General features: G+C 45.4%; 111 protein-coding genes, 1 tRNA gene and 1 rRNA gene (2 of these 113 only partly in view). 54 read left to right on the top strand and 59 right to left on the bottom strand.

Annotation, left to right across the window (positions count from 1 at the left end; genetic code table 11):
- A 16S ribosomal RNA gene (locus HBAL_RS03280) occupies nucleotides 1-236 on the bottom strand; it reaches 1,215 nt to the left of the window's first position.
- Nucleotides 237-1,351: 1,115 nt separating this feature from the next.
- On the bottom strand, nucleotides 1,352-2,200 hold the full coding sequence (locus HBAL_RS03270; protein ID WP_015826504.1) for an SHOCT domain-containing protein: 849 nt from the start codon (nucleotides 2,198-2,200) through the stop codon (nucleotides 1,352-1,354).
- A gap of 282 nt (nucleotides 2,201-2,482) precedes the next feature.
- On the opposite strand from HBAL_RS03270, the gene hfaA reads away from it, so the two are divergent.
- The 3 genes from hfaA to hfaD all read left to right on the top strand — a co-directional run bounded on the left by hfaA (nucleotide 2,483) and on the right by hfaD (nucleotide 5,357).
- Nucleotides 2,483-3,013 carry a holdfast anchoring protein HfaA gene (gene hfaA / locus HBAL_RS03265; protein ID WP_233356731.1) on the top strand — a complete coding sequence of 177 codons (531 nt, stop codon included), beginning with the start codon at nucleotides 2,483-2,485 and terminating at the stop codon, nucleotides 3,011-3,013.
- Nucleotides 3,006-4,034, top strand: coding sequence for a holdfast anchoring protein HfaB (gene hfaB, locus HBAL_RS03260; protein WP_015826502.1), 1,029 nt, complete (start codon nucleotides 3,006-3,008; stop codon nucleotides 4,032-4,034). Before hfaA ends, hfaB begins: the two co-directional genes overlap by 8 nt.
- A 75-nt stretch (nucleotides 4,035-4,109) precedes the next feature.
- Entirely contained in the window at nucleotides 4,110-5,357 is a 1,248-nt protein-coding gene (gene hfaD, locus HBAL_RS03255) for a holdfast anchor protein HfaD (RefSeq protein ID WP_015826501.1), read from the top strand.
- A gap of 210 nt (nucleotides 5,358-5,567) precedes the next feature.
- Here hfaD and HBAL_RS03250 read toward each other — a convergent pair whose 3' ends face one another.
- Nucleotides 5,568-6,452 carry a hypothetical protein gene (locus tag HBAL_RS03250; RefSeq protein ID WP_015826500.1) on the bottom strand — a complete coding sequence of 295 codons (885 nt, stop codon included), beginning with the start codon at nucleotides 6,450-6,452 and terminating at the stop codon, nucleotides 5,568-5,570.
- Between the two features lie 153 nt (nucleotides 6,453-6,605).
- Between HBAL_RS03250 and HBAL_RS03245 the strand changes: the two genes are divergently transcribed.
- The 4 genes from HBAL_RS03245 (at nucleotide 6,606) to HBAL_RS03230 (ending at nucleotide 9,656) form a co-directional block, all read left to right on the top strand.
- Nucleotides 6,606-7,190, top strand: a complete 585-nt coding sequence (locus tag HBAL_RS03245; RefSeq protein WP_324603387.1) for a PAS domain-containing protein — start codon at nucleotides 6,606-6,608, stop codon at nucleotides 7,188-7,190.
- Between the two features lie 190 nt (nucleotides 7,191-7,380).
- Nucleotides 7,381-7,962: a PilZ domain-containing protein gene (locus HBAL_RS03240; protein ID WP_015826498.1), complete on the top strand. Its 582-nt coding sequence runs from the start codon at nucleotides 7,381-7,383 to the stop codon at nucleotides 7,960-7,962.
- A 43-nt stretch (nucleotides 7,963-8,005) separates the two neighbouring features.
- Nucleotides 8,006-8,578 (top strand): hypothetical protein, encoded by a 573-nt coding sequence (locus HBAL_RS03235; RefSeq protein WP_015826497.1) that lies wholly within the window; start codon nucleotides 8,006-8,008, stop codon nucleotides 8,576-8,578.
- A 136-nt stretch (nucleotides 8,579-8,714) separates the two neighbouring features.
- A complete protein-coding gene (locus HBAL_RS03230; RefSeq protein WP_015826496.1) occupies nucleotides 8,715-9,656 on the top strand; it encodes a homoserine O-succinyltransferase in 942 nt (313 codons plus the stop codon).
- Nucleotides 9,657-9,700: 44 nt separating this feature from the next.
- Here HBAL_RS03230 and HBAL_RS03225 read toward each other — a convergent pair whose 3' ends face one another.
- Together HBAL_RS03225 and HBAL_RS03220 are read right to left on the bottom strand one after the other, a co-directional pair.
- On the bottom strand, nucleotides 9,701-10,228 hold the full coding sequence (locus HBAL_RS03225; RefSeq protein WP_015826495.1) for a gamma carbonic anhydrase family protein: 528 nt from the start codon (nucleotides 10,226-10,228) through the stop codon (nucleotides 9,701-9,703).
- A gap of 84 nt (nucleotides 10,229-10,312) precedes the next feature.
- Nucleotides 10,313-10,597: a hypothetical protein gene (locus tag HBAL_RS03220; RefSeq protein WP_015826494.1), complete on the bottom strand. Its 285-nt coding sequence runs from the start codon at nucleotides 10,595-10,597 to the stop codon at nucleotides 10,313-10,315.
- Between the two features lie 11 nt (nucleotides 10,598-10,608).
- On the opposite strand from HBAL_RS03220, the gene HBAL_RS03215 reads away from it, so the two are divergent.
- Together HBAL_RS03215 and HBAL_RS03210 are read left to right on the top strand one after the other, a co-directional pair.
- Nucleotides 10,609-11,439, top strand: a complete 831-nt coding sequence (locus tag HBAL_RS03215) for a PhoH family protein (RefSeq protein WP_015826493.1) — start codon at nucleotides 10,609-10,611, stop codon at nucleotides 11,437-11,439.
- A gap of 322 nt (nucleotides 11,440-11,761) precedes the next feature.
- Nucleotides 11,762-14,698, top strand: a complete 2,937-nt coding sequence (locus tag HBAL_RS03210; protein ID WP_015826492.1) for a M16 family metallopeptidase — start codon at nucleotides 11,762-11,764, stop codon at nucleotides 14,696-14,698.
- Between the two features lie 83 nt (nucleotides 14,699-14,781).
- On the opposite strand, the gene HBAL_RS03205 is transcribed toward HBAL_RS03210, so the two are convergent.
- The 3 genes from HBAL_RS03205 to HBAL_RS03195 form a co-directional block, all read right to left on the bottom strand.
- Nucleotides 14,782-14,985: a DUF3126 family protein gene (locus HBAL_RS03205; protein WP_015826491.1), complete on the bottom strand. Its 204-nt coding sequence runs from the start codon at nucleotides 14,983-14,985 to the stop codon at nucleotides 14,782-14,784.
- 159 nt (nucleotides 14,986-15,144) lie between these two features.
- A complete protein-coding gene (cysE, locus tag HBAL_RS03200; RefSeq protein ID WP_015826490.1) occupies nucleotides 15,145-15,984 on the bottom strand; it encodes a serine O-acetyltransferase in 840 nt (279 codons plus the stop codon).
- A 50-nt stretch (nucleotides 15,985-16,034) separates the two neighbouring features.
- Nucleotides 16,035-16,676 carry an NUDIX domain-containing protein gene (locus HBAL_RS03195; RefSeq protein WP_015826489.1) on the bottom strand — a complete coding sequence of 214 codons (642 nt, stop codon included), beginning with the start codon at nucleotides 16,674-16,676 and terminating at the stop codon, nucleotides 16,035-16,037.
- Nucleotides 16,677-16,831: 155 nt separating this feature from the next.
- Here HBAL_RS03195 and HBAL_RS03190 point away from each other — a divergent pair, with 155 nt between their 5' ends.
- The 3 genes from HBAL_RS03190 (at nucleotide 16,832) to ald (ending at nucleotide 19,819) form a co-directional block, all read left to right on the top strand.
- A complete protein-coding gene (locus tag HBAL_RS03190) occupies nucleotides 16,832-17,470 on the top strand; it encodes a nitroreductase family protein (RefSeq protein ID WP_015826488.1) in 639 nt (212 codons plus the stop codon).
- A gap of 311 nt (nucleotides 17,471-17,781) precedes the next feature.
- The gene (locus tag HBAL_RS03185; protein WP_015826487.1) at nucleotides 17,782-18,438 is read left to right on the top strand and encodes a TorF family putative porin; all 657 of its coding nucleotides are present in this window, start codon (nucleotides 17,782-17,784) and stop codon (nucleotides 18,436-18,438) included.
- A gap of 265 nt (nucleotides 18,439-18,703) precedes the next feature.
- Nucleotides 18,704-19,819: an alanine dehydrogenase gene (ald, locus tag HBAL_RS03180; RefSeq protein WP_015826486.1), complete on the top strand. Its 1,116-nt coding sequence runs from the start codon at nucleotides 18,704-18,706 to the stop codon at nucleotides 19,817-19,819.
- Between the two features lie 144 nt (nucleotides 19,820-19,963).
- Here ald and HBAL_RS03175 read toward each other — a convergent pair whose 3' ends face one another.
- From HBAL_RS03175 to HBAL_RS03090, 18 genes are all read right to left on the bottom strand, one after another.
- On the bottom strand, nucleotides 19,964-21,355 hold the full coding sequence (locus HBAL_RS03175; protein WP_015826485.1) for a M28 family metallopeptidase: 1,392 nt from the start codon (nucleotides 21,353-21,355) through the stop codon (nucleotides 19,964-19,966).
- Between the two features lie 122 nt (nucleotides 21,356-21,477).
- Nucleotides 21,478-22,863: an efflux transporter outer membrane subunit gene (locus HBAL_RS03170; RefSeq protein WP_015826484.1), complete on the bottom strand. Its 1,386-nt coding sequence runs from the start codon at nucleotides 22,861-22,863 to the stop codon at nucleotides 21,478-21,480.
- Nucleotides 22,860-25,964, bottom strand: a complete 3,105-nt coding sequence (locus tag HBAL_RS03165) for an efflux RND transporter permease subunit (RefSeq protein ID WP_015826483.1) — start codon at nucleotides 25,962-25,964, stop codon at nucleotides 22,860-22,862. Before HBAL_RS03165 ends, HBAL_RS03170 begins: the two co-directional genes overlap by 4 nt.
- Nucleotides 25,965-25,974: 10 nt before the next feature.
- Complete coding sequence (locus tag HBAL_RS03160) at nucleotides 25,975-27,039, bottom strand: efflux RND transporter periplasmic adaptor subunit (RefSeq protein WP_015826482.1); 1,065 nt, start codon at nucleotides 27,037-27,039, stop codon at nucleotides 25,975-25,977.
- Nucleotides 27,040-27,154: 115 nt separating this feature from the next.
- Nucleotides 27,155-27,835 (bottom strand): HTTM domain-containing protein, encoded by a 681-nt coding sequence (locus HBAL_RS03155; RefSeq protein ID WP_015826481.1) that lies wholly within the window; start codon nucleotides 27,833-27,835, stop codon nucleotides 27,155-27,157.
- A complete protein-coding gene (locus HBAL_RS03150) occupies nucleotides 27,832-28,338 on the bottom strand; it encodes a hypothetical protein (RefSeq protein ID WP_233356730.1) in 507 nt (168 codons plus the stop codon). Before HBAL_RS03150 ends, HBAL_RS03155 begins: the two co-directional genes overlap by 4 nt.
- Nucleotides 28,339-28,523: 185 nt before the next feature.
- Complete coding sequence (locus tag HBAL_RS03145) at nucleotides 28,524-29,723, bottom strand: GIY-YIG nuclease family protein (RefSeq protein ID WP_015826478.1); 1,200 nt, start codon at nucleotides 29,721-29,723, stop codon at nucleotides 28,524-28,526.
- Nucleotides 29,716-31,785, bottom strand: a complete 2,070-nt coding sequence (locus tag HBAL_RS03140; protein ID WP_015826477.1) for a DEAD/DEAH box helicase — start codon at nucleotides 31,783-31,785, stop codon at nucleotides 29,716-29,718. Before HBAL_RS03140 ends, HBAL_RS03145 begins: the two co-directional genes overlap by 8 nt.
- Before the next feature lies 1 nt (nucleotide 31,786).
- Complete coding sequence (locus tag HBAL_RS03135; protein WP_015826476.1) at nucleotides 31,787-32,668, bottom strand: KilA-N domain-containing protein; 882 nt, start codon at nucleotides 32,666-32,668, stop codon at nucleotides 31,787-31,789.
- A gap of 9 nt (nucleotides 32,669-32,677) precedes the next feature.
- Nucleotides 32,678-35,425, bottom strand: coding sequence for a class I SAM-dependent DNA methyltransferase (locus HBAL_RS03130; RefSeq protein WP_015826475.1), 2,748 nt, complete (start codon nucleotides 35,423-35,425; stop codon nucleotides 32,678-32,680).
- 67 nt (nucleotides 35,426-35,492) lie between these two features.
- A complete protein-coding gene (locus HBAL_RS03125; RefSeq protein ID WP_015826474.1) occupies nucleotides 35,493-36,077 on the bottom strand; it encodes a hypothetical protein in 585 nt (194 codons plus the stop codon).
- 267 nt (nucleotides 36,078-36,344) lie between these two features.
- Entirely contained in the window at nucleotides 36,345-36,746 is a 402-nt protein-coding gene (locus HBAL_RS03120) for a hypothetical protein (protein WP_015826473.1), read from the bottom strand.
- Nucleotides 36,736-36,945: a helix-turn-helix transcriptional regulator gene (locus HBAL_RS03115; protein ID WP_015826472.1), complete on the bottom strand. Its 210-nt coding sequence runs from the start codon at nucleotides 36,943-36,945 to the stop codon at nucleotides 36,736-36,738. The genes HBAL_RS03120 and HBAL_RS03115 overlap by 11 nt, the downstream gene beginning before the upstream one ends.
- A gap of 163 nt (nucleotides 36,946-37,108) precedes the next feature.
- Nucleotides 37,109-37,831, bottom strand: coding sequence for a hypothetical protein (locus tag HBAL_RS16250; RefSeq protein WP_015826471.1), 723 nt, complete (start codon nucleotides 37,829-37,831; stop codon nucleotides 37,109-37,111).
- Nucleotides 37,828-39,015 (bottom strand): tyrosine-type recombinase/integrase, encoded by a 1,188-nt coding sequence (locus HBAL_RS03105; protein ID WP_015826470.1) that lies wholly within the window; start codon nucleotides 39,013-39,015, stop codon nucleotides 37,828-37,830. The genes HBAL_RS16250 and HBAL_RS03105 overlap by 4 nt, the downstream gene beginning before the upstream one ends.
- Before the next feature lie 186 nt (nucleotides 39,016-39,201).
- Nucleotides 39,202-39,288: transfer RNA gene (locus HBAL_RS03100), tRNA-Leu, on the bottom strand.
- Nucleotides 39,289-39,395: 107 nt separating this feature from the next.
- Nucleotides 39,396-40,439 (bottom strand): cupin-like domain-containing protein, encoded by a 1,044-nt coding sequence (locus tag HBAL_RS03095; protein WP_015826469.1) that lies wholly within the window; start codon nucleotides 40,437-40,439, stop codon nucleotides 39,396-39,398.
- A gap of 66 nt (nucleotides 40,440-40,505) precedes the next feature.
- Nucleotides 40,506-41,282, bottom strand: coding sequence for a competence/damage-inducible protein A (locus tag HBAL_RS03090; protein ID WP_015826468.1), 777 nt, complete (start codon nucleotides 41,280-41,282; stop codon nucleotides 40,506-40,508).
- Between the two features lie 238 nt (nucleotides 41,283-41,520).
- Between HBAL_RS03090 and map the strand changes: the two genes are divergently transcribed.
- Nucleotides 41,521-42,357: a type I methionyl aminopeptidase gene (gene map / locus HBAL_RS03085; protein ID WP_083773106.1), complete on the top strand. Its 837-nt coding sequence runs from the start codon at nucleotides 41,521-41,523 to the stop codon at nucleotides 42,355-42,357.
- A gap of 29 nt (nucleotides 42,358-42,386) precedes the next feature.
- Nucleotides 42,387-43,205 carry a RadC family protein gene (gene radC, locus HBAL_RS03080; RefSeq protein ID WP_015826466.1) on the top strand — a complete coding sequence of 273 codons (819 nt, stop codon included), beginning with the start codon at nucleotides 42,387-42,389 and terminating at the stop codon, nucleotides 43,203-43,205.
- A 75-nt stretch (nucleotides 43,206-43,280) separates the two neighbouring features.
- Here the strand turns inward: radC and HBAL_RS03075 are convergent, their stop codons facing one another.
- Nucleotides 43,281-44,147 (bottom strand): NAD(P)H-binding protein, encoded by an 867-nt coding sequence (locus tag HBAL_RS03075; RefSeq protein WP_015826465.1) that lies wholly within the window; start codon nucleotides 44,145-44,147, stop codon nucleotides 43,281-43,283.
- Between the two features lie 126 nt (nucleotides 44,148-44,273).
- Here HBAL_RS03075 and HBAL_RS03070 point away from each other — a divergent pair, with 126 nt between their 5' ends.
- Nucleotides 44,274-44,978, top strand: coding sequence for a TetR/AcrR family transcriptional regulator (locus tag HBAL_RS03070; RefSeq protein WP_015826464.1), 705 nt, complete (start codon nucleotides 44,274-44,276; stop codon nucleotides 44,976-44,978).
- 99 nt (nucleotides 44,979-45,077) lie between these two features.
- Here HBAL_RS03070 and HBAL_RS03065 read toward each other — a convergent pair whose 3' ends face one another.
- Nucleotides 45,078-46,049, bottom strand: coding sequence for a peptidoglycan-binding domain-containing protein (locus HBAL_RS03065; RefSeq protein ID WP_015826463.1), 972 nt, complete (start codon nucleotides 46,047-46,049; stop codon nucleotides 45,078-45,080).
- Nucleotides 46,050-46,411: 362 nt separating this feature from the next.
- On the opposite strand from HBAL_RS03065, the gene purB reads away from it, so the two are divergent.
- Together purB and HBAL_RS03050 are read left to right on the top strand one after the other, a co-directional pair.
- The gene (purB, locus tag HBAL_RS03055) at nucleotides 46,412-47,719 is read left to right on the top strand and encodes an adenylosuccinate lyase (protein ID WP_015826462.1); all 1,308 of its coding nucleotides are present in this window, start codon (nucleotides 46,412-46,414) and stop codon (nucleotides 47,717-47,719) included.
- Nucleotides 47,720-47,855: 136 nt separating this feature from the next.
- Nucleotides 47,856-48,338, top strand: coding sequence for a TlpA family protein disulfide reductase (locus HBAL_RS03050; protein ID WP_015826461.1), 483 nt, complete (start codon nucleotides 47,856-47,858; stop codon nucleotides 48,336-48,338).
- A 30-nt stretch (nucleotides 48,339-48,368) separates the two neighbouring features.
- On the opposite strand, the gene HBAL_RS03045 is transcribed toward HBAL_RS03050, so the two are convergent.
- Nucleotides 48,369-48,677: a DUF1476 domain-containing protein gene (locus HBAL_RS03045; RefSeq protein WP_015826460.1), complete on the bottom strand. Its 309-nt coding sequence runs from the start codon at nucleotides 48,675-48,677 to the stop codon at nucleotides 48,369-48,371.
- A 245-nt stretch (nucleotides 48,678-48,922) separates the two neighbouring features.
- A complete protein-coding gene (locus tag HBAL_RS03040; protein ID WP_015826459.1) occupies nucleotides 48,923-49,252 on the bottom strand; it encodes a DUF1476 domain-containing protein in 330 nt (109 codons plus the stop codon).
- Nucleotides 49,253-49,530: 278 nt separating this feature from the next.
- On the opposite strand from HBAL_RS03040, the gene purC reads away from it, so the two are divergent.
- From purC to HBAL_RS03020, 4 genes are read left to right on the top strand one after another with little or no spacing between them, the layout of a single operon-like run.
- Entirely contained in the window at nucleotides 49,531-50,307 is a 777-nt protein-coding gene (gene purC / locus HBAL_RS03035) for a phosphoribosylaminoimidazolesuccinocarboxamide synthase (protein ID WP_015826458.1), read from the top strand.
- Nucleotides 50,308-50,550: a phosphoribosylformylglycinamidine synthase subunit PurS gene (gene purS, locus HBAL_RS03030; protein WP_015826457.1), complete on the top strand. Its 243-nt coding sequence runs from the start codon at nucleotides 50,308-50,310 to the stop codon at nucleotides 50,548-50,550. It begins immediately after the preceding gene.
- A gap of 45 nt (nucleotides 50,551-50,595) precedes the next feature.
- Nucleotides 50,596-51,270, top strand: a complete 675-nt coding sequence (gene purQ / locus HBAL_RS03025) for a phosphoribosylformylglycinamidine synthase subunit PurQ (protein ID WP_015826456.1) — start codon at nucleotides 50,596-50,598, stop codon at nucleotides 51,268-51,270.
- A 48-nt stretch (nucleotides 51,271-51,318) separates the two neighbouring features.
- On the top strand, nucleotides 51,319-51,927 hold the full coding sequence (locus tag HBAL_RS03020; protein WP_015826455.1) for a hypothetical protein: 609 nt from the start codon (nucleotides 51,319-51,321) through the stop codon (nucleotides 51,925-51,927).
- A 21-nt stretch (nucleotides 51,928-51,948) separates the two neighbouring features.
- On the opposite strand, the gene HBAL_RS03015 is transcribed toward HBAL_RS03020, so the two are convergent.
- A complete protein-coding gene (locus HBAL_RS03015) occupies nucleotides 51,949-52,338 on the bottom strand; it encodes a BRCT domain-containing protein (RefSeq protein WP_015826454.1) in 390 nt (129 codons plus the stop codon).
- A gap of 158 nt (nucleotides 52,339-52,496) precedes the next feature.
- Between HBAL_RS03015 and purL the strand changes: the two genes are divergently transcribed.
- Both purL and HBAL_RS03005 read left to right on the top strand, forming a co-directional pair.
- Nucleotides 52,497-54,767, top strand: a complete 2,271-nt coding sequence (gene purL / locus HBAL_RS03010) for a phosphoribosylformylglycinamidine synthase subunit PurL (protein ID WP_015826453.1) — start codon at nucleotides 52,497-52,499, stop codon at nucleotides 54,765-54,767.
- Nucleotides 54,768-54,851: 84 nt separating this feature from the next.
- Nucleotides 54,852-55,925: an alpha/beta hydrolase gene (locus tag HBAL_RS03005; protein WP_041301859.1), complete on the top strand. Its 1,074-nt coding sequence runs from the start codon at nucleotides 54,852-54,854 to the stop codon at nucleotides 55,923-55,925.
- Nucleotides 55,926-55,977: 52 nt separating this feature from the next.
- Here the strand turns inward: HBAL_RS03005 and HBAL_RS03000 are convergent, their stop codons facing one another.
- Nucleotides 55,978-56,502 (bottom strand): DUF1993 domain-containing protein, encoded by a 525-nt coding sequence (locus tag HBAL_RS03000; RefSeq protein WP_015826451.1) that lies wholly within the window; start codon nucleotides 56,500-56,502, stop codon nucleotides 55,978-55,980.
- A 322-nt stretch (nucleotides 56,503-56,824) separates the two neighbouring features.
- Here HBAL_RS03000 and HBAL_RS02995 point away from each other — a divergent pair, with 322 nt between their 5' ends.
- A complete protein-coding gene (locus HBAL_RS02995) occupies nucleotides 56,825-58,678 on the top strand; it encodes a M2 family metallopeptidase (protein ID WP_015826450.1) in 1,854 nt (617 codons plus the stop codon).
- 94 nt (nucleotides 58,679-58,772) lie between these two features.
- Here the strand turns inward: HBAL_RS02995 and HBAL_RS02990 are convergent, their stop codons facing one another.
- The gene (locus tag HBAL_RS02990; protein WP_015826449.1) at nucleotides 58,773-59,063 is read right to left on the bottom strand and encodes a putative quinol monooxygenase; all 291 of its coding nucleotides are present in this window, start codon (nucleotides 59,061-59,063) and stop codon (nucleotides 58,773-58,775) included.
- 219 nt (nucleotides 59,064-59,282) lie between these two features.
- On the opposite strand from HBAL_RS02990, the gene HBAL_RS02985 reads away from it, so the two are divergent.
- The 5 genes from HBAL_RS02985 (at nucleotide 59,283) to rimO (ending at nucleotide 63,036) form a co-directional block, all read left to right on the top strand.
- Nucleotides 59,283-59,525, top strand: a complete 243-nt coding sequence (locus tag HBAL_RS02985) for a BolA/IbaG family iron-sulfur metabolism protein (protein ID WP_015826448.1) — start codon at nucleotides 59,283-59,285, stop codon at nucleotides 59,523-59,525.
- A 28-nt stretch (nucleotides 59,526-59,553) separates the two neighbouring features.
- Nucleotides 59,554-60,438 (top strand): aldo/keto reductase, encoded by an 885-nt coding sequence (locus HBAL_RS02980; protein WP_015826447.1) that lies wholly within the window; start codon nucleotides 59,554-59,556, stop codon nucleotides 60,436-60,438.
- 50 nt (nucleotides 60,439-60,488) lie between these two features.
- A complete protein-coding gene (grxD, locus tag HBAL_RS02975; protein WP_015826446.1) occupies nucleotides 60,489-60,824 on the top strand; it encodes a Grx4 family monothiol glutaredoxin in 336 nt (111 codons plus the stop codon).
- Between the two features lie 256 nt (nucleotides 60,825-61,080).
- A complete protein-coding gene (locus HBAL_RS02970; protein WP_015826445.1) occupies nucleotides 61,081-61,488 on the top strand; it encodes a hypothetical protein in 408 nt (135 codons plus the stop codon).
- A 195-nt stretch (nucleotides 61,489-61,683) separates the two neighbouring features.
- Complete coding sequence (gene rimO, locus HBAL_RS02965; RefSeq protein ID WP_015826444.1) at nucleotides 61,684-63,036, top strand: 30S ribosomal protein S12 methylthiotransferase RimO; 1,353 nt, start codon at nucleotides 61,684-61,686, stop codon at nucleotides 63,034-63,036.
- Nucleotides 63,037-63,095: 59 nt separating this feature from the next.
- Here rimO and HBAL_RS02960 read toward each other — a convergent pair whose 3' ends face one another.
- Nucleotides 63,096-65,126 (bottom strand): methyl-accepting chemotaxis protein, encoded by a 2,031-nt coding sequence (locus HBAL_RS02960; protein ID WP_015826443.1) that lies wholly within the window; start codon nucleotides 65,124-65,126, stop codon nucleotides 63,096-63,098.
- Nucleotides 65,127-65,525: 399 nt separating this feature from the next.
- On the opposite strand from HBAL_RS02960, the gene HBAL_RS02955 reads away from it, so the two are divergent.
- Nucleotides 65,526-67,931, top strand: a complete 2,406-nt coding sequence (locus HBAL_RS02955; protein ID WP_015826442.1) for a DUF4332 domain-containing protein — start codon at nucleotides 65,526-65,528, stop codon at nucleotides 67,929-67,931.
- A 59-nt stretch (nucleotides 67,932-67,990) separates the two neighbouring features.
- On the opposite strand, the gene HBAL_RS02950 is transcribed toward HBAL_RS02955, so the two are convergent.
- A complete protein-coding gene (locus HBAL_RS02950; protein ID WP_015826441.1) occupies nucleotides 67,991-68,353 on the bottom strand; it encodes a hypothetical protein in 363 nt (120 codons plus the stop codon).
- Nucleotides 68,354-68,440: 87 nt separating this feature from the next.
- The gene (locus HBAL_RS02945) at nucleotides 68,441-68,827 is read right to left on the bottom strand and encodes a winged helix-turn-helix transcriptional regulator (protein WP_015826440.1); all 387 of its coding nucleotides are present in this window, start codon (nucleotides 68,825-68,827) and stop codon (nucleotides 68,441-68,443) included.
- 213 nt (nucleotides 68,828-69,040) lie between these two features.
- Here HBAL_RS02945 and HBAL_RS02940 point away from each other — a divergent pair, with 213 nt between their 5' ends.
- Nucleotides 69,041-69,625 (top strand): NAD(P)H-dependent oxidoreductase, encoded by a 585-nt coding sequence (locus HBAL_RS02940; protein ID WP_015826439.1) that lies wholly within the window; start codon nucleotides 69,041-69,043, stop codon nucleotides 69,623-69,625.
- Between the two features lie 33 nt (nucleotides 69,626-69,658).
- Here the strand turns inward: HBAL_RS02940 and HBAL_RS02935 are convergent, their stop codons facing one another.
- A complete protein-coding gene (locus HBAL_RS02935) occupies nucleotides 69,659-70,489 on the bottom strand; it encodes a PPK2 family polyphosphate kinase (RefSeq protein ID WP_015826438.1) in 831 nt (276 codons plus the stop codon).
- A gap of 299 nt (nucleotides 70,490-70,788) precedes the next feature.
- Between HBAL_RS02935 and HBAL_RS02930 the strand changes: the two genes are divergently transcribed.
- Nucleotides 70,789-71,619: a TylF/MycF/NovP-related O-methyltransferase gene (locus HBAL_RS02930; protein ID WP_015826437.1), complete on the top strand. Its 831-nt coding sequence runs from the start codon at nucleotides 70,789-70,791 to the stop codon at nucleotides 71,617-71,619.
- A 102-nt stretch (nucleotides 71,620-71,721) separates the two neighbouring features.
- Here HBAL_RS02930 and rpsD read toward each other — a convergent pair whose 3' ends face one another.
- On the bottom strand, nucleotides 71,722-72,339 hold the full coding sequence (rpsD, locus tag HBAL_RS02925; protein ID WP_015826436.1) for a 30S ribosomal protein S4: 618 nt from the start codon (nucleotides 72,337-72,339) through the stop codon (nucleotides 71,722-71,724).
- A 257-nt stretch (nucleotides 72,340-72,596) separates the two neighbouring features.
- Between rpsD and HBAL_RS02920 the strand changes: the two genes are divergently transcribed.
- A complete protein-coding gene (locus HBAL_RS02920; protein WP_015826435.1) occupies nucleotides 72,597-73,265 on the top strand; it encodes a hypothetical protein in 669 nt (222 codons plus the stop codon).
- 58 nt (nucleotides 73,266-73,323) lie between these two features.
- Here the strand turns inward: HBAL_RS02920 and HBAL_RS02915 are convergent, their stop codons facing one another.
- On the bottom strand, nucleotides 73,324-74,040 hold the full coding sequence (locus tag HBAL_RS02915; RefSeq protein ID WP_015826434.1) for a glutathione S-transferase family protein: 717 nt from the start codon (nucleotides 74,038-74,040) through the stop codon (nucleotides 73,324-73,326).
- A gap of 114 nt (nucleotides 74,041-74,154) precedes the next feature.
- On the opposite strand from HBAL_RS02915, the gene HBAL_RS02910 reads away from it, so the two are divergent.
- Nucleotides 74,155-74,904, top strand: coding sequence for a helix-turn-helix transcriptional regulator (locus HBAL_RS02910; protein WP_015826433.1), 750 nt, complete (start codon nucleotides 74,155-74,157; stop codon nucleotides 74,902-74,904).
- Here HBAL_RS02910 and HBAL_RS02905 read toward each other — a convergent pair.
- A complete protein-coding gene (locus HBAL_RS02905; RefSeq protein WP_015826432.1) occupies nucleotides 74,873-76,279 on the bottom strand; it encodes an L-serine ammonia-lyase in 1,407 nt (468 codons plus the stop codon). The two genes, HBAL_RS02910 and HBAL_RS02905, sit on opposite strands and share 32 nt — an antisense overlap.
- A gap of 99 nt (nucleotides 76,280-76,378) precedes the next feature.
- Here HBAL_RS02905 and HBAL_RS16245 point away from each other — a divergent pair, with 99 nt between their 5' ends.
- Nucleotides 76,379-76,834 carry a methyltransferase family protein gene (locus HBAL_RS16245; RefSeq protein ID WP_015826431.1) on the top strand — a complete coding sequence of 152 codons (456 nt, stop codon included), beginning with the start codon at nucleotides 76,379-76,381 and terminating at the stop codon, nucleotides 76,832-76,834.
- A gap of 2 nt (nucleotides 76,835-76,836) precedes the next feature.
- Here the strand turns inward: HBAL_RS16245 and HBAL_RS02895 are convergent, their stop codons facing one another.
- The 3 genes from HBAL_RS02895 to HBAL_RS02885 form a co-directional block, all read right to left on the bottom strand.
- Nucleotides 76,837-77,598: an RNA methyltransferase gene (locus HBAL_RS02895; protein ID WP_015826430.1), complete on the bottom strand. Its 762-nt coding sequence runs from the start codon at nucleotides 77,596-77,598 to the stop codon at nucleotides 76,837-76,839.
- A gap of 97 nt (nucleotides 77,599-77,695) precedes the next feature.
- Nucleotides 77,696-78,319: a class I SAM-dependent methyltransferase gene (locus HBAL_RS02890; protein ID WP_015826429.1), complete on the bottom strand. Its 624-nt coding sequence runs from the start codon at nucleotides 78,317-78,319 to the stop codon at nucleotides 77,696-77,698.
- Between the two features lie 70 nt (nucleotides 78,320-78,389).
- Complete coding sequence (locus HBAL_RS02885) at nucleotides 78,390-79,391, bottom strand: GIN domain-containing protein (protein WP_015826428.1); 1,002 nt, start codon at nucleotides 79,389-79,391, stop codon at nucleotides 78,390-78,392.
- A 249-nt stretch (nucleotides 79,392-79,640) separates the two neighbouring features.
- Between HBAL_RS02885 and HBAL_RS02880 the strand changes: the two genes are divergently transcribed.
- Entirely contained in the window at nucleotides 79,641-80,864 is a 1,224-nt protein-coding gene (locus HBAL_RS02880; RefSeq protein WP_015826427.1) for an NADP-dependent isocitrate dehydrogenase, read from the top strand.
- 183 nt (nucleotides 80,865-81,047) lie between these two features.
- The gene (locus tag HBAL_RS02875; protein ID WP_015826426.1) at nucleotides 81,048-81,383 is read left to right on the top strand and encodes a 5-carboxymethyl-2-hydroxymuconate Delta-isomerase; all 336 of its coding nucleotides are present in this window, start codon (nucleotides 81,048-81,050) and stop codon (nucleotides 81,381-81,383) included.
- 77 nt (nucleotides 81,384-81,460) lie between these two features.
- Here HBAL_RS02875 and HBAL_RS02870 read toward each other — a convergent pair whose 3' ends face one another.
- Nucleotides 81,461-82,990: an alpha-N-arabinofuranosidase gene (locus HBAL_RS02870; RefSeq protein ID WP_015826425.1), complete on the bottom strand. Its 1,530-nt coding sequence runs from the start codon at nucleotides 82,988-82,990 to the stop codon at nucleotides 81,461-81,463.
- Nucleotides 82,991-83,187: 197 nt separating this feature from the next.
- On the opposite strand from HBAL_RS02870, the gene HBAL_RS02865 reads away from it, so the two are divergent.
- Nucleotides 83,188-84,402 (top strand): TIGR03862 family flavoprotein, encoded by a 1,215-nt coding sequence (locus HBAL_RS02865; protein ID WP_015826424.1) that lies wholly within the window; start codon nucleotides 83,188-83,190, stop codon nucleotides 84,400-84,402.
- 337 nt (nucleotides 84,403-84,739) lie between these two features.
- Entirely contained in the window at nucleotides 84,740-86,950 is a 2,211-nt protein-coding gene (locus HBAL_RS16240; protein WP_015826423.1) for a putative bifunctional diguanylate cyclase/phosphodiesterase, read from the top strand.
- A 26-nt stretch (nucleotides 86,951-86,976) separates the two neighbouring features.
- On the opposite strand, the gene HBAL_RS02855 is transcribed toward HBAL_RS16240, so the two are convergent.
- The gene (locus HBAL_RS02855) at nucleotides 86,977-87,507 is read right to left on the bottom strand and encodes a DUF6680 family protein (protein ID WP_015826422.1); all 531 of its coding nucleotides are present in this window, start codon (nucleotides 87,505-87,507) and stop codon (nucleotides 86,977-86,979) included.
- Nucleotides 87,508-87,649: 142 nt separating this feature from the next.
- Between HBAL_RS02855 and HBAL_RS02850 the strand changes: the two genes are divergently transcribed.
- From HBAL_RS02850 to HBAL_RS02840, 3 genes are all read left to right on the top strand, one after another.
- Entirely contained in the window at nucleotides 87,650-89,644 is a 1,995-nt protein-coding gene (locus HBAL_RS02850) for an ABC-F family ATP-binding cassette domain-containing protein (protein WP_015826421.1), read from the top strand.
- 2 nt (nucleotides 89,645-89,646) lie between these two features.
- On the top strand, nucleotides 89,647-90,915 hold the full coding sequence (locus HBAL_RS02845) for a flavohemoglobin expression-modulating QEGLA motif protein (protein ID WP_015826420.1): 1,269 nt from the start codon (nucleotides 89,647-89,649) through the stop codon (nucleotides 90,913-90,915).
- Between the two features lie 222 nt (nucleotides 90,916-91,137).
- On the top strand, nucleotides 91,138-91,878 hold the full coding sequence (locus HBAL_RS02840) for a hypothetical protein (protein WP_015826419.1): 741 nt from the start codon (nucleotides 91,138-91,140) through the stop codon (nucleotides 91,876-91,878).
- A gap of 80 nt (nucleotides 91,879-91,958) precedes the next feature.
- Here HBAL_RS02840 and HBAL_RS02835 read toward each other — a convergent pair whose 3' ends face one another.
- On the bottom strand, nucleotides 91,959-92,699 hold the full coding sequence (locus HBAL_RS02835; RefSeq protein WP_015826418.1) for a DUF481 domain-containing protein: 741 nt from the start codon (nucleotides 92,697-92,699) through the stop codon (nucleotides 91,959-91,961).
- Between the two features lie 308 nt (nucleotides 92,700-93,007).
- On the opposite strand from HBAL_RS02835, the gene HBAL_RS02830 reads away from it, so the two are divergent.
- Both HBAL_RS02830 and HBAL_RS02825 read left to right on the top strand, forming a co-directional pair.
- On the top strand, nucleotides 93,008-93,583 hold the full coding sequence (locus HBAL_RS02830) for an NADPH-dependent FMN reductase (RefSeq protein ID WP_015826417.1): 576 nt from the start codon (nucleotides 93,008-93,010) through the stop codon (nucleotides 93,581-93,583).
- 98 nt (nucleotides 93,584-93,681) lie between these two features.
- The gene (locus tag HBAL_RS02825) at nucleotides 93,682-94,134 is read left to right on the top strand and encodes a group III truncated hemoglobin (protein ID WP_015826416.1); all 453 of its coding nucleotides are present in this window, start codon (nucleotides 93,682-93,684) and stop codon (nucleotides 94,132-94,134) included.
- Here the strand turns inward: HBAL_RS02825 and HBAL_RS02820 are convergent.
- From HBAL_RS02820 to HBAL_RS02810, 3 genes are all read right to left on the bottom strand, one after another.
- Nucleotides 94,131-94,598: a DUF1203 domain-containing protein gene (locus HBAL_RS02820; RefSeq protein ID WP_015826415.1), complete on the bottom strand. Its 468-nt coding sequence runs from the start codon at nucleotides 94,596-94,598 to the stop codon at nucleotides 94,131-94,133. The genes HBAL_RS02825 and HBAL_RS02820 overlap by 4 nt on opposite strands.
- Before the next feature lie 86 nt (nucleotides 94,599-94,684).
- Nucleotides 94,685-95,302, bottom strand: coding sequence for a dethiobiotin synthase (bioD, locus tag HBAL_RS02815; protein ID WP_015826414.1), 618 nt, complete (start codon nucleotides 95,300-95,302; stop codon nucleotides 94,685-94,687).
- A gap of 12 nt (nucleotides 95,303-95,314) precedes the next feature.
- Nucleotides 95,315-96,472 carry an aminotransferase class I/II-fold pyridoxal phosphate-dependent enzyme gene (locus HBAL_RS02810; protein WP_015826413.1) on the bottom strand — a complete coding sequence of 386 codons (1,158 nt, stop codon included), beginning with the start codon at nucleotides 96,470-96,472 and terminating at the stop codon, nucleotides 95,315-95,317.
- Between the two features lie 61 nt (nucleotides 96,473-96,533).
- Here HBAL_RS02810 and HBAL_RS02805 point away from each other — a divergent pair, with 61 nt between their 5' ends.
- From HBAL_RS02805 to HBAL_RS02790, 4 genes are all read left to right on the top strand, one after another.
- Nucleotides 96,534-97,811 (top strand): adenosylmethionine--8-amino-7-oxononanoate transaminase, encoded by a 1,278-nt coding sequence (locus tag HBAL_RS02805; RefSeq protein WP_015826412.1) that lies wholly within the window; start codon nucleotides 96,534-96,536, stop codon nucleotides 97,809-97,811.
- A 412-nt stretch (nucleotides 97,812-98,223) separates the two neighbouring features.
- Nucleotides 98,224-99,450 carry a class I SAM-dependent methyltransferase gene (locus HBAL_RS02800; RefSeq protein ID WP_015826411.1) on the top strand — a complete coding sequence of 409 codons (1,227 nt, stop codon included), beginning with the start codon at nucleotides 98,224-98,226 and terminating at the stop codon, nucleotides 99,448-99,450.
- Nucleotides 99,451-99,603: 153 nt separating this feature from the next.
- Nucleotides 99,604-100,104, top strand: a complete 501-nt coding sequence (locus tag HBAL_RS02795) for a YybH family protein (protein WP_015826410.1) — start codon at nucleotides 99,604-99,606, stop codon at nucleotides 100,102-100,104.
- 125 nt (nucleotides 100,105-100,229) lie between these two features.
- Nucleotides 100,230-101,249 (top strand): TIGR00341 family protein, encoded by a 1,020-nt coding sequence (locus tag HBAL_RS02790; RefSeq protein ID WP_015826409.1) that lies wholly within the window; start codon nucleotides 100,230-100,232, stop codon nucleotides 101,247-101,249.
- 63 nt (nucleotides 101,250-101,312) lie between these two features.
- On the opposite strand, the gene HBAL_RS02785 is transcribed toward HBAL_RS02790, so the two are convergent.
- From HBAL_RS02785 to HBAL_RS02765, 5 genes are all read right to left on the bottom strand, one after another.
- Complete coding sequence (locus HBAL_RS02785; RefSeq protein ID WP_015826408.1) at nucleotides 101,313-103,187, bottom strand: toll/interleukin-1 receptor domain-containing protein; 1,875 nt, start codon at nucleotides 103,185-103,187, stop codon at nucleotides 101,313-101,315.
- 113 nt (nucleotides 103,188-103,300) lie between these two features.
- On the bottom strand, nucleotides 103,301-103,840 hold the full coding sequence (locus HBAL_RS16750; protein WP_267879128.1) for an RDD family protein: 540 nt from the start codon (nucleotides 103,838-103,840) through the stop codon (nucleotides 103,301-103,303).
- Between the two features lie 209 nt (nucleotides 103,841-104,049).
- Nucleotides 104,050-104,364: a flagellar hook-basal body complex protein FliE gene (gene fliE, locus HBAL_RS02775; protein ID WP_015826406.1), complete on the bottom strand. Its 315-nt coding sequence runs from the start codon at nucleotides 104,362-104,364 to the stop codon at nucleotides 104,050-104,052.
- Nucleotides 104,365-104,374: 10 nt separating this feature from the next.
- Nucleotides 104,375-104,791 carry a flagellar basal body rod protein FlgC gene (flgC, locus tag HBAL_RS02770; protein WP_015826405.1) on the bottom strand — a complete coding sequence of 139 codons (417 nt, stop codon included), beginning with the start codon at nucleotides 104,789-104,791 and terminating at the stop codon, nucleotides 104,375-104,377.
- Between the two features lie 23 nt (nucleotides 104,792-104,814).
- Nucleotides 104,815-105,264 (bottom strand): flagellar basal body rod protein FlgB, encoded by a 450-nt coding sequence (locus HBAL_RS02765; RefSeq protein WP_015826404.1) that lies wholly within the window; start codon nucleotides 105,262-105,264, stop codon nucleotides 104,815-104,817.
- A gap of 223 nt (nucleotides 105,265-105,487) precedes the next feature.
- Here HBAL_RS02765 and HBAL_RS02760 point away from each other — a divergent pair, with 223 nt between their 5' ends.
- Entirely contained in the window at nucleotides 105,488-105,886 is a 399-nt protein-coding gene (locus HBAL_RS02760; RefSeq protein WP_015826403.1) for a FliO/MopB family protein, read from the top strand.
- The gene (gene fliP / locus HBAL_RS02755; protein WP_015826402.1) at nucleotides 105,886-106,653 is read left to right on the top strand and encodes a flagellar type III secretion system pore protein FliP; all 768 of its coding nucleotides are present in this window, start codon (nucleotides 105,886-105,888) and stop codon (nucleotides 106,651-106,653) included. Before HBAL_RS02760 ends, fliP begins: the two co-directional genes overlap by 1 nt.
- A gap of 126 nt (nucleotides 106,654-106,779) precedes the next feature.
- Here fliP and putP read toward each other — a convergent pair whose 3' ends face one another.
- On the bottom strand, nucleotides 106,780-108,285 hold the full coding sequence (gene putP / locus HBAL_RS02750) for a sodium/proline symporter PutP (RefSeq protein ID WP_049763119.1): 1,506 nt from the start codon (nucleotides 108,283-108,285) through the stop codon (nucleotides 106,780-106,782).
- A gap of 326 nt (nucleotides 108,286-108,611) precedes the next feature.
- Here putP and HBAL_RS02745 point away from each other — a divergent pair, with 326 nt between their 5' ends.
- Nucleotides 108,612-109,199, top strand: coding sequence for an NAD(P)H-dependent oxidoreductase (locus HBAL_RS02745; RefSeq protein ID WP_015826400.1), 588 nt, complete (start codon nucleotides 108,612-108,614; stop codon nucleotides 109,197-109,199).
- A gap of 78 nt (nucleotides 109,200-109,277) precedes the next feature.
- On the opposite strand, the gene HBAL_RS02740 is transcribed toward HBAL_RS02745, so the two are convergent.
- Nucleotides 109,278-109,793, bottom strand: coding sequence for a lactoylglutathione lyase family protein (locus tag HBAL_RS02740; protein ID WP_015826399.1), 516 nt, complete (start codon nucleotides 109,791-109,793; stop codon nucleotides 109,278-109,280).
- A gap of 131 nt (nucleotides 109,794-109,924) precedes the next feature.
- Here HBAL_RS02740 and HBAL_RS02735 point away from each other — a divergent pair, with 131 nt between their 5' ends.
- Entirely contained in the window at nucleotides 109,925-110,809 is an 885-nt protein-coding gene (locus tag HBAL_RS02735) for a LysR family transcriptional regulator (protein ID WP_015826398.1), read from the top strand.
- 74 nt (nucleotides 110,810-110,883) lie between these two features.
- On the opposite strand, the gene HBAL_RS02730 is transcribed toward HBAL_RS02735, so the two are convergent.
- Nucleotides 110,884-112,326, bottom strand: a complete 1,443-nt coding sequence (locus HBAL_RS02730; RefSeq protein ID WP_015826397.1) for a M28 family peptidase — start codon at nucleotides 112,324-112,326, stop codon at nucleotides 110,884-110,886.
- 247 nt (nucleotides 112,327-112,573) lie between these two features.
- A complete protein-coding gene (locus tag HBAL_RS02725) occupies nucleotides 112,574-112,930 on the bottom strand; it encodes a hypothetical protein (RefSeq protein ID WP_015826396.1) in 357 nt (118 codons plus the stop codon).
- 392 nt (nucleotides 112,931-113,322) lie between these two features.
- Between HBAL_RS02725 and ttcA the strand changes: the two genes are divergently transcribed.
- The gene (gene ttcA / locus HBAL_RS02715) at nucleotides 113,323-114,234 is read left to right on the top strand and encodes a tRNA 2-thiocytidine(32) synthetase TtcA (RefSeq protein WP_015826395.1); all 912 of its coding nucleotides are present in this window, start codon (nucleotides 113,323-113,325) and stop codon (nucleotides 114,232-114,234) included.
- Between the two features lie 50 nt (nucleotides 114,235-114,284).
- Here ttcA and HBAL_RS02710 read toward each other — a convergent pair whose 3' ends face one another.
- A complete protein-coding gene (locus tag HBAL_RS02710; RefSeq protein ID WP_015826394.1) occupies nucleotides 114,285-114,824 on the bottom strand; it encodes a hypothetical protein in 540 nt (179 codons plus the stop codon).
- 182 nt (nucleotides 114,825-115,006) lie between these two features.
- Between HBAL_RS02710 and HBAL_RS16235 the strand changes: the two genes are divergently transcribed.
- Nucleotides 115,007-115,343 carry the beginning of a DCC1-like thiol-disulfide oxidoreductase family protein gene (locus tag HBAL_RS16235; RefSeq protein WP_015826393.1) on the top strand. 1,403 nt of this gene lie beyond the right edge of the window, so only the first 337 of its 1,740 coding nucleotides appear in the window; its start codon is at nucleotides 115,007-115,009; its stop codon lies beyond the right edge, outside the window.

The following is a 115,343-nucleotide window of genomic DNA, read 5'->3' as shown; positions in this document are numbered from 1 at the left end:
GGCCATTACCCCACCAACAAACTAATCTAACGCGGACCGATCTTTCTCCGATAAATCTTTCCCCCTAAGGGCGTATACGGTATTACACCTCGTTTCCAAGGGCTATTCCGTAGAGAAAGGCACGTTTCCACGCGTTACTCACCCGTCTGCCACTCACTCCGAAGAGTGCGTTCGACTTGCATGTGTTAAGCCTGCCGCCAGCGTTCGTTCTGAGCCAGAATCAAACTCTCAAGTTGAGTTGACCTGACGAATCAAATAGTAATCTTCTATCTGATCGCTGTTTAAAGCGTTTGCACTTTTTGACGGGAGACCCGTTCATTGTCATATAAACTAAGTAAACTTAGTCTATCGTTCTATTGAACTGGTCTTCCTTTATAAAAACGCAAACCGTCGTTGTCGAATGTTGAATATGAAGCCGAAGCTTCAAAATTCAGCAAGCACGACGCCGCCTGCGTTTCTCTTCCAATCTTACAATGTCAAACATCTACAAAACTTCGCTCAAACATCCCAACTTAATGAGACAGGAGCGCTGCGGGCTCGAACCCTTAATTGTAACCTCCGGCCGGACATCCGTCTCAGCGTTTCGGCGAAGGTGCAGGATATAATGTCCAGCACCGTGTCCGTCAAGAACTATTTTCAATTAATTTCAGGACAGTCCGAAGACCAATCAAATGCACCTCAGTGCCAGAAATTAACTAAAAACAACGACTTAGTGGGCGACTTATTAAGTTGCCCGCAGAACCGTTTGTTCTCAGCGGAGAGAGGCGGTGTATAACGACCGACCCTCAGCTCGTCAACCACTTATTTTAAGTAATTTTCAGAAGCTCTAAAGAACTAAGAAAACCACTAAAAACTGAGCCAATTTTATTACCCTAAAAGAGTAAAGAATTAACCCCGTGATCGGCGAAGAGACGCGGCTTATAATAACCACACCTCACCCCGTCAACCAATTATTTAAGTTATTTAAAAAAACTCCGAAGAGCAGAAAATTACTTAAAATTGAGACACTTAAATTCGAATAGATCGAACTCAAAACCTCAATGGCCGGCGAAGAGATGCAGCGTATAAAGACCGCATCTTCTCCCGTCAACATGTTTTCTCAATTAATTTAAACAAGTCCGTAAACTGATCAAATTAGCCAATAGGACATTGCTCACTAACCTCAGTCAGGTCTGCCAATATCCTCATGTCGAAGAAGAGCGCAGACCTATATGGATGAAGTCAGACAGCGTCAATCAGAATAATGCACTTTTTTACCGGTTTTACGTGATTCCACAGCTTATCCACAAACCTTACACAGATTATCATGCCTAAAGTGATCCCTCACCTGCATTCGCTGGGCGATTATACCTTATATACGCGCTAAAATATCCTGCTTCTTCGCTTCAAAGTCATCTTCACTAATAACTTTCGCGTCTCGTAATCCGGCTAAACGCTCTAAAAGCTCAAAGATATCGGATTCTTTGGCATCCCCCTTAACGGGACTTGCTTGCTGTGATTCTTCGATATCATTTGGGGCCTGCTGCATTGTCCTTGGCATCTCAATCGATGAAGGCTCCGCTTTTACCTCAGCTTTGGGCACCACATTATCTACCCGTGGAAGACTATTTAGCGAGACGATTCCATACTGGCTGGAAAATGTGATAGATGCATCACCGCTCTGCTGTTGTCCAAAGCCACCAATATTATGGTCAAGCGTATCATACACACCAACGCTTCCATATGCATTTAGCGCCAAACGCCGCATATTCGGGAAATAGGCGTATTGCATGTCGTTCTGACTGCCCGTTGCAGAAGGCTGACCAAGCTCTTCGGGCCACCATGCACCGCCTTGCGTCATATAAAAGCTAAATCCATTCCCCTGACTTTGAGATTGAAAAGAATTGTTTTGTTGATGAGCCGGCGCTTTGCGAACTGGAACAGGTGCAAATGGCTGAGTATTCGCCAGCAAACCAGACAATTCGTAACAGACATTATCAACCTGCGCCTTAAGGCCATGATTGAACATGTCTCCCACCATGGTCATTCCGCCCTGCATCCATTGGCCAGAACCACCAAATTCAGGATGGCTAAATTGCGCCATTGTGCCTCCGCCATTTGCAACAGCATTCAACATGGTCGCAATAGCATCAAAGCTCACACCATAACGTTGAGCAATTTCGTTGACCGATTGCTCACCTTGGGGGGATAATTTTCTCATGGTCTAGGCTCCTCTCAGGTCGCCTTTATAAATCTATAAATCCATTATCCCACACTATAGTGACATTAGCGAGACGAAAACATGAACAGTTTCACGACTTGTACGCTGAACGCAATTTATTCAACACACAAAATCAAACGATAGCGGCGACCATCCAGCCTATCTCCAGAAGAAATAAAGTTAACACCTGAGACGCTTATAGAAACTATTCACTGTAAATTGTTCAAAGACTCCTGATTTTGCGCAGAAGTGAATAGAAGAATTCAGTTTTTTGGTAACCATATGCATATAAAGTCTCAGCAAATTCAATCTGGGGCTATGGCACGATCATTGCTTATTCCCGGTCAAATAATTGTACGCGGGATTTGCGAAATGACTTTGCGCCGAATGAAAACAGGTATCGTTGGATTAACAATGGCCTCTCTAGGTCTTGTCCTTCCTGCTATTGCGAACCCCGCCGCCCAATACACGGGTGAGTTTGAGCGCCCTTATGGCTTTAGTTATGGGCAAGAAAGCCAAAACTATGATGCCAGCTCACGAGACATAAATGGCAATCGCGTCATTATAGATGGCCGTATCGTTGTTGGAGATGATCTATCTTCTCTCTCCGTTGGTGGCGTCTACGGACACAATTTTCGTGGAGCGGGCGCGGGTTATGGAAGCTATCAAGGATTTGGGAATTCTACCGCTGTTGGAAACCAACTCAACGTCATCACAAACGGTAGCAACAATATTGTCGTCATCGACTCACACCAAACTAATTCTGGCGATCAAACTGTAATTCTAAATGGGGAGCTTGATCTGAATGACTAGCCCAATTCGCAAAAATGCTAAAAAATCAGTCGCTCTTCTAGCAAGCGCGCTCATGGTAACTGGTTGTGTATCTCCTGTTGCAACGAAATCAGGAAATTACACCAAACCAATCGGTGGCTCACCGGTCACAGCAAACCCAACACCTTATTCGACCAGCCTTGTATGTATGGGTGATTATGCTCACCAAGTTGGTCTAGGCCAGCCACGTATCGCTGTCGGTCGGATCCTTGATTATACTGGTAAAGAAGATTTTGAAGGTGGTCGCCGCGTCACGCAAGGTGCTTCCCTTATGGCCATTTCCGCTTTTGCGAAAGCTGGTGCACGCCTTGTTGAGCGTTTTGATACATCTGTCTCTGAGTTGGAATTAAAATATGCCAACAACAAGCTAATCGGCGATGCTGCAGATCAAGACTTTAGAAAAATCACTGCGGGATCAATCCCGGGATCTGACTTCTACCTTGTGGGTGGTATCACAGAGTTAAACTCCAACATTCGCTCCGTTGGAATTGATGGCTTTATCGGGGATCGCGACGTTGAAGACCCTAAAGGCAATGGCGGCGCAAAAATGTTCGTCATCAATGTCGGATTAGATCTACGTCTTGTCGAAACAGAATCTCTGGAAGTTGTCGACGTCATATCCTACCAGAAACAAATCATCGGCCGTGAAATTTCAGCCGGAATTTTCGATTTTGCCAACAATAACGTGTTTGACATCGGGCTTGGTGAGCGCGCGCAAGAGCCAATTCAATTGGCTGTCCGCTCAGTCATCGAACGTGCTGTCTTAGAAATGACAGCCAACTTATACGGTATCACAAGCCCTGATGTTTGTGGCGCGCTGGCAAACAACAATATTGGTGTTCCAACAACAAACTCGATCACCGGTAATTACGTGCAAGCGTATGAAAACCTTGCCACAAATAATGGTCAAACACGCGAAGAAGCATCTCGCTGGCACGATGATCGCGATAGAGACATTGAGAACGCCAAAAAAGTCACGCTTCGCGGCCGTAAAAACAATTAATAATTGGCGATAAACTTCGCCCGAACACTTCAGGGCGAAGCGCTTTATCAAATGCCTATCTAAAAGGTCTCAGACATGAAAAGAACAAACCTTGCAGCAAGTGTCGCACTAAGCGCCCTTTTGGTGAGCCTGTCTGGATCAGCTTTGGCACAATCAGATCCCGGCATTCTAAACAATCAAATTAATTTTGCTGACGTATTTGCAGATATGAATGTTGAGGAAGATGGTAACAATGTTAGCTCCACCGCATTGGCTTTGGGCAACGTAGCCTCGGGCATGGGAGATGGTGCCGTCAACGGACATGTTGAATCAACACAAACAATGTCTGGAGATTCAACTGCTTCTGCAACGCTAGAAAGCTTAAACACTCTTGGAACAGCTTCGGCAGAGGCCACGTCTTATGGTAACTCCACAACAGGTAGTCAATTCCAAGCAGACAGCATGAACCAGACCGTTGGCGCAAATCGTATTTCATCTTCAGCCAGTGTCAACGATATTTCAGCTACCACATTGAATACAAGCGCTACATCTGCAGCTAATATTCAGGATATCGGTTTTGATGGCCGTCTTGTTGCCGAAGGTGATTCTCCAACATTGCGCGCAAACGCGAACCAAACCTCTCAAGCAGATGTCGACGCAAGTGTGGATGCGACCGTATGTTGCTCAGTTGAAGACACAAATGCGAACACACTTGCTGTTAGCAATAGCTATCAATCTTCTTCCGTTTATTCAAACGTGTTTGGCAATATACGCCAAACTTCAACCGGCGACACAGTGACTGCCGAAACGAACTTAACACAAGCTGCAGGCAACAATGTTAATGCCAATTCCCAAGCCATGGGAAACAACATTGTGATGGACAATTCATGGGGTTATTCCCAACTCGATGGCAGCCAAAACAACTCGTCGACAATCACCTCAACCACAGAAGTGGTTTTAAATGATTGGAGCGGCGATGCAGCTATTTCCGCATATGGGGTGGGAAACTCCGCCTTGCAAACCAATATCGGTTCAGACTTAAATGCCTATTACTCACAAAACAATTCGGGAGATGTTATCTCTCTGTCTGATTTTGAAGGTGGTAATGGCGGCGCAGGAAACCTGACAAATTCCTCAACCGCGATCGGTAACGCTTATACCGGCTATGTATGTGCAACATGTCAAAGCGCTGTTCCTGGCGGTGCTCTCACACAAACTAATTCCGGCAATATCATTGCATCAGGGCAGACATGGACAAGTAACAATGGCAATGTTTATGGCTCGGCAGTAGCGATCGGTAACTCTGCCAATTATTCAACAAACAGTGTTGCAGGAAGCCATTAGACCAAGTTCTCAATATACATATAGAAACTTAGATCTAAACTAGGTTTCAAACCTCAAATCCCCTCTCCTTTATCAGAGCTGGGGATTTTTTATTGAGACAAAACCAACACTACAGTTTCAAAACGCGTAAACACACAAAAAATCCGGCAAGCGATGTACGCAAATTGCCGGATTTCTAAATTCTTCTAACTGTTTGTCTGCTTTGTTGAATTAATAAACGTTTTGACCAACGCCACCATCCAGCACAATCCGACCTGAACTAGAAATCGGCTTTTCAACCACCACTTCTTTCATAACAGTACGGTGGCTTGGAATACATGATGGTGATTTTGCCTGAAGTGTTTTCACGCCTGGTCCATAGCGACGAAGCAAAGACCGCTCATTACAATTACGTTGCGCAGCAGCTGGCGCACAACTCAATTGCCCACCAACAGAATGTGTTAAAGCTTCACCCTTTTTACAAGAAAAAGTACGTCCACCATCGAACATTGCATCACTATTGGCAAAAGAACCTACAGTTACCTGCATGGATGTTCCGGCCATACAGCGGAAAACTTCGCCTGTATAAGTAGGAGAAATAGCCTCTTCTCCAAAAACTTGAGACGCAGGGTGTGGTGCACCCTTATCATCAATACACACCGCTTGAACCGGTTGCGCCTGAATACTAACTTCAGCTGGCGCACAATATTCTTCAGTCACAGCAATTTCTTCTGTAACGGTCAGCAAACCACCTTCAACTTTTAGATTATTCAACACGCTGGACTCATATGGAGCGACAGTCGCACCATGTCCTTGATTGAAATAATAGATGCTTGATTGTTGGCTATGACCACCCTCAATATAAGTGGAATATCCGCGACCTGCATTGCCCGCACCAATCACGACGCTCGCTCCAGGCGCAACAACGCCCGGAACTTTCACAATTTGGCTTTCGGGAAGATCACAACAATTCGCATTCGAGCCGGCCGCAGGTGCCGTCCTGACAATTGGTGCATTGCCTGACTGAGCAAGCGCATTCCCGCCAACCAATAATCCGCCAATAGCACCAATGGCCAATGCAGCCCGCAAAGGAATGTGTCTTGTTGAAACGGTCATTATGCAACTCCTCGTATCTTCAACCCTTACATGCAATTTATACGCCCGATTTCATCCGTCAGGTGCATTGCATTTCTCCAATCAGTTGAAGGTGACCAATATTGACCCGAAAATAGCAAATATTCCGTTACAAAAACTGGCCCACTCTTTGCGATGTCGTTCTCAAACAGGCAATTGCCTACTAGTTTAAAGAGAATAAAGTTGATGATAGAGCTAAAAGCACATCCGAATACGCGAGCGATCATCGAAGCCTGGAAAAGATTGTCGCGGGGGGACAGTCATTTAATCGAGGGTCCAATGGCCCATGATTATCCAGACGTCGTTGGCCGCCTGTTCATAGTCCAGCGCACAGATGTCGAAGATTACTCTCTTCGCATGGTAGGTGCTGGCATCCAAGAATTGTTCGGACGCGAACTTGTTGAACACAATTTCTTATCATTGTGGAATGCCACGGACAAAATGGTTGTCAAAACGGCTGTGGAAACAGCGATTGAATGCGCCAGTCCATCACTTATCCGAGCAACAGCTCAAACGCTGGATGGTAAAAGTATCGAAATTGAAATCTCTTTTTCGCCCTTAGATACAGGCAATAAAGAACGTCCGCGCCTTTTGTGTCTCTATCAGACATTATCTGACGAAGCCGCTCTCAAAGGTCGTCCAATCTATCGGCATTTTATATCAAGCCTATATCCGCCGAAACCCAAAGACACAGGGCCGTCATTACGCATCGTGCAGTAGTTTCCGATATGATTCATTTAAAATGGGGCTTGTTTATACAAGTCCCATTTTTTATCTTCTACCTCAGCTTGAAAAGCCAATTCTAATTGAAAGAGATTTTCAGGAATAAAATTTAGGTTCTGGCAACACTTTATGAACCTTCAATACAATATGATATCAGGTGAATGAACCCGACCATGTTGGAAATTGAATGTCTGACCTATCTACAAAACGACTTTTAGTTCGGAATATTGGCGCAAAAGATCGCCGTAGATTCCGGCGTGTTATCCATGAAACGACCGCGCGTTGTCTCTGGAAAGATGGACATGAGTTCAATGCCAAAACAGTTGATCTCTGCGGTGGAGGCGTCTCTCTTAGAACTGACGAGCCCTGCAATCTCGGTGATCAAATCATCATTTATGTTGATCAACTTGGACGATTAGCCGGTACAGCAGCCCGAAAAACCGAAGAAGGTTTCGCAGTCAGCGTTAAGTTTGTTCCGCAAAAACTAGACAAATTCGTGGATCAACTCACTTGGATCGTTAATCAACGAAGCCTTGGCCTAGAAGATGACCGCTTATCACGTCGCCGCACATCGTCAGGCCAACTTATAGCAACCTATGAAAGCGGCATTGTCGCACAATGTAATGTCATCGATATTTCATTGCTTGGAGTTGCTCTTCGCACATCAGGTCCACGACCAGAAATCGGCTCTCGCGTTCAAATAGGCCGTAAAGCTGGCCGCTGCGCTCGATATGTCGAAAACGGATTTGCCGTCGAGTTTCTCAAATAACAACTGACGACCACAAACAGACTTTTATGGATAGAATCTCATAATGTATAATGCCACCAACCAACAAAAAGACGTCAATAATGGTGACCAAATCAAACGTGTTCAATGGCGTGTTCAGGTTGATGGCACAATATATGGCCCCTATCCCAGAGCTAGACTAATTGATTTTCTCCGAGAAGGCCGCGTCAACGCGCATACACTTCTTGCTTGCGGAGAAGATGATGTGTTCTTTCGGGCCGATGAACATCCCAATATTCGCTGGAATTTCTCAGGCAATACAGAAAACACTGCACGCATTGCCTCAGAAAACAAAGATGAAGACCAAGCACCAACAGTTTGTAATTACTTCATCAGCGGAAGAATTCTCACAAATTTACACCACTTCGAACAAGTCTTGAATGCAGCAGGTAAATTTGCGCGCGCAGGCAATGACATGTGGGTCTTACGATCAAACATCACCCTGCCCCAGCTGCGCAACAAACTTTCCGCCGTTATGGGCAAAGACGAACAATTTGTCATCGTCAACGCAACTAAAGGACGCCTCGCTTGGTTCAACCTTGGTGTAGAGCCAGACATTGCTGTTCGAAGCGTTTGGGATTCAGATCTGGACGATTAAGCACTTTAATCCTATCAGACTGTGAACCAGCGCTCATTCACAAGCGCTAAATAAATCGCTGACATGGTTGAAACCGATATCTTTTCGGCCCAAATCAAGCTCCTGTCACAATAAAAATCTCCTATGGACCAGTCTAATGCCCATAACCCTGCCCCGTTCACTCCCAGCTTTTTCCGTCCTTAATGATGAAGGCGTTATGGTGCTCGGGCTGGATACAGCGCACAAGCAGGACATTCGTCCCCTGAAAATTGGGTTGTTGAATCTTATGCCTAAAAAGATTCAAACAGAAAACCAGTTTGCGCGGCTTATCGGTGCCACGCCATTGCAGATAGACCTACACCTTATCCGCATGACAGAACATAAAACCAAAAACACTGCTGCAGAGCATATGGCAGAATTTTATCGTTCTTTTCAGGAAGTCCGAGATGAAAAATTTGATGGTCTGATCATCACTGGTGCGCCTGTCGAACAGATTGATTTTGAAGATGTGACCTATTGGGACGAGCTAAAGCAAGTTTTTGAATGGACGCAGACCAATGTGCACTCCACTTTTGGCGTATGCTGGGGCGGCATGGCGATGATCAATTATTTCCACAACGTCAAAAAGCATCTACTGTCAGAAAAATATTTTGGCTGCTATGCACAAAAAAACCTTCAGCAAGCATCACAATATTTGCGCGGGTTTACCGATGAATGTGTCATTCCTGTCAGCCGCTGGACTGAAGTCAGACAGGACGAAGTCGACGCGGCCAATCTTGTCACATTGCTAGGAAGTGATGAAACTGGACCATGTTTAATCGAAGACAAAAAGCATCGCGCATTATATATTTTCAATCATTTTGAATATGATAGCGGCACTCTAAAAGAAGAATATGATCGAGACAAAGCCAGTGGTGTTCCGGTCAATCTACCCTTTGATTATTACCCGAATAATGATCCAACCCAAACTCCACAAAATCGGTGGCGTTCTCACGCCCATCTTTTATATGGCAACTGGATAAGTGAGATTTATTTGACGACCCCATTTGATCAATCTCAAATTGGTCAATCATCTACGGATTTACGCATTCAACCTTAAACGCTGACCCAATCGAATGATACGCAAATATGCGTCGCATTCGATTAGTCACATATCTTCACTAAACCTTTGGCAAACCGCTGCGAATTTTCAACATAATGCGCCGCAGATGCTTTCAGCCCCTGTACCATTTCAGGTGTCACCTCTTTTACCACTTTCCCCGGCGCTCCCATCACAAGCGAATTATCGGGTATAACTTTCCCCTCGGGGATTAAAGCGTGTGCGCCGATGATACAGTTTTTACCTATCCGCGCATTGTTTAGGATGGTTGCCCCTATGCCAATCAGCGAATTTTCGCCAATGTCACACCCATGCAGCATCACCATATGCCCAACCGTTACATTTTTCCCAATGTTGAGCGGCGACCCAGCATCAGCATGCAAAACTGAGCCATCCTGAATATTTGAATTTTCGCCAATAACGATTGATTCCACATCACCTCTGATTACCGCATTGAACCACACATTTGAATTTGCTTTCAAATGCACATCGCCAATGACTTGCGCTGTATCTGCCACCCATACGCCATCTTCAGTGATAGGTGTTTTAGCATCCAGTTTATATATTGCCACTTTTATAGGCTCCCAATTCCTTAACACTTCACAACCACAACAGACACACCAATGTCATTATCAACATGGTAATGTTTATGTAGATTAATTGTAGTGTGATTCGAAATAGTGATTTGATTGTCTTTGACCTTCATCACTAAGATAGATCGAAACGGAGGACTGTTGAGTGCGCTTATTGTCGCCTCCCTGTCGAAGACCACCACCCGGTAGAATTTCTACATCCGGGGAATTCCTGCCTCCGCCGCTTTTTGCTGCAACAGCGCCAAATGGACGGCTCTCTTCAAAATTCAAAGTTTCTACCCCAGCCGTAGCGCCATTTGGCCCTACGGCTTTTTTCTGTCCGGCATTATCTAATTTTGCCAATTCCAAAGGAGAACATCATGGCTAAGCGATCCAATGTACGCCGTTTGCGCGCAGAGTTTGACGCAAATGAATATTTCGAGGATGCAGGACACAGCCCAGATATAGATCTATTGGAGCGAAAATGGGATCCAGCAAACGAGCAACCCAAACACCGAAAAAAGACCTCGCGTCATCACAATAATAATGAAGAACCAACGGGCCACACCCACGCAACACGCGAACAACGCTTTGTAAAAAACATAACACCGCGTTCTGAAGGCCAAGCCAAATTCATGGAAGCCATTGACCGAGACAATCTGGTAATGGCACTCGGTCCCGCAGGAACAGGTAAAACTTATCTTGCCATCGCAAAAGCCGTTGACGCCTTAAAAGCAGGCCGCGTTGGACGCATCGTCTTATGTCGCCCTGCTGTTGATGCGGGTGAAAATATCGGTTTCCTTCCCGGCGATATGGAAGATAAACTCGCCCCCTATCTTCGCCCATTATATGATGCACTTTCCGATCGTCTTCCGGCAAAGTCACTCAAATCCATGATGGCAGAAGGCCTCATTGAAATTGCCCCCGTTGCTTTCATGCGCGGACGCACACTCAACAACGCTTTTGTGGTAATCGATGAAGCCCAAAACTGTACATATATGCAAATCAAAATGCTGCTGACGCGTCTTGGTTGGAATTCATCAATGGTCGTTACTGGCGATCCTGCTCAATCAGACCTTTTACCAGAACTTTCAGGGCTTGGTCCCGCAGCTGAAAAACTGGAAAATATGGATGATATATCCGTGATCCGATTAGCGAAAGAAGATGTCGTTCGCCACCCTCTTGTCGCTCAGATGCTAACTGCACTTTAAACCTTTTTTCCCTTACCGGCGTTTCTATTTGAAGCGCCGGTAAGAAAGGTTTGCCAATTATAATTTAACAATGTCAAACATCATCTGAGCTGAATGCCATATCATCCCCGCTCTGATGCTGCGAATATAGCTGACCTGCGATAGCCGTGGATAAGTTTTTAAAACTTCTCAACACCCACAAATCACTGAGATTCGATATGTCTGTCAGCTTCTCGCCTTGCTTTTGCCAGCAACCCATTTTACCCGTTAAACAATAAGAATTTAACCATACCGCGCTGGATTTCCTGAAAATCCGGCCGCCGAAGTATTTAAGGTTCAACCAATGGCAATACGTTCAACGCTAATCGCAGCACTCATGATGAGTGTGTCTTCATGTGCATTCATCAACACAACGGGTAATATTCCCGCAACCAATGAAACACCCTCTTCAGTGGTTGAAGAAATTGCCTCGCCACTTCCTGGCGGCATTGAACTGGTTGAATCTTTCACGCCCGCCGAAGGTGAAATCGGCATTCCCTACACAAAATATCTCATGCCCAATGGCCTGACAATTGTCCTCCATGAAGACAAATCAGACCCGCTTATCCATACAGACATCACATACCATGTCGGATCTGGTCGCGAAGAAGCAGGTAAATCAGGGTTTGCTCACTTCTTTGAACACATGATGTTTCAAGGCTCCAACAATGTCGCCGATGAAGAGCATTTCAAAACCATCTCTGAAGCAGGTGGTACGCTGAATGGATCAACCAATTCAGACCGCACAAATTATTATGAGACTATCCCGTCCAACCAATTGGAAAAAATCCTTTGGTTAGAAGCCGACCGCATGGGTTTCTTTCTCGATGCTGTGACAGAAGAAAAATTTGAAAACCAACGTGAAACTGTCAAAAACGAACGCGGCCAAAATTACGACAACCGCCCCTACGGCCTACTAAGAGAACGTGTTGGTGAAGCTCTATATCCAGAAGGCCACCCTTATTCATGGTCGACAATCGGATACATCGAAGACCTAAACCGCGCCAATCTAAACGATTTGAAGAAATTCTTTTCCCGCTGGTATGGGCCAAATAATGCCACGCTAACAATCGGCGGCGATATAGACAAAACACAAACCCTCGAATGGATCGCTAAATATTTTGGGTCTATTCCACGTGGCCCAGAAGTCAAAGCTCCAGAATATATACCCGTCACACTCGATGCTGATCGTTATATTTCTATGGAAGATAAAGTGGCTCTGCCGCTTATCTATATGTCCATCCCTACAGTATATGCACGCCACCCTGACGAAGCACCATTGGATGTTTTAATGTCAATTATGGGTGAAGGCCGCACATCCCTTCTTTATAAAAACCTCGTCAAAGAAGGCCTAGCCGTACAAGCGAGTGCTGGCCATGGGTGTGCAGAACTTATGTGTAATTTCACACTATTGGCTCTGCCTAACCCAGCGTCGGGCAAATCCCTCTCAGACATGGATAAAATTCTGCGCGATTCGATCAAAGAATTTGAAACACGCGGCGTGGAAGATGATGACCTTGAACGCGTCAAAGCCGGCATCGTATCTGGTATGATATACGGACTAGAAAGCGTTTCAGGTAAGGTCTCTCAACTTGCCTTCTACGAAACCTTCACAGGCAGCCCCAATTACACATCCAAAGATATTGAACGTTATTCCAATGTTACAAAAGAAGATGTAATGCGCGTTTACAATCAATACATCAAAGACAAACCCGCTGTTGTCATGTCCATCGTCCCAGAAGGACAGCCAGATGCGATTGCTGCCCCTGATACATGGACAATGTATGAGCGCACCATCCCCGAAGAAGACAACACCGAAGAATTGGAAGTGCGCTACGCCACCGATGATTTTGACAGATCTATCAAACCTGCTGCAGCTGATTTCAACCCAACTGTAAAACTTCCAGACATGTGGACTTCCAATCTGGAAAATGGCGTAGACATACTTGGTGCCATCAACACAGAAACACCAACGACAGCGCTTCAAATCCGTATTGAAGCAGGTGAGCGCCAACAAACGCTCGACAATTTAGGTATCGCCTCACTGACAGCCAACATGTTGAGTGAAGCAACCGAAATGTCGACCAATGAGGAATTATCCAATCGCTTGGCAAAGCTAGGCTCCAGCATCGGCATTTCTTCTGGAGCACGCTTTACAACAATCACTGTGCACTCGCTCACAGAAAATATCGATGAGACAATGGCAATTGTAAAAGAGCGATTGCTACATCCTAAATTTGATGAGGCAGACTTCAAACGCATCAAAGAGCAAACGCTTCAAGGCATTGAGCAACGCAAAACGCAGGCATCCGCCATCGCCAGCGGCATTTTCACATTGCTCACATACGGACAAGACACACCATCAGCTCACCCAAGTCTGGGGACGAAAGAAACAGTCTCTGCAATTACGTTGGAAGATGCCAAAAATTTCTACGCTGATCATTACACAGCCGGCGCAGCGTCTATCATCGCTGTTAGCGACCTATCCCAAGACGAATTAACATCCACTTTGGGCGCACTTTCTGATTGGACAGGCGACAATAATATCACGCCGCCTTCCTTCAACTATCCCACATTGGAAGCAGGCACACTCTATCTCATTGATAAAGAAGGCGCGGCGCAATCTGAAATCCGCATAGGTAAGCGCGCGCTAAAATATGATGCCACAGGAGAATATTTCAAATCTGGCATTATGAATTATCCATTGGGTGGCGCATTTAACAGCCGGATCAATATAAACCTGCGCGAAGACAAGGGGTATACATATGGTGCTCGCTCTCGCTTCAGCGGCAGCGACGTCAAAGGACTGTTCACGGCATCTGCAGGCGTTCGCACAGATGCGACAGCAGATTCCATCGTGCAATTCGTCAATGAAATTACAGGCTATTATGAAAACGGCATCACAGAAGAAGAATTGGCGTTTACAAAATCAGCCATCGGGCAAAGCGATGCGCTAGATTACGAAACACCATTCGACAAGCTCGGCTTCCTCTCGCAGATCGTCACTTATGATCTTCCTGAAGGCTTCACAGATGAGCAAAGCGAAATCTTGCAAAACCTGACCAAAGAAGAAGTCGATGCATTGGCGAAGAAACACCTAAATCTTGATGATATGATCATGGTGGTTGTAGGCGACAAAGCCGTCATCGAAGATGATCTCAAAGCGCTTGGATACCCCATTGTCGAGCTTGATTATGATGGTTTGCCAATCCCAGCGCCACAGCGCCCAAAACTCGATTAGTTGATATCATCATTAAGTCACACGAAAAAAGGCGGCCCGATATGGAGCCGCCTTTTTATCTACAAGCCGTTTAAATCAGACGTTTAAACGTCTTCCGGCAAGATTGTCATGTTCAACTGATAAGCAATCTCGCCTTCATCTTCGTCTTTATAAATAACCGCGATAAACTCATCACCAAGATAGGCTTCAACTGAATCAGGAGTTTTAGGACGCGCTTTTAGATTGATCGCCGGGTTCAGCGTTTTTTGAAGATACGCTTCTACTTTTTTGGATTCTTCCGGACTCATGTCCTTCTCCCTTTTAAAAATGGTGTGCAGCTCTCAACCACACGAAAACAGGGCCGCACCCTAATGCGCCAAGCCCCTCATGCCTAGTTCAACAAGGCATGTTTCTGACGTTTTGACAGATATTCACAAACTTCTTCGAAATACCAAGCCTTGATAGCCCTATTCCTTAGGCGCAATCAAATGATCCATCGCTTTGGCAGGTTCATCACAATCAATGCATGCGATAACCTTCGCCGGCACACCCGCAACGGTACATCCGCACTGCACATCTTCCAACACAACAGATGAAGCCCCAATGCGCGCATAGTCACCAATTTTGATATTTCCCAATATCTTGGCATCCGCACCGATCAACACACCTTTACCCACTTTAGGGTGACGGTCTGTAAATTCTTTGCCGGTTCCGCCCAGATTAACGCCGTGCATAAAGGAACAATCATCCCCAACCACAGCCGTCTCACCAATCACAACACCAGTAGCATGGTCCATCATGATCCCACAGCCCATTTTAGCCGCTGGGTGAATATCTACGCCATATAATTCACTCGTGCGGGACTGCATGAAAAACGCCAATACATCACGGTCTTGATGCCAAAGCCAATGCGCTACACGATGCGTTTGCAGACCAAGAAAGCCTTTGAAAAACAAAAATGGCTGCAAGAGTGTTCGACAAGCCGGATCACGATCACTAACAGCCTGCAAGTCGCGCTCAACGCACCTCAAAATACTCTTATCTTCAATAAAAGCCTGCTTACACACTTCGCGGATCTGAAGCGCATTCATATCTGGGCCACCCGCTTTTTGTGCTAATTGATAGCACAATGCCTGCGCCAAGCTTTCATGACTCAAAACAGCAGCATTAAAAAAACCGGCCAAGGCTGGTTCACGGCGCGCAGCTTCTTCAGCTTCATACCGCAATCTCTGCCAAACAGGTACTTCTTTGCCTTTAAGAGACACGCTGGAATTTAATCCCACGCTATTGCCCGCCACTTTGGCCATCTCTCTCTCCTTAAGATACCAACACATAAGTGTTGTAGGGATTCCTTAGCCTATACTTGGCCTGCTTCAAATGCTTTAGCGACTTCCACCGGAAGTTTGCCTGCTCTCCATAGATGATCAGCCTTGAGCAAGATCGCAAGGGAGAAAGCATCAGAAATTTCACCATTCACAACCATTTGAACGGCTTGTCCGACTGGCATCTTCCATATTTTCAATTGCTCAACATCATCTGCGGCATGTTCGTTACACTTTGACAGCCCCCATGCAATATAGGCAAACGCTCTTTCATCACTGACAGAATTAGACAAATGGACATTAGAGAACAAAGGCAACCAATTATTCGCTTTCAATTGTACTTCTTCAGACAATTCTCGCTTAGCTGAAAGAATGGGGTCTTCATCTACCGGACATCCCCCTTCTGGAAGCTCCCAAGAATATTGCCCCACTGAAAATCGGTATTGGCCAACCAGATACGTCATTCCGTCAGCATCCAAAGGCAAAACCCCTACCGCCAAATTCTTGAACACAACCACACCATATGTTGCAGGAACACCAGTCGGTGCGACCGCTTCATATTCAGCAACACGTATCCAAGGCGTGTCATATTTTGTCTGTGAAGAATTAATCCGCCATCCCGCATCTGAACTCGGATTGAATGGTCGTTTGGTCAATTTTGATAATTTAGAAGACATAAAATTGCTTTTTGTAGACAAAGAAAACGCAGATTGATCGTCACAGCACACATAATCTATAGGCTTGTTCTAGCGCTGTTATGTACTACCTATAAAGACACTATGCGCTTGTCCAATACTAAGGACGGTTGTGATTTTTATTTTAGGATTTCTTTATGTCCAAGCCCGTTTCTATCCCCGACACCCCCACCCCAAATGAAAAGCTGCCAGCGACTATACCTAGCGAAGACGCATTATCTTTTTTAGCACAGCGTCGTTCGACACCTATAAAATGCCTGTCTAGTCCCGGCCCATCTCTTCAGGACGTCAAAGCACTCCTCAAAATTGCATCTCGCGTACCCGACCACCGCAAACTTGAACCTTGGCGCTTTATTATCATTGAGGGCGATGCCCGTGTGCAATTGGGAGAAGAGCTAGCGCGCATAAAGCAAGATGAATGTCCTGATATCAGTGACGCCGACCTGACAATGGAAAAAGAGCGATTTCTAAGAACACCTATTTGCGTCGCCGTCATCTCCAGTCCGGACGTGAATCATAAAACGCCGGTTTGGGAACAGGAATTATCAGCCGGTGCCCTATGCATGAACCTGCTATTGGCAGCAAATGCTGCTGACTGGGCTGGAGCTTGGTTAACAGAATGGTGCGCATTTTCAGAAGCCTTCAACAAAGTCTTGAACATGTCGGCAGATGAAAAAATCGCAGGCTATATATATCTCGGTACGGCAATACAGCAGCCGCCAGAGCGTCCAAGACCTGATTTAGAATCAAAAATCACTTATTGGACAGTTAATTAATCAATGTGGATAGAATCCTCGTGTATTAACTTTTGATCTATAACGCAATTTGAGGCGTAATCATCCTGAAATGCGTACAAAATGCGAGCATAGCAGTCATTTTGACGCCTCAAAACTGAGCAAAGCAGCATATTTTCTCTGTCTTAAACTCTCTGTGATGGCGCAAAGCCTGCGTTGTTGTTTGTGTCAGATCAACAACGCCTTTCGCGTAGTTACCCCGTTCGTACCTTGAGCATATCATGTTCAAGGCAAATAATTTCGAATGTCTTTGCTATACACAAAGACCGCATATCTGAAGGGATAGTCCGATCATGCGCAACCTTTTTTCAGCCAGCGTTATCGCTCTTGCTGCCATCGCCACTACAGCTACAGCCACAGCTGAAGTAGAACTTTCTGGTAACGTTGCTTTGACAACAGACTATCACTGGCGCGGTGTGTCTCAGTCAAACCAAGATCTTGCTCTTCAAGGTGGGTTTGACCTAGCAACTGATGCTGGTTTCTACGCAGGTACATGGGCATCTACTATTGATTTCCTAGACGACACTGATTCAAACCTTGAAGTTGACTTCTATGCTGGTTACGGCGGCGAATTCGGTGAAGGTTTTGGTTTTGATGTTGGAGCAATCTACTACGCATACCCAGACAGTGACGATGGCGACCTAGACTTCTACGAAGTATATGCAGGTCTATCAAAAAGCATGGGTGTAGCTGATATTTCAGGTATGCTTTCATACGACCCAGACAATGAAACACTCTATGCGAATGCTGACCTAGGTGTTGCATTCTCTGACTCATTTGGTGCTAGCGTTGGTGTTGGTTCATACCTTGACGGTTTTGACGAGTACACAAACTACAACATCGGTGGAACATACTCTGTTTCTGGCTTCGACCTAGACCTTCGTTGGTATGACAACGATGCAGATGGTGCCGAAGACAACATCGTATTCACAATCGGTCGTTCTCTCTAAGGGGACTGACTGAACCGAAGAGCATTTCTTCGGGGGGAAACAAGAAAGACGTTGCCAATTGCGGCAGCGTCTTTTTTTGTATCAAAAATGCCCTTCTATTCACGTCATTTGGCTCATCAATCCCTATTATTCTAGTCAAATCAGCCCCTCAACACTAAATAATTAGTAAATTCTTGCCCATTAATACCAACAAGCAAAACAAATAGTTGGAATATCAGCTTTTATTAGTATATATTGCGGGGAAACTCATCAATGGGAGAACAATATGATCGTCGGCGTTCCAAAAGAAATCAAAGTCGAAGAATATCGCGTTGGTTTAACACCCGAAGCGGCTGCTGAACTGGTTCGACACGGTCATGACGTGATTGTCGAAACCAATGCTGGTGTCGGTATTGAAGCCTCAGATGATGACTATTTAGCTGTCGGTGCTCGCATTATCCCAACCGCAGAAGCTGTGTTTGAACAGGCTGAACTAATCGTCAAGGTTAAAGAGCCTCAAGCCGTCGAATGTGCGCGTCTAAAACCCCACCAAACACTCTTCACATATCTGCACCTTGCTGCTGACAAACCCCAAGCGGAAGCTTTGATGAAATCTGGCGCAACATGCATCGCCTATGAAACCGTTACAGACAAACAAGGCCGCCTCCCTCTCCTTATGCCAATGTCACAAGTGGCTGGCCGGATGGCAACACAAGCTGCCGCAACCGCACTTCAGCGCAGCGAACATGGTGGACGCGGCACACTTATGGGCGGCGTACCCGGCGTACGTCCTGCCAAAGTCATTATTCTCGGCGGCGGTGTATCAGGGACTCACGCAGCTGAAATGGCCATTGGAATGCGGGCCGACGTAACTGTTTTTGATCGTTATATGCCGCGCCTTGCAGAATTAGATGTTCAATTCGCTGGTGCCCTCAAAACAGCATACTCACTGCCGTCATATATAGAAAAAGCAGTGGCAGAAGCTGATGTCGTCATCGGCGCTGTTCTAATTCCGGGCGCGTCCGCACCTAAGCTGGTGACCAAAGCAATGCTAAAAACCATGAAGCCCGGTGCTGTCTTGATAGATATCGCGATAGACCAAGGCGGATGTTTTGAAACATCTCGCCCAACAACACACCAAAACCCGATTTTTGTTGAAGATGGCATATTGCATTATTGTGTTGCCAACATGCCCGGTGCAGTGCCACGCACATCTACATACGCACTCAACAATATGACGTTACCATTCACACTCGCACTCGCCAATAAAGGCACAAAACAAGCCCTAAATGACGACACTCACTTAGCAGAAGGGCTCAATGTAGCAGACAATTTCATTACATATGAAACAGTCGCAAACGACCTAAACCTTCCATACAAGAAGCCAGACTGGCTCAACTAAGAAACACTTTCCCCCCGAAACGTCGAATAGAAATGCCCTTCTGTGATTTCGATGTTCAACAAAGAAAAAGGCGATAGGTCACTACCGACCTATCGCCTTTTTTATATCTCTATCGAAGAAAAAAAACCTTAAAATTCAAGGTAATTATTCACCAAAACTCCCTGAATAGCCTGGAAACACAACAGCACTTTCAGCACCATCTTTTGAAACAGACGCCACACCAAACAGATAATTATCAATCACAACACCTTTTAAAGTATAATTATCCACATTGCCGACAAATTTGGACCATTGCCATTGAGATTGATCCGTTAACCGCCAATACACTTTATACCCTGCCAAATTCGCAGCTTCATCACCAATTGCTTGATCCCAACTTAATGTCGTATCTGGCTGAACTGCGCCTTCCACCTTAACATTGCTTGGGAAAGGCGGTGCAGCCGCCAAATTCGCAAGGGTTGCAATATTCAGACTGGTCAATTTCGCTGCATAATCAAAATCTACGCCCTCAACCACATCCCCATATTCAATGCCGTCTTCAACGCGTAAATCCTGATGTTGGCGGTTATAGTTTTCGTGTGTTTCCATTATCCGCACACCAGGAATTCTGAAATCATTGAACGGACGGTGATGTCCCCCGCGACCAAACCGGTCGAGGCGATAAATCATCATCACATCCAAATTCGGAATGAAAAGATCAGCCATTTTATCGACATAACGCGCCAAATTCCGGGAGGCAGAATCCACTTCGCCGCCTCTAAAGCGTCGGTATCTGGCTTCCTCAGCAGTCTCATCGACTAATGTGCCTTCAGAAAAAACCCGCGCCGTGGAATTATCGATAACGCCGTCGACACCTTCAATATTGCCGATCATGTCATTGTTCAAAATCGCTTTGACTTTCCAGCCATTTTCGATGGCATATTCAGCCAATATCTTGCCGCCAAATAATCCCTGCTCTTCCCCTGAAAGTCCTGCATAAACGACAGTTCCAGCAAACTCATGCTGACACATCACGCGGGCTGCTTCCATCGTCCCTGCCATTCCCGAAGCATTATCATTAGCGCCCGGACTATCATCCGTAAAATTCATCACGTCAGATATGCGGCTATCAATATCTCCAGACATTATGACCACACGATCAGGGTCAGTTACGCCGCGCTGAATCGCAACAACATTCACGATTTCGGTATCTTCTGGGATTCGAAAATCAGGACGCACAATGTCTGATACAGTCACAACTTCCAGCTCTTGTTTACATCCTTTGGAAATTGTCTTGAACTCTTCTTCTATCCAGCGCCGCGCTGCGCCAATACCGCGCGTTTCGCTCTTTGTATCTGATAGAGTGTGACGCGTCCCAAAACCGGCAAGTTTGCGAATATCATGCTCAATACGCTCAGCAGATGTTGTAGCCACCATATCATGTGTCGCGACATATTCAGCCGCAGGCACAACGCTTTTCTCTTGATTATTTTCTGGCGCTGCAAACACGTGACTTGGCAGCAGAACTCCCATTAAAAGAACTGGTAATATCCGCATGAATGTCTCCCTAATTACAGAAACCAAACTTGCAGAGAATTTTTAATGAATAAAGCCTGCAGCAACAAAATATTGCCTAAACTAGCCCATTCAAAACCAAAACATGCAGAATTACGAGAAAACTACCAGCTTCCACCCAGTGCCAAATTCAACTTCACCCATTGCGACAAACGTAATTGTTGCACATTGACCAGATTAGCATCGGCTTGGAAAACGCGTTGCTGAATGGTTAGCACATCAATCAAAGATGTTTCGCCTTCATTATAGCGAAGATTGGCAATGCGAAGCGCTTCTTCAGCTTTATCAGCAGACTCTCTAAGCGCCGCCACTCTTTGCTTCAACACAACGTTCTGATCAAGCGCTTCTTCCACTTCGCTAAACGCATCTAGCGCAGTTTGCCCATACACAGCTATTGCTTGTTTTTGTTCAGCACTAGCCTGAAGAATTTCAGCTTCATTTCGGCCACCGTCAATCAACGGTGCAGCGATACTTGTCACAGCCTGCCAAGCGACATTGGCAGGATTTAAAATGTCAGCCAAATCAGAAGATGCTCCATCCACACTTCCTATCAAACTAATGGATGGAAGATTAGCAACTTTCGCCATATGCAAGCTCTCAAAACTCGCCGCAACATTTCGTTCTGCTGCGATGATATCTGGGCGCCGCTCCAGCAAATCAGATGGCGTTCCAGCAGGCGGCAATTCAGGCACTGACGGCAGCCCTTTAATTATATCCAAATCAGCAGCAGGATAGCGCCCCAAAACCACTTCAAGCGCTCTCATCGCGCTTCGTTGCGCACCTTGCGCCGCAATCAAAGATGCCTGCGTGCTTGCTAAATCTGATTTCGCGAGGGCCAAATCTTGAGAAGACGCTAGCCCCGCTTCATATTGTACATCTACAATTCGTGTCGTCTCAGTCAAAGCTTTAAGCGATTTTGCAGTCACATCAGCTTGCAGCCCAGCTTCGATCGTCAAAAAATAAGCCTGCGCCACAGCTGCTGCTAAAGAATATTGAGAATAAGTGTAATCAGCTTGGGTTGCTTGCGCCCCGAGAGTGGCCGCGTTCACGCCTGCTTGAATTCGTCCCCAAAGATCAACTTCCCAAGCCGCAGTCAATTCTGTTCCTAAAGCTGCCACCGATGCACCATCCAGAGCACCGCCACCGCCACCGCTCGCACCAATATTGACCATTGGAGATAAACCAGCACCGGCTTGTCCAGCCAAAGCCCAAGATCTTTCGACACCTGCAGCTGCCGCTTCTAAATTCTTATTGTTTGCAATTGCCTCATCAACAAGCGCGGTTAAAGTTGGATCATTGAGCTTTTCAAGCCACCCCATCTCCACTTCACCCACACGCGCAGCAACACCCGCCCAGCTATCATCTAATTGGGGTATACTTGTACGAGTCGCCATGCTCACGTCTTCTGCCGATGTCATTGACGCACAACCGCTCAAAGTCAAAGTCGAGAGCACAAGCATTAGCGGTGCAGATAGTGCGTGATGTTTCATGCTGTCGCATCCTGTTCAGGCAATGAAGTTTCTATAGGCTTACTAACTTCATTTTTGTGAATTCCAAACATCAACGCATATAACGATGGCGTTACCAACAATGTAATCAACGTTGCGAAAGTTAAACCAAATACCAGAACAACAGTCATGGACCTAAAAAAAGCATCAAAATAAAGCGGTAGCACACCCAAAACGGTCGTAAATGCCCCCATCGTCACAGGCCGCAAACGACTTGCCGACGAATTTAACAAAGCCTCATATCGAGGCATTCCGTCCGCAATATTGTTGTCAATGCTATCAACAAGAACCAATGAGTTCTGTATCAATAATCCCGATAATGAGAGCAAGCCAAGAATACCCATAAACTCAAGCGGAGTCTGGGTGATAACAAGACCGACAACAACGCCCACTATCGCCAAAGGTACAGCAAACCAGATAATCAGAGGTTGGCGCACTGAATTGAACAAAAAGACCACGACCAACACCATTGCCAGCAATCCTAGCGGCAATGTGCTGGCTAGCTTTCCTTGAGCATCCGAAGAATCCCCATATTCACCTTTCCACTCTAGATGATACCCTTCAGGCAATTCGATTGCTTCAATCTGCGGCCGCAATCTTTCAAACAAATCCGCAGTCAATACACCAAGACCTGGATCGGTCTGTGCTGTAATTGTAAGTGCGCGATCAATCCTCAGCAAATTTGCGTCTCTCCATGTGAGCCTCATATTTTCGAGCACCTGTGCCAATGGCACGGATTGCTGAGAGTTCGCCCCCAACACTTGCAGGGATGCGATGCTCCAAGGCCCAATGCGTTCAGCTTCTGGCGCGCGCGAAATAATCTTTATCAAATCATCGCCTTCACGAAGAATGCCGCGTTCACGACCAGAGAAATTCTCCTCTAATGCCTGTGTGATATCCAAACGGGTAATACCTGCGCGCTCACCCTTTGTTTGCGAATAGATTGGCTCAATAATCGGTAATTGACGTCGCCAATCATCTTTCACCATGATTGCGTCAGGATCATTTGCCATAATTTCTTTGGCCTCATTGGCAAGACGCCTCAAAACACTCGCTTCGGGACCCGTAAACTGAGCTTCAATTTTAGAGCCGCCTCCCGGACCAAGCAGGAATTTCCATGCTTTTGTCTGACCATCGGGAAAATTCTGAACTGCAAAATTTTGAATTTGCGCGATCAATCCGTCATTTAATTCGTATTTTGAAGTTTGAATTAACAGCTGCCCCACAGACCCATTTGCTTCAGCTGGCTGATAGACCAACATATAGCGCAGCGTGCCTCCGCCAACGATTGTCTGAACTTGCTCCACGCCTTCCAAGCCGCGCACAAAATCTTCCATCCGCTTCATATCTTGGTTGGTTCGCTCAATATCTGTGCCTTCGGGTAAATAATAATCCACAACGATCTGCGGCGATGTTGACGAAGGAAAAAAGCCATCTTTAACGAACTGAAAGCCCCAAACCGATAGACAAAAAACACCAATCGTAACTATTATAACTAGCCGTTTTGCCTGCAGAACCGCATTGATCAGCTTCTTATAAATTTTATAAAAACCATGCTCTTCTTCATTCTGAGAATCTTGCGCTGCTTTAGGCTGCCCTTCAGGGAACATCCAGTAACAAAGCAAGGGGGTGAAGGTGAAGGCAAAAACCCAACTCAATCCCAACGCAATCATAACCACCCAGAAAAGATCGCCCGTATATTCGCCAACTTCACCGGGAGAAAATCCAATTGGCGCAAAGGCGATAATTCCTACCAATGTCCCGCCTAAAAGCGGTTTCATATTCTTTTGTGCAACGTCTTTGGCGATATCTAGTTTTTTGCGCCCTTCATGGATGCCGACCAGTATTCCATCTGTGATCACCACACCATTATCGACCAGCATACCCAGCGAAATCACCAAAGCGCCCAGTGAAATGCGGTGCATTGGAATGCCCGCAATCCACATAATCAGCAGTGTTGCCGCCATAGTGATCAACACCGTCATTCCCATGACAAGGCCCGAACGATATCCCATAAAAATTAGAAGCGTCATGAACACAATGACCAGCGCTGCCACCACATTCCATGCAAAATTGACAATCGCCTCATCGACCACTTTGCCTTGGTGATAAAACTCATGAAGCTCCATCCCAACGGGGCGCAGATTTTCTATTTCCGCAAGGCGCGCATCAATGGCTTGCCCGAGCTTAACAACATTCGCCCCAGAAACATTTGAAATACCAATCGCTAAAGCGGGCTGCCCGTCATGCCGAATATATAAACCGGTCGGTTCTTTATATCCCCGCACAACATTCGCCACTGCCCCTAAATTGGTAATTGAGCCATTGCCGCTATTATTGACGATGACATTCTCAATGGCTTCAACAGAATTGATTTCTCCACTCAGGCGCAGAACCACCCGTTCCGACCCCAAGACTATATCTCCCGAAGAAGACACCGTATTCTGCTGCGAAAGCGTTGCGTAAACAGCATTCAAAGAAACACCCAAGGCCGCCGCTCGTGCACGCGAAACCTCAACATATATAACTTCTTCTTGCTCGCCTGTGACGGCAACTTTCGCTACGCCGTCTACCCGTAGCAATTCTTTACGCAATGTCTTGGCATAAGAGACCAATTCTGCAGGCGTATACCCTTCTCCCGTCAGAAGGTAATAGACACCATAAACATCACCAAAATCATCATTAACTTGCGTAGGTTGCGCGCCCGGTGGCAGGCTATTTTGAGCATCCGAAATCTTGTTCCGAACCTTGGTCCAAATTAGTTTCAACTCTTCTTTGCTGGTTGAATCCTTAAAACGAATTTCAACAGAAATATCTGACAATCCAGCAGACGAGCGCGATTCAACAGTCTCCACTTCTGCCAATTGCTGCAAAGCAGATTCAAGCGGCTCAGTGACTTCATCCAACACTTCCTGAGGACTAGCCCCAGGATATTGCGTGATCACTTTAGCAACCCTGATGGTAAATTCAGGATCTTCAAAACGCGCCATATTTTCAAATGCCAACCATCCACCGATTAAAGCAATGAGCATGAAAATGGAGCATATAAGTGGATTTTTAATCGATAGGACTGCGCTGTTCATAATGCTTGTCCTATTCCGGTTTCCATTCACGCACGGTCATGCCTTCATGAAAGAAAGATACGCCTGCTGTGATGATTGTTTCTCCGCCTTCCAATCCATCCGTCACGGCGATATACACACCCGCTTCGGAAGCAAGTTCTACTTTTCGCTTTGAAATCGTGTTGGTTTCTGCATCGACAACCCAGACATATCTGGCATCTCCCTCAGCCAAAATAGATGATAATGGAACAGCAATCCCTTTGCCCACCACATCCGATGCGCCATTGACGCTAATGCTAGAAAAAATAGTTGCCGTCATACCCGGCAAAGTCACCAGATTATCAGGCGCGATAAAAGTCGCTCGCACTTCATAAGTCTGAGATGATGCATCAACTTGACCAGATGCCTCTTTAAAAACCGCCGGTATCTTCACCTCGGGTTGAGCATCCAGAATCACATAGGTATCGAGGATTTTCAATTGCGGGCGACGCGCCATAATTGTGCTCGGCAGATTAAAAACAACTTCTACAGCTTCGCTCTGAATAGAAACGATTGGCTCTTTTGCCTGAACGTTCTGGTACTGCTCTCCCCAAACTTTTGAAATATGCCCACTAAATGGGGCTTTCATAACAGTATCACTCAAAGCTTTTTCTGCTGTATCTAGAGCTGCTTTCGCGACATCTCTCTGGGTACGACGCGAATCCAAAATACTTTTGGAAATAGCATCTTGATCAAATAAACGTTCAGCCCGCGCAAATTCCGCTTCGGCATTTTCATACTGCGCTTTGGCTTGAGATAGATTATTGCGCACATCCCTTTGATCAAGGCGCGCAATAATCTCACCCCTCTCCACTTCCTGACTTTCTAAAACCTTAAGCTCACTTATCTGACCGCCAATTTGAAAGGTTAGCTGCGCTGTTTGAGTGGCTTCAACAATTGCAGGAAATGAAAACTCTCTCTGATCAGAAGAAGATTCAACCACTTCCAATTTCGCGGGTCTCACAATCTTTTTTGCAACAGGCTCATTCTTGTCCGAACATCCTGACACACATGCCGCCAGCACAAGGCCAACCCAAAGCGGTAGTAGAAGTCTCATATATTCACCTATGCATTCATTAGACCGTTGCGAAAATGATTTGTACGATCACACTAACTTGAATTTGAAACACAATTACGAAAACAAAGAAACGCTTACCAAAGGACAGCCCAGTTTAGAAAAAACGTTCTTGAAACCAGATAATGGAAGGATAAGCCGCAATCCACACCCAGAAGAAGCGATTAAGCCCAAACAAACAAGCATTAGAAAAATGAAATGCCGCCGCAATGCCCAGCCCCATATAAAGGCTATACTGAGTCAATAAAGTTAAAGGGAATACTAGCTCAAACAACATCACTGCCCAAGACATATAAAACAAATTTTGAGGCCGCTGCGCCCACCCGCGCAGGCTTAAACTCACTGGATAGGCAGAGAATGCAAACACATCCTGTAGCGCCTGCCCACGCCGCCATTCTGGATTGACCACCTTCACCCATCCCGCCATAAAATAAGACAAAACAAGCTGTATTCCCAAATAGCCAAAAGCCAGTTCTTTCAGCTGCAAGGTCGGCATAAAATGCGCCAATGTCAGACAAAACAGGATAAGCAATCCCATCCGGTCGCTGCCGCCATTATATGGCCCCTGAAAACGCTGCAACATCAGCATTGATATTACAACAAGCGCCAACAAAACCCATTGGCTCTGTAGGCCAACCATTAGTATGACGCTAAAAATAAGCCTTAGCCCAAACAATATCCTATCATTTTGATGGCTCTTTAAATGCTCAAGGCTCTGCTGGACAAACGCAAACCCCAGCAAAATTTCGGTCCACCTTAGCGCCAGCTCCAAACTCATGCCGCTCCGCCTTTATCCAATGGACGAATTGCAGAACGAAATGTCTCTTCACGCACAAGGTCGCTCAATTCTCTATGAACAGACATCAAGCGAAATTGCACAAAGCATTTTGTGCTTTCCAAGCAATCCGTAAGCGCAATATCAGCAAAGACTCGATCAAAGATTTCATCTTCACTATGCTGGGTCGGGTTAGCAAGTAGCCGTTCAGAACAACTCACCAGAAACAGAGTTTCATTCCAAACCGGATTCCACAGAATCCGTCTTAGCATGGTCAAAAAAGAGATTGTCTTAGGTCGCGGCCGCAATTCTACCCATGCAATTGGCGCTTCTTCACCATCTGTCAATAACGCGTATTCAATACGCGGCGACGGCGCGATCGCATCAAAAAAACGCCAAGATGGAATAATAACAGGCAAGACCAATTTGAGCGTGTTTCGCATCACATCAGCAATCAAAAAGGCAAGAATCAACCATGCTCGATTTCCATACAAATCCCCCAACAAATCAAGCCCTACCGCCAAAACGTATAAGAAATTGATCAATCAAAGGAATATGAATGGTACGGACGGCCGGAATCGAAACATATGCTCAACAATTTGATTTATTTGATTATTTATCAAATGAAAATTTCATATACCAACAAATATACCAACACTTTGTTTTGTGATGCGAGGTTGTTTAGAGAAGATTATAGCTTTCGAAGACAGGCTTTTTTTGAATCGTACACATAGTTTCCAATCGTCCCATCGGTAAACTTCTCTATGACTTCATCAATTACAAATAAAGGGACAAGGAACCACTCTCTTGGTTCTATTGGAAAACCAAATCGATCTTTAACATCGACATCCAAACAAGCAGACCCAAAAACCTTATGTAGAAGATTCTCAAATTTAGAACGATTGATATTAAAAAGATTATATGTTGCTACTACCTCAACATCAGCCATCAAATAGGTTGCTTGTTTCGATGCATTTGCAATACGGCGTTCTACAGTTCCTCCAGTAACCCCAATCTTATGCAATACATCACGATTAGAATTCACCCATGGGTGATCAGACTTACTTCGCAGTACGTACACAGTCCCGCTCGCAAGATCATCGTCCTCTGCTTCCTCTGAAAAAAGAGGGCCAGCGCCTGGGCTTGATACTAATCGGCTCGCTTCATCCTTATACATTGCTCTTATCAGTGAACGAAGCAAAATATCGCTCTCTGTACCATTAGAATAGATAACGCGTAACCGCGCATCTGACTCACCGTTTGGCGCTTGAATAACATCACCAATTTCTGCGATATAAGCTATTTGACCATCAACTATGATAAACTGATTTTGTTTAATATCAGTCTTGGAAAAGCCAGCATCTTTCCTGAAACGAATTGTTTTTCGTACACCATTTTCTAAGTCAGTTTTTAAAGCTGCAAACTTTGGTTCAAACTCTTCGAAATTCTCACAAAGATCACGGTTAGCGATTTCTTCAGCTGCTTTAATTTGAGCTACCGAACGAACATGTTTTAGTTCAGTTATAGAACCAGTTTCTTGCTCCACACCTAACTCACGCAGTAATGCCTCATCGTCCATTTCACCGATTAACGAAGTGCTAGTTTCTATTTGTCGCAAAAGCCCTTGACGGTCTAATCCTTCAACTAATTCGTGACACTCTGGTTGCGCTCTAATTTGATCTAAACGTGAAGCATATAGACGTTCAAATATGTCTTTGTCCTCGCCATGTTGGGGAAGACGCCCCGTTTCATCTACAAATCGTTGTATTTCTTCAAACCCAGCAATGATACGTTCTTCTCGAGGTGATCTACTTGTTGCTTTCTTAGTTTCAACTTCAACACCAAGCTCGGCAAGTAAAGCATCATCTTCAGGAGAAAATTCTTTAACCATCGCTAGCCTCTGCTTTCATTCGCGCTAAAAAGGCAACGCCCTCTGCCATTCTTTTTTCCCAGGCATCTTGCGAGGTAATCGACGGTAAACGCCCTCTTTCTTGTTTGAATAATAATGCACGCTTTGCAAGATCACGCGCTTCATCTGGAGAAAGCTTAATCTGCTTACCTGACATAATCGCTTTAACTTGCTTTAGACGTTCCTCATCCATTGTTTTAGAAAGGATTGAATAAGCCTCTGAGAAAGGGTTTATCCGGTCGATCAAATCAATATCAAGCTCAGTGACGTCTGTAACGTACTTTCTAACACCATCTACAAACGCTGTATTTACATTTGGCTCACTACCTTCACCTTGATTGGCAACGCGTTTAGCTTCTTGAGTAATATTCAGAGCAGCAATAGCACGTTGACGAACAGCTTCTTGGTCATTGGCGTCAAGTTCTGGATAGCGGTCCTTTACTATCTTACCCATGCGCACCTGCGTTAGCTCTTCTGGAATAAGTTCATCATCAAACAACCCTCGCTCAATAGTCTTCTTATCTTGTGCAAACGCAGTAATGACTTCGTTTAAGTCCTCATTGCAAATCCGCTTTGCTTCTTTTGAGGTCGGCTCTTTTAGCCCTTTAATCTCAATATCAAATTGGCCGCGTTCTTCACTGAATCCTACATTGCACTTGTTAGGATTGTATCCAGCTTCGCCATAGTCAAAATTAGCTTGCGCACCGCTAGTTGGGTTCTTAGGCGTAAAATTAAATCGTGGTGCCAAAACTTGCTCCATAAGCAAGCTAGCCGCAATCGCTTTCAATGTATTGTTTACAGCCTCTGTCACCGCCTCTTCAGACGCATCAGGCTCAGCAATGAGGTTTGTGAAGCGGGCTTTGGTTTTACCTTTAGCATCACGGGTTGCGCGCCCAATAATTTGCACGATTTCGGTTAAACTTGAACGATAACCAATGGTGAGAGCATGTTCACACCAAATCCAGTCAAACCCTTCCTTAGCCATGCCTAGCGCAATAATTATATCGACATGATCGCGATTATTCTTTTCAGCGGGGTCCTTCAGAGACGCCGATACTTTGTCTCGCTTTGCTGGGTCATCTTCTACTAAATCCGCTATCCGCAGCAACTTTCCATTTTCAGCCTCAACTAGATGAAAGCCTGTCTCTGGGTCGATGCCCTTCCAACTGCCCTCTTTTCCGCCAGCGAGTGCATCGAGAATATGATCAACCTCAATATTTTTACCAAGCTTGGTACTTTCTCGGGAATTAACGCTTGGAATATGAATGATTGTCTTTTCATTCGGATCCAACACTTTCATGATGTCATCAGCATAGGCATCAGAATAGAAAAAATAACCGATATCTAAACTTTTGAGATACTCATAGCCATTCAATTGCTCGTAATAAGTATAGACGACCTTCTCAAACTTGGCTTCATCTTCTGGCAATAAAACAGCATCTGCATCACCGCGAAAATAAGAACCAGTCATAGCAACAATATGCACTTTATCGCGCGCCATAAAATCAATTAAGTGCGCACCAAGCTTATTGTCTGGATTGGCGGAAACATGATGAAACTCATCAACAGCAATCAAACGATCATCAAATGCTTCAACGCCCAAACGGTCGACCGCAAACCGAAATGTAGCGTGCGTACACACCAATATTTTCGAGTCACTATCTAAGAATTTTCCAACGGCTCCAACCTTACCATCGTCACCTCCTGGCGCATTACACAAATTCCATTGAGGCTCGACTTCCCAATCTGCCCAAAAGCCAAATTTGCTCAAAGGCTCATCATTGAAACTAGAGCCAATAGATTTTTCAGGCACCACAATAAGCGCTTGTTTCACACCTTGATTGTGTAGCTTGTCCAACGCGACAAACATAAGCGCACGGCTTTTACCAGAAGCAGGTGGAGATTTGATAAGAAGGTATTGCTCACCACGTTTTTCAAATGCCTGTTCCTGCATTGGGCGCATACCCAATTCATTGGACTTTTTGGAGCTACCATTTTGTGCATAGTTTACGGAAACGGAGGGTACAGAATTATTACACACCATACTATTTCTGTTCCCCTTTTTTATTATCAATCAAATAAACATCTTCTGAAGTCCGTTTTATCGACCTCTTAAAATCCATATTATTCAAAGCTTCAAGCTGCCAAGCAGCAAGTTTTTGAAGCGCCTCAAAACGCGTTTTTTTATCTGCCCCTTCTCGGATCATCTCAGCGTTTTTACTTTCAAGGTTTGCTATCACATTAAGCTCGTTGATGCTGGCTGAGTCCCTTACATTTTCTTTTGCCTTTGCACGTTCTGGATTGAGTTCCCTCCACTCTTTAGCCGTACAACCAAAGACAGCAGCATTGAGAAAATCTGCCTCTTCAGCATATTCTAAATTTTTGTTCCAGAAACGCTTTGAACTTGGAAGAACATAATCTTTTATGGCGTCAGTATGCAGACGGTAATTTGTTTTGCTCAGTGTACGCTTAACATTCCATTCTAAGTTATGATCATTGTTCTCTATTTCTTTGAGACGCTGATATTCTTTAATAAGATAGAGTTTAAACGCAGGGCTAAGCCATGTCCCAAATTCAAACGCAATATCCTTGTGCGCATATGTTCCGCCATTCCGACCAGATTTAGATAAGATGCCAACAGCTTTCGTGGCATCAACCCATTTTTTGGGGGTGAGCGTAAAGCTGTTCAAACCGGCTTCTTTTCTAAAGGTGTCGAATTCGACACCTTTAAATTCGGGGTTATTCATAGCCTCCCATAACCCCAAAAACTCAACAGTATTACGATTTCTCATCCAATTTTTGATATGGTCTGCGCCTTCTTCGCCACGAACCATATCCGTTAAAGAAATATAATCCTCACCCTCAACATCATGCATGCTGATATTCTTATCTTGAACGGTGAGATTCTTCTTCCGTTTGAATAACATTGAGGCTCCTTATAATTCTCTGTTTTTTGTCATTTTGGTGTAGAGTTCGAAGAGTTTTTCGAGGCGTTCTGTGTCGTTTTTGAAGCGGCGGCCTATATAGATGCGCTCTAGGACTTCGTCATTGCGTACATGGGCTAAACGGAGGTTTTCGGGCATGTCATCGGGCTTGTATAGGTCTGCGATAGTGGCAGGGAAATGCGCCTCGCGGGCCAGCAGGATATCCTCGGCGCAGCGTGTCAGGTCGGCTTTGTTTTTCTCGGTCAGTTTGGGGACGGGAAAGGTGTTCCAGCCAAGGGTATTGGAATAGCTGAAGTCGGTGCGCATTCGGACGCAGATCGTGCCGATCCAGACCCAATGCAAGCGCGAGGCAATCAGCGCCATGTTCCAGAGCGGGGCGTCGTAGAGGGCGAAAAGTTTATTTGTAACTGTTTGGTCATTGCCCAGAAGCCCGCAAGGCAAATATGGGCGATTTTCGGATGAAATCGCAGCAATACCAATGGTGTGCTTTTTGCCGATATTCATCTCACGCATCTGGTGCGCGCGCTTGGCCATCTCATTTGCGCTTTTGTCGCGGCTGGCGATGCGCATTGTTCGGACGCCTTCGATACGAGAGGATATGCTTGGAATGGCTTGTGCTTCTTCAAGGTGCTTGTCTTTAATCCACAGGCAATAGCGTTCTTTGCCTTGGATAAATTCAGCAGACCCATATATGCGACGAATGAATCGGGCTTTTTGATCAGGCGTCAAATCCAGCGCTTCAACTTCGTCAGAACTCAAAAGCAGGTTGCCGCCGTCAACTGGCTTATTGCCAAAACTCATTTCGGCACAACCGTTCAATGGTTTGCTTGCTTTTTGAACCGTAACATCAGGCGCAGCGACCAAATAAGCATTGATGTTCTCCACCTCTTTCATCACCGCCTCACCATCGGCATTCAGGCTATAAAGCCTGCGCATTTGGTTCGACATGTTCGATACGGCAATAATTGCCACGGTCACGCCTGCATTGTGACTGGCAAGGTTGGCCCATTTGAACGAGGTATGGGCAAAGTTGATATAATGCCCTGACGCAAAGATTGCGGGCCACAGGATCGGGACTTGTTGGCCCTGACAAATTGAATTGGTGGACACGAAAGCGGCGGTGCAATCGGCATGTTGACCAAAATCGGCGGCTTTCATGAACCAACCTGCCACATAGTCCAGCGATTTCCAGCTTTGTACCCGACCGTCAAAGATCGCCTTCAGATCGCTTTTTTGTGCCGTGCTTTGCCATGTGGAGCCCAGATAAGGTGGGTTGCCGCATATATAAATCTCGCCGCCTTCATTTTCAAAATTGATCTCAGCTTGCTCTAATGGCGTTTCGAATAAATCATTCGAAGTTAGCTTTACACCGCCGCCGCCAACATCCATCAAGCTTAACCAATCCAAGCGCAGAGCATTGCCGCATGTAATCCAGTTTTGCGTATCAAGCGGCAATAATTCAGCAAGTGCTTCTTTTTGTCCGCGATAGGTCACGTCACACTGATATTCGGCAATGATAAGCGCTAAGCGAGCGACCTCGGCAGAGAAATGTCTAAGCTCTATTCCCCGAAAATTGGTGATAGGAATATCAGTCTTGCGATCATTTTCTTTGCGGCGTCTATTTATCTCAGCTTCAATTTCCCGCATCTGCTTATAGGCAATCACAAGAAAATTCCCAGATCCACACGCCGGATCAAACACGCGAATTTTTGCCATGCGCTTGCGCAAATTAAGCAGCTTTATGGGGCTATCGCCTGCCTCTTCTAGCTTTGCTCTCAAATCATCCAAGAATAGCGGATTTAGCACTTTAAGAATATTGGGCACGCTCGTGTAATGCATGCCCAATGCGCCGCGCTCTTCATCATCAGCAACGGCCTGGATCATTGATCCAAAGATATCAGGATTGATTTTCTGCCAATCCAGATTTCCGATGTGAATAAGATAGGTTCGTGCAATCTTGCTGAAAGTTGGCGTATCGACACTGCCTGAAAATAGCCCCCCATTTACATAGGGAAAGGCATCCGCCCAACGCGGAAGATTTGCATTTTCTCTGTTAGCAATCTTTGTGTTCATCGCACGGAAAATTTCACCAATTACTTCATGCGTATTGGATGAATCTCGCGCGCTCATTTGCTCTACGGTTGCTGTAAATAAATCTTTGCCATTGAAGATATCAGTATCCTCGGCAAAGAAACAGAATATGAGCCGTGCCATGAAATGGTTTAGATCATCGCGGCGCTCTTGTGTTCCCCACTCTGGGTTTTCTTCAAGCAGTTTGACATAAAGCTTATTGAGTCGGCTTGTTGCCTTAATGTCGAATGAGTTTTCGCGGATTTGCTTGACGGTAGAGATACCAGCCAATGATAAGAAGAAACCAAAATGATCCGGGAATTGGGTGTACTCACACGCAATGGTTTCGCCTGATATCAATTCTTCAGATTGGAATTCTTTGCCGTCCGTTGCCAATATGAATTTTGCTTTGGCCTTGGACGTCGCGTCACTATCCTTGAGCGCTTTAAAGGTAGTAGAGACCTCACCTTCATTAGCAACCTTGATATGGATATGATTGCTTTGAAGTACACCGCCGATATCAGACTTGTTTGTCGCGCCCTTGCGCAGTCTCTCAATCGTTGTCTTCTTATTGCCAAATGCTTCTAAGAACGCAAAGGGAAACTCATAAGCATCGAAGTCTTGCTCAGCCAGGGCAGATATAGCTTCTTCAATTTCAATGGCGTTCATACGAGTTTATCCCCCTAAGATAAGGATATCGAAATAAGCGCAATCGACGCGAGTCGGCTAGTCTCAATCAAGAGTATTTATGCATTCGAGACATCAAAGCCAAATTCATCCGCTTTTCAGCTTCATAATAGACCCGTTCATAACGTTGATAGGTCTTCCAGTGCATGCCTTTAGGTTTGTTAGGAAACGGATATACAAAGCCTGCCTCACCGCCCAATTTGTCCTTTAAGGTTTCGGCGGTTGAAAGGTTGGGAATTCGAATAAACTCATACTGGCTTGGATAGGTTAGCTCATAGCATTTTCTGCATCTAAAGAGTTTAGCGCCATACAGCACACGGCACCGCCGTTGGCATGATTTGCACACAATCCACATACGCTCATTGCCAAAGTGTTGAGGTGTGAAGGCAAGCTCAAAGCGTTCATCTATGGTTTGCTTATTGTCACCCGAACCATACGCATAAGAGAGGCGCATTGAAGATGGTGACAAGTGATAATTGATACTACCCGTCTTTTGATCGCCTCTAGTCCAAGTTACGGCCCCAGAACGATAGCGTGCAAACCAACCTTTCTTGAAGGTCGCTAGGTCCAGCTTGTGCAACTCGTCTGTCTTGTTTGCCCAACGGTTGTTATTCCCAGACCCTAAACCGCCCATATCTTCAATTCCTTTTTCGCAATCATGTGCAAAGTGGATGCTAACACATCATAAAACCTTAACTTGGTGTAGCTGTACCTATAGTTCTGTAGGCGTGTGCTTCTATATTTTTCCATTTGTTAGAAACACAATATAACACACTGAAACAAAATGATTTAATCTAATTTTCGTGCAAATCTAGATAACTATTAATTCAATCAACCAGAAGGCCTATCTTGGTTAGATAGCACCCCTAATTCGATTATTGGACAGGCCTAATTCGCTGATTTAACCATTCTGCCATTGCTGATATGGGCCTGCTACACGGCTACCATTTGGGGCAATACACAATATCTTATAAACACCGCCCGCTTGCCCTGTTGGGCCAGGTAAAAGTCCAATTCTTTCAATCCACCCTCTCTCCTCAAGTCCTGCTATTGCAGCTCTAGCTGCCGTGTGTCCTGCGCGATATCTTTTGCTGATTTGAGTGTTGGTCAATCTTACTTCGTTGCCGACAACTTTAGAAAAGTCCATCAACACATCTTGCAATATTGTCCTCTGCAGAGGTGAAAGCGTTTTAAAAGAGTCCAAATGCCGCCACTCTGAATAAAAACGGGCATGGGCTGCATTCCCATTTAAATATATTAGCTTATTGCCCGCCTCACGAATGGGGACAATATCAGCACTCATTTTTGGCCTCATACAAAGCGCGTATCTCGTCTGCTTTCCAAACAGTGACGCGACTTCCTAGTTTTCGGGGTTTGGGGAAGCGACCATCTTTCACCCCAGCCCACCAAGTCGATTTAGACACTGGAATAGGGCCATAAGGCGCGATGATTTGCTTTAGGCGTACAAAGCCTGTCTCAGGGAATTCGTATGGGTCGTACATTGGCTGTCTCCGTATTAGTTGATACGTCAACATCCCAATTTGTGTAGCTACAGAATAGAGGGGGTAGTTACAGAAATACCGCCCTAGGTTTTAAGCTATAATTGGCTAGGTTATTTATAACAACTACAACCATAAAATTCTCAAAATTCATTATTGAACTGATTTAAAACGGAATTTCACCATCTAAGTCAGCAGAAAAATCCTCCCTTGGTCCTTCTATTTTAGGTACCGGTATCTCCTCAATCACTTTTGGAGCACCTCCAATTAGAGACCAATTCGCGATTTTTGCTATCTCTTCAATAGTGCTTTCTCTTGGTTTACCATCATCATCAGCTAACCCATACTCGTTTGCATGTAACCTAAGCCACCTTTGCAGATTTTGCTTTGGGCTTAGTTTGGTGTTGAATTGATCTTCTAATGCTTCCCAAGCTTTGACTGCAGCAGCCAGTTTAGGCGCATATCTATTGTTTGATTTATCGAGATATGCTGGACCAATAATACTTTCGGCGAAAAATGGACTTCTAAAATGCCTCCGACTTTTTAGCCAATCGACAAGATCATCTACTAAAACCATTGTCTGTTCGACATTAAATGATCCTTCAACCTCAAGAAACGAAATAGCATTCAAATCTCCAAATTGTTCTACGTTCCAAACATTTTGAGCATTTAATTTTTTACGACGAATTGCACCGCAGATAGCATTACGAGTTGCAAGATAGCCAGAAGGCTGATCGCTATGTCCCCATCCCTCAACATGTTCGAACTGTTCGGGTAGGTACCAATTAATTAACAGTGCAGAATCTTTTATAGATAGCTCTTCAGATAATCTCCAAACATCAAATTTATCTAAAAACACTATCCGATCCCAGCTATCCATTTGTCTCATTTCACCATCCCCGCTATCTCTTCTGCCCACCAATTACTCATTCGAATACGCTCTTCCCAATACTTGCCGCGATGATATGCGCGGCGGATTTCGTCTGAACCGACATGCGCTAACTCTGCTTCAATCGCGTCTGCATCCCATTTACCGCTTTCATTTAACAAGGTTGAAGCGCTCGCCCGAAAGCCGTGAGATACCATTTCCGTTGAGCTATACCCTATCCGCCGCAACGCTTGGTTCATTGTGTTTTCGCTAATAGGTTTGGCGCGCCCAATATCTGAACGAAACGCAAGCTCACAATCGCCCGACCATTCGTGAAGCTCTTTAAGGATGCTTATTGCTAGCGGCGGTAATGGCTTTTGATGTGGCCGCCGCATTTTCGTGCGTTCTTTGGGTATTTCCCAAACACCCTTTTCCAAATCAAATTCATTCCAGCGCGATAAACGCAGCTCCCCTGGACGGGGGTATAGAATAGCCATCAGCTTTAAAGCAGCACGAGTTGCAGGTGATGCGCCTTCATAGGACCAAACAGCTTTCAATAGCTCCTCAAAGGCCTTCCAATCCGTCACCGCCGCCCTATGCGTGACAGGGACTGCTATCAAAGCACCTTTAAGGGCAAAAGTAGGATCATAGTCCGCCCGCCCTGTTGCAATGGCATAGCGAAACACTTCGCCTATCAAGCCGCGCACGCGATGTGCCGTCTCGTAATTTCCCTTAGCTTCGATAACGCGCAACGCGTCTAACACTTCAGGCGATTTGATTTCAGCAACAGCCCTATGCCCCAAAGCGTCCTCAACCAGACTAAAGCACCATTTGATCTTAGTTATCGTTGAAGCAGCGCGTCCCTCTTTTACCTTTTTCTCAATAAGTTCGTTCTTCAGATTGCTAAAGGTATTTTGGGTTTCAGCGATTGCCTGTTTGCGCTCTTCGTTTTTCTTCACTTGTGGATCAACACCGTCGGCAATCAATATTTTGGCTTCAAGACGCTTTTCACGCGCCTTCGCAAGCGAGACCTCAGGGTATTTACCAAACGATAGAAGCTTTTGCTTACCGCCGAATCGATAAGCCATACGCCAAAGCTTTGAGCCTTTCGGATTTATCTCCAGATAAAGCCCACCACCATCAGCTTTCTTTAGCTGTTTATCGGTTGCACGTAACTTTTTGATTTGTAAGTCATTTAGGGGCATTTGTTGGTATATTTTATTTCAAAACTGCGTTGAATTGGGAATATACCAACAATTCTACCAACAAATGGGCTGGATACCAACACCCTTTGCCGGATAGTATCGGACAACAAACTTCGTGATTTTAGAGATATTTGATTGTTTTTATTGGTATTTTTAGATCATCTCGGATCAAGAAAAACAATTAAATGGTACGGACGGCCGGAATCGAACCGGCACGGCCTTACGGCCAACAGATTTTAAGTCTGGCGCGTCTACCAATTCCGCCACGCCCGCATCAAGGCGCATTGTTACCCAGACACGCATAAGAAATGCAAGGCATTTGTGTCATGAAAAAGCAGAAAAATGCATTTTACGCCAAGAACAAAGGTTTCACACACCCATCACACCGCATGATAAGTGGAATAATTGCTGTAAAAGTCGTTATCGACCACAAAATTCGTGAAGGACATCCCAAATGTCATATCCAGCCCTTTGACATAATGCCACCAACCAACTGGCAGGAATAACACATCTCCCGGCTCCAGAATACAATCCACCATTCCGGGGCGTCGTCCGGCCTCTGCATTTGCTGCGCCTTCAATATCGACGCTCCAATCTGAAAAACAATGCTGAGAATTACGCATACGGTCCACTTCAAACCCCGGCGCAAGCACAACTTGTTTGCGACCAGAAATTTGAAGAAGGAAATTATTGGTCAAATCATGATGAAATGGCGTCAAAGTTCCCTTTGGGCCTATCCATAAATATCCCGGTGTTTTGTCCGGTTGTAGATAGTCATCCAGCTGAATGATATCATCCCACAAAGGCGCTAATGCTTTGGCATTCGTGTTGCCATTATTTGCAGTAAGATAATAATTGTTTGTCTCTTCGCCTTTGCGAAGCAAGGCAATATATTCTCGAAAATGCATCACTTTTTTATGTGAAACACTATCAATTTCATAGCGCGCATTGGTGTCACGATCAAATTGCACTTCAATTTTCGCATCGCCCAGTTTTTCTTCAAAATAATCCAAACTCCAGCGCTGCATGGCTGGCCAATGGGAAACCATATTCTTGATCAATAAAGGGGTGTTAGTCGCATAATAATTTGCAAAAAATGCCTGAGGTGTCAGCTGATCTGCCTCAAGCGACAATATCTCTTTAGAATGGGGTTGGGTACGCCATAATTTTGCTTGGACATCCAGAAACCAGCTTCGTTTTTTGGCACGTTCAACATAGCGCTTTCCAGCATTCAGATACGGACTAGTCGCCGCTTTATTGACTTCAGATCTCGCGATAGATTGACCAAAGCCCTGCCCGATTAATGTTTGCACGATCTGGTCAGGCGCATACCCTGCTAACAAATATTCTGCGATCTGCTGCCTGACACCTTTATCAAGCTTGGGTTTAGACTGTATTTTTGCTGTTTGAGGTAAACGCGCCACTTCAACACCTATTCTTAAAATTCAGCTTACTCTACCTACACGATTGGCGCATGTTTTTAAACCGTATCAATGACGTGAAACTTCAGGGATTTTTCCCAATTTTGTCGCCAGCTCGATAAGCGCTTTTTCTGCGACTTCAAGCCTAACTTCATCCACACCGCGCACCACAAGCGCAACGCCAGAATCGCTATCAGTAAACCATGGATAGGATCCAAAGCTCAGATCCGGCATTTTCTCCGCCAATATGCCTAAATCAACAGCGATATCACCTTCTCTCAATCCATCTGCTCTTAAAGTGCGCCCATATACAATTGCACCGCCTTTTAAATTTGGACCGATATTATGTAGCATCGCTTTCATAATGCGCGGCACACCCGCCATCACATGCACATTTTCGATAATAAAACCCGGCGCACCAGAAACCGGATTGGGTATTAAGCGCGCACCATCGGGAATTCGCGCCATGCGCAGGCGGGCATCTGTCACTTCACTGTCTGTCTGCGCATACCAGTCTTCCAACACTTTGCGCGCATCATCACGCACACTAATGCCAACATTAAAGGCTTTCGCGATACATTCGGCGGTGATGTCATCATGCGTGGGTCCGATACCGCCTGTTGTGAACACATAATCATAAGCAGAGCTTAGCGCCCGAACAGACTCAATAATCGTCGCCGCATCATCTGCAATCACCCGCGCCTGCGCCACACGAATGCCAAGCGGAGAGAGAAAATCAGCAATCGTTTTCAGATTTGTATCCTGCGTCCGACCAGACAGGATTTCATCTCCAATAAGTAAAACACCAGCGGTAACATCTTGAAGGACTGAAGTTTCTGCTGGCATAATAAAATTCCTAAATTGAGCATTTGGTGTGTGTCACATAGCTGCATAACTGGCATTCTATGCATGTTCGTTTCATCGCAAGACTTGAACTTATATGCTATGACTGCCACCAAACAGATAATGAAATAAATTTTGCCTTTGATCTATGGCACATAGTGTCTACGTTAGAGACATGTCTACAGATCAGATATATCTTTGATTTGTTGGACAAATAGAAACATCGTACCGGAATACCCAAATAATGAATTACATCGACGCTAACACACTGCCTCTTCGCAATACTGGTGCTATCAGAATACATGGTCCAGAAGGGTTTGAAGGCATGAAGGCTGCTGGAAATCTATCCGCACGCTGCTTGGATATGTTGGTCGATGAAGTCAAACCCGGCGTCACCACAGGCCACCTTGATGACCTTGCCCGCCAATTCCTCTTCGATCATGGCTCAGTCGCCGCCACTATGATGTATCGCGGCTATAAGCATTCGCTTTGTACATCTTTAAATCATGTCGTTTGCCACGGTATCCCAACCCACAAAAAACCACTTAAAGATGGTGATATTCTCAATATTGATATCACCTCGCTCGTCGATGGTTGGCATGGCGACACATCTCGCATGTTTGTGGCAGGTGAAGCCAAGCGCAAAGCCAGCCGCCTGATGGATATCACCTATGAATGTCTAATGCGCGGCATGGCAGAAGTTAAACCCGGCGCAACAACAGGTGATATCGGCGCTGCCATTCAAGAATATGCAGAAGCTCAGCGCTGTTCCGTCGTCGAAGCATTTTGCGGCCACGGTCTCGGCAAGCTTTTTCATGATGCCCCAAATATCCTACACTATGGACGTCGCGGCACAGGACCAGAACTAAAAGAAGGCATGATTTTCACAATCGAGCCGATGATCAATCTGGGTAAAAAAGATGTCGCTCTTTTGCCAGATGGCTGGACCGCCGTGACACGTGATCGCTCACTGACGGCTCAGTTTGAACATTCCATTGGCGTCACGAAAGACGGGTTTGAAATTTTCACAAAATCTCCAAAGGGACTCGACACCCCGCACACATTATCGGACAAATAGTTCGATAGAGTTTGGGGAGACTGTCGACAATGAATGAGAACGCGAACACCAATTCTCAAGCAACCAATGGAGAAAAGCCCAATGGTGTTGAGGATGGTCTTGGCGTTCAATATTCATCCACTCCGCTTGTATCAAACACCCCTGCACAACCTGCAGCAAAACCTAAAAGCAAACCAGTCAAACATTATCACGGGCATCGCGACCGCCTAAGGGACCGCGTTTTGCAAGGCCATGGCAACACGCTGCCCGATTATGAACTGCTTGAATTACTGCTCTTTGCATTCATTCCTCGCCGCGATGTGAAACCTGTTGCCAAAGCTTTGATAGATAAATTTGGCGGCATATCTGGCGTGATGGCAGCCCCAATCAAACGCCTCAAGGAAGTGGATGGTATTGGCGAGACCTGTGCGACATATATCCAAGCCACCCATCTTCTCAATCAACGTTGCTCTTTGGAAGAAGTCAAAGCCCGCCCCATCATCTCCAACTGGGGAGCCTTGCTCTCGCATGTTCGCATTGCGCTTCAACATGAAACCGAGGAACAGTTTAGAGTATTGTTTTTAGACCATAAAAACCAACTCATCGCAGACGAACGCCAATCTCAAGGCACGATAAATCACGCGCCCGTTTATCCGCGAGAACTCGCCAAACGTGCATTGGAATTATCTGCATCCGCACTCATCCTTGTGCACAATCATCCATCTGGTGACCCCACACCATCGCGCGCTGATATAGATGTAACACGCGAAATTATGGATGCTTTCGAGCCATTAGAAATCACAATCCACGACCATTTAATCGTCGGCAAAAAAGGCATTACCAGCCTCAAAGCGAAGAATTTAATTTAGCAAATGCAAAATGGCAGTTTTTCGCCAAAAGCGGTATTTATTGAAATGTTACAAAAAACAATACAAAACAATGCATTAAATATTACTTGTATTTTTTAGCAGCTCTTCAACCGTCATTGGACGTCGGCCTAAAATATTTGCAAGTGTAGAATCAACTTGCGCAAACTCACCTTTTCTCGCAGCGATATATAAACCAAGTATTATATTTGCTGCACGAGCCGGTAGACCATTTGAAACCAAATTAGCACGCAATTCTTCATCTGGTAAAATATTGATTGGAATCAATTTTCCCGTTTCATTTGTGACTAATTCCAACAAATCTATAAAACTAAGGGCTTCAGGGCCAGTCAGCGGAGAAGTTGGTCCGCTTTTGTAACTTTTATCGCAAAGTATGATTGCAGCGGCTTCTGCTAAATCATCATGAGCGGTCCAAGAAATGGGACCATCTTTTGCAATTTCAAATGATCCCATTTTGAATGCTTTTGTAACCATACTGATACCGCTGGCACCATAAAAACCGTGCCGTAAAGCAATCCAATTTAAGCTGGAAGCTTTTAGCATTTTTTCGGTTTCAAAATGATCATGCATTGGTGGAAATGCGGAAAATTCACTTGCAGCCATATGGCTTGTATAGACAACCCGCTTCACTCCCACCTTCTGTGCAGCGTGGATTGCATTTTGGTGTTGGCTCAAAGGGTCCCCGCCATGGCTGCGGGCATTGGATGACACTATAAGTAATTGGCTCGCGCCTCTGAAAGCCTGGATCAAACTCTCTGGGTTCATGAAATCGCCATATCGGACGGTCACTCCCATATTAACAAGATCACCAACCTTGCTGGGGTCTCTGCATGTCGCGACTACTTGATTTGAAGGTACATATTGGAGAATTTTTTTAACGACAGCTCGGCCAAGTTGCCCGGAAGCACCACTTATAACAAACATTTGCACACCCTAAATTGTTATTTTAACAGAACATTATCAATGATAACATAAAAATGTTATCATTGATAATGTTTATCGGCAAGACACCTGTTCCAATGACGTAAAGATTAAGCTATCGTACCGTTCATGGATAAATTACTCTCCAATACCGACAAAAAAGATACGCGCACTCGCATTATCGAAGCGACAGTCAAACTGATTGATATAGGCGGGAAAACAGCTGCAACAACGCGCGCTATTTCAGAAGCTGCGGAAGTACAAGCCCCTACAATTTATAGACTTTTCAATGATAAACAGGGACTTTTGGATGCTGTAGCCAATCATCGCCTAAACTCATATATTACAGAAAAATCTATACGCCCGCGCCACTCGGATCCAATTCAAGATTTGCGCGAGGGTTGGGATATTCATGTTTCCTTCGGTCTCGCTAACCCTGAAATTTTTGAAATTCTATCTGGCAATGCAATGCAACAACAACACTCTTCAGCTACAGAAACCGGCCGCGGCCTCCTTAAAGAAAAAATAGCTGCAATTGCCAAAGCAGGAAAGCTCAAAACGAGTGAAGAAAGAGCTTTAAACCTTTTGACCTCTGTTGGAACAGGAACTGTCGCCACCCTGTTAAAACAACCCCAAGAGCATCGTGATTTAGGACTGATTGAAACAGCTCGAGAGGCTGTCATCTCGGCAATAACACATGAGCCTCAACACACAGAAAATGTAACACTCAAAAGCACTGCTATTACATTAAAAGCGTCTTTAAACCAAGCGACAAACCTTAGTAATGGCGAACGACTTTTGTTGACAGAACTTTTGGATAGAATAGCGAAATGACGTTATTTTAATCACCCACTTCCAACAATTAAGCCCCGCCATATTGCTATGACGGGGCTTAATTTTGTCTCACCTTAGATAAGGCGCAATCGGCTAGAATTAGCGGATTGAAAGACCAAGAGACTCAACTGTGCTCATTGTTAGGTATCCAACTGGAAGACCGTTTGCACGTTGGTATGATTCCATTGCAGTCAATGTTGCTGCGCCAAATACACCATCAGCAGGCACTGAATAACCAGCGTTTGTCAAAGCGCGCTGAACTTCAGCAATCTCAGCTGCAGATGTGTTTGTGTCACAAAGAACCTGACGCCATTCGATACCGCCGCCACCAGTGACTTCACGCTTTTCGATTGTTTTGTAAGTCGCAGGAATAGTGATCACTTCTTCACGCGCAGGTGATACCATTTTACGAACTTGAACTGTTTCAGTCACAGCAGGGATAATTTGCTCTACAACTTGCGCAGGCTGAGCAACCACTTGCTTTGTCACTGTTTCATAACGTGCAGGAATAACACGAACATCTGTTGTTTCAGGTGTTGCCACACGTGTACGTGTCACTGTTGTGTATTCAGCAGGCACTTCAACTTTACAAAGCAGCTCACCTGTTGTGGATGTTGCGTCGCCTGACGCAGGACCAAAACCAGCATTTCCACGGCCATAAAGACCAGCGCCTGGCTTCCATGTTGTGTAAGCTGGACGCACCAAAACTTGCTCAGTATAAGTTTCGATTTGTGCAGGAATGACGATTTTTTCTGTTTGCTCACCAGCCACAATAACTTGCTCTGTTACTGTTTCATAAGTCGCCGGAATGACAGAGAATTGAGTTGTTTCTTCTTTAACAACAACTGTTTCTGTTACCATTTCGTACTGAGCTTGAATAACTTTAATTTCAGTACGTTCAGGTTGGTCAACAACTTCTTCAGTTACAATTTGAGTTGTTTCTGGAATAAGCACGCGTGCGAAACATTGACCTGGTTGAGCTTCTGGTGGGTAACCAGCGCTTTGAGCGTTTGCAACGCCAGTTAAACCAACAACCGCGGCTGCGGAAAGCATAAGTGTTTTGGTAGCCATCTAGACTTCTCCCCTAGTTTCAAAAGCAGCACACGCTGCAAAAAATACCCGTCGGCTTTTACCCGACCCCCGTCTGAATATAATCTGAACGAATGTCGTTGCCGGCTTGGCATGCGCAAACCACATAGCCCCCATGAACCGACTCTAAGCCTTTTTCACATTAACCCAAATGCAAGCCTGAACCAGCATTTTTAGCAGTAAAGCCGGAAATTTTCTGAAAATTTCATCAAAATTACATACATGTATCGGTGGCTTAAAATTTTTATGACAAATAATTCTCCACAGGACTTGATACCCCGTCATATCTCCTGTTTTACAACAGCAGAGATTTTCAAACATGCTGTTCCTCAAGGAAATATAAAATGATCCCTCGTTATGCCCGCCCTGAAATGACTGCGATTTGGACCCCAAAGGCACGTTATGGTGTTTGGCTAGAAATCGAGACACTCGCTGCTGAAGCCATGGCAGAACTAGATATTATCCCCAAAGAAGCTGCAATCGCAGCCCGTGAGCGCGGCGACTTTGATGTAGACCGCGTGGATGAAATCGAACGTGAAGTTAAACACGATGTGATCGCATTTCTAACCTCTGTCGCTGAGCACGTTGGTGAAGAAGCCCGTTTCCTCCACAAAGGCATGACTTCATCAGACGTCCTAGATACATGTTTGGCTGTTCAGCTAAAACAAGCTTCTGACATTCTCTTGGGCGGCGTAGACCGTGTTCTAGCAGCTTTAGAAAAGCGCGCCATCGAGCACAAAATGACACCAACTATCGGGCGCAGCCACGGTATCCATGCAGAACCAACAACATTCGGCTTAAAACTCGCAGGCTTCCACGCGCAAATGCAGCGCAATCGCGAACGTCTGGAAGTGGCAAAAAAAGAAATCTCAACATGTGCAATTTCCGGCGCTGTGGGAACTTTCGCAAATATCGACCCACGCATTGAAGAAATGGTCGCTGAGCGCCTCGGCATGGTTGCAGAACCCGTATCAACACAAGTTATCCCGCGTGACCGTCATGCCGCATTCTTTTCAGCCCTTGGTGTGATTGCATCAACAATCGAAAATATCGCCACAGAAATTCGCCACCTACAACGCACAGAAGTCCTCGAAGCGGAAGAATTTTTCTCCGCTGGGCAAAAAGGCTCTTCTGCAATGCCACACAAGCGCAACCCTGTGCTAACGGAAAACCTCACAGGCCTTGCCCGCTTGGTGCGTTCATCAGTTGTGCCTGCACTGGAAAACGTCGCACTTTGGCATGAGCGTGATATCTCTCACTCATCTGTTGAGCGCGGTATCGGGCCAGATGCTACAATCCACCTTGATTTCGCGCTTCACCGTCTTGCAGGCGTAATCGAAAACCTCGTTATCTACCCTGACAACATGCTGGCCAACCTCAACCGTCTTGGCGGCTTACACAATTCACAGCGCGTTCTCCTTGCCTTGGTCGAAGCTGGCACATCCCGCGAAGATGCTTACCGTCTCGTTCAGCGCAACGCCATGCGCGTGTGGGATAACCCAAACCGCACAGAAGGTGATTTCATGAACTACCTTAAAGGTGATGAAGAAGTTTCCAGCAAGCTATCAGACGAAAAAATCGAAAGCCTGTTTGACCTTGGCTACCACTTCAAAAACGTAGACCATGTTTTCAAACGTGTTTTTGGCAAATAGAAGCTATTGATACGCACAAACGATATCAGGATGGTCACTTCAACATATATTCATCCTGCATTCTAAAATGTGCGTATAGATATAGTTCAGCCGCAGACCAACACTTCAAAGTATTTAGCATTTCAGGGTATTGTTTATGAAGACTATCAAATCATCGCTTCTAACCACATTCACCTTAGCAGCCACAGCCCTGATGATGTCCTTCACCTCTCCCGCAAGCGCGCAAGAAGTCTATCTTGTAAACCTGACGGCTGAGTGGTGTCCCAATTGTAAAATCCTAGACCCACGTATTGATCAGGCAGCAGACCGCTTCAAAGATGGCTCGGTTGAACGTGTAGAATTGGATTTCACCAATGGCGATACAATGTCGGAAGCCTTCAAGAAAGTGAATGGCACTTTCATCGCCGGTGTATTTGCTGATTATGCAGGCCTCACCGGCCTTGCTGTCCTCGTCTCTGCAGATTCTGGGGAAAAAATCGATTGCATCAATCGGACAATGTCGACAGATGCAATCGAAATGCAGATCGTTGCAGCCAGAGAAATTGTCCGCACGACGCCTATCGGAAAAAGAGAAACTGGCTCAATCATGTGTCCCGCACCTAATAAGCGGGTCCAGTAATCACTTGAAAGCCTTCACTCAACTTTAGTGTTAACCGACGTTTTGGCGTGCTTCATCCAGAATTTTTTGAAACCGTGAAGTCACTTCAACGCTACAATCCTCACGTCCAGCAAGACGCAAATCATCTTCAACATTCTTAAACGCATCGTTTCCAGCAATGCCTGAACGCACCAATGCTTCAGCGTAAACGGCAACACCCGGCGCACCTTCACCCATAAGCTCTTTAGCAGCCCATTCACCCAGCTGACGCAGGCTACGCGCCTGAACAAGAAACTCTGATGTTTGCTTATTCACGTATGAACCCTCTTCAGCGCGAGCTCGTGCTTGTAATTGCTTCATCTGGTGGCCCCTCCAAGGCTTATTATTTTCTCTGAAATACCACTTTTTTAGTAGTTTCTTTGTTTATGAATAACACAATAAAATTTAAGCCATGTGTGGATGAAACAGTCTTTTATAAAAAAAAGCGCCATAATCAGTTAACTATAAAACCCACTTCACGCGCCTATTATGAAAAAAGCCTCCCGATGAAAATCAGGAGGCTTTTAAAAATTAAACGGCTTACTTAAAGCCTTTATGTGGGAAGACTATTCTTCCTCTTCACCCATAAGCTGTGCTTTCGCGACGCTTAGCAATTCATCCATTTGTTTTCTGATTTGCTGTTCGCTACGATCTACATTTTTCGCTTCTAGATCAGCACGCACTTTGCGAAATACATCATCATCACCGACTTCTTCAAAGTCTGATTTGATCACTTCTTTTGCGTAAGCATCAGCATCAGCGCCAACCAAACCCATGAGGTCAGCGGCCCATAGTCCCAACAATTTATTACGACGTGCTGACGCTTTGAATCGTAGGCTCTCACTTTGAGCGAATTTAGCTTCAAAAGCTTTTTCACGCTTATCGAATGTTGTCATTGCGGATCTCCGGATATTATGAGCGCAAATTAATTATAGCAGTTTTGCTTCTATAGCCTACTCAATAGCTGTGGTTGACGCGACATAAAAGCAAGAATTTTGACGAAAAACATACAAATTTATTGTAAGACTCCGTTTCAAACAGAAAATGCGTGATATAGATCGCGACTCTGCTCATGCTATCCAATATAGAAAATCTTCTATAAGGGATACAGTATTCTCAGAAGTGACAAGATAACGCCTGCGTTTCGCGGGCACCTATCAGGAGTAAAACACGTATGGCGCGCGGCCGGAAAATCTACGAAGGTAAGGCGAAGATCCTATATGAAGGACCAGAACCTGGTACACTCATTCAATATTTCAAGGACGACGCAACAGCAAATAATGCTGAAAAACGTGCAGTGCTTGACGGCAAAGGTGTGCTTAACAATCGCATTTCCGAGTTAGTGTTCACGCGCCTTGGTGGCATCGGTATTCCAACACACTTTATCAAACGCATTAATATGCGTGAGCAATTGATCAAGCAGGTTGAAGTTATCCCTCTTGAAGTGGTCTGCCGCAATGTTGCTGCTGGCTCTATCGCCAAGCGCCTTGGCTTAGAAGAAGGCACGCAGCTGCCTCGCTCTCTTGTTGAGTTCTACTACAAAAAAGACGAGCTGGGCGACCCGCTTGTATCTGAAGAGCATATTGGCGCTTTTGGCTGGGCAACCGCTCAAGAAATAGACGACATGGTCTCCTTAGCTTTACGCGTCAATGATTTCATGGCCGGCATGTTTGCAGCAATCGGCATTCGTCTTGTCGATTTCAAAGTCGAATTTGGCCGCCATTATGAAGGGGATTCTTTCCGCACTATTCTTGCCGATGAAATCAGCCCTGATTCATGTCGCCTATGGGACATGGAAACCAATGAAAAACTAGACAAAGACCGTTTCCGCCGCGACATGGGCGGTGTAACAGAAGCCTATGCTGAAGTTGCGCGTCGTCTGGGCATTATTAAAGAGAATGAAAACGGAAGCGGCGGCGCTGAAATCGTTTCCATCAAGGGAGATAAATAGATGAAAGCGCGCGTACACGTAAGCTTGAAACCCGGTGTTCTTGATCCGCAAGGCAAAACTGTTGGTGATACACTTTCCCGTCTAGGCTTTTCCGAAGTGGGTGAAGTCCGCGTTGGGAAAATCATCGAACTCGAATTAGAAGATGGTCTAGAACCCTCTCATGCTGAAGCGAGAGTCAAAGACATGTGCGAAAAATTACTCGCCAATACTGTGATCGAAAAATACGAAATCGAACTGGCATAAGCTAGCGCCCTTTCAGCCCAACGAAGAAACAAGGCTCACAACGATATGAAATCTGCCGTTATTGTATTTCCCGGTTCCAATTGTGACCGTGACGCGCAAACAGCACTTCGCAAAGCATCTGGTCAGGAACCCAATATGGTCTGGCACAAGGATGCAAGCATTCCTGATGGCACAGACATAGTCATGGTGCCCGGTGGATTTTCATATGGGGACCATCTTCGTTGTGGCGCTATGGCGGGTAACTCCCCAATCATATCCGCACTTAAAGCCCATGCTGATCGCGGCGGGTATATTTTAGGTGTGTGTAACGGGTTTCAAATTCTGACTGAAACTGGTCTTTTGCCCGGCGCACTCATGCGCAACGCGTCTCTACACTTTGTTTGCAAACAGCAGACACTGATTGTGAACAATGCCAACACTGCATACACAGATAAGTACAAATCTGGTGAGAAAATCTCGATACCAATTGCACACCATGACGGCAATTACTTTGCAGATGAACACACACTCGACACACTAGAAGGCGAAGGTCGTGTGCCATTTAAGTATGACGGCAACCCCAATGGTTCAGCACGGGATATAGCTGGTATCACATCGAAAAATGGGCGTGTACTTGGTATGATGCCTCATCCTGAACGCGCAATTGGTGGACATGAAGGTGGTACAGATGGCCTTGCCATGTTTGAAAGTCTTATGCAGTCAATTTCTGTCAACGCATAAATAAAGCCGTATTTCTCACTTATCAGACGCACTAAAAGGTCGTTTTCAATGACTGCGCTAGAAGAATTATTGTCCATCTCAACACCTGCTCTAGGTCCAGATACGCACGCCCAAGGCATCAAAGATGAACCGCTTCAAAAGCTTCTAAAGCAGCGCAATGGATTTTTCGCACTAGAAAATGCGCTCTGGGTGTTTGCAGATGACAGTTTGCTTAATCTTCCCGGCCAAAATCACCCCACTATCGCGCAGTGGTCACGCCTATACCCAAAGACAGGCGGCGTAAGTTATGCCTTCGCTGTTGACGCGATTGGCTATCCTTTTTTCGTTTCGAATCAAGGTATTTTGCGCATGGATTTGGAAACCGGAAAGTTTGTCCGCGTTGCACATGACCTTGAAGGCTGGGCTGCGCGTATCCTTAAAGAATATTCTCGGATGACGGGCTGGCGACTATGTCATGACTGGCAAGATGTACACGGTGCCCTTCCAGTTGGGCATCGCTTATTTCCCAAAATGCCATTTGTGGGCGGCGGGCAAGAGACAGTCGAAAATATGGCCGCCATGGCACTCACAGACATGATCTCATTTTATGCAGATCTGGCAGAACAAATTCGGGCAATGCCAGAAGGCGGAGAGTTGGAAATTCGCCTCATTGAATAAGTAACACTTTGTTTTGTTTATTTATTCACGAATCGGCAATTCACCTGTTTCTTGAAATTCTTTAAATTCAAATTCCATCAAAATCTCAACACCAAACTTTTCGGCCGCTCGAATTTTCGACGCAGGAGCCGTTGGTCCACAAACCATAAAATCCAATTTTTTCGTCAATCCATTGTCGACCAGAAACCCCAAAGCAAAAGCTTCATCACCCAGTTTTTCTTTTAGTTCAGGGCTAAAACCAACAAAACACATGCGCAAACGCCGCACGGCAGGATCATGATTTTCATTCGTCAAATCGCGCAATTGTGCAATCGCTTCCCAAGCGTCTTCAGAACTCATTTGAGAAATGTCATCGGCCGCTAAGTCGGATTTCTTCGAAAGTATCAACCAAGGGTCTGGGGTATAGGTCATAAGGTCTCCTATTTTGTCGAATGGAAGACTTGATGCAATCCAAAAAAGTGTTTCCTACAGCAAGCGGTATTCAAAGCCAAACGCCAAGGTCATTTTTGTTGCAAATCACGCCCTTGAATGGCTAGCGCGTTCGGCCAGTTAATGCTAAATGGCGCGTCATGAACGATATCACACAAAAACTCCCCGCCCGCGACATTCAGTTGAAAATCCTTGAAGCGATGACAGCTGTTCAAAATGAACAAGATGCTGCTGATCGTGGTGTTAATGCTGAAGAGTATAAAGTTCTGCTGGATCGATTAGGTCGTGCACCAAATCGCGTAGAACTTGGTGTGATCGGTGAGATGTGGTCGGAGCATTGCTCATACAAATCATCCCGTATGCATTTGGCCAAATTCCCAACCAAAGGTGATCGCGTTATTCAAGGTCCCGGTGAGAATGCTGGTGTTGTTGATATTGATGATGGTCAGGCATGTATCTTCAAGATGGAAAGCCACAACCACCCTTCATTTATTGAACCTTATCAAGGTGCTGCCACAGGTGTCGGCGGTATCTTGCGTGATGTCTTCACCATGGGTGCGCGCCCTGTTGCGCTTGTAAATGCACTTCGTTTTGGTGAACCAACACACCCTAAAACACGCTCTCTTGTTGAAGGTGTAGTTGCAGGTATTGGTGGTTATGGAAATTGTGTAGGTGTACCAACTGTTGCCGGTGAAACCCAATTCCACAAAGGCTATAATGGCAATATCCTCGTCAATGCGATGGCTGTTGGCCTAGCTGACCAAGACAAGATTTTCTACGCTAAAGGCGCGGTCCCCGGCCGCTCTGTTATGTATGTTGGTGCCAAAACTGGCCGCGACGGAATTGGCGGCGCATCCATGTCGTCCGCAGAATTTGCAGAGGGTGATGAAGAAAAGCGCCCAACAGTTCAAGTGGGTGCCCCCTTCACTGAAAAGCTTCTTATCGAAGCCTGTCTTGAATTAATGGCAACTGATGCCATTGAATCTATTCAAGATATGGGAGCTGCAGGTCTAACTTCATCTGCTGTTGAGATCGCCGATAAAGGTGGCATCGGTATCGAAATGGATATGGATGCAGTGCCTCAGCGTGAAACAAACATGACCGCGTTTGAGATTATGCTTTCTGAATCACAAGAACGCATGTTGATGATTCTAAAACCGGGCCGCGAAGATGTTGCCAAAGCCATTTTTGACAAATGGGATCTAGACGCTGAAGTCATCGGAAAAACAACAGATACAGGCCGCTTTGTCCTCACTCAATTTGGTGAAGTTGTTTGTGATATCCCCGTGCCACCATTGGCAGAAGATGCTCCTAAATACGATCTTCCTTGGAATGAACCACAAGCGGCAACACCAGTTCCACGGGCAGATATCCCTACACCTGCAAGCTACGCAGATACATTAAAGGCCATGCTTGCTTTGCCAAACATGGCATCCAAACGCTGGATCTGGGAACAATATGATCGTCATGTCATGGGCGACACTGTTGATTCCTCTGAATCTGGTGGAGATGCAGCTCTTGTGCGCGTGCACGGCACGGATAAAGCCCTTGCCATCTGTTCAGACTGTAACCCTCAATATGTGGCAGCAGATCCATTTGAAGGCGGTAAGCAAGCCGTCGCTGAAGCCTATAGAAACCTATCTTCTGTCGGTGCAGAACCAATTGCCATCACAAACAATCTAAACTTTGGTAGCCCGAATAAACCAGATACAATGGGCTATATCGTCAAAGCAATCGAAGGCATGGCTGCAGCCTGTAAAGAGTTAGATTTCCCTGTCGTCTCTGGAAATGTATCCCTGAACAACCAGACAGACGGCGTCGCCATTCCACCAACGCCTGTTTGCGGCGGTATTGGTCTTGTCAAAAACATTGGACAAACCACAACAGCGACTAAAGCACGCCTAGGCGATGTGTTGATGATGATTGGTGATGTTGGCACACACCTTAATGCCAGCCTGTATTTACGTGAAATAATAGGCCGCGAAGAAGGCCCGCCACCACCTGTTGATCTAGCAACAGAAAAGCGTCGCGGTGAATTTGTACGTACACTTATCAAAGCCCGCCTCGTAACTGCATGTCATGATATTTCTGATGGCGGCCTTGCATGTGCTGCCGCTGAAATGGGGCTTGGCTGCGGTGTAGGTGTCGCCCTTAATAATGCCATGCTGGAAGAAGATATTGATCTTTTAGCGCATTATTTTGGTGAAGATCAGGGACGCTATTTATTGGCAATTTCACCAGGCAATGTGCCTGATGTTATGGCCAAAGCACTAGATGCCAACATCCCCCTAACGCCTATCGGCCAATTTGGCGGAGATAGCGTACAGCTTGGCGATCAATCCGTATCTCTTGCAGATCTACGCGCAGCTCATGAGGGCTGGATGCCGGAATATATGGCTAGTCTAAACTAAGGTAAATTCTGGTCTTCCCTTGTTTGGCAAAGTCAGCCATCCTACCCAATGACACCGGTGACACAAATTGGGGAAGATATAGACATGGCATTGAATAGACGCGACTTACTATCCGCAGGAGCATTGGGCCTAGCAGGATCAACTCTTAGCGGCTGCATTTCAAATCCATCATTAGCGCCGCCTCAATCTGCATCCACCTTACTGGCCAGCATTGATCCAGAACTACGCCCAATCGCGAAGAGTTTTCTTGATAAATACGAAAGCGGTGAGCGTAGTCGTGTTTCTGCTGCAACCTTAATGGAAAAACGCGGCGATATGAGCTGGCTTGAGACAATACAGCCCAGTCAATCCCCCGGATATGATGTTAAACTAATTCCCGGTGTTGCAAATGGCCCCGATGTCCCAATCCATATAGTTTATGATGATACACAAGGCCCTAAACCAGCCATCATTTATATGCATGGGGGTGGGTATGTTTCAGGCCACTCCAAAGGCTTGATAAAGCGTTTCAATTCCCTAGTGAAAGACTTCGGCTGCGTAGTCATTGCACCTGAATATCGCCTAGCACCTGAAACTACATTTGAAGGGTCTGTGAACGATAATTATTCGGCGTTATTATGGACCTTTAAAAACGCTGATCAACTTGGCATTGATCGCAATCGTATAGCTGTTATGGGCGGTAGTGCTGGCGGCGGGCATTCAGCCCTACTCGCGCTCGCAGCGCGTGATCGCGGTGAAGTGCCTTTATGCTTCCAATGCTTGATTTATCCAATGTTAGATGACCGCACTGGTACAAATTACAGCCCGAATCTTGGGCGCGGCGGAATTGTTTGGTCAGAAGCTGAAAACAATTTTGGATGGACGTCTTTTCTAGGCGTACCAGCTGGCGGAAAAAACGTACCAATTGCAGGTGTACCAGCCAGAAGAACAGACCTCAAAGGACTGCCACCAACCTTTATCGGCACAGGATCAGTTGATTTATTTGCAGAAGAAAACATCGCTTATGCAAAAGCACTTATCAAAGCCGGTGTTGAAACAGAATTATATGTATCTCCGGGCGGCTTTCATGCCTTTGATAATATCGCAGCAAACACGCGATTGGGACAAACCTTTAACAGTGCCAAGCGTGATGCATTAAAACGTGCATTCACAACATAAAAGCGGCATCTGAGATCTCAGACACCGCTTCTTCTGATAATAAATCCTGCGTCTATAACGCCTCAGCACCTGGCGGCATGAGATAGTCACGCTTTCCAATCGCTACACCTTGGCTGCGTAGCAATCCATAGGCGGTTGTCGCATGAAAATTCAAATTCGTGACGATAAACGACAATGTATATGCTGTTCCCGTCATCGGCATAGTTTGGTCCTTTCCTGCAGGAATTTCCAAAACCGTATCTGCATTGGCATTTATCGCATCATCAGATGTCCCCAAAATATGCGCAATCGCATTGTCACAACGTTCGATCAACTCTGCAAAAGTTGTTTCAGTGTCAGGAAAGCTCGGCATATCACGACCTGCCAAACGTGATGCTCCACGTGCTGACATATCAGTTGCTATCTGCACCTGACGTACAAGCGGGAACATATCGGGAGCTAGACGCGCATTCAGAAAAACACTCTCTTCAACACCAATAGCTTCAGCATGGGCCTGACCTTTGGCCAACACACCTTTTAGTGCACCTAATGTCTGTGCTGTTGTTGTTTTCAGCACCTGTGAAATCGTTAAACTCATTTTTCGTTCCCTCTTGCATTTGCCCGATTATGTACATTGCGCACAGGACAAACTTCATTTTCTATAGTTACTATTCAAAGATGAGGTTTCAAGAGATATAAGCGATTTATTTTTATATGATTTGATTTTCAAGCAGCCAATACTGAGAGCAAAAAAATCTGCGCGTTACCCTAAATTGACAAATTTACTGCCCATATTATACAATTGTGCGCAACTTTGGGCCAAAACGACTAATTCAAAATCAAACTCTTGACCCATCCGCACCAAAAGTCTCTCTTACCTTTAGAAATCGCCTGTTAATGGTTTGATCGGGGAAAATCACATGAAAAAAATTCTTCTTGGAAGTGCAGCATTATTAGTCGCAGCTTGCGCGTCTTCGCAAATGCCTTGGCAAAAAACAGAAGCGGTTGCCGAAGCACCAGCAGCAAGTGTGGCAGCGCCTGTTTTAACTGTCGAAGATGCAGAAACATTTATCACAGCCGCAGAAGCAGAGCTTACTGAAATGGGTGAATATGCTGCCCGCGTTTACTGGCTACAAGCCACTAACATCAATTTCGATACCAATTGGCTCGTTTCCAAAGTTGGCGCAAAATACACTCAAATGGCAGTGCGCCTCGCGAACGGCACAAAGAAATACGAGGATCTGGATTTACCTGACGAGCTAGCGCGCAAAATGTCCATCTTGAAAGCTGGCATCACGATCCCAGCACCTTCAACCGATGGTGTCGCTGATGAGCTTGCCAACATTACAACAAATCTCGAAAGTACATACTCTACAGGCACTTTTGAACATAATGGTGAAAAACTAAACCTAACACAGCTTTCAAACATCATCGCTGAAAGTCGCGACCCAGAAGAACTCGCAACTGTATGGGCCGGATGGCGCGAAATTTCTAAACCCATGAAAAGTGAATATGCACGCATGGTAGAAATTGCCAATGAGGGTGCGCGTGAACTTGGCTTCAGCGACACAGCTGACATGTGGCTGGCAAATTATGATATGCCTTCCGCCGATATGGAAAAAGAAGTTGAGCGCCTCTGGACGCAAGTTGAGCCACTTTATGACCAACTCCACTGTAAAGTTCGAGCTGATCTGAATGAAAAATACGGTGATGACGTTCAACCAGCAGACGGTTTCATCCGTGCAGACCTGCTTGGGAATATGTGGGCACAGCAATGGTCAAACATTTATGATATCGTTGGTCCTGAAACATCTGGTCCTTCCTACGATGTGACAACAAAACTAGAAGAAAAAGGCTACACGCCATTAAAAATGGTCGAAACTGCCGAAAACTTCTTCACATCCCTTGGCCTAGAAGAACTTCCAGAAACTTTCTGGGAACGCTCACAAATCACTCGCCCACGCGATCGCGAAGTTGTGTGTCATGCTTCAGCATGGGATCTTGATAGCAAAGACGATATCCGCATAAAAATGTGTACACAGGTGAATGCTGAAGATTTCCAAACTGTGCACCACGAGCTAGGCCACAATTATTACCAACGTGCCTATAAAAACCAATCAACCCTTCACCAAGGAGGTGCGCACGACGGTTTCCATGAAGCAATTGGTGATTTCCTCGCACTTTCCATCACGCCGTCTTATCTAAAAGATATCGGCCTGATTGAAGAGAGTGAAATTCCCGACGCTTCAGCCGACACCGGTTTGTTGATGAACCAAGCGCTAGATAAAATCGCATTCCTGCCCTTCGGATTGATGGTTGATAAATGGCGCTGGGAAGTTTTCCGGGGCGAGACAACACCAGAAGAATACAATGATTCATGGGTAAAATTGCGCCAGCAATACCAAGGCATAACCCCGCCAGTAGAGCGTGCATCTGACGCATTCGATCCTGGTGCGAAATACCACATTCCAGGCAACACGCCATATTTGCGTTATTTCCTCTCATTTGTGATGCAGTTCCAATTCCACAAAGCTGCTTGTGAAATGTCTGGATGGGAAGGCCCGCTTCACCGTTGTTCAATCTATAACAACAAAGAAGTGGGTGAAAAATTCAATGCAATGATGGAAATGGGTGCATCCAAACCTTGGCCAGATGCGCTTGAAGCCTTCACCGGCACACGCGAAATGGATGGTTCTGCCATCATCGAATATTTCGATCCATTGATGACATATCTGAAAGAAGAAAACGAAGGCCGCGCTTGCGGTTGGAAATAATATAAAACCAAAAACAGGAGCCGAGAATATCGGCTCCTGTTTTTACATAGATTAGATATTTATTGAGAGCTGTCTTGGTCTAAGACACAAAGCATCATCCAATCAAATCATGCATCTCTATAACTGGAGCACCTGCGAGGCATCCACCCAATTTTTGTTGAGCCGCTTGGAAATATTCCGTTTTCCCATGCGTAATAATAGCGTCTATAGAATTATACTGTTCCATAAACACATAACTGGTTTTTGAATTTTGCGTTTTAAATAATTGATACATTAGACAGCCTTCTTCATTCGCATTTACTTTTGCGACTAGCTCTTTGGCTATGGCTTCAAATTCTTCTTGTTTTCCATCTTGAATTTCTAGTTTAGCTGTAACGCCGATCATGGCTGACCTCCATATTATATCCAAAGGTCAAACTGTATGCGTATTCATAACAGTCACAAGCCGTGCCGTGGCGTGAGCTCTCAAAATATCTAATGCTCGAACTTGATATAAACTATCAAATATGTAGCTTCGCTACTTGCATCTACATATAGCCTCCCCCTAGATATAGGGCATAATTTGTGTTCAGACGTATATTCCTAAATTCAGAAAGCCTCAGCAATGGCAATGTCTCATGATGACCTTCTTTCCCACCTACGTGATGGCTTTCCTGATGCCGAAATCATCCTAACCGATCTTGCAGGTGACAATAATCACTGGCAGGCAGAAATCGTTTCAGAGCAATTTAAAGGAAAAACACGGGTCGCACAGCACCAGATGGTATATGCTTCGCTAAAAGGTGCTATGGATGGCGCTGATGGGCAATTGCACGCTCTCGCACTCAAAACACGGGCTCCCAAGTAAATAATCCCATTTAGATAGGCCTCTGAATATGGGGAAACATTTATCGTCATCTCACCCTCCCCAGCTTCCAATGCGTGCATTAGGGGCCACGGGTGCCGTGCTTCCTATTTTGGGCTTTGGCGTGTCTGGTGTGTTAGCCTCACCTCTTGTGAGCCAAGCTCAAGTCAACAATTTAACCCGAACAGCACGTCGCTTGGGAATTACCGTTTTTGATACTGCACCATTTTATGGTGATGGTGTCGCTGAACAGCGTCTAAAAATAGCTTTAGAAAAATCTAACGACACAGAGCATTTGCCTCCCCCATTCATTATTACAAAGGCTGGCACCCATAGAGTTGGACGAAAAATGTGGAAGGATTTTAGTATCAAGGGACTCCGCGCTCAATTGTCAGACAGCAAATCACGCCTTCCCCATATTGATGCTTTCTTTCTGCATGGTCCCAGTGAAAATGACCTCACACCGCAGCTACTTGCAGAACTACAAAAACTCAAACAAGATGGTCTATTCAAATATCTAGGGATTGCTGGTCGAGGCCACGAATTGGACAAAGCCATCTCATCAAATTCATTCGATCTCATTATGGCCCCCATTCATAGAAATTTGCCATTTCAAGATCTTGAACGACTTGAAAAAGCACAAATCCAAAATCTAGGAGTGATTGGTATCGAAGCCCTTGCTCCTGCCGCCCAAGGAATACGTTTATCCCTAAACCCATCAGACATGTGGTATTCGGCCCGCGCTGTTCTTCATGGTAAGGGTTTTCAAAAACAACAAATGACAGCACATGAATGTTTAAACTGGGTGAAACATTCAGGGTTGGCTGATATAATCCTATCTACAACGTCACGTATTGAACATTTACACTCAAATGCAGCATCTTGCTCAGATAAGCTTGAAATTCCTTCTAGATAGACTTAGCTCTGAGATAACAAACCTTTTAAAATACTAGGACACTGAAATCCATGACTGCTCAAGAAACGATACAAAAAGCCGTGACTTCAAATGACGTCATGCTCTTCATGAAAGGCACACCTGTTTTTCCGCAATGTGGTTTTTCTTCGACAGTTGCACAAATACTGAACTATCTTGGTGTTGAGTATAATTCTATCAATGTATTGGAAGATCAGGAAGTTCGTCAGGGAATTAAAGACTTCTCAAACTGGCCGACAATTCCTCAGCTTTATGTCAAAGGTGAATTTGTCGGCGGATGTGACATCATCAAAGATATGTTCGAACAAGGTGAATTGCGCGAATATCTTGAAGAAAAAGGCATCGCAACAGCGAACGCTGAACAATAATATTTCTTCATGCACATATGGTGACGAATATTGTATAAAGTTCGTCACCGCACCTCAACACTCAACAACTCACAGTAAACCAAAGATAATACTGCTATTTCACAGTTAATATAAGCAGATAAAAACTCACTACATACTTAAATAACTCATAAATTTAAGCGCGTGGTTACTTTTTGTTAGCTGCTTTTCAAGTATTTTCCTGTTACGTTAAAACACTAATTCACCTTAAACGCTTTGGGAAACGGTTTCTAAGTTTATGAGTATCTGGGATATTCTAAAATTCAAATCTAAGAAAAACGAAGTGATTGAAGAAATCACTGAGGAAGAACCGGCTGACTTACGCGCAGGTGACCGCGAAATCATGTATCGCGATTCACGTGTGTATTACCCAAGTGGCGGAAGCGAGCCCTGCATCATAAACGATGTGAGTGAAACTGGACTTCGCATTTCTTGTCAGGGCGCAAAAAACTTTCCAGAAAGAATTCGCATCCAATATGCAGGCAAACGTCGTCAATGTGACGTTATTTGGAGAGACGGCATTGTGGCAGGTCTGGCTTTTGTTGAAGGCGAGGGCCTACGCGAGCACGCCCCTATCCAAGACCAAGACCTTCAACAAGACGAAGTCAGTGTTGACACACCCTTCGCTGAAGACCCCCTAAAATAGCCGATACCCGCACCTGACCTACACAATTTTATCACACTTGGCGCTTTCTCAATTCAACTTTTGAGGATAGCACTTGCTCTTGTATAGGGTTTTCAACTAATGAAGGCCCTCTCTTACGCACGGTTGTATCCTTCGCGTAGACTTATTACCTGCTGACATACGCACGAACGACACACCTTATAAGGACCGACTTAGATGAACACCGAACAAGCACCTATACGCGGCGTTGCTCCAAAAATCGGAATTGTTTCTCTGGGTTGCCCTAAAGCACTCGTGGACTCTGAACGCATTATCACCCGTCTTCGCGCTGAAGGTTACGAAATTTCTGGCGAGTACAAAGGTGCCAACCTTGTCTTGGTCAACACATGTGCGTTTCTCGATTCAGCGCGTGATGAAAGTCTAGAAGCCATTGGTGAGGCCTTAGAGGAAAACGGTCGCGTTATCGTAACGGGGTGTCTAGGCGCAGAACCTGAAGTCATTGAAGCCCAATATTCAAATGTGCTCGCTGTGACTGGGCCTGCACAATATGAGCAAGTTATGGATGCCGTCCATAAACACTGCCCTCAACCTCCTAATGCTTTCCAAAGCCTAGTGCCGGAAAGCGGCATCCGTTTGACACCTCGCCATTACGCCTATTTGAAAATTTCTGAAGGGTGCTCAAACCGCTGTAGCTTTTGTATTATTCCATCACTTCGCGGCGATCTCGCATCGCGCCCGATTGATCAGGTGCTTCGTGAAGCAGAACAATTGCAAAAAGCTGGTGTCAATGAGCTATTGGTGATCTCTCAAGATACATCCGCTTACGGCATGGACATAAAATACGAGCCGCGCACTTGGAAAGACAAAGAATACGAAACGCGCTTCCTTGATTTGTGTCAAGGACTTGGCGATATGGGCATGTGGACACGTCTACACTATGTCTACCCATATCCACACGTAGACAAAGTCATTCCTTTAATGGCGGAAGGGAAAATCCTGCCATATCTGGATATCCCATTCCAACACGCTTCTCCAAATGTGTTGCGCAATATGAAACGTCCAGCCAAACAAGACAAAGTGCTAGAGCGTATCAAGCAATGGCGCATTGATGTCCCAGATATCGCTATCCGCTCGACTTTCATTGTTGGTTTTCCGGGTGAAACGGATGAAGATTTTGAAATGCTGATGGACTTCATGCGTGAAGCCAAAATCGACCGTGCCGGCTGCTTTAAATATGAAGACGTTAAAGGTGCAGTCTCACATGATTTGCCAAACCACGTCCCAGAAGAAGTCAAAGAAGAACGCTGGCACCGCTTCATGCAATTGCAGCAAGATATCTCTCATGAACGCTCAGAAGCTCAAATCGGGCGAGTCCTAGATATCATTATCGACGATTCCAATGGTGAAGCTGCTGTTGGACGCACAAAAGCGGATGCACCAGAAATAGACGGCCTCGTTCACTTAGAGAATTATCCTGACCTAGAAGTCGGTGACATTGTCAAAGCAGAGATCACGGATGCCAATTGCTATGATCTTTGGGCGAAAGTGCCGGGATCAAATTCAAACTAAATTTCGTCGAAAAAATACAAAGGGAGCCATTACAAATCGCTTCCTTTTATTCGCGTAACTTAGGCTGCATTCACATCCTTCAAAAACTTGTCGATCACGATTTCCAGCTCTCTGGACATAAGACCAACTTGTTCAGACGCACCTTTGACCGCGACAGCATCGCCTGATGTCATTTCAGTTGAACGCGCAAGATTCTCGACGCCTTCGGAAGCAACACTCGACCCTTGAGCCGCAGATTGTACGCTTTCACTGATAGACATCGTCGCAGATGTTTGCTGATCCATAACAACAGCAATAGCTTGAGAAGCCTCTGAAAGTTCCTCAAATTGCTGAGTAATTCCATTAATTCCTTGCACCGCTGCAAGCGTTTCTGATTGAATACTTGCAATCTGACTAGAAATCTGATCCGTCGCCCTTGCTGTCTGGTTGGCTAGATTTTTAACTTCCTGCGCGACAACAGCAAACCCGCGCCCAGATTCCCCTGCTCTTTCTGCTTCAATCGTTGCGTTAAGCGCCAATAGGTTCGTTTGCGAAGCAATCTCGGCGATTGTTGTAATCACGCTATTAATGGCATCTGCCGAACGCTCCAATGTCTGCACCCTTGCCGTCGCTTGGCTTGCCGCACTAGCTGCATTTTCGGTTGCTTCACGGGACGAGGCAATTCTTGCATTTATATCATGAATAGATGCTGACAATTCTTCTACCGCAGCCGCAACAGCCTGCACCGCACCACTCGCTTCAGCAGATGAAGACCTTGCAACAATCGCTCCTGTGCGCGCTTCTTCCACAGCGCGGTTCAGTGACTCAGATACTTCATTCAAGCTTTCTGAAGTAGCACCGACACTGGCGATAGCATTGTTCGAACGGGTCTTGAACTCATCAACACAAGCAGAGATTCTATCCGCGCGTGCTTTTTCCTCTTTCTCTTGCAACACTTTGTTTGCCTGAGCCGCCTGACGTTCAATGTCCATTTGGCGAAATATCTCAACCGCACGCGCAATCTCTCCAATTTCATCAGTGCGGGATTTACCTTCAACATCTTGAGAGTTATCGCCATTGGTCAGTACATTCAGCGCATTTACCAAAGTTTTCATTGGCCGCGTCAATCCAACACTCAACCGCCATACCGAAATGCCACACAACACCATTACAGCAACAAGAAAAAACAGAGATGAGAAAACAGCGTTATTCGCGTTGACCATAGATTGAACGGCAGCGTTATGAAGGTCATTTTCCATACGGTTTTCTATACTTCTCAGCAATTCTATTCGTTGAGTAGCCGCTGCAAACCATTCCGTACTCGTTAGTCCTACAATACCCTCACCGGACACCTCTGCCTGTTGCAAGCGTTCTCGATATTGGTTCACCCTAGCATTGATGGGATTGTCGTTGGTTTCATGAATGAAATCACGCTCTTCTGGTGTCGCAAACATGAGAGCATACTCAAAATAAGCTTTTTGTAGGGCTGATTCTTCCAAAAATCTTTGATAAACATCACCAGGAAATTTACCGGCGCTAATACCCGTTGCCCCCAATGCCCGCTCAATACCAGCATGCTCTTTTGCCATCATAATGGATGAAAAGACTGAGTTTAATAATACAATATGCCTATCGTCTAAATGGGATGCCAACTCATATGTCGTGATGATGCTATCGTGGATCGTCGACGTATAATATTCTGCCATAGTTTCAACATCAGTATTCAGGCTAGACACCTTCCCCCTCATAGCCGGCAATTGCTTGAGATCTGCCTCTAGCTTTGAGACATCTGCAACAAGATCAGCATCTTGTTTTAATTCGTTTGCAACATCAGTAAATTGCAAGACTTTCAAGTCTGTGTCTGCGCGTTGCTGTTTAAGCTCGCGAACAAATGTGTTGCCTTTAGAAGAAATGTATCCGGCGGACAAGCCACGTTCTTTTTGTAACGCGTGTGTCAGCTCCGTGAGTTGGGGCGCATGATCAATACGCTCAATCGCATGTTGAGCTGATTGCTGTTTCAAATAACCTTGAAATACAAAAAAGCCGCCAAAACACAATAGTCCTATTAACGGAACCAATGCGACAGCGATCAAGCGCGTATTAATCTTCATATGAATATGACCTCATCCTTCTTCAGCGTGCAGTATTCCTTAAGAGTATTAACGAAACACCTAAGCTAAGGTTTTGTGTCGCAATAATTTGAAAATGAATTTCACAGCTAAATTACCATCAAAATGGTTGGTTAACAGGGTTATACCAAGCAAAGGGCCTTATTTCGCGCCTGTTGCAAGCATCATAGCTTTGCAAGCTCAAACTCTATTCAAATAAAGATTTCTGTCTTTTAGCCGCTTTTGAAATTCCAACGTTTAACACTAAAATTGAAATTCTCGCCTGACCATTTACTGTCTGGTAACCATATCCCGCGAAAAATAGTTAATTAAGAAGGTCTGATTATTTGCTATTTCGCAATATTCGGGTTCCTTCATGACATATTTCTCAGGGAAGCCGATATGACCTCGCTCCTCTTTCGCGTCATCAGCGCGCATCGTTGTCGATCAACGCATCACCACATCGCTATTGGTGCACTTACTCTTTTAAAAGGTGAGCACGCGCAGCGCTGGCACGACCTCATGCTTGTCATGCATGACGACCTCCTAAAAGGCGCTAAAGCGCCTGACGCCGAATTTAAAGATTTCAAAAATCATGTTCTTCATATTGAAGAAGGTGAATGGGGCGGCGCACGTGATGCAGCCCTTGAATGGTATGCAAAATCTGTCATGGCGCTTAAGGCAAAGAAATGGTCTGATGCAGCCTATGCTCTGGGCGTGATGAGCCATTACTACGCCGACCCAATCCAACCTTTTCACACAGGTCAAACAGAAGAAGAAGGTGCCATTCACCGCGCTGTTGAATGGTCAATTGCTAAATCCCGTCCAGAAATTGCACGCCGCATAGAAACCAAAGGCTATCCAGTTGTACCAACAGGTGAAGGCCCAGGATTTGTATCCGATATGGTTCGCGCTGGTGCAGAAAAATCTCATCCACATTACAACACTCTGCTTGATCACTACAATGTGGATGCTGGCGTCAAAGTCCCAGAAGATGGGCTTGATGATACACTTCTAGACGTCATTTCAGACCTAGTTGCATACGCCACATCTGGGCTAGCTGCGATCTATATGCGCGCTTTTGAAGAAGCTGGCGTTGCACCACCAAAATCGAATTTGTCCATCAACGGTTTCTTGGCAACACTCGACATTCCTATCCGCTGGATTACAAGCAAACTAGAAGATGCCAATGATCGCCGTATTGTAACGGCGATGTATGAAGAGCTTCGCAAAACCGGTAAAGTCATCAAAAAACTACCCGATGATGACAAGCAAATTCGTAAAATGCATGCGCAACAAGTTCTGCGCATTCCCCTTAAAGAGCTTGATGCGCAGCGTATGCGTAAAATTGGTGAAAAACACGTCGCCCGCGCGGGTGCAACGCCCGTTATTATCTCACACAATAACGCACAAACTGAAGCCCCAGCACAGCCAGCCAAAGTGATAGAAGAAGCAACGCCTGTTGTAGCATCTGCTGCTGCAACGGTTGCGATGGCTGACACATCAATCACCACTCAAGCCAAAGACGCATCATCTAAGATTGATAAAAAAGCTGAACGTTTAGCTATTAAAGAAGCAAAACAGGCTGAAAAGCAGCGCATTGCACAAGAAAAAGCCGACGCAAAAGAGCGTGCCAAAGCAGAAAAAGCCGCCGCTGCTCAAGCCAAAATTGAAGCAGCTGCCAATGCAAAAGCTGAAAAAGTAGCTGCCCTCCAAGCCAAAGCAGACGAGGAAGCGCGGATCAAAGCCGAAGAAAAGGCATCAGCAGAAAAAGCCGCAACTGAAAAAGCCGAAGCTGCCAAACAAGCCCGCGCAGGAGCGAATGCGAAGAAAGAAGCTGAGGAACGCGCAGCAGCTCAAGCCAAAGCCACAAAGCAGGCTGAAAAAGATTCCAAACGCAAAAACCGTGGACAAACTGATTGCGACGAAACGGCTGAAGCCGCCGCCCTCCTTACAGCAGCGCACAAGACAGCCGCTCAACGCGAAGCTGAACAGCGAGAAGCTGAGCAGCGCGCAGCAGCTGCCGCAGAAGCATCTGCTCCTGAGGCCAAGCAACAAACGGCAAAATCAACAAACACAGAGCCCCAACCTGAGAAACCCAAATACCGCGTCAAAACAACAGGCGAGCATTCTGAGTCAAAATCTAAAGAATATGATGAAGCAGAATCCGCTTTTGCTGCTCAACTCAAACAAGTGTCGAAAGGCACAAGGTTTGAACCCGTTGAAAATGACCCAGATGAAGATATGGACGTCACAACATATGACGCCATGATCGATGCAATGGATGATGACGATCTAGGTCTCAATGAAGATGATTCATCTGAAACAGTGGATTACGAAGACACAGCTGAAGAAGATACATATGCATCTTCGCGTACGTCTCGCCGTGAACCACTAAGCAATGAATCTCCAATCGTTGATGCGCCCTCTATCGGCAAGAAAACAGCTGCACGCATGCGCAATGTCGGCATCCATACAGTTGGTGATTTTGTTCAAGCCAAAGCAAAAGACCTATCGGCAAAGCTTGGCGGTGGTTATATGACACCCGCAACGCTTATTGATTGGCAGGATCAAGCTCTGCTTATGATCGACATGCCATCCTTGCGCGTGCACGATGCTCAAATTCTTGTTGGTGCCGGCGTTCGCTGCGTTGAAGATCTTGCAGAAAGCTCCTCAAGAGATCTCTTTGCATCAGCAGTATCGTTTTTGAAAACAAAAGATGGCGCACGCATTGCTCAAAATGGCAACGCGCTTGATCATGAAGAAGTTTATGACTGGATAGAAGAAGCTCAAGCCGCCTTTGCATAGAGGCGACGACATAAGGCAGCTTGAGAAGTTTAAACACAAATTAGCGGATGGTTTGGAGATTAGCCGCGAACTTGGTTTTCAATTTCCACTGTGGATCCATCAGGAATACCTAATTCCTGGAATGTATAAGTCAGCGTCTTACCCTCACGCATTAAAGCCCGGCAATGGTCTTCCCGGATACGTTCAAACTCGACCTCGAAATGATTTTTGCCATCGCGCTCAACGTCTGCATCGATAAAGGATTTATCGGTACATCCGTTAGATGAAACTGTAATCATGATCTGATTTTCTTGAACAACAGCCCCTGAAAGAGACTGGGCATCATGAAAATCAAAATCTCCATGGCCATTTGCCTGCACATTAATGCATCCCGTCGCAACGAAAGCCAATGGCAAAATTGCCGCGATTTTTATCAACTGCATAATCTGTTCCTTATTGAAAAACAATAATTTTCAATATCGTTTTTCAATAAAAACGTCAAGTAAAACTTCTGATAATTATCGCAAGGATCAATTTTGATGACCGATCAGATTATCTCGGCACATGGTTTTAATCGGTTCGGGTAAATTTTCAGACCATGTTTTCAATACTTCCAATCCCTCGATAGCCGCCTGTCCAATCGGTGTGATGGCATACTCAACTCCAATAGGAGATGTCGGTAAAATGCGCCGCTCAATCAATTGATGGCTCTCCAAGTGTCTTAATCTTTCTGTCAGGATTTTTTTACTCGCTCCAACAAGCCCGCGCGATAGGTCGTTAAATCTCACCGGCTCGTCTTTGAGATGATAAAGGATCGAACCAGTCCACTTTCCGCCCAGAATCCGCATGCTCAATTCAACCGAACATGGCTCGCTTATTATTTTGCGAGGCTCTTTTGCTTTCTTGCGTTCTGCCATTCTTCACGCCTCTTTCACATCAAACCTGTATGCTGAATTTAAAAAATAAATTATTTTTCATAACAAAATCAAATCTATACATAAATTTCACAACCAGTTACTAAAAGTAAACTAGTTGAAAAAGTATACCTAAAGAGGCAATTCAGCAATGCATTTATCGCGCAATAAAAGCATTCAAGATCCAATTACATAAAATTCCAAACAGGTATCTCAATGAAAAACGTTTTAATCATCAACGGGCATGAGCCATACTCCTTTGCGCCGGGAGAGCTAAATGCTTCTCTTGTGTCACAAGTTTCTAATTTCTTTTCTTCCAGAGGCGCAGAAGTCTCCATCACAGAAACGGCCAAAGCATTTGATATTGAAGAAGAACTAGAAAAACACGTGCAGGCAGACTTCATATTCTACCAATTTCCAATCTATTGGATGGGACCACCTTGGCGCATGAAAAAATACATTGATGATGTCTACACCGCCGGCACCAACGGCCCTCTTTGTGATAATGATGGCCGCAGCTCACGCGCTCCCAAGCACAATTACGGAAGCGGCGGAACACGCTCTGATACAAAATACATGCTATCAGTCACCCTCAACGCCCCAGCAGAAGCCTTTGATGATCCCAATGAATATCTCTTAGAGGGGCGCTCACTGGATGATTTATTGCTACCGATGCATACAACAGCACGGTTTTTCAAAATGCAGCCTCAGCCCACTTTTGCAGCTTTTGATGTCATCAAAAACCCAGAACTGGAGACTGACTTTGATCGCTTAAATTCCATGCTTAAAGCACTCGTCTAAATCAAGCATAGCCTTCAGAATGTGAAGTCTCGTTTAATCAATCACGAACTGATCCGGTCGATAGCCCGGATCAGGGATTTTCGGGTCCATATCTTCCAAAGCCCCACGCACAAGACGCGCGACAATCGCTTTACGACGCACGCGGCTATCGCTTGGCACCACAAACCAAGGCACCTCATCAGTCGAGCATTCATTGACCGCAATTTCATATGCTTCTTGATACTCATCCCATAATTTGCGGTCTTCTAAATCACCCGGATTAAACTTCCAACGCTTATTGGGGTTCTCAAGACGTTCAAGTAATCGCTCCCCCTGCGTACGCCGTGAGATGTGCAGCATCACTTTTACAATCTTGATATTGTTTTGCGTCAGATGCTTTTCAAAATTATTGATCTGCTCATAGCGCTGCTCAATCTGAGACATGGGTGCTAGCCCTCGCACGCGCCCAATCAAAACATCCTCATAGTGAGAGCGATTAAACACAGCAATTTCACCCAGACGCGGTATAAAATTATGAATGCGCCAAAGATAATCACGGGCCAATTCATTTGAAGAAGGCTTACCAAAAGCATGAACGCGCAAGCCTAAAGGTGATGTTTGAGAGAACACAGCTTTTGTTGTGCCATCTTTGCCAGATGTATCTATGCCCTGCAAAATAAGCAGCATGCCCTGTGTTTTCTCAGCGTAGAGACGGTCCTGCAATTCATCAATCGCCAGTGCATCGTCTTTCAGGGATCGTTTAGCTTCATCTTTATCTGGGAATAATTCAGTTCCATCAGTTGTGTACTCGTCCAATGAAATTTTCTTGCCCGGCTTGGCCAGTGTCGCCTTCCGAATTTCCTCTATATTTGGACGATCAAACATGCACTTACCTTTATTCAATATCCATAACACGCAGGTCCACGACAAATAGACCTCAAAACAACAATATTCCCATAGAAATCTGCGGGATTTTTATAAGAGCATAATTTTTCTTAGCTGACCAAGGGTTTGAACAGATTAAATTTATTGGCCAATTATGGTCACCCACAAGTAGCAATCTTTCATTTTTGTCACGTTCGGGATGACATTAACCATAAAATAATATAAGTTTTAAGGGTATTTCGATGTATCCCAGCAAAATTTAAGGACAATAAAACAATCTAAGATAGTAAAACTGGGTAATGAAACAGTCGGATATCAGTCACTTAAATCCAAACCCCGATATGGATGAAGTTTTCACTATGATACACGCACTTAAATCTACACTCTCTCATCTTGGTATATTATCGCCGCTAAAAAAAGCACGTTATGAGCTGAACGAAGCAAAATGGAAAACTAAACTAAAGCTAAAGCGTGTTGCTATGGCATATGGTTTAGCGAAGTGGAAACCACTTATTCCTGAGCAAAAATACGCACGAATTTGCAATCAAATTATCGACGAACTTCAACAAAATGGCCATAAATTTGGTGATCATCTAGAATTCGGCGTTAGTCGAGGAACCTCTCTCGCAACCATGCGCCATTCTCTAAAAAAAGCAAATCTAGGACATATTCGCAGCATTGGCTTTGATTCATTTAAAGGCATGCCTGCTGGTTCTGAAGAAGAAGGTTGGGACAAGGGCGCTTTTGCTTCAACAGAAGGTGCCACAAAATCTTATTTAGAAAAGCAGGGCGTCGATCTATCCAACGTGCATCTTGTAAAAGGCTGGTTCAACGAAACCTGCAATGACGATACGATACAAAAATATGGCATGAATAAAGCCAGTATTGTTATGATAGATTGTGATATCTACTCAGCAACGTGTGAAGTTCTAAACTTTATCGAACCGCTTTTAGCTGAAACCTCTGTATTGATCTTTGATGATTGGGGCTGGCGCTCTGACATCAATGAAATTGGTCAAAAAGAAGCTTTTGAAGAATTCATAGATAAACATCCTGAATTCACAGCGTCCCCTCGCCCAACATATCTTGATCAAGCTCGTATTTTCCTCATGAAACGCGCACAGCAATAGCAAAAAAAAAACCACAGTCGGTGTGACTGTGGTTTTTCGTTTTGTGCGTATCCAACAGCATTTAAAATCAAACTGACATAAACGCCGCTGAAAACTAAAGATCTAAGATGAGTAGTACTCAACAACCAAGTTTGGTTCCATACGACATGCATATGGCACATCAGCCAATTCAGGCAAACGTACGAATGTTGCTGTCATCGCTTTTGGCTCAACTTCGATGTAATCAGGAATGTCACGCTCAGCTGAACCAAGTGCTTCAAGCACAAGAGCCATAGAACGGGATTTGTCTTTAACCTGAACAACGTCGCCTGGACGCAAGCGGTATGAAGGAACGTTTGCTTTTACGCCGTTCACAGTCACGTGACCGTGGTTTACGAACTGACGTGCAGCAAAGATTGTTGGAACAAATTTAGCGCGGTAAACAAGAGCATCCAAACGGGACTCAAGAAGACCGATCAAGTTCTCAGCTGTGTTACCTTTACGGCGAGCAGCTTCATCATATGTACGACGGAACTGTTTCTCAGTCACGTCACCATAGTGACCTTTAAGCTTTTGCTTAGCCATCAATTGAAGACCAAAGTCAGAAAGCTTACCCTTACGAGCTGCACCGTGCTGACCTGGACGTGATTGACGTTTGTTGATTGGGGACTTAGCGCGACCCCATACGTTTTCGCCTACGCGGCGATCGAGTTTGTACTTCGCAGAACTACGACGTGACATAGTATACCTCAATTTAGACGTGGGCCGGCGCATTTCCTCTTGAAATACGCGATTGCAACGGCGGCGACACATCACCCGTGATACCCAAACTAAAAGTCGGGAGCGCGCTATAAACAGGTAAAATCATCCAGAGTCAATATTGCGCAATTGAAACGCTACGAAACAATGGCTTCATTTGCTCTTTATCGCCTCACTTCTGACTTCAACCAAGACTATTTTATGTTAAACATCGCAAAACAGTAAGCGTAGAGGCAATCATGACACATCAAATTTCGACGAAACTTAAAACATGCTTGCTGGCTTCAACCCTCGCTATTGCTCTGCCAAATACAGCTTTTGCGCAAGCAAACATATGCGAAAGCCAGATCACCGATGGAGCCTACTCAGCTTCCCTTTATATCGGTGAATTCTACCCCGGTAGTGAGCTACGCCGTCAGACGATAACAATTACCGGAACCCCTGAAATTCTTCCCCTTGAAACAAAGTCCATCAAAACACCTTCAGGCCCCGTTGATGCCAATATTCAGCTTGAGCTAAAAAACAGCCTTCAGGATGGAGCCATTCTAACGGCTGGTAAGTGGAATGAATTAAAAATGACCATGACATTGCCGCGCATCTCAGCCGGTACATGGTATCATAAAAACTGCACGATCGAGACGGAGAATTTCATTCTTCACAAAGATCAAAAAATTGAGGGTGACTACACCAATCATTGCGATTTGATGCTGCAAGATGCCCAACGCAATATCTTGGAAAAAGAAGACTATATCGATTACGCTTTTTCTGGCGATGATCACTGGCAACCACTCACGCTGAGATATGATTTGGTCAAACTCCGCGAATTCAATGCCAAAGTCACAAAAGCTAGCGAAAAACAAATTGCTGATTTTGCAGCAGGGACATGTACCCTTCGTCCCTTTAGTTAGAATAAAATGCAAGGGCGGCTCCCCCACCTGAGCCGCCTGCCGTCCTCCCCAAGTTAAATCAAGCAGCAGCCCATTTTTCTGTTTGTACAAAGCGCGCATCAACGCGCTTGGAATGCTCCTGAAGGTTTGAATATTTGTGCATAATATCGATCATTGGTGTTTCAAAAAACGGCGTAGAACACCCTTGAACAAAGGCAGCCACACACGCATCCACACCTGTTGCATTCTCTCCAAACATATAAGTTGAATCGCCAAGCTGGTTGGACAAAGCACTCACAACCTTATCAAACAGATACAACCTGTCAGTCTCTTCAAATCTGGATAGTCCTTGTTCATCTGCTCGTTGACGTAGTGTATTGAGACTTCCTTCAATCACACTCGAACGCACCGCCTCAGGCACACCATCAAAAAAGTGCATTGGCCCTTTATTGAAATTCTCTTCTTTCAGCCAACGTTCGTGCAGAAGCATCAACCCCATATCCGCTTCAACCATTCGCTCAATTGCCCATGCCTGCGCTTTTTCTTTTTGGGATAAAACTGCATCAAGATCTTTATTTAGTTTTGCTTCAAAATGACGCCGAATGAGAACTGAATCCCCAATCAGTTTTCCCTCATCTTTGACATAAGGCGCTTTCTTAAATGGCGCTTCCTCAAGATCTGCAATCTGAACAGAATAATCCACTTCCAACATCTCCAAGTGAATCATACTCTTCATCACATAGGGACTGACTGAACTACATTCCCACATTGGGCCCCAACCAAATAACACCGTCATAAACATTTTCCCTTCACCAATTCGACACTAAATGCACAATAACTCTTGAACATCTCCACAAATAAGCACACCTAATGACACTTATATGTCAGCAGTCTGTCATTAGGATTTAATATGCGCCGCACAGAACGCCTCTTCCAAATCATCCAGATATTGCGACGCCACCGTCATCCTGTACGCGGCAAGGAAATCGCCGAAGAATTGGGAACATCCCTGCGTACAATCTATCGAGATATCGTAGAATTACAGGCACAAAACGTCCCCGTAGAAGGCGAAGCCGGTATTGGTTATGTCCTATCGGGCGAATACGATATGCCTCCTCTAATGCTAACTGTTGATGAGTTAGAAGCAGCTGTTTTAGGCGCAAGGTGGGTTGCCATGCGCTCTGATCCAGACCTAAAGCGCGGCGCCGAAGATCTACTCGCAAAAATCCGCCTCGCAATGCCAGACAGGCTAAAACCCGTTGTTCTTGATAGCGCTGTTGAACCTGTGCAATTTGTTCATTTGAAAGAAGATTCTTGTGATGTTGCCTTGATCCGTCAAGCCATTCGCGAGCAGCGCAAACTCGATATGAATTACACCAATGAGAAGAATGAAACAGTCGTCAGAACCATTTGGCCATTCCTTGTCGCCTATTCAGAAACGGCACGTTTCATCTGCGCATGGTGTGAAAAACGCAATGATTTTCGTACCTTCCGTACAGACCGTGTCAATTCTCTAGAAAAATCAGACGAGAAATTTTCTGAACGCGTACCAGTTCTTCGTAAAAAATGGAGAGACCTCCAAAAGGCCCGCCGTGAAGAATGCGAATATGCAAACCCGCCTATAGACGTTAGCACTCAACGACATTCACGGGCACAGTAACCGCCAACCCACCTTGGCTGGTCTCTTTATATTTAGATGACATATCTAGCCCCGTCTGACGCATGGTTTCAATCACCTGATCCAACGTCACTTTAGGCGCATCAACAGCCCGCAATGCAAGGCGTGCTGCATTCGCAGCTTTCACAGCCCCCATCGCATTGCGTTCAATACAGGGTATCTGCACCAGCCCGCCAACAGGATCGCATGTCAAACCTAGATTGTGCTCCATACCAATCTCTGCAGCGGCACAAACTTGTTGCGCACTTGCACCCCATACCGCCGCTAAGCCAGCAGCAGCCATGGAACACGCCACCCCAACTTCGCCCTGACACCCCATCTCCGCACCAGAGATAGACGCACGCTGTTTATAAAGAATACCAATCGCTGCCGCCGTTAGTAGAAACTTCCCAATACGGCCCTCAGAATAGCAATCGGCTTCTTCCCAACCTTCTTCAGCACAATAATGTTTGATCACAGCCGGAATAATCCCTGCGGCCCCATTTGTTGGAGATGTCACAACGCGCCCACCCGCTGCATTTTCTTCATTCACAGCCATGGCAAACACATTGAGCCAATCAAACAAAAGTTCGCGCTCATTGGCCCCGGGATTTTCACGTAAGCTTCGATACAATTTTGCTGCACGGCGCTGTACTTTCAGCCCGCCGGGCAAAACACCTTCTTGCGTCAATCCTCTCTCTATACAGCCATCCATAGCTTTCCAGATGTCACATAATTTTTGATCAGTCTCTTCGCGGCTACGCTGCTCATCTTCATTAGCAAGAAGTAATTGCGCGATTGATTTACCGTGCTGGTTACATTTCCCCACCAGCTCTGCACCCGAATGAAAAGAGAATTCCCCCTGACCTGTTCCCAATATCAAATCATCTTTTGCAGGCGCATTCAGCTGAGCTTCGCTCGCGATAAAACCGCCGCCGACTGAATAAAAAGTTCGCACCAATAAGTACTCACCCAAGGCATTAAGAATAGTCACTTTCATGCCATTTGGGTGAAGCAATGGCACAATATCGCCGCGCATATCAACATCGCGTTTTGGTATGAATTTAATACTCTTGCCATTAGGCAATGTCAGGCGGTTTGTCTTCTTAACATCAATAAATGCAGCCTCCGCCCAATCTGGATCGACAGCATCAGGCTCAGCCCCCATTAAGCCTAGTATAGCTGCTTTATCAGAGCCATGCCCAACACCGGTTAACGCCAACGACCCTTGCAACTCGATTACGCAGCGAGACACCTTGTCTATCAGCCCTAAATCATGCACCTCTTGAATGACTCGACTGGTAATGCGCATAGGCCCAACTGTATGAGAAGAAGATGGACCTATACCAATTTTGAAAATGTCAAAAACGCTGAGCATAAATTAATTGTTCCACCGGCTAATTACGCATTATTCATCAAACCAACCCAAAGAAACAAGCACGTTTCTGCTGTCACATGAATAGGAATACGCCTAATCATGCTTATAAAATTTCTAAAATTACCCATTTTGCATTGCTTGGTGAGTATCGCTCTCATGCAAATGATCACGACCTATTTTCCAATGCCTGCACTCATGGCCGAAAATATCCGCTTGTCAGGTTCAATAGCCACTCTAATTATTGGTGTTATAATCTTAGTGTCAGCGACCCTAAAATTTCGACAACTTCGAACCAATATCAAGCCATTTCAAGAACCCAACAAGCTCATCACCACCAACGTTTTTGGTATTAGCCGCAATCCGATTTATCTTGGTTTTGTGCTCATCAGCCTGAGCGCTGCATTTTATTTCAATCAGCTTAGCGCTTTCCTACCTGTCCTAATGCTCTTTTTGCTCGCCAATTATTGGTATATTCCACACGAAGAACGCGACGCAGCACGCATTTTCGGCCCAGAGTTTGAGACCTACAAAACCCGCGTAAGACGCTGGCTATAAAATCAGTCCTTGCGATCAATCCGCGCTTTCCCGCGCCCTAATGCTAGCGCTTTAACAGCGCCTCTAAAAGTCTGCACTTCTTGGTTTGTCCATTGAGCCCGAATAAATGCATTGCGTAGGTTTTGCGTCATCACAGGCCGTTTTTCTGCCGGAAAGAAAAAACCAGCACGGTCTAACTCATCTTCAAAATGCTCAAACATGCGCACTAATTGCTCGCGGTCCGCACTATCACCCACACCGGCAAACTCTTTCTTAGCTTCACCTTCAAGCGTACGGGCTGCCCAAGAATGAGCAAACACACCCACAGCCTGCGCTAAATTCAAAGATGAAAAAGAGCGATCAACTGGATAGGTCAAAATACCATCTGCAAGCGCCACGTCTTCATTCAGCAGCCCTGCTTTTTCTGCGCCAAACATCACCCCAACGCCAACATCAGGTCGAGACATTAAAGCACCAATGCCCTCTTCTGCGTTGAAGACAGGCTTTTCCATACCACGTGGACGTGCCGTCGTCGCAAGCACATATGTCAGATCAGCCAGCCCCGCTTCAAGTGTATCGAAGACTTTAGCCTCAACACCCCATTCAAAAGCTCCAGCGCTCATTGTATCAGCTTTATCATTTGGCCAACCATCGCGCGGATTGATAATGCGCAAATCTTTTAAGCCAAAATTAGCCATGACTCGTGCCGTAGCACCGATATTTTCTCCCATTTGAGGAGAAACAAGGATGATTGCGGGTTGTCGGTTTGAAATTGGATTGCTCATAAATAAAGGGCAACCATTTTCAGGCTGCCCTCGTCAAGACTAAAATTACTTCAAGTATTCCAAGTCCGCGTCTCAACCCAGACCGGCTATGACAAAACTACACCTTTTTTGCGACAATATAACGACTAATCGATTTTTCAGGAAATGACCCGCTTTCTTCAATAGAAAAGCCTTCATCCAAAACCATTGTTTCTAAATGGCTTACCTTGAGAAAATTCACATAAGGTGCTTTTCCAACTAGCCGCATCAAACCAATAATTGGCTTGATATAATCCATCCGCCCACCAAGGCACGCTGTCTTGCTAATGAACAATCCATCCGGCTTTAATAGCTCATTTATCCGCGCTATTACCTGAGGTATATTCTCAAGGAGATGAATTATATTGTGAGCTAAGATCACATCATATGATTGGGGTGCCAATCTTTCATCAAAAACGTCAGCTTTTAAAAAATCAATATTCGTGACGCCCTGATCCTTGGCTTTATCCTCACCGATTTCGATCATGACGCCAGATATATCTGTCGCAGTAAAATGCTTAACTTCACCCGCGAGCAACAAAGCAGTGGAGCCGGTTCCACAGCCAATTTCCAAGACCCGCTGCTCACGATTTAGATAAGAGCGCGTCTTAGCGAGTGTAGTTTCATATGACTCCATATTATCAATAGGTTTCTTGGCATATCCCGGAGCCATTTTATCCCAAAATTTTGCAGAACTACTCATAAAAGCCTCGATATATTGTATGAATTGCCACACTCGCTAAACGCGCAAAGACAATGGAAACTAGGTGTAATTATTGAGGAAGATACCAACGTCCATTTTTATAAACGACGTCTTCACCATTAACTTTCAAATCACCTGATCCACGGATTCCACCAGTAAGTTCTCCAGTCAGCGAACGAACATCCACATCACCTGACCCATTGATCATCACATTAAGATCAACAACCTCACCATCAATTAGGATATCTCCAGAACCGGCGACATTGACATCGGCACTTTCAAATTTTCCATCAGCAATTTCCACATCACCTGATCCGCGAACTTCAATGATCGCTTTTTTATTGGCACTTTTGGCAGACACATCACCTGAACCTTTTATGGACGCATAAAATTCTCCTGAGACGTTGCCGATAACAACATCACCAGATCCTTTAATGTCTGTCATCGCCTTGCCGGCAACAGAACCAACATTCACATCGCCGGAGCCTTTAATATCGACGGACATCTCCCCAACATTGCCGACACTTATGTCTCCGCTGCCACGGATATCACCGACGAAATTGTTCGAAACGTTTTTCAGGAAGGCATCCCCACAGCCTTGAATAACTATTTTCGTGGCAAGGATATCATCTACTTTTACATATCCACTGTTGAGCGCGAGATCGAGACTTGCGCTGGAAGGCATAGAAATTTCTAGACGTGGATAATCCTCTAAGGGACGTAATTTATCTCCCTTCAGCTTCAGCCGATACTTTCCATCATTAGATTTACATTGATTGATTTTAACATCATCGTCACCGACAATATGAATACCCTCAGCACTGACTGTCATTTGCGGGATATCAATTTTGCCTGATTTCACCAAAGCACCTTCCGTCAGCTTTGCGTCAAATTTCATATCCTTGCCGGTCTTTACGATTAGAATACCAGTAAAGTCTTCAACCTGAACTAAACCCGCTGACTGATGGGATTCAATACCCGACATTTCCGGTGCTTCCGCGCCTGCAGAACATGCTGCAACAAAAGCAAGACACGCTGTTGAGAAAAAAAGAGGTGCAATTTTGCGAGACATGACGCATTCTCCGACAATATAAGATTTAGTGTACCAATCCTATATTTATCGTTTTTCGATAAATGTCAACGCATGGTGGGTGATTCTTGTCGAATCTAACGATCAATCTCTTGGCCAATAGTCTCACTTTTCAACAAGTTTAGCACTTCTCCTTTGACGGGTGTGATCCCTCTGCTATAGCAAAACGCAAATTATGCCAGTTGGAGAGATTACCCATCTCTCCATATAGATAGATAGAAGGATAAAAGCATGGCCGTGATTAAGGTAGATAACCCAATCGTTGAGATGGATGGTGATGAGATGACTCGCATCATCTGGGCGATGATCAAAGAACGTCTTATCCTTCCCTACCTCGACATTGACCTTAAATATTTCGACCTGTCCGTTGAAAAACGTGACGAGACAGACGACCAGATCACTATTGATGCTGCTGAAGCGACAAAAAAATATGGTGTTGCGGTTAAATGTGCGACAATCACTCCAGATGAAGGCCGTGTTGAAGAATTTGGCCTAAAGCAAATGTGGCGCTCTCCAAACGGAACTATCCGTAACATTCTTGGTGGTGTTGTGTTCCGTGAGCCTATCGTAATTTCAAACGTACCGCGTTTGGTTCCTGGCTGGACAAAACCTGTTGTTATCGGTCGTCACGCTTTTGGTGACCAATACCGCGCAACTGACTTCCTAGTCCCTGGTAAAGGTAAACTGACTATGAAGTGGGAAGCTTCCGATGGTAGCGAAACAATCGAAAAAGAAATCTACGACTTCCCTGAAGCCGGTATCGCAATGGGTATGTACAACCTTGACGATTCAATCCGTGACTTCGCGCGCGCCTCTATGAACTATGGTCTACAACGCAAATGGCCTGTTTACTTGTCCACTAAAAACACAATCATGAAAAAATATGATGGTCGTTTTAAAGACATTTTCCAAGAAGTATTCGACAACGAATTTGCTGACAAATTCGCAGAATTTGGTGGCACATATGAGCACCGCTTGATTGATGACATGGTTGCTGCAGCCATGAAATGGTCTGGTGGATATGTTTGGGCATGTAAAAACTATGATGGTGACGTTCAGTCAGACACAGTTGCTCAAGGGTATGGTTCACTTGGTCTGATGACATCTGTTTTGATGACTCCAGATGGTAACACTGTTGAAGCTGAAGCTGCTCACGGGACAGTGACACGTCACTACCGTGCTCACCAGCGCGGCGAAGCAACATCAACTAACTCAATCGCTTCTATCTTTGCGTGGACACGTGGTCTTGGCCACCGTGGACGTATGGATGGCAACCAAGCTGTTATGGACTTTGCTCAACTTCTAGAAGACACAGTTATCTCAACTGTTGAATCTGGTCACATGACAAAAGACTTGGCGCTACTTGTTGGTGCTGACCAGTCATGGCTGACAACTGAAGGCTTTATCGACAAAGTCGCAACGAACTTCCAAGACGCAATGGCAAAAGCAAAGTAAGCTTTTAGATCCTTAAATATATAGAAACGGCGGCTCTGCTTGGGGCCGCCGTTTTTTATGTCCAAATAGAATAGAACAATTTCAAAATAATATTTTGGCTTACCACCTACAAAACCAATAGCTTGCACCTTTGATCGCTTTTGGTATGACAAGATCAAAGCATGTGAAGAAAAGGTCTCCCCAATGCCAGATTGTATCGTTGAATACTCTTCCAGACTAACAACAAAAATTTCTGCTGAAAAAATCGTACAAGCGGCTCATCAAGGCGCGATCAATTCAGAGATTTTTGACAGCTCAAAACTTAAGACACGCGCCGCTCCAATCGCGCATCAAATTTTACGTGATGATCGAGACGTTATTCACGTCACCATTCGTTTTATGCCGGGGCGCACTGATGAACAAAAGAAACATTTGTCAGATTCCATCGTCACCGAGCTTTGCAATTTGGGACTAACCAATGTTGCCGTCAGCGCCGATGTTTATGATCTAGGACCAGGTTACGCAATAAAGCTTCTCTAAGCTCCATTCCTCTCAATTTATAAATGCACATCCCCATTAAAATAATGGGGATGTACGTTCAAATATATATTTACTGTTTAGTGCTTTTCTAATGTTAACACGGTGACAGAGCGTGCTGGTAAAGTTAAATCCACATCTCCACCTTTCGCTTTCAACTTTAAACTCTTTGGCTGAATAGCGTCTGGCTCCTCAAAACTATTATGCGCATCAAGTTCAGCTCCATATAATTGTTGCCCTGTAATAGTCACATCCCCGACAACTGGAATTTCAATATCATGCGATGTGCTCGGGTCTGCATTCACTAATGCAATAACTATATCTCCATTTTCATTGTGCGCCGCAGATACAGAAAGCGCGTCAAATGCAATGCCTTCTTTCTCATATATAGGGCTATTCATTGAAACGGCATACGATTCCGCTCCCTGAAAAGGACGATACATTTTGTAAACATAATATGTAGGTGTCAGCACCATCTCAGGACCGTCGGTCAAAATCATGGCCTGCAAAACATTGACCATCTGAGCAATATTCGTCATTGCAATTCGGTCTGCATGATCATGGAATAAATTCAGATTGAGGGCCGCAACCACACCATCACGAATGGTGTTTTGCTGGTGAAGTGAAGGGTCTCCATCTTCAGTATTAACCCACATGCCCCACTCATCGACATACAATCCAAAATCGCCATCGACTTGACTAGCATCCAGCACCTTCAAAAAGTCGGAAACCGCTGCTTCCATTTTCAGAGTATTCTTAATGGTTGACGCCCATTCCAACTCCGAAAATCCCAATGCTGCGCCCTTATCGTCCCAATCATCCGTTGGTAAGGTGTAATAATGCAATGAAATTCCTTCTGAGAGATCCGACATATTCGGATGCGTCAAAATTTCGGCTGAATAGTCGATATTATCCTGATGCGACCCAGAGATAATACGCGTTGGCTGCTCACCACCTGTTTTCAAGATAGTCGCCCATTGCGCATATTGATCAGCATATGCAGTAGCTCGCATATGACCACCACACCCCCAAGTCTCATTCCCAATTGATAAATAATCAATCGTCCACGGCTTGTCCCGTCCATTTGTCCGGCGCAGATTAGCTAAATCTGACTCGCCATCAAACGTTATATATTCCAACCAGTCAGAGGCTTCATTCACTGTACCCGATGCAAGATTTACATTGAGATATGTTTTAGCACCTAGTTTTTCAGCGAAATTAAAAAATTCGTGCGTCCCAAAACCATTGGGTTCAGCTGTCCCGCCCCAAGCCATATTGACGCGCTTTTTACGTTCGCTCTGCGCACCTATTCCGTCTTTCCAGTGATAAAGGTCTGCATAACACCCGCCCGGCCAGCGAATAACGGGAATATCCAACACAGATAAGGCCTCAAACACATCATTGCGAATACCATCCGTATTTGGAATATCGCTCTCATGGCCCACCCATATTCCGTCATAAACCTGTGTGCCAACATGTTCGAGAAACTGCCCATAAATTTCAGGCTGAATCGTGCCGATTGGTTTGTCCGTGTGAATGTCAATTTTTGTTTGAGCTGCCGCAACTGGCAAAGAGACAGCCATTATTGCTGAAAACAACATAGATTTCATGTCCAATTTCCTCTCCCATTTTGTTTATTATTCTTTTGAATAACATCTTCCAATCCAAAATGATATCGTTAACATTATATCAAACCAACAACTTTTAAGTCTTCTATTTCACATTACTGGCAAGCAGATGATGTGTTGATCTTCTTCTCTCACAATGGCACAGCTTGCAGTCTCTTTTTTAAACGGGCTGTATAAGAATGTCAGAATCAAACCGCGTTGCAATTATTGGTGCTGGCCCAGCCGGTTTAATGGCAGCTGAAATACTGACGGACAAAGGCATTGGCGTTGATATCTATGACGCTATGCCAAGTGTGGGCCGTAAATTCCTTATGGCAGGCAAAAGCGGGCTCAACATCACCCATTCAGAACCCACAGATATTTTTCTCAATCGCTATGGAGATAACCAGCGATTGATTGAAATGGTCTCTCAATTTGGTTCTCAAGATATTATAAAGTGGATGGCTGATTTAGGGATAGAAGCACACACAGGCTCCACGGGACGCATTTTCCCTGTCATGATGAAGTCATCTCCTTTGCTACGCGCATGGCTCATGCGTTTGGGCGAACGCGGCGCTGTCCTGCACACAAAACACCGCTGGCAAGGCTGGAATGATTTAGGTGGACTAATATTCGACACCCCAGAAGGCATACGCACTTCCAGCCCAACAGCCACCATCTTCGCCATGGGCGGCGGCAGCTGGAAACGCTTAGGGTCTGATGGTAAATGGGCCGACATTTTCAACAAACAATCGCTTGAAACCATACCATTTGAACCATCCAATAGCGGCTTTCTCATCAACTGGTCTGATAAAATCAAACAAGATTTTGCTGGTGCACCGGTCAAATCAATTCGTGTCGGCCTTGGCCAAGACCTAATATCAGGTGAGTTTGTCGTCACCGAAAAAGGCGTGGAGAGCGGAGCCATCTACACGCTCTCGGCCAAAATACGGGAACAAATAAAAGCCTATGGATCTGCTAAGCTGATTATAGATCTCTTACCCCACATGTCAGAGCAGGATATCCTAAATAAACTTTCTCGCCCACGCGGAAAACAATCGCTCTCTAATTACCTTCGCAAGACCGTAAAATTATCCGGTGTCAAACTCGCGCTCCTATATGAGGAAATAGACAAAGCCGTCTTGCAAGACATGGAAAAATTAGCTTGGCGGATCAAATCCCTTCCACTCACCATCACTGGAACAGCGAATTTGGATGAAGCTATTTCGACAACTGGCGGAGTAGATTGGGAGGCACTGGATGAAAACCTCATGCTCAAAGATTACCCCGGTAATTATTGTGCCGGGGAAATGATTGATTGGGATGCTCCGACCGGCGGCTATCTCATAACTGCTTGTTTAGCGACAGGCAGAATAGCGGGACTAGGTGCTGCGGCACGTATACTTGAGCAATAGCGCATCCAAACTGCACAGAAATAGTCAGATGCTTGCTAGGCGAATTTATGACTAATTCCACAACAAGCCGCCTCTTTTTTATACGACATATAGATTCTATCTAAATAATTTTGTGCAATATACTTATACAAATACTTATTTAAGTCGGCACGAGATTAACTCTCTTTTTACTTGAATGAAATGATACTGAATCAATAATTTACAATTTGCTCAATAACCCAAAAATTCTTTTCAAATCATATAATAAACCTGCAATCCACAGCGTCAAAAAAGCGAAATATTAATAAAAACGCATTATCTGTTCAGCATTGCCCAAACAAGAATAGTGGATATTTCCATGAAAATGATGAATAAAAGTGAGTATCAAATAGCAGCAACGATAGCTGTAATGTTGATATTCAGTATTATTTGCTATGTATATTATTCCACCCAAACAAATCGGACTTTGGGCAGTGAGCGCTTTCACAACTCACTTGTTTCATCAAGTCTCTCGATAGAAGCAAAAGTAACCGTTTTGCACAAAATCGAAAAAGAGTTTCTTTTATCCAGAGAATTGCATTTGCAATCGGTTTTTGATGAAACTATTCAGGCTATCTATACGGAACTTGACTCCAAATGGGCCGACAATATCGTCCACAATTCAGCCCCTTTATTAAAGCAATTGCACGTCTATCACGCTGCTGTTGAGCAACAATTCAAGCTACACGAATCCATAGGGCTAGATCAAGATTCTGGCTTGGAAGGCAAACTAAGGAATTCTGCCCATAAAGCAGAAGATCTATTAATTGCCCTAAAGGATGACACGCTCCTCTCCCATCTGATGTACTTACGCCGGCATGAAAAAGACTACATGCTGAGAGGAGATGATATTTATGTCGAAAAATTTTATGATCGTATACAAAAAATGCGTTCAATCTTGGCACAGCGAAACTGGTCAAAGGATCAAAAATCAGAACTTACCCAACATCTAGATGGTTATGAAGACAACTTCCAAAAATGGTTAGTTGATCGACTAAATGTTCAAACAGTTATAAAAAATACAGACAATGCATTCGCTCTTACTGAGCTCTACACGAAACAATTGATCCGCCAAGCAGCTGAAGGCACAAAAGCAGCGGCCGAAAGCAATGACAATCATCGCAACGTAACTAGCAAAATACTGATGTTGCTGGGTGGAATTTGTATTATCGCAACGATACTGCTCGTAAGCATGATAATGCGGCATAAAAAATTGGCCGTTAAGGTCGAAAAATTGGCGAAAGTTGACCCGCTAACCTCACTTCCCAATCGACGCCATTTCTTTCAAAAACTCAATGCAGACGTAGAAAGTGAAGACAGCTTGAGTATTGGCCTGATAGATTTGGACGGCTTCAAATCTATCAATGATATATATGGGCATGCAGCCGGTGATCAATTGCTAGAGGCAGCCTCAGCGCGTTTGACCGATCAGTTACAAGCAGATGTATTTCTAGCCAGATTGGGCGGCGACGAATTTGGAATTATCCTAAACACACCACAAACTGAAGAAAAATTGTTCAAACTGGGTGAACGCATCTGTATGCTGCTTAAACAGCCATTCACTCTAAACTTTGGAACAGTTAGCATTGGTGGAACAATTGGTTTTGCTCAATTCCCCGAATTCGCCAAAACAACTGAAACTTTGTTTGAATATGCAGATTATGCACTTTACCATTCGAAATTTCACTCGAAAGGACACCCAGTTCTATTCTCCAAGGAACATGAAAGCACCATTCTGGGCCAAAGAAAAATGGAACAATGTCTAATCGATGCAAACTTAGAAGAAGAACTTCAAGTTCATTACCAACCGATTGTAGATACACACAGTGGCCGCACTGTTGGAATGGAAGCCTTAGCACGTTGGAATAATCCACAATTGGGTTTTGTGTCTCCTGCTCAATTTATTCCGGCCGCAGAAAATCTAGGTATAATCAGTAAATTGACAACGATTTTGATGGAAAAGGCCCTCAAAGTCGCCTCGTCTTGGACGACAGACACATATCTATCATTCAACCTGTCTGCATCCGACCTCGCATCTCCTGAAACACCTCTAAAACTCATGGCGATTATCATGAGAAGTGGCTTCTCACCTAAACGCCTTGTTTTTGAAATTACAGAAACCACAATGATGGTGAATTTTGAACGTGCAAATGAAGTCTTGCGTCCGTTCAGAGACCTTGGTGTTGAAATTGCCCTCGATGATTTTGGAACAGGCTATTCAAGTTTGGGCTATATCCAAAAAATGCCAATCGACCGCCTCAAAATTGACCGTGCATTTGTTTCCGATCTTGAAGCCAAGAAAATTTCCCGAGATATTATGGGGACAATCGTAGATTTATGTTCTCATTTGGAAATTAAATGCATCGTCGAAGGTGTAGAAACACATAAACAACTTGAATTGGTTCAGCTCCTAGGATGCCATTTGATTCAAGGATATTATTATTCAAAACCTCTGCCTACTGATGAGGCCAATGAATTTCTAAAGCAGAACACAAATGCATCTATGAATGATTGGCAATTGGTTTCCTAGCTAGACACAAGTGAAACACTCCATTTTCAAACCTCATCCTTTTTATTATCCGATGAAGTTACATGATCAGCCATTTGGATCGTTGCACGGGTTGCATACTTAGAATGCTGTTCGATTTTTACAATTGCACCTAAAGCACTTAAATAGAGGTTATCCCTCTCAATAAAACCTGTCGTCAGAATCGAATTTTTACGAATCTCATCATGACTATAGGCATACCCCAGCACAGTAAAAATACTTTGTAATAGATCTGTATAGCAATTAGCTGCCTCATCTGGATTTTCTAACTGACCGTCAGCGTCCTTTTTATTAACCTCGGCAACATAGGCCGAGTGTTTTTTTAGTACATTTGGTGATTTTGAAAATTCGATAGGCACCATATTTATAGCTGTAGAATGATTTATATCCCCAGCTAAATATCGAGCTCCAACCAACATTCTCAAAACGATGAGTTGTTGATCTCGCTGCTTAATACTGCGCGCATGCCAAAGAGATATGCCCACTGCCGCTACAGGTCCAACAATAGTCGCTATCATTATCGCAATCGTTTGACTCATCCTTTTTCCCCAACGTAAATTTTTTAAAAGCCTACTTAGATTAAACTCAAAAGACCAGTTTGAATTTACCAATATTGTGTGGCCGTTACGGAACTTAACAAAAAGTCTTGCTATCTGCGTGGGCGGCGCTACACCCCTTCCCATGCTACAAATATCTGATCTCACATTCGCCATTCAGGGCCGCCCCTTGTTTGAAAATGCCAACGCGCAAATTGCTAGCGGCTGGAAAGTCGGCCTTGTTGGTCGCAATGGAACAGGCAAGTCCACCCTGCTACGCATTATTCGTGAAGAGATCGCCAAACCATCTGCCGATAGTCCGATCAAACTAAACCAAGGTGCACGCTTGGGCTGGGTGGCGCAGGAAGTCGCTGCAACAGATCAAACCATTCTTGAAGTCGTTCTTGAATGTGATGAAGAGCGTCACGCACTCATGATTGAATCAGAAACAGCAACTGACCCCGACCGTATTGGTGAAATCCATATGCGTCTGGCAGATATTGACGCCTGGACAGCTGAAGCTCGTGCTGCTGAGGTATTGATGGGACTAGGTTTCACCAATGATGACCTATCCCGCGCCACCAGAGAATTCTCCGGTGGATGGCGCATGCGTGCCGCTATTGCCGGCGTACTATTTTCGGAGCCAGACTTATTGCTCCTAGATGAGCCAACCAACTATCTTGACCTTGAAGGTGCAGCATGGCTGGAAGGCTATATCCGCAAATATAAACACACTGTGCTAATCGTTAGCCATGACAGAGATTTGCTAAACCGCTGTGTCTCACACACAATCGCACTAGAACACCAGAAACTCTCACTTTGCGTGGGAGGATATGATGCATGGATGAAGAAACGTGCTGAACAAGTTGAACAATTAACAGCACAAAAAGCCAAACAAGATAAGAATAAAGCACACCTACAATCATTCGTAGATCGCTTCAAAGCCAAAGCCTCCAAAGCACGCCAAGCACAATCTCGCGTCAAAATGCTAGAGAAAATGCAAGATGTGACTATCCCAATAGAAGAACGCTGTGCACCGTTTAATTTCCCCGGCCCAAAGGATGAATTATCGCCGCCGCTTCTTGAGCTGCGCGATGCAGATCTTGGCTATGGAATGGATGCGAAAATTTTATCTGATGTCACATTGCGTATGGATCCAGACGACCGCATCGCGATTGTCGGCACCAATGGTCAAGGTAAAACAACGCTCGTAAAATCCATCGCCAAACTTCTGCCTTTAATGGCAGGTGAAGTCATTGGCGCAAAAGCCATTACAATCGGGTATTTCTCGCAGGACCAGATGGATGAACTACATCCCGGCGAAACAGTATTAGAGCATGTCCGCTTAGCCCTGCCTACGGGTACGCCAGTCCCTCGCCAACGCGCTGTTGCTGCCGCTATGGGCTTCCCACATGAAAAAGTTGAAACCAAAGTCGAAAAACTTTCAGGGGGTGAAAAAGTGCGCCTCCTGCTTGGCCTGACAGCGATGGAAGCACCGCACATCCTGATACTAGATGAGCCGACATCCCACCTTGATATCGACAGCCGCGAAGCGCTGATTTACGGATTAAACGACTATCCTGGAGCCGTGCTCCTCATCACCCACGATGTCTACCTCGCAGAAGCCACAGCCGATAGTTTATGGCTGGTCAAAGATGGCTCTGCAAAGCCATATGATGGCGACATAAATGACTATCGAAAACTTGTTATGCAAGCAGACCGAGCACCTGCTGCACACAATGCTGACAAGGGTGATAAGAAGTCCAAAAAATCAAAAAAGCAAACAGGGACTGACGCCTCAGCAGTCCCAGAACCAACAAAAACGTCCGATGTTAAAACGCCTTCTAAACCTGTGCTTTCCAAAGCAGAACGCGACGAACAAAAACGCCGCGCCTCCGAAGCGCGAAAAAAAGCTGCGCCCCTCAAACGCCAAGCTGAGCAAGCGGAAAAAGCGTTGGAGACAGCGAACAAAAAGATAGCCGAGATTGATACGGAGCTAGCTGGCCCACCACCAAGCTCAGACCGCATGGTTGAGCTAATGAAAGAGCGCGCTGCGCAAGAAAACAAAGCCGAACAATCTGAAATGGACTGGCTAGAAGCACTCGATGCATATGAAGCCGCCGTCGCTGAAGCGAGTTAGACATGACCGAATTTTCGACAGGTGAACTTAAGAAACTAAAAAAAGCCTCTAGCCTGTTATTACAGGCTGAAGATAGATTGCCGGTCCTAAGCTCAATTAGCTGGGATGCATCTGTTTCCAAGCAGTTTTTTGCCGATAAATGTAAAGCCCTGCCCAAACCTGTTTATAAAAAAATCGATCCGGCCCCCTCCTTCGAATTAGTCGAGCAAGCGCGTTCACTGATTGAAGGTTCCAGCCCCGTGCATGACTGGCTCCTGCGCCTGTGCGAAGTCTTTGGCCAAACAGCCTCCATGATGGCGAGCGTGGGCACAAAAGACTTCTACACGCATTCTCGCGCATTATATGGTGGACCAAAATCTCCCATTGGTGACAAAAAGAAAGCTATTCTACAATTTGCGCAGCGACTGGATGAAGTCTTTTCCGAATTTGACCTGACATCGAGTTATTTTGAGCCAGCTGAAACGCTAAATGCTCAGACGCTCAAAGAACGCATGGACGCGGAACTTCCTCTTTATTTTGGTGATCGCGCGCCCAAAATCATCGTCACACCTGATGTATCCGCCAAAGCAGCTGCTGGACGCGATTATATTAAAATACGCGAAAATGCACACTTTTCGGATCTGGATGTCATCCAACTCATTCAACATGAAGCGCTGGTGCACATAGCCACCAATTTTAATGGTTTATCGCAAACGAACTTTCCAATTCTTGGAGAAAGCCATCCGGGTAATGCAAGAACACAAGAAGGTCTTGCTGTGTTTGCTGAATTTATTTCCGGCGCGCTTGATCCGCCTCGCATGCGCCGCCTCGCAAACCGCGTTATTGCAATTGATATGGCCGAAAACGGTGCGGATTTTATCCAGATTTTCAATTTTTTCAAAGAAAAAATGCCTCATCAATCAGACTTTGAGGCATTTGAAAATGCGCGCCGTATCGTGCGTGGCGGCCTTCTTGAAGGCGGTGCCCCCTTCACGAAAGATGCAATCTATTTAGGCGGCTTGTTGGATGTTCACAATTACCTTCGTACAGCTGTAAAATCTGGTGATATCGCAGATATGCGCCGGCTTTTCGTCGGCAAATTTGATCTAATAGACCTTGAAGCCATCAAATTATTGCGTGATCAAAACCTATTGAGCGAACCCGAATTTGTGCCGCCATGGATCAGCGATATGCGCCACCTTGTATCCTATTTGGCCTATTCAACATTCCTCAATGAAATCAATCTGGACGATGTCGCCAGTCAGTATGATAATCTATTTGAAACCGAGTAGACAAACTATCGCCATAAATAGGCGCTAGCTAAACCAGAGAAACAAACCCAAACAGAGGAGAGCAAAATGTCGAACGATAAATCATCCATTCGCAGGAAAATCTCTTCTAATTTATGGGTTATTTCATCATGGGCAATTCCTATGCAGGCGCGTCAAACCGCCTAAACCTTTTCTATAAAATTTCGCACCTTCACCTCGTTTGCTTCCATTATGGTGGCAATCATGCGTGAAGATATGTTCAAAGTCATCGTCACCCGGCCACGCTGGGGGCATCGTCATGCACCGCGTTCTAAAATGCGCTATGATAAATGCCCCGATCGTCAGCATGTGACCGGTCGCCGAATGATGCAGGAAGCAGGTCACGCCAAGCACCTCAACGAAAACCTCGCACCCTTAAAGCGCTTTCTACACAAACAGAAAGGCCGCAAATGGGATGATGTTTTCAGTGAGATTTGCCAGCATTTAGACACAGGTAGCACTGTAAAAATGCATGTGCGCGAGCATTTGCAGGATTTCATCTACTACAACACAAAGTCTAAACCTGATGGTTCAATTTTCGGTACATCAAGATGGGGTGGCTATAGCCAACCAACAGATTGGTACGCTGAATTATATGTTGATCCTAAGGATGGTATCATCAAAGAAACACGTAAGCTTTGTAAAAAGCTGAATGTCCCTTTCTCGCGTGATAGATTCAAATATTACTGGCAATCAGATGCGCCACCAGAAGGCATAAAACACCTTCAAGGCCTCATCTGGCATGTGCGTATATCTGGCATTTGGTATGAAATTGAATTGTCAAAACCTCCACTCAATGAGCGTGGTTTTGCAATTGATATCTCCACTTTATATGCAAACCTGAAAAGCAAAAACAAACAGACGGAAGATGGCATTAAAATCCGCCGTAAGCATCAATTCTCAAAAAAGGAGCTAAAAGCACTTAATCTTTCAAACTCCCACTAAGCTGACAAAAAGAAAAGCACTGCCCCTTTTCAGGAGCAGTGCTTTTTATCTCATAATGAGAACTAACTTTATCAGTTCCCTTAGAATCCATACACAAGTGACAAACGAGTCGCAGTGTCTGTTTCTTCAAATCCTGCAGGAGGGTTTGTGTCATGACGCACTTCATAAGAAGCACGGCCAGATAGTGCATCACTAAATTTAGATGTCACAGCCAAAATGTTTGAAATCTGTGTCGATTCCTCAGCGTACATCACACTTGTTGAGTTAGACAAAGTCACACTGTCATTAAAAGCGTGGGAGAATTCAGATCCTGCAAACACTGAAAATGATGTCAGTGTGTCAGCTGGAATCGTTGCTTCGCCTTCTACAATAATAGGCTTAACTTCATCATACTTCACACCTGGACCACCGCGTACAGTCCACTTTGTCTGCTCGCCTGTTAGCACGTGATACCCAAGACCAGCACCAAGGAAAGAGCGAGAGTCAAAGCCTGTAAATTCATCGCGTTCGTGAGTGATTTTACCAAATCCGAACAACCGGTCATTGATCTCACGGTCAACATTCAGACCACCATAAATACGGTTTTTTGATTCAACGCCGTCAATTTCCCCATAGTCCACGGCTGCTTCACCACCAAAAACCCATGGGCCTGATGTTTTAGCTAGTTTCAAACCAAGCCCAATATCACGTGTATCTGTGTTACCTGAAGTTTGACCGGCACTTAACGCACCCTCACCTGTCCAACCAGATTTTGTTTCCTCTGCAAACGCAGTCGAACTGACACTAGCAAGCAAAGCTACTGAAACTAAATAATTTTTCATAATCTACATTCCTGTTAAACGCCTCTATAGGAAGGCGGCGCAGACTACTATCACTCGCTTTTGAACAGTAAAGTAACAAATCATTCATCTGCCGCTCATCATTGCAGCAATCGCTGATTTCTCGCTATTTACGGCGAGTTTAGACGTTTCGAAACTGCACGAAGGTTCAAGATGCAGCAAAAATAACACACAAAATCCAGATGCTTTTCGTAAACAAGACACCATCTATTGAAAGGAATGAGTTGCAAATTGACGCCTAATCAGTGTTGAACAGTCAGAATGGATGCATAATCGGATAGGATAGCAAAATGGTAAAACTCCTTTTTCTCGCGGGCAGTAAACGCAAAGAGTCTTTAAACAAAAAACTAGCTCTACACGCGAGCAAACTCGCTGCAGATATGAATGTCGAAGCCACTTTCATCGATCTTGCAGATTTTGACATGCCAATCTTATGCGAGGATCTGGAAGCAGAACATGGCATGCCGGAAAATGCTCAAAAACTAAAACAGCTATTCAATGATCATGATGGCTTTTTCATCGCTTCACCTGAATACAATAGTTCTTTCTCTGCCCTACTTAAAAACTCACTTGATTGGGTCACACGCCCCAGCCCTGAAGCTGAACCTAAATGGGTGCCGTTCAAGGGGAAAGTTGCTGCTATCTCTGGCGTATCTCCGGGCGGTCTTGGAGCCTTAAGAGGCCTCGTGCCGCTGCGCATGTATCTGGGTAATATCGGCGTGCATGTTGTGCCAACCCAAGCGGCTATCTCAAATGGCTTTACAGCATTCAACGAAGAAGGCGCATTGGCGCATGAGCCGCAAATTGCCATGTTTAACGCAGTTCTCCATGACCTCATCAATACAACGCGTAAAATGAACGCATAAAGCATCTCAATCAGACAGATTGTCCCACAGCTTATTCGTCGCGTGGGACGATCTGGTTTCTCTTGATATATTGCATCCCGACGGATGGAGACTTGCAATTGACCCGCATACAACGCACCGCAAATGAACGCCGCGCTCAGATAAAAGCTGATGCCGCTGCAATGGGAATCGACGAAGAATATATATCAACACTGGTCGATACATTTTATGATCGTGTTCGCGTCCACCCCGAACTTGGACCTGTTTTCAATAATAAAATTGGTGACAATTGGGATGCACATCTGGATACGCTAAAACGCTTCTGGTCTTCTGTTGCCCTCAATGCAGGCACATATCATGGTCGTCCTGTTCCAGCACATATGGAAGTTACGCAGGCAAAAGAGGAACAATTTGCCATCTGGCTGTCCCTATTTCGCCAAACGCTAGAAGATACTGCAGCCACACCTGAAGCCGTAGAATACTTCTATGAACGCGCCAACCGCATCGCCAATAGCCTGAAACTGGCCATGTTCGGCATTAAGGGAATTCCAGGGCCAATGTCTGGCAATTAAACCCGCGTGACGCTAGCTGCAAAACATCCGGGCTTTGCATAATGCATGTGTAGATAATCCACTTGAGGAATTGAAAACATCTGCGCGATAGATTTCTCCAACTCTGTTCCCACAACAACATCTGCATTGACCATCATATGATTGACCGAAAATGCACGTACGGACATTAATCGCCCTCTCATTAATTGTGGGACTTCACCAATATCTGGTTTTGCCTGCTCAACACCTTGACGCACATATATAGCATGGCTGGACGCATAGGGGGAATTTACAGGTAAATGTGCATGCTGGACAAGAATAACCTCTTCTCCTTGTACCGCATCTTCCAAACTAACCCGGCAAGGCGCGCCAGGATAAGATGTCGCTTTACGGCGAACCGCTTTATGCGCCATCAAATCTTCATCAGACAGTGAAAAAAGATGTTTAAAAGGCTCTGGTGAAAGTGCATGAAATTGGAATGACATTGAAATACCTCGCTATTTTATCGCTCTTTCATAAAAATAGCTTAGCGTTTCAATTTCTGCTCGCCGATTTCGGACTTGGAATTTTCCTAAGCCACCTCAAAAGTCACATCACTCCAGCGCTGTAATTCTTCGATTAAAGCCTCCGCTTCTCCATGCTCACTGGTTGGTTTTGTCACCACCACACGCTCGAGGACAATACCCTTATTAGACATCACTTCTAGGGCGCTAAGTGTATGACTAATTGATCCTAAATAATTGGCTGTGACCAAGATTGCGGGCATTGCAAGGTCATAAATAAGATCAAGATGCAATTTGTTATCCGTCACCGGAGACATTATTCCGCCTGCCCCCTCAACGATGATAGGAGACCCTTCTGCCAGCAAAACACGCGAATTCACAAAAGCCAAAATGTCATCATAATCAAGAGCTTGGTTAGCTTCTCGCGCTGCTTGATTTGGCGCAACTGGTTTTTCATAGCGGCGCATACAGATACGATTTACATTTTCAGGGGTAATCTTTTCCCCCATTGCAGCCAGCAATTGCCCAGCATCAGATTGAGCAAGGTCGCTTTCTCCAAATCCGCTCATCAACGGTTTGACAGCATGCGGATTAAGACCTTGCTCCCGCCATTCGTTTAGCATTTTAGATGCAACAAATGTCTTGCCAATATCCGTGCCGGTGGCCGTGATAAATACGCTACTCATTTTGGTGTCCCGTTATATATTTAATACATCTTTTGGTAGATGTTTTTTTAAACTGTTAGCCAAAGCCAACACATCGTCAAGCTCGTGTGAGGCAGAAAAAGCGATACGCAAACGCGAACTACCATCGGGCACAGTTGGCGGCCGAATAGCAGATACATGGAAGCCGTCTTCTAGCAATTTAGCTTGCACTTTCAAGGCAATGCTTGCTTCGCCCAGCAAGATTGGGACAATGGTACTCGTGGGTTTTGGCAGCCCCAACGCATCTGTAAATGCGGTTGTTTTCGCCATAACATTTTTAGCTAAATGCGTGTCTTCATTGATAATATTGACGGCTTCTAGCGCTGCTCCCAAAACTTGAGGCGGCAATCCTGTTGTGAAAACAAAAGTGCGCGCACGGCTTATCATCAACTCAATAAATGCCGCAGGACCACACACATATCCCCCATAAACTCCTACAGCTTTAGACAGCGTGCCCATCTGGATAAGCGCCGGATTATTCTGCTTGATAACGCCAAAACCATGGGCGTCATCTGTCATCAGCCACGCGCCATATTCTTCACAAAGGGCTTGTAATTCTTTCAATGGAGCAAGGTCTCCATCCATAGAAAACACCGTTTCAGTCATCAATAATATACGACTATCTGCCGAGATATTGTGTAATTTCTGTCGTGCATCTTCCACATCATTGTGTTTGAAGGTGCGAATCTCTGCGCCAGAGAGCTGCGCACCCGCTCTCATGCATGCATGTGAAAGTTCATCCATCACAACGACATCTGATTTACCAACCAAACAAGGTATCGCACCTAAATTTGCCATATAGCCCGAGCCAAAGACACGGCAAGCTTCCAGCCCTTTCATTTTGGCAAGTAATGTCTCTAATTCATGATTAAGTGGACTATCACCAGACACTAACCGAGATGCCCCAGCACCTGCACCATAGCGAATAGCTGCTGCTCCTGCTGCTGCCACAACTCGTGTGTTTTGAGAGAGGCCCAGATAGTCATTATCGCAAAAAGAAATTGCGGGTATTCCATCACGCACAATAGCCCCACCAACGCCGCGCGATGTGGGGATAAGTCCACGCTTTAAATCTTTTGCGTGAAGTTTATCGAGTTTTGCTTGCGCAAATGCATTCAATTCATCAACTTGGCGAGAAATAACAGGCCCCAATATGGTTTATGGTAATGCATTTGGCATACACCAGAGCATCAAAAGCGTAGAAAGTTGTAAAATGAGTTCAGATAAATCCAAAATCGAATGGCTAGATACTGGTTTGGATCACATCTGGCTTCCATATACGCAGATGCAAACCAATCCCAAACCGGCCGCCGTCTCTCATACCCAAAACGCGAGCATATTTCTAGAAGACGGCACACAATTAATTGACGGAATTGGCAGCTGGTGGACCAACGTACACGGATATAATCATCCCAAACTAAAAGACGCGCTGATCAAGCAATTGGAAACCATGCCCCATATCATGTTGGGCGGTCTGGGACATAAATCAGCTTATCAATTAGCAACGCGATTGGCACAAATTACACCGGGTGATTTATCACGCACTTTTTTCGTGGAATCAGGTTCGGTCGCCGTCGAAGTCGCAATGAAAGTGGCCGTGCAATTCTGGCTAAACACCACAGGTAAGGTGCGCCCTAAATTCATGTCGTTCAAAGGCGGGTATCACGGCGATACATTCGCGGCCATGTCTGTATGTGATCCAGATGAAGGTATGCATTCTCTTTTTGGACCCGCTCTGGCAAATCAATATGTTCTCGACCTACCCGAAGATGAAGACAGTAAATTCCTGTTTGAAGACATATTGGAAGATCGCAATGACATCGCCGCAGTGATTGTTGAGCCACTTATCCAAGGTGCGGGTGGTATGCGAATGCATTCACCTGAAACTCTGCGTTATCTGCGCGACACCTGCGATAAATTTGAAAAACTTTTGATCTTCGATGAGATTTTCACTGGATTTGGCCGCACGGGTGAAATGTTTGCCGCCAATGTGGCCGGCGTTGTGCCTGATATTATGACCATTGGGAAAGCACTGACGGGCGGCGTCACACCACTCGCTGCAACAATCGTGACGGATCGCATTTATAATGTTTTCCATGCCGATGATCCCAATAAAGCGCTAATGCATGGACCAACCTTTTCCGGCCACGCCCTCGCCTGCGCAGTCGCCATGGCAAGTCTTGATCTATTGGAAGAAGAAAACGCCCTTGATCGCGTCAAAGCCATTGAAGCCCAGTTTGAACGTGAATTGCGTCCGTTGGAAGCACGCGATGATATCAAGCAAGTGCGCATATTAGGAGCTGTCGCAGCTGTGGAACTGGTCAACGGATTTGATCTTGCCGCCATCCGCCAGCGCTTTATCGATAATGGTGTCTTTATCCGTCCGCTGGGCAATGTGATGTATCTCTCACCATCTTTTTCAACCACGCCGGAAGAGATTTCATCACTGACAGGTGCGATTATTGAGATGGTAGAATATTTGGCGGGGTGAGTGAGATTAATTTCAAGCTAAACGTCCCCAAAACGACTCAGCTTGCCCATTCCCTCCAACGCAATAATCCAACACAATATTCCACGAGCCTCATCACCTTTTGAGGCTCATAACTTACGGCAAAAAAACTTATATTTGCGCAATATATGAAATACTTTGCACGCCCTTATTTTAAATAATTTGAATAATATTCAATATGATAAGCAGCGCTGAATTTATAACAATTCCACATGTGCGACTAATTTACCAATACTGCAATTTTACCTTTAAATTTCTTGAAAAGATGACTCTTTTGTAATATAAAATGCCTGCTTTCGAAGATGCCTTACTCTACATTTCCCCTGCATCATATTAACCATAAAAAATGTTGGCACTTCGATATTTATTTGTTGAATATAGATGAGGCTCACTCATGAAGTGCCGTCACTGTCAGACCGAACTAGAGCACATGTTTTGTGATCTAGGATTTGCTCCCCCTTCCAACTCTTACATTTCCCAAGATCATGATAACGCACCTGAAACGTGGTACCCTTTAAAGGTCATGGTGTGTGACAATTGCTGGCTTGTTCAGACACAAGACCATGCAAAACGTGAGGAATTTTTCTCGAACAATTATGCCTATTTCAGTGCCACTTCCAAAAGTTGGTGTGATCATGCCAAACGCTATGTAAGCGACATGACGAGCCGTTTCGGACTAGATCATCATTCTATGATCTGCGAAATCGCGGCAAATGATGGCTATCTGCTGCAATACGCGCTCCAATCCAATATCCCCTGCTATGGTATAGAACCGACATCCAGCACAGCTGAAGCTGCGCGCGAAAAAGGCATTGAGATATACGAAGAATTTTTTGGCGAAGAATATGCCAGACACCTCGTTAGCGAGGGCAAATCGGCCGACCTAACAACCGCCAATAATGTGCTGGCGCACGTACCCGATATCAATGATTTCGTGCGCGGATTTTCTATTCTTCTAAAAGAAGATGGCGTCGCGACTTTTGAGTTTCCTCACCTTCTAAATCTGATCTCAAAGCTTCAATTTGATACCATTTATCACGAACATTATTCCTATCTTTCATTGCTTGCTGTGCGCCGCATATTTGCAGCCAATGGTTTGCAAGTGTTCGATGTTGAAGAATGGTCTACACATGGTGGATCATTGCGCGTCTTCGCACAACGCAGTGACACCGGCACACGCCCTATAAGCGACGCCGTTGAAGACATCATTGCAAAAGAACGCGCCGCAAATCTGGATGAGCTTTCTGGTTATTTAGATTTCCAGAGCAAAGCTGAAAAAGTCAAAAATGAGCTCCTCAAATTCTTGATCAAAGCTAAAGAAGAGGGAAAAACCGTTGCAGCTTATGGAGCGGCTGCCAAAGGCAACACGTTCATGAACTTCGCGGGCGTGCACCCCGACCTCGTTCAATTCGCTGTTGACAATGCAACCGCCAAACAAAACAAGCGCATGCCGGGAAGCCATATCCCAATTGTCTCTTCAGCGATGATATTGTCTGCAAGACCTGACTATGTGTTGATCTTGCCGTGGAATTTGAAAGATGAAATATCCAGCGCGCTTAGCCAGATATACACTTGGGGCGGCAAATGTGTCATCGCCATCCCTGAAATCATGATTTTCTAATTCGCAAACTTAGCCGCAGAATCTTTGGCCCAACCATTGATTCTGCGCTATAGCTTTGACAGCTCAACAAACGGCTTGAACGGCCAGATTAATTGCGCTGATTGCCTCTTACATTTAAATAAAGTATTTGTGAGCTTTGGTTGGGGAAATAAAATGAAACTTCATATGCCATTGATAACTGTGATTTGGCTGGCGTTAGCTGCATGTCAGTCCAATACAGATGCTCTCTCACCCAAAGATTTAAGTGCAATCAAAACGTCCTCGGCAAAATGGGTGGAAACCTATAACAACAATGATTGGGCGGCGTTAGCAGAACTCTTTGCACCCGACGCGATCATGATGCCACCCAACAGCCCTGAAGTGATCGGCCGCACCGCTATCGCAGATTGGGAGGCTAAATTCGAGCAAGGGTTTAGTATCGCATTCGATATACAAACAATTGACGGGAATGCGGACCAAGCCATTGTGAGAGGTCGCTCTTGCGTCTTTATACCTTTAGAATCTGGTGAAACAGGCGTGGATATCGGAAAATTCCTAGAAGTCAGACAAAAGCAACCAAATGGTGACTGGCTCATCACCTATGATATTTTCAATTCTGACCTCGCAATGAACAGCGACCTTCAAGACACGTGTCCGTTTGCTGACAAAGAATAGACCAGAGTTCTATTTCAAAATGAGAATTCTAAACCGTCATTTCATCTCTTCCCGATTGACCTTACAGCGACAATAAACAATGCTCCGCGCCACTCGAATTTCGTCATCAACGGCAGCGCACCTTCATGAAAAATATCCAGATCACTTATCCGGCCTCCTATCAAAAACGCGTTGAAGCTGCGATTGAAAAAGCCTGTCCAATTGATTGGCACAGAGAAGCTGAACCAGACGAGACACGCGAAAGTGTGCTGGTTTTGCTGGAAGATGGCGAAGGCCAATCCCTCATGGATGCCGCGCAAAATATTTTTACATCAAAAGACCAATGGCGCTTAACTGTCATGGATGTGGAAGCGACTTTGCCGCGCAATGAAGTGACCAAATCTGACGATGATAAGGAAGAAAAGAAAAACCCCAAACAAGCCATGCGCGAAGCGCTCGTCGAGGAAGTGATGGGCGGCAGCAAGCTGACAATCGATTTTGTCGTACTCACAATTTTATCTGCCATTGTGGCAGCGATCGGGTTGAATGAGAACAATGTCGCCGTGGTCATCGGGGCGATGGTAATTGCGCCTTTGCTGGGGCCAATTCTGGGTTTTAGCCTCTCGTCTGCGCTTGGCTCCAGCCCTCTTATGCTAACGGCGGCCAAAACGGCGGTGTCTGGCCTTGCTATCGGATTTGGGACAGTCTTTGTGCTGGCCTTAATATTCCCCGTAAATCTGGAAAGCCAAGAGTTGATTTCCCGCACCAATATCAATCCTGAAGTGATCGCACTCGCGCTAGCGTCCGGTGCAGCGGCTGCCCTGTCTTTAACTGGTGGATTATCCTCATCCTTGGTGGGCGTCATGGTTGCCGTTGCACTCTTGCCGCCATCGGCAGCGTCCGCGATGTATCTAGGGTCTGGTGATACGAGAAATGCACTCACAGCAGCAATATTGGTGTTGCTCAACGTTGTGTGTGTTTTGTTATCCACTCAGATTGTGTTCGTTTGGAAAGGCGTGCAGCCGCGCCGCTGGCTGCAACAACAAAACGCTGCAAAATCACGCAAGATAAACATTGCTGTATGGGCCGTATTATTGATCGGCCTTTTCGCGCTTGGTTATTGGGTCAGCAATCATGGCGAACTCTTGGAATCCACTTTTTTGTAGACCTCATTTAAGCCATTGAATTAAGACTGCGCCAATGTGTTCTGTTATTTAGCTAAGACCAAACTAGAACCAAATCTCTGCGCGGTGGAGCGGTAATTTTCCATACCGGCCCGCCAGTGACATAACACGATAATTGCCAGCATCACTCCAACCTGCGCGCCCTGTCTGACTTGCGGCATTGGCACAGAATGCAGCAAGATAAGCTGACTGCTCCGCTTGTGGATCATAATAATAGCGCACAGACCGCGCTTTTGCAGGATCATAATCAACCACATCAATGCCCAGCACTTTAAAGCCAGCAGACTTTAATTCATTGGCGATTATCTGCGCATCCGCATACTGGCTTTTATCCGAAATGTGCAGATAAACTTCTGTGATTTCAAAATCTTTTACAATTTTCGCCTGCTCAATCACAGGTTCGGCGGGCGCTTCTACAGTGCGGCTTGGCACCCGAGGAGGTGCCTGTGTTGGATTTCGACTTCCAGGCCTAATAGGCTCGTTTGTGACTGGCGGCGGCTGCGTAACAGATGGAGCTTCCTCCACAACATCTCCAATAGAAGGCTCTATCATAGCGATCTGGTCAAATGGCGCATCATCATAATCACACGCCTGACCGACACTGCACACGGAAGTTTTGGCTTCGTCACATATGACACCAGATTTTTCCCGTGCTTCGGCATCGCGCCAGCTGATAAATTTACGGACCTCTTCAGGTGCTTCTGCTAGTTGCGCACCGATTGCACCAATGCGTTCAGATGCCAAGCAAGAATACACCGCACGCGAAACAAAATCCTCCGCGAGCACCTGACTATAATCACTAAAACGTTCTTTTTGTTCTGGAGCAAAAGCTGTGAGCTCTGCGATATTCTCATCAATGGGAATAACGGCTGTTTCATTGCCATTATAAAAACGTGCTTTGGCCAGATCACGCCGCACAGATTGACGAATAAAGACGACATGATCAGCCTCGCTATGAACGATAGAATCGCGCGAATTTAGCTTATCATACGCGTCTTCTAGCATACGCCCAGATACGCGGGTCGCATTCTCAGATTGGCTTTCATAATCTTCTGGGATTTCATGCTTGTTCAGCGCCAAGCTTTGACGGCCACTTGCCCATTGCTCTGCGGCGCCAACAATGACTTTCATATCGTCAGTCTGCACATTTAATTCAGCGAGCGTGCTTGCGGCTTCTTCTTTCGCCACCCATGCGCCAAACCCCACAATAATGGCAGCAATCGTTGCCAATGCAGACGCGATTGATAAGCCGCCCAATAGAGCAACTCTAGCCCGTTCCTTTTTCAGACGCTTCACATGCGCAATCTGACTGGCGTCTATATATGCGGTAATAGCTTGAGGCACGCTTTCGATTTTTTCAGTCTGCGCTTGCCAGTTTTGTGCTTGCACCAGTTGCTCACCGGTTAGAAGTACGCCACCGCCGCTTTTCCATTCTTTTGCCCGCTCTTCATAGCGCCGCAATAGGCGCAAGCGTTCCAAATCATGGCGCAATGCACGCTGCAAAGATTTAAAACCGGCATAAAAACCAGTTCCATCCCCGGAATTGAGACTGAAAAAATGGATGTAATTGAGCCGAGATAATTCCGGCGGCACATCCTTTGCCGTCAAAGGCTTAGGTAATAATGGGATAAGGCGTTTATTGCGCGCAACAGCTTGTTGAATTTCCCAACCACAATTTTGTGACGCGAGATAATCATCCGTCAGCACAAAAACCACTGTGTCACTGCTGGATATTAGCTCTTGTAAGCGCGCTTCCCATTGCTCCGTCGCGGCAATGTCATCACGGTCAATTTTGGGATCATAGCCTTCATCTTCCAGCATGGAGACGATCTGATTGGCAAAGTCCATATCTTTGCGGCAATAGGAGACAAAGACATTGCTGCCCGCAACGCTGGTTTCAGATAAAATATCCTGCGCCATACATCTCCCCTAACCATCACTTCGGCATCGCCGCCTGAAGTCATGATGAGAAGCTAACATGAGATCTTAACGCTGGGAACTGGTAAGGATACAATGCGCATCCAAGAGTAGTCTTAAAAATGCACTTTCTTTGCGCTCGTGTGACCAACTCTGTCCCACCAATAAGTTTTTCCACCAGACGTCTGAATGCGTGTCACAAACCAAGATATCGGAATAGAAATAACGCAGGTCACCATTGTCACAAACAAAGCCAGAGTTCTAACAAAATATCGAGGGGCTTTTTCATGCTCAGTGTTTGGGAAAATACTATATCCCATAACCAACTGACCCAAAGTCGCTTTTTGAAATCTCGTGAAACAGTAGAAGTAAATGAAGAATGACAAGAGGTTTACTACCCCCGCCCCAATAAATACTGGCCCATCTGTATTTCGAGTAAAATCACGAATAAAGCGCCAAGCAAATTCTTGAGTTGCTTGTTGTTCAGTCAACAGAACTAGAAATGCCAAAACCGGAATTGAAATTGTTACTACAACCAAACAATCTATAAAACCTGACAATATTCTTCGCCAAATTCCAACTCGCCCTGTATTCACAACTTCAATTTTTTTCTGAGGAAATAGTGCCGCGAACACCAGTAATGATAGACCTATCATTGTAGACATCAATGATGATGATGCAGCTACCAAACATCTAGAATTCGCGCACTGCATGCTAAACTGCACACTACCATTTGCAAAGTACAATATACCTATGAACGCGCACAAAATAATCGCGAGAATAAACGTTCTTTTCAAAAAATTAGACATAGCCCCTCCAACCACATGTTGAAGTTTGCAACGCTTTAATTTGAATTACAATACCTCTAAATCGGCATACGCATGACTTCTTGATAGGCTGAAATCACCTGATCGCGCACGGCGACGACTGTTTCCAATGTCGCTTCTGCGGCGGCAACGGCTGTTACCACATCCACAAGATCGGCATTGCCCATAGTGGCAGAAGCAATAGCATTTTCAGCCTGATTTGCCGCGCCTGATGTTTGGGAAATTGCGGCATCAAGAATTTGACCAAATGGCGCACCTGAAATCCCACCAACATTTTGTGAGCTTTCCGGTTTTAGCGCTGCCTGCGCTGCTTTCATATATGCATTTGTTGCTGCGGTTGCACCGATATCCATAACGCTTTACCTATGCTTTCAAAATATCAACAGCGGCCAAAAGCATGGACCGGCTGGCTTCAACAACGTTCAAATTGGCTTCATATGCGCGCTGGGCCTCGCGCATGTCTGTCATCTCAACAAGCGCTGAGACATTGGAATATTTCACCATACCGCCTTCATCTGCGGCTGGGTGAGTCGGGTCAAACTTGACGGTAAATGGCGCTGTATCATTGTGCACACCAGAAACTTTTACACGCTCAGCCCCAGATTCGCGATCTAGATAGTTTTTAAAAACAGGCACTTTGCGCTGATATGGGTCCGCGCCGGGTGTATCGCCCGTTGAATTTGCATTCGCCAAATTTTCCGCCGATACGCGGATACGCACAGTTTGCGCACGCAGACCAGAAGCGGCCGAAGACATTGCAGACATTAAATCGCCAGACATAGCTTAATTCCTCTTCTTTATTTCTAACGTGGTGCTTTTGCAGCCAGTCGCATCATGGACAGGCTTTTATTGTAGAGACCGATCATGGTCTCAAATTCCATACGCGTTTCAGCAATTTTCATCATTTGATCCTCAACCACGACGCCATTGCCATCGAGCGTGGTCTCTGAATCGGGTGCTTTTTCAATATATGCACCAGCTACAAGTGAACCACGGCTTGCGCTTGCAGCTATGTGACCGGGATGCGTGACTGCCATTGCACCCGCATTGGCTGGGCCGCCGGCACCCGCATTATTGCCAACTTTCCCCTTCGCCAGCGCGGCATTGAATGAAGATATATCAACATCCTTAGGGGTATAGCCGGGCGTGGACACATTGGAGACATTTTGCGACAGCACTTTTTGACGTTCACCCAGCATGTCCATGCGCGCTTTCATCATTCCGAAGATGGGCATATTCATAGGGCCAGTCACGTATCGCACTCCTAAAAATCAATCGGCGCATCCGCACTGGGCAGAAACGACCTGTCTACTAGGCAGTTTCCACCCTTAAGGTTAAGGAGTTTTTAAAATTGTGAACAGTGATATTAACCACTCATTTACCTTCAAGACCGAAAAGTTAACAAGACCGTTTCAATTTGTTGGAATCGGTGCAATTGGGCATGCAAAAAGCATCTCGTTATAGACTGGTCAGACCATGGAAGAACTCATCCGCGCGACTGCTGCGCTTATATTTGTGTTGTCCATCATTCTAGGCATGGGCTGGGCTGCTCGCCGCTATGCAGGCCAGCGCGCCAATCTCATCAATAATCAATCTGATCTTCGCATCGTCGAATGGCGCGGCATGGATGCGCGCCGCAAACTCGCTGTTGTGCATTGGGATGGCCGCGAGCACCTCCTCTGCCTAAGTCAAACAGACCAAACCCTCGTGGCAAGTCGAGATGCGCCAAAACCAGAACCGACATCAACAGCAGAGAATGCATCCGCTTCGCCCGTGCAAACGCCTAAAACACTTGTCGAGCAAATGGCCAATAGCATCAGCAAAATGACATCCCCCTCCAAACCGCCCCACTCCAAAACAACGGAGAAGCCATAATGCGCGCCCTTAAACGCTCGACCAAGATGATGGGCCGCGTCACGCTCCTATTATTAGGTACGCTATTACTGGCACCTGCGGGTATCGCTCAGGAATTTAATTTCGATTTAGGCACCGGCGCAGGCATGACGAGCGGCATTGTTGAAATGCTCGGCGTGATCACGATTTTATCCTTAGCGCCGTCAATTTTGGTGATGACAACAAGCTTTGTGCGTATTGTGGTGGTGCTATCTTTATTGCGAACAGCAATGGGGCTTCAACAAGCGCCGCCCAATGCGGTGATTATCTCGCTTTCCCTATTCCTAACCGCTTTTGTTATGGCTCCCACTTTTGAAGCAGCCTATAAGGAAGGGGTTGAACCCTTCATGGCCGAATCTATCGGATTAGAAGACGCCCTGCCACGCGCTGCTGCCCCGATTAAAACCTTTATGGCCAAGCATGTGCAAGATGATGATCTGGCATTGTTTATGGGCATGGCAAATATAGAAACACTAGAAAGCGCAGAAGCAGCGCCGTTTCAGGTGCTGGCACCAGCCTTCATGATATCCGAGCTGAAGCGCGCCTTTGAGATCGGGTTTATGATATTCCTTCCCTTCCTCGTGATCGACCTTGTTGTGGCTTCTATCCTGATGAGTATGGGGATGATGATGTTGCCGCCTGTGACAATCTCTATGCCGTTTAAGCTCATCTTTTTCGTGCTGGTGGATGGCTGGCGGTTATTGGCTGGATCACTTGTCGAAAGCTTCGTGGCTGGCCCGCCTGGTTAGCTAGACAAGCCCAAACTTGGCAATCCACATATAAAAAAAGGTGCTTACCCAATCGTAAGCACCTTTTTTATTGAATGCGAAACCCTCGCTATAAACTGCAAGGCATTTCGTTAGAGGCTTGCCAGCTTACAGCAAAGATTTTGGCAAAGCTTCCATCTCTGTTTTCATGGCGTCAAACTCGCCCTCTGTCGCCTCACTTGGCTTGGTCAGCAGACTCACACCAACAGCCACGATCAACGCGATCACAAAGCCCGGTACAATCTCATAAATGATTGAAGACAAGGATTGCCCATCAATTGTTATAGGCGCGTAGAGCCAGAACAACACGGTCAAAGCACCCGCAATCATACCCGCCAACGCGCCATTGCGTGTAAATTTACGCCAGTAGAGCGACAATAGTATAATCGGTCCAAAGGCAGCACCAAAGCCAGCCCATGCACTTCCCACCAAAGAAAGAATGCTGCTGGAGCGATCAAATGCGAGCACAATCGCCACCCCGCAAACCAACACAGTCGCAAGGCGCCCCACCATGACAAGCTCCTTTTCAGATGCATTGCGTTTCAGGAATGTCTTGTAAATATCTTCAGTCAGTGAACTAGACGATACCAATAATTGAGACGAAATCGTGCTCATGATTGCCGCCAGAATAGCAGCTAACAAAAATCCAGACACGAGCGGGTGAAACAATGTCTGAGATAGCAGAATAAAGATCGTTTCTGAATCAGTCAGAGCTGATTGCAGCGCATTTTCCTGAACATATGCCAAACCGATTATGCCAACAAACACTGCTCCGATCACAGTTACCAGCATCCATGACATTCCAATATACCGCGCTGTTGCGATATCTTTCAAAGACCGGATCGCCATAAAACGCACAATGATATGCGGCTGCCCAAAATAACCCAATCCCCATGCCATAAGCGACACGACGCTCATGAAAGTTACGCCATTTGTCCAGCTAAAATAGCCTTCCAAATCAAGCGGCGCTGAGCCAGCTGGCTGCACAGTATTGGCCGCTGCAGCAATTTGTGTCTCCACACCCTGCATGCCGCCGACAAATTGATAGGCCACAATAGGCACAAGCACCAACGCAATGAACATGATACAGCCTTGCACAAAGTCTGTCAGGCTTACGGCAAGAAAGCCACCAATCACTGTGTAAGCCAATACCACTCCAGCGGTGACAAACAGCCCCAGCTGGTAATCCATTCCAAAGCTTGCTTCAAATAATTTACCGCCCGCCACAACGCCGGCAGAGGTATAGAGGGTGAAAAAGATAATAATCACAAACGCTGATATTAAGCGCAAAGCGTGGCTGGTATCATCAAACCTGTTTTCAAAGAAATCTGGGAGGGTGATGGAATCGCTGGCCAGCTCGGTATAAACCCGCAAACGCGGCGCAACGAACCTGTAATTTAGGTAAGCACCGATAACCAAACCAACGGCAATCCAAGCTTCGCTCACGCCCGATAAATAGACTGCGCCGGGCAATCCCATGAGCATCCATCCACTCATATCGGACGCACCAGCAGACAAAGCACCTACAGCGGGATGAAGTTGACGCCCTCCAAGCATGTACTCAGAAACGTTGCTCGTAGACTTTCTGTAAGCGTAAAAGCCAATCGCCATCATCAAGATGAAATAAGCACTTAGTGAAATAATCTCGTAGAAACTAATGGTCAAAACATAACTCTTCGGTCAAAATCTAAGTAAATTTAAGAATACCTCACCAAAAACGCAGCCACCTTATCTAGTCAAAAAAGCAGAACTGTTTCCTTGCTCAGGCTCTTCGAGGGGGTATGTACCGCATTTATTAGCGAAATAATCAAGGGACCTCTCCCAGATCTTTGCATCTGATGTATCAATTAACACTCATATTCTGTCAGTTATCGAAAAAAATCTCTACCAAGCCCTGTCCCTGTTTAAGATAAATTCGACGATTACCTTGGAAATACTCTATGCAAAAAATTCTTCTGATTAATGGACACCAACCCTTTCCCTCTTCCTCAGGCAAATTGAACGAAGCCTTTGTTTCGCGTGCGCATCAGTTTTTTCAGGCTCAAAATAAGGATGTGCGCCGCGTCAATACTTCCCAAGCATGGGACATTGAGGAAGAAGTCAAAAATCAACAATGGGCAGATTTCATTCTGGTGCAATTCCCGTTAAATTCCATGGGAATGCCTTGGCCACTCAAACGTTATTTTGACGAAGTCTACACCGCCGGCATGGATGGACGTTTAGCCAAAGGTGATGGCCGAAGCCGCAAAGACGCCAGCAAACAATATGGCAGTGGCGGCCTTATGCAGGACACATCCTATATGCTGTCAGTGACGCTCAATGCGCCACTCACAGCTTTTTCCGATCCAAATCAAAGCCTGTTTGCAGGACGGTCTCTTGATGAGCTACTTGCCCCTGTCCACATCAATTTTGCTTTCTTCGGAATGACTGCCAAACCCAGTTTTGCAGCTTATGATGTTAATAAAGGGCCGCAGATTGAAACTGACTTTAAGCGCTTCCAAATCCAACTGGAAGACCTTTTAACCTAATCCAGTTATCTACCCAACGTTAAGAAAACGGCGCTCAGGGATAAACCAAGCGCCGCATTCTGGCAAACCTTCTAGGCTCTAATCATATGCACCTGCTGCATAGTGAAGCTCATAACTATGGCTATAAATTTCCAGAATATTGCCAAACGGATCTTCCATATAAATCATACGATATGGTTTTTCATTCGGGTAATAATAGCGAGGTGCCTTCATGCGTTTCTTACCACCAGCCGCCACGATTTTCTCAGCTAATCCTTCCACATCAGGATCTTGGACACAAAAGTGAAATATACCTGTTTTCCAGTATTCAAAATTATCCTCAGGATTCTCCTGATTTTTAAATTCAAACAATTCCACACCGATCCTGTCTCCCGTGGAAAGATGGGCAATACGAAATTTTTCCCAACCTTGTCCAAACACATCAGTGCACATCTCACCAATGGCTGAATCGTCCTCAATTATTTGCGTGGGTTTCATAATCAAATACCAGCCAAGGACTTCAGTGTAGAATTTCACAGCCGCTTCAAGGTCGGGAACTGAGATACCGATATGTGAGAAAGATCTTGGATATGTCTTATTGTTATCAATGAGCATGGGGTGAACCTCTATTGTGTGAAGAGCCAGACTATCCGCCTCATCACCTCCACAATACCGACCGCGTTGCATTTTGAAAAATTATCAATTATTCTTATTTTGATAATATAATTTTATGAAATGACTTGTTGATGCTCAACCCCGCTTGGCTGCACACATTCAAAACACTCGTTGATATTGGCCATTTCACCAAGACAGCGCAAAAGCTAAATATGACCCAACCCGGTGTCAGTCAGCATATCAAAAAATTAGAAGACGCTTGCGGGCACGCCCTTATAAAACGAAATACCAAACGCCTTGAACTCACCGAGCAAGGCCGACAAATATATGAATATGCAATCCAGCTTACATTAAATGAAACCAAGCTATTAGAAGCGCTCAATTATGATGACCCCCAAAAGGGTATTTGCAAATTAGCATGCTCAGGATCATTTGCATTAAAGCTGTATCCGCCTCTGCTCGAAATGCAGAAAACCCATCCAAAACTCTCTTTTGAATTAGAAGTCGCGCCCAATCACAAAATCCTTGCTGATGTGCTTGAGGGCCGAACTGATTTAGGCATCGTCACGCAAAATCCTACACAAAGCATGTTTGATGTCGAGAAGATTGGCCGTGAGCAATTGTGTCTAATTTTGCCGCGCGAAGTGGAAATCAATCCAAATATTGCAGAAACAATCAAAACTTTAGGACTAATTCATCATCCCGATGCCGCACACTATCTAACGCTCTATTTTGATTTATGCGGTCAAGCGGATTTAAAAACCCTCAAATTCGAAGACATTCCTAAATCAGGATATATCAATCAGCTAAGTCAGATCCTATTGCCGGTTTCAAAAGGGCTCGGTTTTACCGTTCTTCCCAAAAGCGCGTTAGATAATTTTACAGAAAAAAACAAACTACACGTTTTTAATCCCCCTCAAAATGTAGAAGAAACACTCTTTAGGGTGAAGGTCCGAGGCCGCCAATTGCCTGCCCGATATAATATACCTATCCAAGCAATTTGCGACATATGTTAGGAACGCTGCCACACACAAAAGCGGCGCTCAGTGATCAACCAAGCGACGCTTTAATTTTGTATTACGAAGTTCGCCTATTCGGCTTCTGCTTCTCCGGCGCGGAAATCAACATCCAATTCAGCCGCAAGATAGGTAAACACTGACCAAGCGGCTATATTTTGCTGTAGCTCGTCTTCATCAATTTTATCCAATGTATCATTTGGTGTGTGGTGATATTCAAAATAGTCTTCACCATTTTGATCCAAACGCCCCATAGGCACACCCGCCATCGCAAGCGGGATCATATCAGGACCACCGCCGCTTTCATTATCGCCGCGAATAATGCCAAGATCAGCAAGTTCACGCCCAATTGCATCCATAGCTGGCAAGGCGTCTGGGCCAACATTTGATCCAAAACGCCAGACTTCACCAGCTCCAAAATCAGATTCTGATCCCATCACATGGTTTGCAAGTGTTTCATCTTCAATGCGGGCTGCTGCATAGGCACGTGCGCCAACCAAGCCCACTTCTTCAGAACCAAACAAAACAACACGGATCGTACGACGTGGATTCTCAGGCAAATTCGCAATCAACTTTGCCGCTGCCATTGTGATACCAACACCCGCACCATCATCAAGCGCGCCTGTACCAGTATCCCAGCTATCCAAATGCCCGCCAATAACAACAATCTCGTCTGGTTTTTCACGACCAACAATTTCACCAATCACATTTCCAGACATGGATTTACCGCGCCATCCTGCAAATGTTTTCAGCTTGATTTTCATCACTTCACCAGATTTGGCAATGCGCTCAATCTGATCTGCATCAGGATTAGACACTGACAAAGCGGGGATTTTAGGGTGACGCCCTTCAGGGAAACTCATCATTCCTGTGTGCGCAAAGCGATTGTTTGATGTACCAACAGAGCGAATGAATAATGCAGTCGCGCCGCGATCTTCCGCCATCACCCATGCATCACGGCGTTTACGATTAGCCCAGCCATATCCCTCGCCTGTGCGAGATGCCGTCATGCGGTCCCCAACAAATACAATTTTACCAGCCAGATCAGAAACCGTGTCTGCCTTCAGCGCATCATAGCTTGCAAAATAGACAACTTCAGCTTCGCTACCCTCTTCTGGCGTGGCACCGCCCCCACCAAGCGAGATCGCATAAAGTGGCTGCGGGTAAGGCGCTGTCAGCGTCACTTCTTCATATACAGAATGTCCGCGCGTCCATAAATCCAGCTCAAATGGCTCTTCCCGAACATTTTCAAAACCAAGCTCTTTTAGCTTTGCCATGCCCCATTCGCGTGCGCGCGCTTCTTGCGGCGTTCCGGCAAGACGTGGGCCGATTTGCGTTGTAAGGTCTTCAATTATACGAAAACCAAGATTGCTTTCTAAGGCTGTTGATTTGAGCGTTTGCGCTGTTTCAGCTATATCAGCAGGTATAATAAAAGGTGGCGCTGCCTCATCAGTTTGCGCGTGCGCACATGCAACGCTAGCAAAACTGACTGCACCTATAATAAGCGAACGTATCATTGAAGATCCCCGTAAAGCTAAGATTTTGCTTCACCATAAGGATAAGCACGGCGGAGGCAATCTGCAGGCGTGTTTTTCCAGAAAAATCTTCCCCAAAACAATAAAGCAGCGCACGAACTTAATCGCACACTGCTCTATCGCTGCTTCACACCACGATCTGTCTGGGTTGGGGGGAGACAAATCAGGCGTAATTTAGTTGGCTCTATTATATTTCCTTATTATCGAGCCGAATTCTTATTCGTATAGTTTAGTCTTCCATGGACCATTCGATACGAAGCGGGTGCACAGATGCAACTTCAACTGTTTCATCGACGCCAACAAGCTTGCTTGCTTCTGTTGCAAAATCGTCTGACGAACATGCCTCAACGCTAACTGCGCCGATATTACCTTGGTCGTCCACTTTCACAGACAAATCACATGAACCAGCACGACTCTTCACACCCGCAGAATATGGGTAAGTGAGTTGGTGCAAGCCCGAAGGAGCGACTGCGCCTTCTACTTTAATTTCAAACGCCCGAGCTGGTGTGTCTCCAGCGGATTGCGCATTAGCAACCGGCATAACGCCTGCAGCTAACACGCACAGAATGATTGATGCGTGTTTCATGACAGTTTTATGACATAAGCTGTCATGTTTGTCACTATAAAGATTATAGAAAAACGCTCAAATTCACATAACATACTGTTTTTATTGAAAAGAAAAGTCTATACATTTGCTGTACGTGGCATAAAAAAGACCCACAAAAACCCTCTAATGTTAGTTATATATGCATGCCAGCTATCAAAATCTGACCTTAAAAATCATCAAAAAGGCGATTTACTCCCCTTAAAAGTGAATATTTATAGACTTTCTAGCCGTGTTTTTTTGATCAGATTCGATTTTTGGGTCTTGCTCAATCCATATAAGGCGGTATCGCTGAGCGTATGAGCGAGCAAACACACAATCTTATCAATGCGAAAGCCAATTCCTCCACAGCGACAGCTGAGGCAGAAGAAGTCATGGCGGCACAAGCGACACCGTTAGAAGGCACACAATCTCCCAAAGACGAGAGCCTGTTTGAGCCCTATCATCCGATTTTCGCCAACGCGCCAAAATCTGTGAACTTCAAGAAAACGCGCAAAGCAATCGTGCGTCAGACCAAAGAAGTCATTGAAGAATTCAAGCTCATCCCCGAAGACGCCAAAAAGCGTGAGACACCCTATAAATGGATGGTGTGTTTATCCGGCGGAAAAGACAGCTACACACTCATGGCGGCCCTGCTCGATCTCAAATGGCAAGGCGCTTTGCCCGTTGATCTATTGTTCGTCAATCTGGATCAGGGCCAGCCCGGTTTTCCCAAGCATATATTGCCAGATTACCTGACAAGCCTTGGTGTCGATTATCGCATCATCACCGAAGACACCTATTCCATCGTCAAAGAGAAAACGCCGGCCAAAGCCACGTATTGCGCTTTATGTTCACGCCTGCGTCGCGGCATCCTGTATAATGCAGCCCGTGAAGAAGGATGTGACGCCATCGTGCTAGGACATCACCGTGATGACGCGCTTGAAACCTTCATGATGAATTTATTCCATGGTGGACGCCTCGCCGCCATGCCGCCAACCTTGCTCAATGATGAAGGCGATATCAAAGTGCATCGCCCGTTACTACATTGCGCCGAGAGTGATATTGAGCGCTTTTCTAAAGCGATGAATTTTCCAATCATCCCGTGTAATCTTTGTGGCACGCAAGAAGGCTTGCAGCGCAATGCCATGAAGCAAATGCTAAATGAGTGGGAACAAAAAGCCCCGGGCCGCCGCCAAACCATGTTCCGCGCCCTCAAAAACGTGCGCCCCAGCCATCTGGCAGATAAATCCATCTTCGACTTCATGGACCTACAACCCACCCCACCAAATGAGGACGGGCTTTAAAGGCAAATGTCTATTTTTGGCCTAAATGCGACTGTTGAATTTTGGCGCGGTCAGGCTAGCAAATTAATGCCGGATTTCGATAAGCAGCGATAAGGGTCTGGTCGATGATTTCTGTATTTTTTGTCAATTAATTTTTGTTCTTCTTTGAGTATCCAAGCAACATCAGATGTTTTAAGAATGCTTACAATTTCTGAAACTTTCGGCTTTTCCAATGCTAATATTTCATCTCGAATTTGAGCGCATGGTTTAATATGCTCAAAGTGAAAAATTTTTCTCTTAGGGTCTTTCATTTTGCTTGTTTGATCTCTCCAAGCGTAAAATTTTAATTCACCAATTCTCATTTCTGTCGCAAGTTTTTGTGCTTTCTCAGAAACTCGATGCTCAGCAAGAAAATACTCAATATGTCTCACCTGATCACTAAGGGCCTTGAAGTAGTAACGATACTCTGGTGATTGGCGAGATGTTCTGGTGATACAAGGATCCTTATGTTTGCGGCAGTTTAATGCTATTAATTGAATTATTTTAGCCGCATCAAAGAGAACCTCTTCGCTTATAAAAATCCCACCATAGGGAGAGCTTGAATTCGGCATGATTTTTAGACTCCATTTAGGTAATTAACAAAAATCTTAGCGGTTAATCCGTCGCCTTCTGGCGAATACGAGACTCTTTATCCTCTTCACAATTCAACATATCTTTACCTTAGTTTGCCAATGAATAGGCCTAAAATGGACTGGTCGGGGGAGATGGCCAGCCTTAAAATGGTGAGGCCTATATGTCCCTTCTTGTTTATTATGATGGCGAATGTCCGTTTTGTAATCGCTATGTGAAATTATTGCGATTAAAAGAATCTGCCGGTGATGTAAGCCTGATTGACCTACGTGAAAGCCCCCAACAACGTCAGGAATTGATTGATCAGGGTTTTAATCTTGATCTAGGCATGGTGGTTGAAACAGATGGTCGCCGCGTGGCAGGTGATGACGCCGTCAACATGCTGGCCATGCTCTCCACCCCGTCCACTTTCCTAAACCGCGTCAATAAAGCTGTATTTTCATCGCCCTTATTAGCGACACTTCTATATCCGCTATTGCGCGCTGGTCGATGGCTCACCT

Source organism: Hirschia baltica ATCC 49814 (assembly GCF_000023785.1).
Lineage (GTDB): Bacteria > Pseudomonadota > Alphaproteobacteria > Caulobacterales > Hyphomonadaceae > Hirschia > Hirschia baltica.
This window is presented reverse-complemented; position numbering and strand designations above follow the sequence as displayed.

What these genes read in the sequence shown, in the direction of transcription:
- HBAL_RS03140 (WP_015826477.1), bottom strand. Translation starts at nt 31,785, where the DNA reads ATGGTGTGTAATAATTCTGTACCCTCCGTTTCCGTAAACTATGCACAA.
- HBAL_RS03015 (WP_015826454.1), bottom strand. Translation starts at nt 52,338, where the DNA reads ATGACCTATACCCCAGACCCTTGGTTGATACTTTCGAAGAAATCCGAC.
- HBAL_RS03175 (WP_015826485.1), bottom strand. Translation starts at nt 21,355, where the DNA reads ATGCGGATATTACCAGTTCTTTTAATGGGAGTTCTGCTGCCAAGTCAC.
- HBAL_RS03020 (WP_015826455.1), top strand. Translation starts at nt 51,319, where the DNA reads ATGACTGCGCTAGAAGAATTATTGTCCATCTCAACACCTGCTCTAGGT.
- HBAL_RS02845 (WP_015826420.1), top strand. Translation starts at nt 89,647, where the DNA reads ATGACCGAATTTTCGACAGGTGAACTTAAGAAACTAAAAAAAGCCTCT.
- HBAL_RS02790 (WP_015826409.1), top strand. Translation starts at nt 100,230, where the DNA reads ATGAAAAATATCCAGATCACTTATCCGGCCTCCTATCAAAAACGCGTT.
- HBAL_RS03045 (WP_015826460.1), bottom strand. Translation starts at nt 48,677, where the DNA reads ATGAAGCAATTACAAGCACGAGCTCGCGCTGAAGAGGGTTCATACGTG.
- HBAL_RS03145 (WP_015826478.1), bottom strand. Translation starts at nt 29,723, where the DNA reads ATGGTTAAAGAATTTTCTCCTGAAGATGATGCTTTACTTGCCGAGCTT.
- HBAL_RS03215 (WP_015826493.1), top strand. Translation starts at nt 10,609, where the DNA reads ATGGCTAAGCGATCCAATGTACGCCGTTTGCGCGCAGAGTTTGACGCA.
- HBAL_RS03250 (WP_015826500.1), bottom strand. Translation starts at nt 6,452, where the DNA reads ATGACCGTTTCAACAAGACACATTCCTTTGCGGGCTGCATTGGCCATT.
- HBAL_RS03135 (WP_015826476.1), bottom strand. Translation starts at nt 32,668, where the DNA reads ATGTTATTCAAACGGAAGAAGAATCTCACCGTTCAAGATAAGAATATC.
- HBAL_RS02800 (WP_015826411.1), top strand. Translation starts at nt 98,224, where the DNA reads ATGAAGTGCCGTCACTGTCAGACCGAACTAGAGCACATGTTTTGTGAT.
- ttcA (WP_015826395.1), top strand. Translation starts at nt 113,323, where the DNA reads ATGGCGGCACAAGCGACACCGTTAGAAGGCACACAATCTCCCAAAGAC.
- HBAL_RS02910 (WP_015826433.1), top strand. Translation starts at nt 74,155, where the DNA reads ATGCGCCGCACAGAACGCCTCTTCCAAATCATCCAGATATTGCGACGC.
- HBAL_RS03040 (WP_015826459.1), bottom strand. Translation starts at nt 49,252, where the DNA reads ATGACAACATTCGATAAGCGTGAAAAAGCTTTTGAAGCTAAATTCGCT.
- grxD (WP_015826446.1), top strand. Translation starts at nt 60,489, where the DNA reads ATGACTGCTCAAGAAACGATACAAAAAGCCGTGACTTCAAATGACGTC.
- ald (WP_015826486.1), top strand. Translation starts at nt 18,704, where the DNA reads ATGATCGTCGGCGTTCCAAAAGAAATCAAAGTCGAAGAATATCGCGTT.
- HBAL_RS02740 (WP_015826399.1), bottom strand. Translation starts at nt 109,793, where the DNA reads ATGCTCATTGATAACAATAAGACATATCCAAGATCTTTCTCACATATC.
- HBAL_RS03050 (WP_015826461.1), top strand. Translation starts at nt 47,856, where the DNA reads ATGAAGACTATCAAATCATCGCTTCTAACCACATTCACCTTAGCAGCC.
- HBAL_RS02930 (WP_015826437.1), top strand. Translation starts at nt 70,789, where the DNA reads ATGAAACAGTCGGATATCAGTCACTTAAATCCAAACCCCGATATGGAT.
- purS (WP_015826457.1), top strand. Translation starts at nt 50,308, where the DNA reads ATGAAAGCGCGCGTACACGTAAGCTTGAAACCCGGTGTTCTTGATCCG.
- HBAL_RS02855 (WP_015826422.1), bottom strand. Translation starts at nt 87,507, where the DNA reads ATGAGTCAAACGATTGCGATAATGATAGCGACTATTGTTGGACCTGTA.
- HBAL_RS02905 (WP_015826432.1), bottom strand. Translation starts at nt 76,279, where the DNA reads ATGCTCAGCGTTTTTGACATTTTCAAAATTGGTATAGGTCCATCTTCT.
- HBAL_RS02710 (WP_015826394.1), bottom strand. Translation starts at nt 114,824, where the DNA reads ATGCCGAATTCAAGCTCTCCCTATGGTGGGATTTTTATAAGCGAAGAG.
- HBAL_RS02875 (WP_015826426.1), top strand. Translation starts at nt 81,048, where the DNA reads ATGCCAGATTGTATCGTTGAATACTCTTCCAGACTAACAACAAAAATT.
- HBAL_RS02955 (WP_015826442.1), top strand. Translation starts at nt 65,526, where the DNA reads ATGACCTCGCTCCTCTTTCGCGTCATCAGCGCGCATCGTTGTCGATCA.
- HBAL_RS02730 (WP_015826397.1), bottom strand. Translation starts at nt 112,326, where the DNA reads ATGATACGTTCGCTTATTATAGGTGCAGTCAGTTTTGCTAGCGTTGCA.
- HBAL_RS03170 (WP_015826484.1), bottom strand. Translation starts at nt 22,863, where the DNA reads ATGAAACATCACGCACTATCTGCACCGCTAATGCTTGTGCTCTCGACT.
- HBAL_RS03235 (WP_015826497.1), top strand. Translation starts at nt 8,006, where the DNA reads ATGTATAATGCCACCAACCAACAAAAAGACGTCAATAATGGTGACCAA.
- HBAL_RS02880 (WP_015826427.1), top strand. Translation starts at nt 79,641, where the DNA reads ATGGCCGTGATTAAGGTAGATAACCCAATCGTTGAGATGGATGGTGAT.
- purL (WP_015826453.1), top strand. Translation starts at nt 52,497, where the DNA reads ATGAACGATATCACACAAAAACTCCCCGCCCGCGACATTCAGTTGAAA.
- HBAL_RS02840 (WP_015826419.1), top strand. Translation starts at nt 91,138, where the DNA reads ATGCGTGAAGATATGTTCAAAGTCATCGTCACCCGGCCACGCTGGGGG.
- purQ (WP_015826456.1), top strand. Translation starts at nt 50,596, where the DNA reads ATGAAATCTGCCGTTATTGTATTTCCCGGTTCCAATTGTGACCGTGAC.
- HBAL_RS03130 (WP_015826475.1), bottom strand. Translation starts at nt 35,425, where the DNA reads ATGAACGCCATTGAAATTGAAGAAGCTATATCTGCCCTGGCTGAGCAA.
- HBAL_RS02745 (WP_015826400.1), top strand. Translation starts at nt 108,612, where the DNA reads ATGCAAAAAATTCTTCTGATTAATGGACACCAACCCTTTCCCTCTTCC.
- purC (WP_015826458.1), top strand. Translation starts at nt 49,531, where the DNA reads ATGGCGCGCGGCCGGAAAATCTACGAAGGTAAGGCGAAGATCCTATAT.
- HBAL_RS03070 (WP_015826464.1), top strand. Translation starts at nt 44,274, where the DNA reads ATGGATAAATTACTCTCCAATACCGACAAAAAAGATACGCGCACTCGC.
- HBAL_RS02960 (WP_015826443.1), bottom strand. Translation starts at nt 65,126, where the DNA reads ATGAAGATTAATACGCGCTTGATCGCTGTCGCATTGGTTCCGTTAATA.
- HBAL_RS02885 (WP_015826428.1), bottom strand. Translation starts at nt 79,391, where the DNA reads ATGTCTCGCAAAATTGCACCTCTTTTTTTCTCAACAGCGTGTCTTGCT.
- HBAL_RS03240 (WP_015826498.1), top strand. Translation starts at nt 7,381, where the DNA reads ATGTCTGACCTATCTACAAAACGACTTTTAGTTCGGAATATTGGCGCA.
- HBAL_RS02970 (WP_015826445.1), top strand. Translation starts at nt 61,081, where the DNA reads ATGAGTATCTGGGATATTCTAAAATTCAAATCTAAGAAAAACGAAGTG.
- hfaD (WP_015826501.1), top strand. Translation starts at nt 4,110, where the DNA reads ATGAAAAGAACAAACCTTGCAGCAAGTGTCGCACTAAGCGCCCTTTTG.
- HBAL_RS02725 (WP_015826396.1), bottom strand. Translation starts at nt 112,930, where the DNA reads ATGAAACACGCATCAATCATTCTGTGCGTGTTAGCTGCAGGCGTTATG.
- HBAL_RS02915 (WP_015826434.1), bottom strand. Translation starts at nt 74,040, where the DNA reads ATGACGGTGTTATTTGGTTGGGGCCCAATGTGGGAATGTAGTTCAGTC.
- fliP (WP_015826402.1), top strand. Translation starts at nt 105,886, where the DNA reads ATGCGCGCCCTTAAACGCTCGACCAAGATGATGGGCCGCGTCACGCTC.
- HBAL_RS03190 (WP_015826488.1), top strand. Translation starts at nt 16,832, where the DNA reads ATGTCCAAGCCCGTTTCTATCCCCGACACCCCCACCCCAAATGAAAAG.
- HBAL_RS03160 (WP_015826482.1), bottom strand. Translation starts at nt 27,039, where the DNA reads ATGAGACTTCTACTACCGCTTTGGGTTGGCCTTGTGCTGGCGGCATGT.
- HBAL_RS03125 (WP_015826474.1), bottom strand. Translation starts at nt 36,077, where the DNA reads ATGGGCGGTTTAGGGTCTGGGAATAACAACCGTTGGGCAAACAAGACA.
- HBAL_RS02980 (WP_015826447.1), top strand. Translation starts at nt 59,554, where the DNA reads ATGGGGAAACATTTATCGTCATCTCACCCTCCCCAGCTTCCAATGCGT.
- rpsD (WP_015826436.1), bottom strand. Translation starts at nt 72,339, where the DNA reads ATGTCACGTCGTAGTTCTGCGAAGTACAAACTCGATCGCCGCGTAGGC.
- HBAL_RS02920 (WP_015826435.1), top strand. Translation starts at nt 72,597, where the DNA reads ATGACACATCAAATTTCGACGAAACTTAAAACATGCTTGCTGGCTTCA.
- HBAL_RS02945 (WP_015826440.1), bottom strand. Translation starts at nt 68,827, where the DNA reads ATGGCAGAACGCAAGAAAGCAAAAGAGCCTCGCAAAATAATAAGCGAG.
- putP (WP_049763119.1), bottom strand. Translation starts at nt 108,285, where the DNA reads ATGATGGCGATTGGCTTTTACGCTTACAGAAAGTCTACGAGCAACGTT.
- HBAL_RS16750 (WP_267879128.1), bottom strand. Translation starts at nt 103,840, where the DNA reads ATGATAGGTCTATCATTACTGGTGTTCGCGGCACTATTTCCTCAGAAA.
- HBAL_RS03105 (WP_015826470.1), bottom strand. Translation starts at nt 39,015, where the DNA reads ATGCCCCTAAATGACTTACAAATCAAAAAGTTACGTGCAACCGATAAA.
- HBAL_RS03185 (WP_015826487.1), top strand. Translation starts at nt 17,782, where the DNA reads ATGCGCAACCTTTTTTCAGCCAGCGTTATCGCTCTTGCTGCCATCGCC.
- rimO (WP_015826444.1), top strand. Translation starts at nt 61,684, where the DNA reads ATGAACACCGAACAAGCACCTATACGCGGCGTTGCTCCAAAAATCGGA.
- HBAL_RS03155 (WP_015826481.1), bottom strand. Translation starts at nt 27,835, where the DNA reads ATGAGTTTGGAGCTGGCGCTAAGGTGGACCGAAATTTTGCTGGGGTTT.
- fliE (WP_015826406.1), bottom strand. Translation starts at nt 104,364, where the DNA reads ATGGATATCGGTGCAACCGCAGCAACAAATGCATATATGAAAGCAGCG.
- HBAL_RS03005 (WP_041301859.1), top strand. Translation starts at nt 54,852, where the DNA reads ATGGCATTGAATAGACGCGACTTACTATCCGCAGGAGCATTGGGCCTA.
- HBAL_RS02990 (WP_015826449.1), bottom strand. Translation starts at nt 59,063, where the DNA reads ATGATCGGCGTTACAGCTAAACTAGAAATTCAAGATGGAAAACAAGAA.
- hfaB (WP_015826502.1), top strand. Translation starts at nt 3,006, where the DNA reads ATGACTAGCCCAATTCGCAAAAATGCTAAAAAATCAGTCGCTCTTCTA.
- HBAL_RS02805 (WP_015826412.1), top strand. Translation starts at nt 96,534, where the DNA reads ATGAGTTCAGATAAATCCAAAATCGAATGGCTAGATACTGGTTTGGAT.
- HBAL_RS02785 (WP_015826408.1), bottom strand. Translation starts at nt 103,187, where the DNA reads ATGGCGCAGGATATTTTATCTGAAACCAGCGTTGCGGGCAGCAATGTC.
- HBAL_RS03120 (WP_015826473.1), bottom strand. Translation starts at nt 36,746, where the DNA reads ATGAGTGCTGATATTGTCCCCATTCGTGAGGCGGGCAATAAGCTAATA.
- HBAL_RS16250 (WP_015826471.1), bottom strand. Translation starts at nt 37,831, where the DNA reads ATGAGACAAATGGATAGCTGGGATCGGATAGTGTTTTTAGATAAATTT.
- HBAL_RS03230 (WP_015826496.1), top strand. Translation starts at nt 8,715, where the DNA reads ATGCCCATAACCCTGCCCCGTTCACTCCCAGCTTTTTCCGTCCTTAAT.
- HBAL_RS03210 (WP_015826492.1), top strand. Translation starts at nt 11,762, where the DNA reads ATGGCAATACGTTCAACGCTAATCGCAGCACTCATGATGAGTGTGTCT.
- flgC (WP_015826405.1), bottom strand. Translation starts at nt 104,791, where the DNA reads ATGTCTGGCGATTTAATGTCTGCAATGTCTTCGGCCGCTTCTGGTCTG.
- HBAL_RS02795 (WP_015826410.1), top strand. Translation starts at nt 99,604, where the DNA reads ATGAAACTTCATATGCCATTGATAACTGTGATTTGGCTGGCGTTAGCT.
- HBAL_RS02820 (WP_015826415.1), bottom strand. Translation starts at nt 94,598, where the DNA reads ATGTCATTCCAATTTCATGCACTTTCACCAGAGCCTTTTAAACATCTT.
- HBAL_RS02870 (WP_015826425.1), bottom strand. Translation starts at nt 82,990, where the DNA reads ATGAAATCTATGTTGTTTTCAGCAATAATGGCTGTCTCTTTGCCAGTT.
- HBAL_RS03195 (WP_015826489.1), bottom strand. Translation starts at nt 16,676, where the DNA reads ATGTCTTCTAAATTATCAAAATTGACCAAACGACCATTCAATCCGAGT.
- HBAL_RS02835 (WP_015826418.1), bottom strand. Translation starts at nt 92,699, where the DNA reads ATGAAAAATTATTTAGTTTCAGTAGCTTTGCTTGCTAGTGTCAGTTCG.
- HBAL_RS03065 (WP_015826463.1), bottom strand. Translation starts at nt 46,049, where the DNA reads ATGGCTACCAAAACACTTATGCTTTCCGCAGCCGCGGTTGTTGGTTTA.
- hfaA (WP_233356731.1), top strand. Translation starts at nt 2,483, where the DNA reads ATGCATATAAAGTCTCAGCAAATTCAATCTGGGGCTATGGCACGATCA.
- HBAL_RS02890 (WP_015826429.1), bottom strand. Translation starts at nt 78,319, where the DNA reads ATGAGTAGTTCTGCAAAATTTTGGGATAAAATGGCTCCGGGATATGCC.
- HBAL_RS02865 (WP_015826424.1), top strand. Translation starts at nt 83,188, where the DNA reads ATGTCAGAATCAAACCGCGTTGCAATTATTGGTGCTGGCCCAGCCGGT.
- HBAL_RS03075 (WP_015826465.1), bottom strand. Translation starts at nt 44,147, where the DNA reads ATGTTTGTTATAAGTGGTGCTTCCGGGCAACTTGGCCGAGCTGTCGTT.
- HBAL_RS02950 (WP_015826441.1), bottom strand. Translation starts at nt 68,353, where the DNA reads ATGCAGTTGATAAAAATCGCGGCAATTTTGCCATTGGCTTTCGTTGCG.
- cysE (WP_015826490.1), bottom strand. Translation starts at nt 15,984, where the DNA reads ATGGCCAAAGTGGCGGGCAATAGCGTGGGATTAAATTCCAGCGTGTCT.
- HBAL_RS02995 (WP_015826450.1), top strand. Translation starts at nt 56,825, where the DNA reads ATGAAAAAAATTCTTCTTGGAAGTGCAGCATTATTAGTCGCAGCTTGC.
- HBAL_RS02940 (WP_015826439.1), top strand. Translation starts at nt 69,041, where the DNA reads ATGAAAAACGTTTTAATCATCAACGGGCATGAGCCATACTCCTTTGCG.
- HBAL_RS02850 (WP_015826421.1), top strand. Translation starts at nt 87,650, where the DNA reads ATGCTACAAATATCTGATCTCACATTCGCCATTCAGGGCCGCCCCTTG.
- HBAL_RS03000 (WP_015826451.1), bottom strand. Translation starts at nt 56,502, where the DNA reads ATGAGTTTAACGATTTCACAGGTGCTGAAAACAACAACAGCACAGACA.
- HBAL_RS03090 (WP_015826468.1), bottom strand. Translation starts at nt 41,282, where the DNA reads ATGCCAGCAGAAACTTCAGTCCTTCAAGATGTTACCGCTGGTGTTTTA.
- HBAL_RS16240 (WP_015826423.1), top strand. Translation starts at nt 84,740, where the DNA reads ATGAAAATGATGAATAAAAGTGAGTATCAAATAGCAGCAACGATAGCT.
- HBAL_RS02760 (WP_015826403.1), top strand. Translation starts at nt 105,488, where the DNA reads ATGGAAGAACTCATCCGCGCGACTGCTGCGCTTATATTTGTGTTGTCC.
- bioD (WP_015826414.1), bottom strand. Translation starts at nt 95,302, where the DNA reads ATGAGTAGCGTATTTATCACGGCCACCGGCACGGATATTGGCAAGACA.
- radC (WP_015826466.1), top strand. Translation starts at nt 42,387, where the DNA reads ATGAATGAGAACGCGAACACCAATTCTCAAGCAACCAATGGAGAAAAG.
- HBAL_RS03270 (WP_015826504.1), bottom strand. Translation starts at nt 2,200, where the DNA reads ATGAGAAAATTATCCCCCCAAGGTGAGCAATCGGTCAACGAAATTGCT.
- HBAL_RS03205 (WP_015826491.1), bottom strand. Translation starts at nt 14,985, where the DNA reads ATGAGTCCGGAAGAATCCAAAAAAGTAGAAGCGTATCTTCAAAAAACG.
- HBAL_RS02830 (WP_015826417.1), top strand. Translation starts at nt 93,008, where the DNA reads ATGGTAAAACTCCTTTTTCTCGCGGGCAGTAAACGCAAAGAGTCTTTA.
- HBAL_RS02735 (WP_015826398.1), top strand. Translation starts at nt 109,925, where the DNA reads ATGCTCAACCCCGCTTGGCTGCACACATTCAAAACACTCGTTGATATT.
- HBAL_RS02935 (WP_015826438.1), bottom strand. Translation starts at nt 70,489, where the DNA reads ATGTTTGATCGTCCAAATATAGAGGAAATTCGGAAGGCGACACTGGCC.
- HBAL_RS02985 (WP_015826448.1), top strand. Translation starts at nt 59,283, where the DNA reads ATGGCAATGTCTCATGATGACCTTCTTTCCCACCTACGTGATGGCTTT.
- HBAL_RS16245 (WP_015826431.1), top strand. Translation starts at nt 76,379, where the DNA reads ATGCTTATAAAATTTCTAAAATTACCCATTTTGCATTGCTTGGTGAGT.
- HBAL_RS03245 (WP_324603387.1), top strand. Translation starts at nt 6,606, where the DNA reads ATGTCGTTCTCAAACAGGCAATTGCCTACTAGTTTAAAGAGAATAAAG.
- HBAL_RS03115 (WP_015826472.1), bottom strand. Translation starts at nt 36,945, where the DNA reads ATGTACGACCCATACGAATTCCCTGAGACAGGCTTTGTACGCCTAAAG.
- HBAL_RS03165 (WP_015826483.1), bottom strand. Translation starts at nt 25,964, where the DNA reads ATGAACAGCGCAGTCCTATCGATTAAAAATCCACTTATATGCTCCATT.
- purB (WP_015826462.1), top strand. Translation starts at nt 46,412, where the DNA reads ATGATCCCTCGTTATGCCCGCCCTGAAATGACTGCGATTTGGACCCCA.
- HBAL_RS02895 (WP_015826430.1), bottom strand. Translation starts at nt 77,598, where the DNA reads ATGAGCAATCCAATTTCAAACCGACAACCCGCAATCATCCTTGTTTCT.